Source organism: Streptomyces griseofuscus, from assembly GCF_014673495.1.
Taxonomy (GTDB): domain Bacteria; phylum Actinomycetota; class Actinomycetes; order Streptomycetales; family Streptomycetaceae; genus Streptomyces; species Streptomyces murinus.
Window position 1 is genome coordinate 8545072 of record NZ_CP051006.1, and the last position, 112543, is coordinate 8657614.

Genomic DNA, 112543 nt, shown 5'->3' on the forward strand with positions numbered 1-112543 from the left:
TCATGGAGATGCGCCTCGGTGACGTGGTCTACGGCATGCAGAGTTCCTACGCCGAGACCTTCGCCAGGCTGTCTCCCGGCGCGTTCCTGACCACCATCGGTCTGCACCGCCGGTGGCACGGCAGCGGTATCGCGACCTACGACATGCTCGGCGGTAGCGGGCCGCTCAAGGACGCCCTGGCCTCGCGCGCGATCCCGCGTGTCGACGTGGCCTGGCCGGTATGCGCGGCGACCAGGGACCTGCTCGGGGAGCGAGTCAGGTTCGACCGACACAGGACAGCCGCGTCCGAGCGCGGACGGGGTGCGCGCCATGTCGCCGCGACCTACGGCAGCTGAGAGGCGGAGGTCTTTCCGGATGAACCATCCCCCTGTGCAGGGTTCCTACGGTCCACTGGCCTGGGTCTCCGATGCGATGCACGGCATGTACCCGGACCGCGAGGGCCACCTGAGACGGCTCGGGATGCGGTCGGCGGACGACGAGATCAGCACAGAGCTGCCCGTGGTCGGTCTCCTGGGAGCAGCCGACTGGCGCGCCGCGACCTGTGTGCTGGCCTCGCCGTGCATCGACCACTCGTCCGGGCGGATATCCGGGCTCACCGCCTCCGTCGCGGGAGATCTCCTGATCGGGCTCCGGGTGGCGGAGGCGCTCGGACTGCCGATGGTCGGTTTCCTCGGAAGCGGCGAGGAAACGCACCTGGTGCCCAGCGGCGAGGAGCGGTGTGCGGACTGGCAACGGGTCGCCGAGTACGTCGCCGGCCTCGGGACCCGTTGGGCACGGGGCCGCGTCGACGCGACGTTCGTACGCACCGGTGAGCCGGTCGCATGGGCCACCATCAAGGCACAGACCGCGGCGGACCACGACCGCGTTCCCCAGGCAGGCCTCGACGGCCTGCACCGCCTCGTCGACGACAACCCTTATCCGCGGGGGACCCGTTTCACCTACCTCTACGACTACTACCGGTCAAACATCTCGCACTACCGCCGGCCCGTCATCGAGGCGTTGGCGGGCGTCGACACCACACATGTGCTGGTGGTCGAGAACGTGCAGCAGATCAAGTGCGTTGCCTGGGCCCGGGCCCTCAACGACGCCGACGGCATCCGCACCAGCCACCTGGTGACCTGCCCGGCACCGGATGCCACCAACAGCGTCCGGGTGAGCCGGGCCGAGCCCCGGCACCGCATCATGCTCGCGGACGTCCTTTCCGGGCGGCAGCCCGGCAGTGCGCCCTACTGGGCGTTCCTGTCGGCCCTGCGTGACCGCTTCGACGCGCATGGCTGACCTCGGCGCCGCGGCATGGGAGGATCAGCTGGCCCAGTGCTACCCCGGCCCGGTGTACGTGTACGACCTGGATCGGGTGACGGCCGCCGTGGAAGACCTGCGAGCGACGCTTCCGGCACCGAGCCTCCTCTACTACTCCCTCAAGGCCAACCCGCACGACGACGTCGTACGGGCACTGCGGATCGCCGGCTGCCGAGCGGAGATCAGCTCGGTGGGAGAGCTGGCCTGCGCGCTCGGTGCCGGGTTCCGCGGCGCCGAAATCCTGTACACAGGGCCCGGAAAGACGGACGGCGAGATCGCGCACGCCCTGCGGCACGGGGTCCTCGACTTCTCCGTGGAATCGGCGCACGAACTGCGGCGGCTCGACCGGATCGCGGCCGTCGACGACCGCTGGCCGCGTGTACTGCTGCGCGTGAACGGGGCGCGTGCGGCCCCGGCCGGCGGCCTGCACATGACCGGTACACCCTCGCAGTTCGGAATCGACCTGGAACTCCTCGGCCCGGCGCTCGCGGCGGCCGCGCGGTGTCCGCGGATCGACCTCGCCGGCCTCCACCTGTTCTCGATGACCAACGCCGTCGACGAACCGAGCCTGATCCAGGAACTCCGTCGCAGTATCGCCACTGCCGCGGAGGTATGCGACCAGTACGGGTTTGCACCGCGGATGCTGGACCTCGGCGGCGGCTTCGCCGCTCCCTACACGCAGTCCGGTCGACGGCCCGGCTACCCCGGGCTGGCACAGGTGCTCCGGCAGGACCTGGACCTGCTGTTCCCGGAGTGGCGCACGGGAGCCCCCGTGATCGCCTTCGAGTCGGGCAGACATCTCGTCGCCGACTGCGGCACGCTGATCTGCACCGTCACCGAGGTGAAGAACAGCAAGGGAAAGCAGTTCGTGGTGCTCGACGCGGGGGTCAACGCGCTCGGCGGACTCTCCGGGACGGGGAGGTTGCTTCCCCTGTCCGTGGAGCCCGTCGATATCCCGCGGGCGGCCGACGCCTCCGACGCAGCCCAGGTCTCCGGCCCGGCCGTGACGTCAGCACGTATCGTCGGGCCGCTGTGCACTCCGGCCGACCTGCTCGGCCGGGAGGTGCCGGTACCGCGACTGCGGCCAGGCGACCGGATCGCAATCCCGAACGTCGGCGCCTACGGCCTGACCACCGGCCTGCTCGGCTTCCTCAGCAGGCCCGCCCCGACCGAGCTGGTGGTACGCGGCGGGAGCGTCGTCTCCGCGTCCCGCCTGGAACTGAAACGTGTGCCTGTCGAAAGGGAGTGGGAAGACGATGCCATGGGATGACCGATTCGAGGCACTGCTGCGCGCTGCGCTGCCCTATCTCTCTCCCGACGAGCCGCTGTCGCCCGATGCCGAGCTCATCGACCTCGGTATCGACTCCATGGCCGCGGTCGAGCTGCTGAGCACGTTGGAACAGGCGTATGACGTGCGCTTCCCCGACGACAGCCTCCACCGCGAGACCTTCCGCACCGCCGCCGCCCTGTGGTCGGTCCTGAGCCGACAGCTCTCCCGGGAGCCGACGCTGTGACCGTCGAGGCACGGCAGGGGCCGACCCTGCGCCATGTCGTCGACGTGCTGGACCACGCGGCAGCCGCCCACGGGGGTGAGCTGGCCGTGACCGATGACGAGGGTGACTGGAGCTACGCCGAACTCGCTGAGCACAGCTGTGAGTTCGCGCAGTGGCTGCGCCGCCGGGGCGTGTCCGCCGGGGACCGTGTGGTGGTGTGCGCCACCGCGAGCCGTGAGTTCGTCGCCATCCTCTACGGCTGTCTGCGGGCGGGGGCGGTCTTCGTGCCGCTCGGCCCCGCGACAACGGCGTACCAACTGGGCCAGGTCGTCGCGGACGCCCGACCCCGCCTTGTCATCACCGACCGGATCGACGAGACAGCGGACACGGCGTGCAGCCTGCAAGAGGTCTGGGCGGAGGTAGGGCGACCGGGCGGCCCGATGACGCACCCGCGCGCCGAAGTCGCCCCGGCGCAAACCGCGTTGCTTATCTACACCTCCGGCAGCACCGCCGCACCCAAAGCGGTCGTCTCTCCACACGGGAGGGTCCTGTGGGCGACCCGCGCCGTCGCGGCGCGGCTGCGTTACCGGACGGACGACATCGTCCTCTGCCGCCTGCCCCTCTCCTTCGACTACGGCCTCTACCAGGTCTTCCTGTGCGCCCTGGCCGGTGCCCATCTGGTGCTGCTCTCCCGGAAGGCGGACCTGCGGCTGGCCGCCGTCGCGCGAGAACGCGGCGCCACCGTCGTGCCGTTGGTGCCCTCACTCGCGACCATGCTCCTGCACAGCGCCCGGCGCGACCCCGGACCGAGCCGGATCCGCCTCTTCACCAACACCGGTGAAGATCTCCCCCAGGCGGTGCGTGCCCAATTGCGCGAGCACTTTCCCCGCGCGGGCATCCAGTTGATGTACGGAACCACGGAGTGCAAGCGGATCTCCGTACTGGAGGTCGACGGCGACCTGCGCAGGCCCGGTTCGGTAGGCCGCGCGCTCGACGGCACACGCATCCGCATCCTGACGGCGGACGGTCTTCCCGCCGCACCCGGCGAGGCGGGCGAGATCGTGGTCAGCGGACCGCACGTGATGGCCGGGTACTGGCGGGCGCCCGAGCTGACCGCCGCGCGCTTCCGGACCGATCCGCACACCGGCGAGGTGCGGCTGCACACCGGGGACTTCGGGCATCTCGACGGCGACGGCTACCTCTACTTCCACGGTCGTGGCGACGACATGTTCAAGCGCCGCGGTGTGCGCACCAGCGCCGCCGAGATCGAGTCCGCCGCCCGGGACATACCGGGGGTGGACCATGCCGTGCTGCTGCCCCCCACCGACCGCCGGGACATGGTGCTCTGCGTGGTCACGACGCTCACGCCGACCGAGGTGCTGCGTCACCTCGGCACGCTGCTGGATCCGGCGCGCGTGCCCGATCGGTGCCGGGTCTTCGACCGGTTTCCGCTCAGCTCCAACGGGAAGACCGACCGGGCCCGGCTGTCCCGGCAGGAGGCCGGTTGAGGCCCGCGCGCCGGCCCTCATCCAGGGTTGGCTGGATGCGGGGCCCTCGGCGGTTCAACGGCTTGGACCGCTCAAGCCCCTCCGGGATCGGCGTCGCGTTGTGACGCGGGGGCGGAAGCCCTTCGTGCAGATGTACAGCGGCCGGCCGGGAGCACAGCATCCCCCGTACCATGACCGCGTGACTGCCCGCCGCACACTTGGCGCCGGCCCTCAGGCCCCGCGCAGCATCCGCGCCGTCCGGACCGACCTGCTTGACGACCTCCCCGGAGTCCGTCTGCCCGACGTGGAGGAACTGCGCACCCGTGGCGTGCTCGGCGCCCAGCGGGCGGCGCCTCCGGCCCCCCGGCGGACCCTCGGCGCCGGCGCGCGTGCCGACGAGGCTCCCGGCCTCGCCGACTGACGCTGGAGTCACTTGCCGGTGCCGGTGTGGTAGCCGATGGGGTCGACGTAGACGTCGGGGGCGTTGCCGGTGGTGGCGGGGACGGTGATGTTCAGGCCGTCGAGGTTCATGACGTCGAAGACGGTTTCGTTGGGCGGGGTGACGGCGAGTTTGGTGTAGGTCTTGCCGGAGCCGCTGGTGTCGGGGATGTAGTGGAGGAGGAAGCGGGTCTCCTCGCCGGGGGCGATGGTCACGGTGGGCGCGGTGGTGTCGGTGCGGGCCGCGTCGGGGCCCTTGTCGCCCAGGCCGTCGGCACCGAGGAGCTGGACGCCGGGGAAGCCGTGCATGCTGCAGGTGGCGGAGCCGGTGTTCTTCAGGTTGACCACGATCTCGTTCTCGACTCCCGCGGACGCGGCGCTGAAGCCGAGGTGGTCGGTCTTGCACATGGCGCCCGACGCGGTCCCGGTCCGGGCGGCGGCCTTTTTCCCTGTGCTGCCGCTGGTGCCGGTGTCGTTCCCGCCGCTCGTGCTGCCGCTGGTCGAGGTTCCCGTGCTGCCGCTGGTGTCGCTGGAGGAAGCGCCGGTGGTGCCCTGGCCGCCTGCGGAGTTGCTCGCGGAAGCCGGCGTGCTGCTCTGCGCGGCCGTGCTCGAACCGCCGCTGCCACCGCACGCGGTCAACGAGAGGCCTGCCGCGGCGACGATCACGGCGAGGGCGGAGATTTTCTTGACACGCATGTGCACTCCTGCGAAGTGGTCTTGTCCGGTCCGCTCGAACTGGCGAGCCGCTGTCGTTCGTTGTTGGGGATGTGCGCTTCCGGACGGGCCGTTGCGGTGAGGGTTGAATCAAGGTGCCGCTGTGACAGGCGAGTTGATGTTCCGTGACATTTCCTTGTGCGAAACGGGGCGAACCCGGTGATCCGGCGTTGCAGGCGGCTACGCCGCCGACCAGCAGGCGCCGGGCTTCGTCCCGTCCGATGGGACGGCCTCGCATGTCGGCGAGAACGCGGGCGCCGTGATGCGGGCGAGGCGGCGGTGGTGCATGAGCCGGCTGAAGGTGCGCTCGATGGTCCACCGCCGCGGGATGACCACGAGGCTGGTAGGCAACGCGCGGTTCGAGTCCACGGACTGAAGCTCCATCGCGGTCGGGTCACCGCTGGGTGGGGCGGCGATCGGCCTGTTCAGCCCGGTCGTCACCGTGATCGCCGACGCGTTCAGCTGCCTCCTGTCCGGCTGTGCCGGAGCGTGTCCGGTTGTCCCCGCCGATGTCTGTTCATGCCCGAATGTCACCCGAATCTGTTTACTTTCCCGCGCTGCACGCCTAACCTCCTCGGTAAACGACAGATTCGGGCATCGGCCGGAGGGAGACGGACATGTACGCAGCGGAGCGACAGCAGGAGATCCTCCGGCTCGCCCGTGACGGCGGCCGGGTGGACGTCGTGTCGCTCGCCGAGGAGCTCCAGGTGACGGCGGAGACGATCCGCCGCGACCTCAAGGCCCTCGACCGGGCCGGACTGCTGCGCCGGGTGCACGGCGGTGCCATCCCGGCCGGCCGCCTCGACTTCGAACCGGACCTCATCGAACGCGAGTCCACGGCGGCCGACGAGAAGGACCGCATCGCCAAGGCGGCCCTGGCCGAACTGCCCGTCGAGGGCTCCGTGATCCTCGACGCCGGCACCACTGTGGCCCGCCTGGCCGCCGCGCTCCCGCTGGACAGCGAGCTGACCGTCGTCACCCACTCCCTGCCCATCGCCGCCCGCCTCGCCGACCACCCCGGCCTCCAGCTCCACCTGGTCGGCGGCCGCGTACGGCACCGTACCCGGGCCGCCGTGGACGCCTGGGCGCTGCGCGCGTACGGCGAGATCCGCGCCGACGTGTTGTTCGTCGCCGCCAACGGCTTCTCCACCGCGCACGGACTGACCACCCCCGACCTCGCCGAGGCCGCCGTGAAGCGGGCCGCCGTCGCCGCCGCCCGCCGGGTGGTGCTGCTCGCCGACTCCGACAAGCACGGCCAGGAGCACTTCGCCCGCTTCGGCGACCTGGAGGACGTGGACCTGCTGATCACCGACAGCGCCCTGAGCTCAGAGGACGCCGCCGCCATCGAGCGCGCCGGCACGGAGGTGGTCCGCGCATGATCGTCACCGTCACCCCCAACCCGTCCCTGGACCGCACCTACGAGGTCCCTTCCCTCGACCGCGGCGAGGTCGTCCGCGCCACTGGCGAACGCATGGACCCCGGTGGCAAGGGTGTCAACGTCTCGCGCGCCGTGGCCGCCGCCGGCCGCCGCACCGTCGCCGTACTGCCCCTGGGCGGCGCGCCGGGCGCCCTCGTCGCCGAACTCCTCGCCGCGCAGGGGATCGAGGTCGCCCCGGTCCAGGTCGCCGGGACCACCCGTTCCAACATCGCCCTCGCCGAGGCGGACGGTGTCCTGACGAAGATCAACGCGCCCGGCCCGGAACTCGGCCCGGAGGAGAGGGAACTGCTCCTGCGGACCGTACGGCGCCAGGCGCACGGCGCCGACTGGATCGCCTGCTGCGGCAGCCTCCCGCGCGGCCTCGCCCCCTCCTGGTACGCCGACCTCGTCGCCCGGGCGCACGCCGCCGGGGTGCGCATCGCGCTGGACACCTCCGGGCCCGCCCTCCTGGCGGCACTGCGCGAGGGCCCGGACGTGGTCAAGCCCAATGCCGAGGAACTCGCCGAGGCCGTCGGGCGCCCCCTGGCGACGGTGGGCGACGCGCTGAAGGCGGCCGAGGATCTGCGCTCGCTCGGCGCGGGCGCGGTGCTGGCGAGCCTCGGCGCCGACGGGCAACTCCTCGTGACCGGCGCGAGCGCCTGGTACGGCGGCGCGCCGGTGGCCGCCGTCCGCAGCAACGTCGGCGCGGGCGATGCCTCGCTGGCCGGTTTCCTCATCGCGGGCGGCGCGGGCCCCGAGGCCCTGGCCTCGGCCGTCGCGCACGGCGCGGCCGCCGTCCAGCTGCCCGGCAGCGTGATGCCCACCCCGGCCGACCTGTCCCCGGCGGCGGTCACGGTGACGGCCGACGTCCCCCTCGACCGCCCCCTGACGGACCCTGCGCCATGACCCGCCCCACGGCCCCCGCCGCTCTCCGGGGAACCCAGCGCCGAATCCGGACCCGGAGCCCGACCGTGGGCTCTCCGCCCGCGGCCCACACGGCCGGTACGGCCTCCGCCGCGCCCCGCGGTACCCGTGCCGGGGTCCCGGCCCCAGCCCCCGCCGCCCCCCACGGCATCCCCGTCCCCACCCCCGCCCCGGCTTCCCCCGCCGCTCGGGCGACACGCGTGCGAAGGAGCCCGCGATGAGCGAGATGATCACCGCGGACCTGGTCGACCTCGACCTGTCCGCCGAAACCAAGGAAGCGGCGGCGCGCGCCCTCGCCGAGCGGATGGCGGCCCTGGGCCGGGTGACCGACCTGGCGGGCTTCCTCGCCGACGTGGCCACCCGCGAGGCGCAGATGCCGACCGGCCTGGACGGCGGCATCGGCATCCCGCACTGCCGCAGCGCCCACGTCACCGAGCCGACGCTCGCCTTCGGACGCAGCGCCGCCGGGATCGACTTCGGCGCCGCGGACGGCCCCGCCGACCTGGTCTTCCTGATCGCCGCACCGACGGGCGCGGACGACGCTCACCTGACGATCCTGTCCGCCCTGGCCCGCCAGCTGATGAACGCCGAGTTCACGGCCGCGCTGCGCTCGGCCGCCGACACGGCGACGGCGGCGGCGCTGATCCGGGGGGACGTGACTCCGCAGCAGGCCGCCGCGGCGCAGGCGGAGGCGGCCCCGCCCTCGGGTGAGGCGGCCTCGGGCTCCGCGCAGACCTCCCCGGCCGACGACGAGGCACCGGCGGAGGCGGGCGCGCCGGACGCGGCCCCCACCCCCTCGGAAGCACCCGCCCCGAAGGACACAACGGGCCCCGCCACCGCCGGTCCCACCCCCGAGCACCCCTTCAGGATCGTCGCCGTCACCTCCTGTCCCACCGGCATCGCGCACACGTACATGGCCGCCGAGTCGCTGGAGAACGCCGGCCGGGAGGCGGGCGTCGAACTCGTCGTCGAGACCCAGGGCTCGGCCGGCTTCACCCGCCTCGCCCCGGCGCTGATCGCCGCGGCGGACGGCGTGATCCTCGCCCACGACGTCCCCGTACGGGACAAGGACCGCTTCGCCGGGAAACCGACCGTGGACGTCGGCGTGAAGGCCGGCATCAACCGCCCCGGCGAACTGATTGCCGAGATCCGGCAGAAGGCCGCCCGGGGTGAGACGACCGCCCCGGCCGCCCCCGGCACCCCCGTCGAACGCACCGGTGAACCCGGCGAGGGCTACGGCACCAAGCTGCGCAAGTGGCTCATGTCGGGCGTCAGTTACATGGTCCCGTTCGTCGCGGCCGGCGGTCTGCTGATCGCGATCGGCTTCGCGCTCGGCGGCTACAAGGTCAACAAGGCCCCCTCGGTCATGGACCACTTCGTCTGGACCCAGACCGACAGCTGGGCCGCGCTGATGTTCCAGATCGGCGGGGTGGCCTTCGCCTTCCTCGTCCCGGTCCTGGCCGGCTACATCGCCTACGGCATCGCCGACCGCCCCGGCCTGGTCCCCGGCTTCGTCGGCGGTTCGATCGCGCTGACCATCAACGCCGGCTTCCTCGGTGGCCTGGCAGCCGGACTGATCTCCGGCGCCGTGGTGACGGCGATCCAGCGGGTGCGGATACCGCAGGCGCTGCGCGGCATCATGCCGGTGGTGGTGATCCCGCTGATCTCCTCGGCCGTCGTCGGGTTCCTGATGTTCGTCGTCATCGGCAAGCCCATCGCCACCGCGCAGAAGGGCATGACGGACTGGCTGTCCGGGCTCAGCGGCGCCAACGCCGTGCTGCTCGGCGCGCTGCTCGGCCTGATGATGTGCTTCGACCTCGGCGGCCCGGTCAACAAGGTCGCCTACACCTTCGCCACCGCCGGGATCGCGGTCTCCGACCCGAGCGACTCGGCGATGAAGATCATGGCCGCGGTGATGGCGGCGGGCATGGTGCCCCCGCTGGCCATGGCCCTGGCCACCACTGTGCGCGGCCGGCTCTTCACCGAGACCGAGCGGGAGAACGGCAAGGCCGCCTGGGTCCTGGGCGCCTCGTTCATCTCCGAGGGCGCGATCCCGTTCGCCGCGGCCGATCCGCTGCGGGTCATCCCGTCGGCGATGGCGGGCGGCGCGCTCACCGGAGCCCTGTCGATGGCCTTCGGCGCCACCCTGCGCGCCCCGCACGGCGGCGTCTTCGTGGTCCCGCTGATCGGCAACCCGTTCCTCTACCTGATCGCCGTCGCGGCAGGCGTGTGCGCCTCGACGGCCCTGGTGGTCGCCCTCAAGACCCTGCGCGGCTCCGCCCCGGGCGCCCCGGGCGGCAAGCGGGAGAAGGACGAGCACGGGCAGGCGGCGCGGGCTGGGTCGGCCGACCGCGAACAGCCGGTGGCCGCCTGACGGCCCCGACGCGGCCCTGCCGCTTTGGGGTGTTGCGAACAGTTCACGCCACTTCGAGATACGTCATGGTCCGGGGCCGATGCCCCGGACCGTGGTGTTCAACCGAGGCGCCGGAGGCGGCGCGCGTCGCGGCGGGACTGGGCGGACTTCTGGGACCGCTGCGGCGTGCCCTCCTGCGCGCCACCCGCAACGCCGAGGGGCTGCCCGACCTGCCGGAGGCGCAGCTCGAACTCCTGCGGGTCCTGTCCTCCTCGCCCGAGGGCCTCAGCCCCGGCGCTGCGGCCACACGCGTGCGGGTGGCACCGTCCACCGTGAGCAACCTGGTCCGGGCGATGTCCGCCGCACGGCTGGTGGAACGGGTCCGGCCCGAGCACGACCAACGGACGGTGGTGCTCAACGCGTCGAAGGAAGCCCTGAACCTGCTGGAGCCGGTCCAGAGCCGGTAGCGCCCCCCCGGTCGGCGTCGGACAGCTCCTCCACGAGGCGGGTGAGGGCCGTGGTGCCCGCCCGGTCGTAGGGCTGGTCACCGCACCGGAGAGCGGCGAAAGCGCCCCGTCGGACTCGGCCAGTCCATGATCGGACCGCGCCGCCCCGTCGAGTCCAACCCTGGACGGGTGTGGAAGGCGTTGTGGCAAGAGGACCCGGCTCGGCATACGGCCGGCTGCGTGTCTGGCAGTCGGTACTGGCGCAGCGCGGCTGGTGTGGGCCGCCGCAGCGCGGTAGGTGTCGCCGCCCCGGCCACCCGGCGGCGGCGCGACTCCAGCAGCGACCGCTCGTGATGCGTCGCGTGATCAGCCGGACAGCACACCTAGGGCGTGCTCCCCGGAGCCGCCGCGCCCAGCGCGTTCAGGATCAGTTCCAGCGCCGTCTCGAACGAACTGCCCGCCATCAGGCGCAACTCCGTGCGTGCCGCGGCCAGGTGCGGGTGGCCTGTGCCGGCCAGTTCGGCGTAGGCGCCGGTCCAGGCACGGTCGTCGGCCTCGCGGCGCTCCGGCGGGAGCGCCAGGTGGGCAGCGTCGAGGGCCGCGTGGCCGAGCACGGTGTCCACGAACGCCGAGTAGTGGCGCACAGCGTCGGCGTCGCCGAACCCGGCCCGGCGCAGCAGCCCGATCCCCGCGTCCACGGCCCTGATCTCGTGGGGCCGCCGTGTCACCCGGTACGCGGCGAGCGCGGCCACCCGCGGCTGCTTCCGGTAGCCGCGGTGGATCCGCAGGGCCATCTCGCGCAGCGCGTCCTGCCACGGCATACGGTCTGGCTCGAACCCGGCCATCGCCTCGCCGATGATCCGGTCGGCGACGGCCAGCAACAGATCGTCGGTGTCGTGGAAGTACCGGTACAGCGCGCTCGGATCGCAGCCCAGCGCGGCGCCGAGCCGCCGCACGCTCAGCGCGTCCGGGCCGTGCTGCCCGACGAGCCGCAGCGCGCAGTCGACGATCACGTCCTCGGACAGCAGCACCCCCGACTTGGTCGGTCTGCGCCGTCGCCGCTCCGCTGGAATCCGCCCATCCGTCACCGTACGCGCCCCTTCCCACGGCTCTCAGCCGTTCCGTGACCGTCTTATGTCAACACCATTGACGCAATGTTGACAAGGTCGGTTTGATCGCAGCCTCCTCCCACACCTCCCGTTCTCCGGTTTCAGGAGTGTCCATGAGAAGTGAACCCCCCGGCCTGCGGCGTTCCCTGGGTGTCGTCGACGGCATCGCCATCGCGGCCTCCAGTACGGCCGCCACCACGAGCATCGGCATCGGGATGGGCTCGCTCGCCGCGACCGTGGGCCCTCAGGCGCCGGCGATCCTGCTGGTGGCGTTCCTCCCGATCCTCGGCATCGCGACGGCGTACGCCCGGCTCAACCGGCACGAGCGGAACATGGGCAGCGGCTACGTCTGGGTCGGTCGCTCGCTCGGCCCCTGGCTCGGCTTCCTCACCGGCTGGGTCACGCTGGTCGGCACCCTGATCTTCATGGCGTACACGAGCGCGGTGACCGGCTCGGTGTTCCTCCAGTTCGCGAACAAGGCCCAGCTGCACGCGATCGGCGGCTTGCGCCTGGACCCGAACTCGACGGCGCTGTCCACCCTGGTCGGCCTGGTGGTGCTGGCGGCCGTCACGGTCACCGCCGTCACCGGGGTGCGCAAGGCGACTCGGCTCCAGGCGTGGCTGCTGGTCTTCGAGTACACAGTGCTGCTCGGCTTCTGCGGCTGGGCGATGGCCACCGGCGCGCACGGTTTCTCCTGGTCGTGGCTGAACCCGTTCGCCGTGCACGACGCCACCGGCTTCGCCCAGGGCCTGGTCCTCGCGGTGTTCTTCTTCTGGGGCTGGGACGCGGCGTTCAGCGTCACCGAGGAGACCCACGACGTGGGGGACGCGGGCCGCGGCGGATTCATCGCGCTGTTCACGATGCTGGCGCTTTTCCTGTTCGGGTCCGTGGCCTTCCAGCGTGAGATGTCGCTGCCCGAGCTCCTGGAGCAGGGGCCGCAGGCACTCACCTACCTCGGCGCGAAGCTGGCGGACGAGCCGTGGGCGAGCCTGCCGCTGCTGGCACTGCTGTTCTCGGCCGTGGCGTCGCTGCAGTCCAGCGTGATCCCGACGGCGCGCGGGCTGCTGGCGATGGGCCGGGACCGCACCATGGGCCAGGTGTGGACGCGGGTCAGCCCGCGCTACGGCTCCCCGGCGGTCGGCACCGTCCTCGTCACGTCGATCGCTGCGGCCATGGCGCTGCTGGCGCTCGCCATCCCCAAGCTGAACGAGATGATCCTCGCGGCCGTGGACTCGATCGGTCTCGTGGTCGCCCTGTACTACGGCCTGACCGCGCTGGCCGGCGCGGTGCGCTTCCGAGGCTTGCTGCGCACGGCGCCCCGCGAGGCGCTGCGCGCGGTCGTCGTGCCCGGCCTGAGCGGGCTCGCGCTGCTGGGCATCGGCTGCTACCTCGGACGAGACTACGCGACCATGAGCGACCACTTCCAACTCAGCCCGGACAACGGTTGGTTCATGCTGTCGGTGCCCACCGCGATCCTGCTGTCGGGGCTCGTCATGGCGGCCGTCGCCAAGTACCGCCGCCGCTCGCCGTACTTCGTCAGCGGATGCAAAACCGACGCCGGCACCGACACCGTCCCGCTGGCCGCGACCGACGCTCGCGGACCCGTGTAGCACCCGTAGAAGCCGCCAGCACCCCGTAACATCCTTATCGAATTCAGGAGTTGTCCTCATGTCCGACGCCACTACCGCTGACCTGGTCTTCACCGGCGGTCCGGTCCACACCGGTTCACCGGCCCGGTCCCGGGCGACCACCGTTGCCGTGCGCGGCGAGCGGATCGTCGCCGTCGGGCACGACGAGGTGCGCGAGCTGATCGGCCCGCGTACCGAGGTCGTGGACCTGGCCGGCCGGCTGCTGGTGCCGGGCTTCCAGGACGCGCACGCGCACCCCGTCGGCGGCGGCCTGGAGATGGGTCAGTGCGACCTGAGCGGGGCGGCGACCCGGGCCGAGTACCGGGAGCGGATCACCGCGTACGCCCGGACACACGCCGACGCCGAGTGGATCACCGGTGGCGGCTGGGCGATGGAGGCGTTCCCCGGCGGCCTGCCGACGGCGGCCGAACTGGACGACCTCGTGTCCGACCGTCCGGTCTATCTGGTCAACCGCGACCACCACGGCGCCTGGGTCAACTCCCGCGCCCTGGAGCGGGCGGGACTCGACGCCCGTACCCCCGACCCGTCCGACGGGCGAGTCGAGCGGCATCCGGACGGCACGCCGACGGGCATGCTCCAGGAGGGAGCCGCCAACCTGGTGGGCCGTCTGGTCCCCCAGGTCAGCCGCGAGGAACGGGTGGCCGGGCTGCTGCGTGCCCAGCGACTGCTGCACTCGCTCGGCATCACCGCCTGGCAGGACGCCTTGCTCGGCGAACACGCCAACCTCACCGATCCCACTGACGCCTATCTGGCCTGCGCCGAGGACGGCTCCCTCACCGCGCGGGTCGTCGGCGCGCTGTGGTGGGACCGGGCGCGCGGCACCGAGCAGATCGAGGAGTTGCTGGCCCGGCGCGCGGCGGGCACCAGGGGGCGGCTCCGCTCGACCACCGTCAAGATCATGCAGGACGGGGTCGCCGAGAACGGCACGGCGGCGCTGCTCAGCCCGTACCTGGACGGCTGCGGGTGCGCGTCCGACAACAGCGGGATCAGCTTCGTGCCACCGGAGGACCTGAAGACGTACGTCACCGAGCTCGACAGCCACGGTTTCCAGGTGCACTTCCACGCGCTTGGCGACCGCGCGGTGCGGGAGGCGCTGGACGCGGTGGAGGCGGCCCGGCGGGCCAACGGCCGTACGGACACCCGGCCGCACCTGGCCCACCTGCAAGTGGTGCACCCGGACGACATCGGCCGGTTCCGTGAGCTGGGCGCGACGGCCAACCTCCAGCCGCTGTGGGCGGCGCACGAGCCGCAGATGGACGAGCTGACCATCCCGTTCCTGGGCGCTGAGCGGGCCTCGTGGCAGTACCCGTTCGGGGCGCTCCTGCGGTCAGGGGCGACGCTCGCAGCGGGCAGCGACTGGCCGGTGAGCAGCCCCGATCCACTCCAGGGCATCCACGTGGCGGTGAACCGGGTGGCGCCGGAAGCGCCCGCGGGGACGCCGGTCTTCCTGCCCGGCGAGCGCATCGGACTGCACGACGCGCTGAGCGCGTACACGGCCGGCAGCGCCTACGTGAACCACCTCGACCATGAGACGGGTACGGTCGCCGAGGGGTTCCTGGCGGATCTGGTGGTACTTGACCGTGATCCGTTCGCCGGGCCGCCCGAGGAGATCGGTGCCACGCGCGTGGAGCAGACCTTCGTGGGCGGCCGCCGGGTGTTCGGCTGAGTCGGGCATCGGCGGCGCGACGGAAGCCGCGGTTCCCGCTGCCGGGTCCGGGGGTGTCGCGGGTGCGGGCGGCGATCCGGTAGCGGTTGTGGTAGGAGTGCCTGTGCGTGTCTTGCCGCGGGCCCGGCAGTGGTCGTAGAAGGTGTGGGAGACGGGGTCGTGCAGGGTGGCGAGGGGGACTGCTGCACGAACAGGTGACACCTTGATGAACCTGCCGGGGCAGGACGGCGAGGGAGGTCGCCGTTGATGGGGATCTTTGAAAACGGCCAGATACGCTCGTCGCGCCAAACGGTTCGCTGCTCATCGAAGTGGGGAGTTTCAGCGAATGCCGGGCGCGTTGTCGGCCGGGGCCGGGCCGCTCGCGGAGTGCGCGGGACGAGCCCCCGGCAGGACGCCATGTGCCGTGCCGTGTCGTGAGCACTCTTCCAGAGCACGGGTGGGGCTTCAGAACGGGCGATCGCCCGTGCCCAGAACAACGAGTTCGGTGCTGCCCAGCACCTCCGCGAGCGCCTGCGGCGCGCCGCGCATGTGGACGTAGTCCCACTGCGCGCGGCGGATCACCTGCTCCGGGTGACTGAGCGCGCTCAGCACATCCCAGTGCAGGGCCTGGGCCCAGACGTACCCGGGCTCGCCGTCGACGTCCATGTCCTCCGCGTCGATCGGGGTGTCCGCCAGCGCGCAGGCCAAGCGGTGGCTGTTCACGGGCCCGGTGGCGAAGTCCAGGAACGCAGTGGGATCCGCGCCCACGGGTGCCCGGTTGCCGCTCGCATCGTCCCGGTCCGGCCGGGAGTCGTATCGGTGCGCGCGAACCCCGTCCCGCCAGACCTCCAATTTCAGTCGGTCACCGTCATACTGAAAGGCCGCCAGCACCGGGACGCTCAACTTGGTGCTGATCGGCCCAGCGAGCGTGAAGACATCGTTCTCGCCGACGAACCGGTCCGGATGGGCAAGGCAGAAACTCGGCCCGGCGGAGGTCGCGTAGCCGGCTGCACAGACCTCGTGCAGGACTGGGGCCGCCCGTTCGAGCGGCACAGGGATCAAGATCGTGCCGTACGTTGTCACGGCCTCACCTCCTAGACGCGGTGAACCTATGTGGCGGTTACGCTGCGCGGCAAACGAAATGCACGGCTCCCGGTGATCATGAGGTGTGGAGTCCCCGATCACCACGCCCGCTGACCTGCCTGGCGCAGGTGCCCGATCCACGGCGGCACCGGGGCCGACGCCACCCACTCGCCTTCGTCCCGTCCCTGGCAGCGTGCGCGGTCCTGGCCGGAGCGAAGTCCTTGGCCGCGATCGCGGAGTGGGCCCCTGACGCCCCGCCGCACGTCCTGGCCGGCTCGGAGGCCTATGCAGGGAGCCGGACCGCGGCCCCGTCGCCCCGGCCGAGGCCACCGTGCGTCGTGTCCTCCAGCGCATCGACGGCGACGCGCTGGATACGGCCGTCGGAAGTTGGCTCGCCGGGCGCGAACGCGCCGCCGGCCAGGCGGAGAACAGCAGCGACCGGCCCCTGCCCTCCCTTACCGTGGACGGCAGAATCGTGCGCGGTGCCCGCCGCACCGACGGCACCCAGGTCCACCTGCTCGCCGCGGTGACGGGGACCGGCCTGGTCACCGCCCAGCGGGAGGCGGACGACAGGACACGTGCCACCGCGTACGGCCGCGACGAGATCCGCCGGATCACGGCCGTCACCGTCACCGGGATCGCCATCGGCAAGGCCACCTGGAACGCGTCTACGGGGTGACCGACCTGGTGCAATGGCATCCGCTGGACTCCGCCAACACACCCACGACGCCAACCGTCCGCTCAACGCGGCCCTGCCCTGGGCGCGCGTCGATGGCGAGGGTGGTCGCGGACCAGAAGCCCTCCTGTTTGAACGCCTCGAACACGTCCTTGAGGCCCATGGCCTCGTTGACGGACTCCAGAACGCTCTTCTGGACGTCCTCGACCTTTCTCAGAATTTCGTCTTCCCTTGGCCTCGGATATATGAGCCTCCGGTCGCTGGGCGAGGGTTGACGTCGGCGATGTGCGGTGATAGGGAAAGGGGCCTGCTGGTCAGGCGGGAGGGGGAGGGGTATGCCTGGCTTCTTGTTGAGTCTAGGAATCGTGCTCGCGCTGTTCGGATTATTTGCCCTGCTGGCCCAGTCGGGAAATTACGTGACATATCGCCTCATGCGTGATCTGAAGAATCACGGCGCTGAGGGGGCGGCGGTCTTTCTCCGCGAGGAGTACGCGAGCGGGCCCAACAACCGGATGTATTTCGCCGTGCACCTCGAGGAGGGTGCGTCGCAGAGGGAATTCCATGAGTACATGCCGGAGGCGCCCGGCCCCGTCGGCACGGTCGTGCCGGTCGTCCACGACACCAGAAATCCGAAGCGTGCCCGGACGGGGCTCCGCAAGGACATGGACTTCGACAAGGAGCGACCGGTCGTCCTGCTGGTCGGAGGCGCGGGCGTGGTGCTGCTCATGGTGGGGCTGCTGCTATGCGTGCTCGCCGTCGCGATATGAGTGGCGCGAATGGTGTGGTGGACCCTTTGGATTGACCAGCTTCGCGGAAATCCGCGTCTGCGGATTCTGGAGCGTTCCCGTGTCGAGGCGAGGCGAGGCGGTGGGACGGGATCGGGGAAACCGGGCAGCGCGGGAGCGGACCGACCGGACTGCCGACGGCCACGTCGATCAGCACGCCGTCCGGGGCGGGGATGTACGACTCGTACGGCCGGGGACAGCCCGCCACACGCCGCCCAGCCGGTTCACGGCCTGGTTCGAGAGGGTTCTCGCCGTCGACGGGTCTCTCTTCGCTGGGGCCACGTGGGACCGGCCGTTGGCCCTCCCTCTCGACCCACGGCGTGAGGGCTGCGAGTCCGTGCTGGAACGCCTGCTGCGCCTTGCTCAGCTTTGCCGAGCGCTTGGCCTTCGGGCCGGAGACGGGACCTCAACGGGCTTCAGGCCCGGCTTTGACAGCCGCTCCTGCTGTTCGTTCGACAGCTGCGCCCAGGTGGCTTCGTCGGCCCCGCCAGTGCAGCAACGAGCACGCAAAGGAATCCGGTCCGCTGTGAGGGCATCAGGTGATCAACGCTCGGAATCAACTTTGACGTACGTCGTCAGGCTTGAGTCTCAACTCCCGTAATTACTGACCTTCAATGCGTGGTGTCGGCGGGGTTGCACGGCCAGCCCGGCCAGCCGGACACCTCCTGCGCAGGCCCGGCTCCAGAGGGCACTCAGTGGCAAACGGCGTGCAGCAACTACGTTGCCTGCCTGCGTCGATCGACACTCAACGTTGAGCCCCGTGGTTCGAACGGGACGGCCCGGCAGCCGGCCCGGAAGCGTTGTGCGTGCCCGTGTGAAATGCGCCCGATCGGCGTGTCCCGAAGATCGAATTTCCCCACTCTGCAATATTCGTCAAGGAATTGAGATGAGGGCACCAGTCGAAGGAGAAGCCGTGGTACGGGTCGGGTTGTTGGTGCGGGTGCAGGCGAAACCGGGCAAGGAATCAGAAGTGGCGCAGTTTCTGACGGCCGCCCAGGCGATTGTCGACCAGGAGCCCGACACCCGTGCCTGGTTCGCCGTTCAGTTCGACGCGTCCACGTTCGGCATCTTCGACGTGTTCCCCGACGACGCGGGTCGGCAAGCGCACCTGGCCGGGGGAGTGGGCACGGCGCTCGGGCAGCGGGCAGCGGAGCTGTTCACCGTGTCGCCCGCGATCGAGACCGTCGACGTACTCGCCTCGAAGCTCCCGACATGATCCCGGACCGATCGGTAGGGCATCCTCAGGACTGAATGGTGCCGGTGTGACGGACACGCGCGAGTGGCTCTGACCAGCAGCCGCCGGACGACTCGCCGGGGGCCATGATCCCACCCGGCAAGCCCCAGCCACCGGTATCGGTCCTGGCCGGAAGCGCTCGGTGTGACGGTGGCTTGAGGACCCGGCCGGCGCTGTGCAGGGTGTGGGAGGCCGGCCGGGCCGAGCGGAACCAGCCGTGTCAGGGCAGGCGGTAGTCCTCGTTCAGGGCTGCGCCTGCCTCTGGGTGCGTCTGGTCGTACCCGCGGGCGTCGCACTGGAGCCCGCCCACGATGCAGTGGTCGACCAGGGCCTTGAGCGTGGCATCGTCCCACCCGTTGAAGAAGTCGTAGTGGAAGGAGAAGCCGCGGCCACTGGCCAGGCGCACCTGGGACATGTCGCCGTTCACCGGAAACGCCATCTTGAACTCGATCATCGGCACCGCCACCGGATGGTCGGCGGGACAGACGTTGTCGTTAGTGCCCGGCTTGACCACCGGATAGGCCATGTGGCTGTGGTGGTCCGGTGTGTCGAGGTACTTGCCGTCCCAGCAACTGGGCGCCTGGAAGCGGATGTTGAGCTGTACGGAGGCATCTGTCGGGCAGCTGGCGGGGAAGTCGACGTTGAAGTAGCTGTCGCCGCACTCCCAGCCCTCCACGAAGCCGGGGTGGTGGCGGAACTGGTCGCTGCTCTGCATGGGGTCGCCCACGACGAACCGCAGCCCCTTGGGGAAGGGGCGGACGCTCGTGTAGTCGGTGACGCCGGCCTTGTAGTAGATCGTCTGCGGACCGACCGGAAGGATCTTCTGCTCGCCGTTGAACAGCGAGGGCATCCAGTACGCCGAGGCGTCACCGGGCGCCTTGCAGGTTGTGGCGCCGCCGTCGAGGGAAGCCGTGGTGCTGTAGGCGTTGGTCGAGGTGTTGCCCATGAACGTGTGGTCGTGGGACTTGCCGGGCTGACCGGGGAAGACGATCGGGTCGTCCGGAGCGGTGTGCGTGACCGAGCAGTTGGCCTGGAACTCGTGGAAGTAGCGGTGTGGCGGGTCGGCTGAGGACGGCGTGACGCCGGTGACCTGTGGCACGGCCGGTATGTAGCCGTCGCCGTCCGGGTCGTCGGCGGATGCCTGGGTGGACACGGCCATCGTGTGTCCCGGGTGGACGGCGCTCGCTGCGGCCGGTGCGCTGCCGGTGGTGTCGGTAGCAGCGGAGGCGATGGTGCCGACACCGAGCACGCCGGCCAGGAGGGCGGTGCCGAGGAGGAGTGCGGGGAGCCTTTTCGGACTCGATCTCATGGGGTCTCCTGCCCGTGGGGGAAGAGGGCCCGCGCACGTGTCTGTGACGCGGGTGGTGCGGTGGTGGCGGTGCCCTCCGCGGGTTCCTTCCTCGTGAGTTTCTCCGCTTGCCCTGTGCATGGGCGCTGTTTCGGGCTCCGCCATCGTCGTGTGGGGCACAGCGGTCAGCTGTAGACCCCCAGCTCGTGGAGCGAGTAGCCCCAACTGGTGCCGCGTGCGGTCAGTTGCAGACGCACGTACCGCGCGGTGGCCGACACGTCGATGAGGTCCACGTCGCCGTCGCCTGCGGTCGTGGAGTACACCGAGCGCCAGGTGCTGCCGTCGTCCGAGACCTGCACCTCGTAGGACTTGGCGTAGGCGGGGTCCCAGACGAGCTGGAGCTTGTGCAGGGCCTTCGGCGCGCCGAGGTCCACCTGGAACCACTGCGGGTCGCTCCAGTCGCTGGCCCAGCGGGTGTCGGTGTTGCCGTCGACGGCCAACTGCGGGGTGCAGGGGCAGTCGCCGTAGGACTGCTGGGAGGAGGAGGCGGTCGCGGGCCGGTTCAGCGCGACGTTGGTCCCGCTCACCTGCGGGGCGACGACCTTGACGGACTTCGTCTCGATGCCGGCGTTGCCATGCCCGTCCTCCGCCTGGAGATAGACCTTCCACACGCCGAGCTTCTGCGGTGCGGTGACGACGAAGGTGCCGTTGCCCGTCGAGCGCCACTGCGCCTCGACGAGCCGCTTGTCGCCGTTGGCGTAGTTGCCGCTGAGGAACACCTTGTATGTGATCGGGTCGCCGTCGGGATCGCGGACGTCGGCGTGCACGGTGAACTCGCCGCCGGCCGGCGCGGAGGAGGCGAGGTCGGCGGTCATGTTGCTGATGACCGGGGGTGTGTTGTCACCTGCTGTCGAGCCCGTGTACGCCTTCTTGACCGCGTAGTACGACAGTCGTTTCAAGCCGTCGGGCACGAGGTTGAACCACACCCCGCCGAAGTCGTGTTCGGTGCCGTAGTGAAAGAGAGTGGCGCCCAGGGCCACGCCCTGGTGGCCGGTCACACAGTTCCACGCCTTGGTGTACGCGTCCGCCTTCTGGATGTCGGTCGGCTCGTCGGGAATACCGTTGACGTCGTCGGGCACCTCCCACTCGCCGGCCGGACCGGTCTCGGTGATGATGTACGGCTTGGTGTAGCCGCCGTCGAGCCAGTCCTGGCGGACCTTGCACACGTTGCTGTACGAGTTCACCGCGTACAGGTCGAGGTCGGGGGCGTTGCGCTTGTAGTACGGCCACGCACCGGTCCAGGCGTCGGTCGAGGTGACCGGGTGGTCGGGATCGATGCTGTGGATCTTCTTGGCGACATCGTTGACGAAGCTGGTGTAGGCGTTGCGCTCCGCTTCCAACTGGCTGCCGCTGTAGCAGTTCTGCAAACCGAGCACCGACTCGTTGCCCACGTTCCACATCAGCGTCGCCGGATGGCTCTTGTAGGCGTCCACCCACTGGGCGAACTCGGTGAGCATGGCGTTCTTGTACGTGGTGTCGGTGACGTAGTCGACACAGCCGCCGGCTCCCGGCCCGCCGCCCGGCTGGAGCCAGAATCCGTTGATCACGCGGATGCCGTTGGCCGCCGCGGCGTCCAGCAGAGTCTTGCTGGAACCGTCGGTGCCCCAGGTGCGGATCGTGTTGGCGCCCATGGCCTTGACATCCGGCAGGTAGGTGGGCGCGTCGGACGCGGCCGGGCCCCAGGTGACCCCCTTGACCGTGTACGGCTGGCCGCCCACGGTCAGGCGCCAGTTGCCCTGGGTTCCCTCGACTTTGACGGCGCCGGAGGCGGGTGGCGGCGTGGTGTCGGCCGGGGAACCGTAGACCTGGAACTCCCACAGCGAGTACCCGTACCCGCTGGAACGGGCTAGCCCCTGCATCCGGACATAGCGGCCGGTGCCGGACACCGTGAGGTCATCGGTGCCGCCGTCGCCGCCGGTCACCGTCTTCAGGACGTGCCAGTCGATGCCGTTGTCGGACGCCTGGATCTCGTAGTCCTTGCCGTAGGCCGTCTCCCATGTCAGCACGACACGACTGAGAACGGACTCCTGGCCCAGGTCGACCTGGAGCCACTGCTGGTCGTTCCACTGACTGGCCCACCGGGTGCCCGTCAGGTCGCCGTCCACCGCGGCGGCGGCCGAGTAGCCCTCCCCTTCCTGGGAGGAGGCGGTGGCCGTCTTGCCCTGGGACAGCAGGGTGTCGGCCGCGTGTGCGCTCGGTGCGAACGCGGCGGTGATCAACGATGCAAGGAGGGCACCGACGGCGAGGACAGATGCAGCGGCCCGATGCGCGGCAGGGACGGTCGTGGAGGGCGGTCTGGACACGGGTGTGCTCCTGACAGTCGGTTCGATGGGGGTGTGGCCCCACCGGCCGGAGCGCTGGGCAGGCTCGGACCGGTCGGGGAGGGAGTCGTCACCGGGGCCGCGCGCGGAAGCGGTATGGTCGCCGGCGCGGGGTCAGGGGTGGGGGACAGGCCTAGCGGCTACGGTGCTGCTGTCGGCTCGTTGACGGCCGGTGTCGTTGACGAGCTCGCGCGCTGCTGTCGTAGGCGGCGAGCAGTCGCCGTGCGTCGCGCGCGGTTCACGCTGTCCGTGCGGGCGGAGCCCGGGGAGGTTCAGCGCCGCGGCGCTGCTGGAATCGCTCGTCGTGGAGTGGGCGTGTTCCGGTCCGGGGCGTTGGCCGATGGTGCGATGCGACCGGCGTCGGCGGCCGGGTGGACCTCCGCCTTGCTCATGAAGTTCGGGGTGTCGGTCGGAGCACCGTACGGGCAACGAGGCACTGCCGCGGGGTGGTTGCGCTTCGGACATACCAGTCGGGGACACGAAGTCGTCTCCTTCGCATGGATGTTGCCGACAGGCGACGCTGGAGAGCGCTTTCCTTTCCCGCACCATGCCCGTCCTGCATGTCCCGGTCAAGCAGTCCGACCCACTTTTCTTTGGCCTTTATTTAAGACCTCAAGGTGCTGTTGCACCCGGGCGGCGAGTCGCAGGACCGTACCGTTGGCACGCCGCCAGACACGCCCACCTCGGCGCCCCGGTCCGCGCGACGCGGTGTGCCGGTGCCCGGCCCGGGAACCGCCTGGTCACCCGCGATCACCCGCCCCGGCTGCTGGGACTGATGGATGCCCCGGCCGAGCGGCGCCTGACGATGAGCGAAACCGCGTGGTGGCGCCGCTACGGGCCGGCCTGGGCAGCGGCCCGCCACGACATCCTTCCGAAGTCCAGCCCCGCGGAACGCGAGCACGCGGAGCGGGTCAACCAACCGACGCCCTGCTGGATCTGGTTGAGGAACCCTGGGAGCAGCTGTGACCGCCCTCGCCCGCAGTGTCGCGCTTCCCGGCGACGAGGTCTTCGTCCTCCATGACCGGCCCCTGCGGGACGGCGTCGCCGTGGGGGAGACCTCGCAGTTCGGCGATGACGTCTGGCGGCTGCAGCCAGCGATCCACAAGAGCAGCGGCCGCAACCTGATCCTGAACTTCAACCGCTTCCCGGTCCGGTCCCGGCCGGTCGCCAAGCAACTGGCTTACGCCATGCTGTCCGGGCCCCTCCCGCAAGGAGATAAGCACTGCAAGGTCGAGGGGGTACGGTGCGCGTCCACCGAACTCCGCCGCTTCCTGACCTGGCTGGACAGCCAGGCCGAGCCCCGATGCCAGAGGCTGGCCACTCTGACCGGTGCCGACCTTCTCGCCTACCAGCGGCACCTTGTCGGGCCGTTCCCCAATGCGGCGACACAGCGCGAAACCTGCCGGGCGAAAGTCCGGTTGTTCTGGCGCTGGCGGCACAACCTCAGTGACTGGCTGCCCTTCTGCCCCATTCACATCAACGGGTGGGGCGGACCCGACGCTGGCGCACAAAGGCGGGGCGAGAACCGCACCAGCCGGATTCCCGAACAGGTTCTCGGACCGCTGCTCGTCCGGGCGCTACGGTTCATCGACCTCTTCCGCCCCGACATCATCGCCGCCGACCAGCAGTGGAGGAAGACCCGGTTCATCGGGGTCTACCAGCGGCTTCCGGTCCGGAAATTCCACAGGTCCACCGGCACCGTGCACCAGGCGATCTCCGATCATCTGGAAAGGTACGTCACCAGCGGCCGACCGCTGCCGGGCTGGCGGGGAGTCCCTAACCGCAAAGTCCTCTCCGCGGTTCGCTCGACGGCCGGCCCTGGACCGGCGACATCGTCACGCACCCCGAGCAGCCCAACAGCCTCACCAGCACCCCGGAGACCGCATGACCCGCCGCGTCGACTCCCCCTCCGAATCCCGAGTCCTGGGCGGCACTGGAAGAAGTTCGGCATGAGCAACGCGACCTTCCGCCGCCACTTCCCCGACATCGCACAGGAGATCGCCGCCCTGCGGTCAGCACGGCCGACGCCAGGAGCCCCAAGCGAACCGACCCGCTACCACAGACTCGTCGCCCGGAACGCCAAACTCAAGCGTCGCAACCGCGAGTTCACCGAGACCCTCACGCTCGCCGCCTGCCACATCCAGCGCGTCACCCTGGAGAACCGGAAGCTGAGAGGAGAACTGAAAGCCGCCACGGGCGTCGCTCGCCTGGCTTCTGTCCCCGGCCTCGGACATCAGTACAGCCGTTGACGTTGAGATTGATCAACGTCTGATCGGGCTGGGCACGGCGCCCGGGGTGTCCAGGGTAAAACCCCCAATGTGGTTGCCTTAACGACCACTTATGGAAGTGCAGCGCGGTCCGGGCCGCCGGTACTTCAGCGGGCGTCGGGCGGCCAGTGCTGTCAAGGCGGCCAGGAGCGTCAGGCACAGCCAGGCGAAGGTGTCGCCGATGCGGTCGTAGAGCGTGGTGGTGCCGTGCGTCGGGATGTAGGCGACCATGGTCTGGCGGCCGCCGGAGGTGAAGTAGTCCGCCGTGGCGAGGACGTGGCCCTGGTTGTCGTAGGCGGCGGAGACGCCCTCCGCGTCCTGGCGGACCAGGGCGTAGCCGGACTCGACGGCGCGCAGAGCCGCCTTGGCGGTGTGCGGGGCGCCGAACTCGCGCCAGTCGTGGGAGGGGACGAGCATGATGTCGGCGCGGACCCGCATCATGGCGGGGAAGTCCGCGTCGTAGCAGATGACGTTCGCCAGCCGGCCGTATGGGGTCTTCACGACGGGGACGCGGCCGTCGCCCGGAGTGTACTTCTCGGAGCCCGGGATGGGGTGGGCCTTCTGGTAGGTCCACAGCACCTTGCCGTGCGGGTCGATGAGGATCGCCTCGTTGCGGCCGTACGCGGGTGCGGTGGCGGTGTGGACGCGGACGCCGATCTCCAGGTAGACGCCCGAGCGGCGGGCCTCGGCCTGCGCGGCGGCCACGGTGGCGGCCTCGTGCGACTCCTGGGTGCGGACGGCCTCCTCGGGCCAGACGACGATCTTCGCCCCGGCGGCTGCCTCGCGCCGAGTGGCGGTCAGCAGGTCGTCCTCGACGGCCGTCATCGCGGGCTGTACCTGTGCGGCGGGGGCGGTGGCGACGCCGGCCGAGGTGTCGGCGTACCGGCTCAGTACCGTCTTGAGGTGCCGCGTCACGGCCGGGGTGGGGCTCACACCCGCGATGCGTACGGTCAGACTCGTCGGCGGGGTGAGCGCGAGCCGGGCGCCGCCGACGGCGAGGACGACGGCCGGCAGGAGGACTGCGTACAGCAGGCCCGCGCGCCACGAAGGGTGTTCCCGGCGTTCCCAGATTCCGTTGACGGCGGCGGCGACGTAACCGATCAGGAACCCGATCCCCCACGGGCCTGTCACCGAGACGAGTTGGAGCAGGGGCAGGTCGCCGTGCTGGGTGACGGCGAGGGAGCCGTAGGCCGTGCCGAACGGGGAGACTACGGTGATCAGGTACTCGGTGGCCGCCACGCCGGCGGGGAAGGCCAGGGTGGCGAGCGCGGGGCGCAGGCGGCCCGCCAGGAGCCGGTCGGCCAGGTACGGCAGCGTCTGCAGGGCGGCGAGCGCGGTGGCGCCCGCGACGACCACGGAGTTGAAGCCGATCTTCGACTCCTGTACCCAGAAGACGGCCGCGGCGGCATGCGCCGCCCAGAGCCACAGCGGTCCTGACCAGGCGCGGCCAAGTCGTGCGAACCGCAGCAGGAGCACGGGGTAGAGCCAGGCCGCCGCCGCGATGTCCCACCGGCCGCCCACCGCGAACAGCATCGTCCCCGCGCCGAGGGCCAGCAGGCCGTACTGCCGTATCAGGTGATTCTTCAGTATCGGGTGATTCTTCACAGGGGACGACGCTAGGGAGAGGGGGTGTCGTCGCGCCTCGGCCGGTGTGGCGAACTCCGGTCGCGGGCGCGGAACTTTCGTTGCCCGACCGGAGGATGATCCGCCGCGCTCCCGGGTCGTCTAGCCTGACCGACCAAGATGGTCACTGACTTGAAGGCCGCGCCACGAGCCGCGCGGCGCTGGATCGCCTGCCGCCCGCGGTTGGCGGACGCCGCGCTCGGCGGTGGGCTGACGTTGTTCGACGTGGCCACCGTGGTACACCGCGCCCCGGAACCCGCTGCCTGGGGCGTGGCCTTGTGGGGGGCGCAGACCGTGCCCCTGCTGTGGCGGCGGACGCACCCGTGCCTCGCGCTGGCGGCGATGACCGTCCTGTACGCGGCCTTCCAGGCGACCTCCCCGATCGCCGGGAAGGTGCCGGGGCCGTTCCTGCTCATGCTCGGCGTGTACGCCCTGGCCGGACACGTCCGTGCCCGCGTGAGCCTGCCGGGGACGGTGCTGTGCCTCGTCTCGGCGCTCACCGCCGACGCGCTCACCGGGCACTGGCGGCAGCCGCCGAGCCTCGGTTCGCTGGAGCCGGTCAGCGCCACGACGTTCGTCTTCTTCCTCGGTCTGGCCTGGGCGTCGGGGTACGGCAGACGCAGGATCGGGGCCGACGCCGACCGGCTGCGCGATCTCAACCGGCGGCTGGCCGCCGAGCAGGAGCGCAACGCCCGCCAGGCGGTGGTCGCCGAACGCGCCCGTATCGCCCGTGACCTGCACGACGTGGTGGCCCACCATGTGAGCGCCATCGCCTTGCAGGCGCGGGCCGCCGAGGACGTCCTGGCCACCGGGCCGCTCCCCGACACGACGGTGGTGGAGAGCGTCGGACTCATCGCGCGGAGCGCCGACACCGCGCTCGTCGAGATGCGGCGACTGCTCGGGCTGCTGTCCTTCCGTGACCAGCGGCTCGCCCCCGAACCGTCCCTCGACCACCTCGGCCCGCTCCTGGACACGGCCACCGCGGCGGGCTGCCGTGTGACGAGCAGGGTGACGCCGGGGGCGCAGAGCGCGCCGTCCCCGGGGATGCGGGTTTCGGCCTACCGGATCGTCCAGGAGGCGCTGACGAACGTCGTCAAACACGCCGGTCCCGTGGGCGTAAGCGTCACCGTGCGCGGCGACGCCTCGCGGCTCACTGTCGAGGTGGTGAACGGTCCGGCCGCCCCGGACCACCAGCCCGTCCCCGGCAGCGGGCGCGGGCTGATGGGCATGCGTGAACGCGTGGCGGCGTTCGACGGCGAGCTGACGGCCGGGGTGTGCGAGGGCGGCGGCTGGCGGCTGTACGCCGTTCTGCGGGGGCGGGCGCCGCGAGCCGTAGAGGTGGGCGTATGACGGTACGGGTGCTCGTGGCCGACGACCAGGAGATGGTACGGACCGCGCTGCGGCTGGTCATCGACCGCCGCGAGGGGCTGATGGTCGTCGGCGAGGCGGGCGACGGGGAGCAGGCGGTCGCCAGGGCGGCGGAACTGCGGCCCGATGTCGTGCTGATGGACATCCGCATGCCCGGCACGACCGGTGTCGAGGCCACCCGGCGCATCACCGGCTGCTGGCCCGGGCCCGGACCGGCGCCGCGGGTCCTGGTCCTCACCACGTTCGACCTGGACGAGTACGTGCACGCCGCGCTGCGGGCGGGTGCCGCCGGGTTCCTGCTGAAGAACAGCTCGCCCGACCGGCTGGCCGAGGCCGTACGCGCGGTCGCGGCCGGGGAGGCCGTGCTCGCGCCGGACATCACCCGCCGCCTGATCGACACCGTCACCGCCCTGCCCGCCGGACTGCTGCCCGGGCCTGCCCCGGCAGCCCGGCCGGACCGGACCGAGCTGTCGCGCCTGCTGACCGCCCGCGAACTGGAGGTCCTGGTACTGGTCGGGCGCGGCCTGTCCAACGCACGGATCGCCGCCGCCCTGGGCCTGAGCGAGGCCACCGTGAAGAGCCGCCTCAACCGCATCCTCACCCGCCTCGGCCTGGAGAACCGGGTGCAGGCGGCACTACTCGTCCACGGGGACGGTCAGGCTCCGCTCGTGGGCCGGGACGGTGAGTGATCAATCTGTGTGGACCAGCCGTCTCTCCGGCTCGATGTAGTTGCTCAGGAACCGGTCAACGGTCAACGGGACGTCGACGGCAAGGAGCGGCCGATGTGGCGCATCCGTGGTGGGTTCCCGACGGCCGTCACGGCGATCAGCCGCACCCGCCGCTGCTGTGCTCGTCCGGCTTCCACATGTACGACGGCGAGCTCCCCATAGTGGCCACCGGCATGAAGCAACCGACGATGTAGCGCAGGGCGTCGACGATCTCGCGTCGTGAGTGCGCCTCCGGGCCGCCGCTCGGGGTCCGGCAGGCCGGCACCGGCGGCAGCGGCTCGATGAACGCCCATTCGAGCCCGCCACCCCACACCAGAAAGGCGCGCCACCAAGGCGCGTGGAGCACTTGAAAGCTCTCCGCAAAGCCCTCTGGCATACCGCTGAGACTCCACTTCCTGGAGGGCCCGATGCGCACCAGGCCGTCCAGCGAAGCGTGAGAACGAGATCATCAGAGGTTCAAGGACAGGTTCTCAGCCAGATGGTCACCCGCCAGCCCCTGGAAGGTGGCGTCCAGCGGGGCCAGGAGGCGGCTCGGCTCGGCCGCCCGCGCGCGCCCAACGCCGCGCACCGGCACCTACGCGCGGGGCCCGTGCCAGTCCAGGCACAGGACGGTCGCGTCGTCCTTCACGTGACCATTGCACGCTTCGGTGACCGCGTTGACGAGGGCGCGCACGATCTCGCGGGGGTGCTCGGTGGCGGTGTCACGGAGGAGGGCGGCCAGGTCAACGGTCGCCGCCTGACGTTCTTGCACGCCGTCGGTGTAGAGCAGGAGACGGTCGCCCGGGCGCAGGTCGAGGTTCTGTACCTGGTAGGTGCCCTGCGCGGGAACGCCGAAGGGGAGGTTCACGGCCAGTTTGATCTCGTCGACGGTGCCGTCGCGCAGCCTGAGTGGCCAGGGATGGCCGGCATTGACGAGTTGGGCGCTGGAGCCGTCCAGTGCGACGCGCAGTAGCTGACCGGTGGCGAAGGTGTGGTGGCCGTGGTCGAGGAGGGCCTGGTGGGTCTGGCGGGCCTGTTCGGCGAGGTCGGTGCCGGCGCGGCGGGCGCCGCGGGAGGCGTTGACCACCAGGGTGGCCATGAGGGAGGCGTCGACGTCATGGCCCATGGCGTCGGTGATGGACAGATGCAGGGTGTCCTCGTCGAGGCTGTAGTCGTAGGTGTCACCGGCGATGTCGGACGCCGGGACCAGGGCGCCGGCGAGGGTGAACTCGGCGGCCTCGCACGAGGGAGCTGACGGCAGGAGCTGGCGCTGGATCTCCGCGGCCAGGGTGACCGAGGCGGTGCGGTTGCCCCAGTGGTAGAGGTCGGTGAAGCGGCGGTCGGTGACGATGACGTACGCCAGCGCGTGCGCAGCCTCTTCCACCTGCTCCAGTACGTCCTCGGTGACGTGGGTGAGGTAGAGCTCCAGCACCCCGATGGCGTCGCCGCGGTTGGTGACCGGGGCGAGTACCCGTTGCCCCCGCCCGTTCTCCGGTGCCACCACCGGTCTCTGGGTGCGCAGGACCTCGTCGTAGGCGCTGGCGGCCAGGGAAACCTGGTCGGCACCGCGTTCCTGTGATGTCGCCTTCTCCTCGTGGACCCGCAGCAGGCGTCGGCCCACGACGTCGAGGAACAGGAACGATACATAGCGTGCCCCGAACCGTTCGCGCAGATTGTGCGCTACGACATCGAGGGAGCGCACCGGCGCGGCCTTCTCCGCCGCGGCCAGTACCTCGGCCAGTCCGATCCGATCACGCTCCACGACAGCCTCCTTAAGTTACGGACTCTCTTCCCCCTGCCGCCTCAGGCATCACAGTGGCAACAGCCACCACGCCACGGCTTGTGCGGGCGCGTCTCAAGTGACGGAGGATTCGACATAATTGGCGGTCCGCCACCCGGCCGTCAGTGCGTCCGGTCCGGGTCTGGGGTGCACGCTCCGCTGGTCGACGCGATCGGTGAGGGACTGCGCGCCACCTGGATCTGGCGGCCCACCATCGACGGACTCGCTCTGACCCGCACCCCAGTGGACGCCGTGACCGAGGGCGCCGCCGCAGGCATCCCACTGCTGGCCCAACACTGCGTCGACGAGTGCGGGCTCTACCAGCTGATGGTGCCCGATGCAGCGTTACAGGCCGACCGAGTCCTGGCTAACTACTTCGGCCAGGATGGCTGCGACGAACTCCTCGGCGTCTTCACCGGCAACCAGCCGGACGCCGTACAGGCGCGCGTCGAGATCATGAGCGCTGAACGGTACATCATCCCGACCGTACGCCTCGCTGATGGGCAAAGCGCTCACGCCAAGGTCTGGCGCTCGCGCTTCGACGGACCGCTCACCGGGCTGCCCGACGCGATCGTCCCCGACGGCTTGCTGCTGGCCGTCCACAGCACTGACGCCCACGGAGTCTTCCAAGGCGGCCCGGACGCGGTCGGCCAGATGCACGCCGCCTGGGGCGCCTTCGTCACCACCGGCAACCCGAATGCGGCCGGCCTGCCCGAATGGCCGCGGTACACCACGGCCGATCGCGCCACGATGATCTTCGACAACGATGGGGCCCACCTCGAGCACGACCCGCAATCCAAGCTGCGCGAGGCCTGGGAAGACCGGAACTGGGAGCCGGGGACCTGGTGGGAATTCGCCGGAGGCATCCAGTAGGCGCACGGTGCGTCCGACGGGAGACCGGCAGCCGAACTTTCTGCCGTTGACTCCGAAGAGCTGGGCGAGCAGGTCTCGGGTGCCGAGTTTGCGCAGGTAGAGCACGGCCAGGGCCCTGTCGGCGGGCTTGCTGCGTCCGAGCTACCCCCCGCGGGCGCGGGGACGACTGGAGCGGGGTGCCGTTCTTGATTGACACCCGTGCCGAGTCAGGTGTTGGTCTCCGGCTGCACGGTGTTAGTTGTCGGCATTGCCCTCGAGCACGGCTGGTCGTCGTCGACGGCCCAGAGCGCGCGGGGAGGAAGTACAGGGCGACCATCCCGGTGTAGATGAACGCGCCCCAGCCCACGATCAGCACGAAGACGTTCGCGTCGCCGCGCGCGGAGCTGTATGCGACGCCCTGCCCGGTGGTGAACAGTTATGGGAACCAGGCGGAGCGGAGGAAGCCCGGGTCGGCGCAGCGGCCTCTGCCCCGGCGCCATGCCATCAGCGGGACCGAGGCGAAGCCGACACTGGCCAGGCAGTACATGAAGGCGAAGAAAAGTCGTTGGCGATGAACTGGTGGCCGTTGGTGATCCCGAGGTAGGCGACCCCGGGCAGGAAGAGTGCGGCCGGCACCCCGTAGCCCAGCACCTCGCCGCGGTCTCGGACCTTCGCCAGGTTCTCCCCCTGCTCTGTCGACATCGTCGTGGGCACCGTATCGGCCGCGCCCAGCGGGATCCGCCGATCAGCAGCAGCGGCCGGGCGGCAAGCTGTCGATGCTCACCGAGCTCCCGGCCCAGTACGGCGTCGGCTATCAGACCGTGCGAAGCGCCATCTCGCTTCTGCAGTAAGAGGGTCTGGTCGTCGAGCCGGGCGAACAGCACGTTGCGCAGCATGATCTCCAGGTGCCTGAGCGGTTCGAAGAAGGCCGCGGCGAGATCGCGGTTCCACCGGTACAGCGCGAGCGTCGCCGGCGCAGGCGGTCAGGTAGGGGTTCAGATACTGCTCGGCCGCTGAGTGGTCGCGGGTGGGCACCAGGGTGCCGTCGACGCTGAGCACATTGAGCCTTTTCCAACTTCAAGTTGAGCTGGCCAGATGGAGAGTGAGGACGGCCTGGACGAGTCTCGTGATTCGGGTCGTCGAGCAGCGGAGCTTGCGTAGGAGTCGCCAGGACTTGAGGGTGGCGATGGCTTGCTCGACCAGTGCTCGGACGTTCGCGTGGGACCGGTTGACGGCTTGATGACCGGCAGAGAGGCTGTCCCATCGGCCGCGGTGGGGAAGACGGACGGTGCCGCCTGCGCCCTGCTGTCCCTTGTCCGCCCAGCAGCTGACGTCCGCCCGGGCGAGCGCGTCGATGACGCCGTGTTCACGGGTATGCCGTCATCGACGCGGCCCGTACGGTTTCGGCGAGCGGGGGAGCGAGGGCGGCCCACGAGCTCGACTGCCTCGGCGATGTACCGGTAGGCGGTGGTGGTGCCGCTCCCGAAACCGGCTGCGAGCTGGGCATAGAGCTGGCCGTTGCGGAGGTGGGCGAGGGCCAGGAGGGCCTGTCGGCCTGCGTTCAAGCGCCGCCATCGGGTGCCGAGAGTACGACGACGCTCCCTCAGGCGGCCGGCGAGGAAGCGGAGGGCAGAGCTGGACACGTTGACGCCGGACGGGTACACAAACATGCGAAGCCTCTGGTGGAGACGGTCCTCTTGGTCGAAAACCCATTTACCAGGGGTTTCACCTGTCTGTCACGTCAACTGTCCGACCTGCGCAGCAGGTTGGGGAGAGACCAACTGCCCAGCCGCTCGCTGGCGGCACAGGGTCCTTCGAAGCCGCTTTCCCACCGGGCCCGTCCCGGGGACGACGAACACGCGGCCGCCTGCGGCTACCGCACGCCTCTTGCGGGCGCCGCCCCGTATTCTCGTTGGACCCTGGCACACGATCACGGGAGCAGGCAGCTCCGGTCCGGTCCTGGGAACGGAGTGGACTGCAGGCGCTGCATCCACAGGGAGCTCAGGTACTGGCCGTTCTTCACGGCGTATTCGTTGAAGGTTCCGATTTCGGCGAAGCCGAACTTGCGGTGCAGGGCCACCGACACGTCGTTCGGCAGGGCGATGCCGGCGAGGGCGACATGCACCGGTTCGTCGGCCAGAAGGCCGAAGAGCGCACGGTAGAGGGCGGTTCCCAGCCCCTGTCCTCTGCTGTCCTCACCGAGTCCGATGCTCACCTCGACCGTTTCCCGGAAAGCGTCCTGATCGCGGTAGCACTGGCTGCAGGCATAACCGAGCACCTGGTTGCCGCGCCGGGCGACGAGCATCCGGTACGGACCCGTCTCCGCGAACTGAGCGAACCAGTCCCGCCGCTCCTCCATGCGATGCGGTCTGGTGGCGAACCGGGCGTGCGAGGTCGCGGCCGTGTGATTCTGGATGGCGACGATCCCGGGCAGATCATCCGTAATCGCAGGGACGAGTTCAACAGCGGTCTCGTAAATCTCGTGCAAGAGAGGCTCCTCACCTCACGGGGGACGTCATACCGGCACGCTACGGGCGCCGTCGGCCACACAGAACCCCGTGATCCGAGAGGGCTGGCCATAGGCTGCACCTATGGCCCTGGAACTCGCGGACCTGCGCGTCTTCGTCACCGCCGCATCCGTCGGCTCGCTGTCTGCCGCAGCACGTGAGCTGCGCGTTGCGCAACCGTCCGTCAGCGAGCGGCTGCGCCGACTGGAACGGCTCGTCGGTCAGCCACTGCTCGAACGCTCCAGCCGAGGAGTGTCACTGACGCCCGCAGGGGAACGGCTGCTGCCCCACGCGGAGCGGTGTCTGGATCTGGCGGCGAGGGCCCTGGACATTGCACGGGAGGACGACACTCAGGGCACCCTGCACGTGACCACCCACGCCAGCTACGCACCGCTGGCCGTCCCCTTCGTCATCGGTGCCCTGCAGCCGCTCAGATACGCCGTCGTGGTCGACGACCAGCACAGTCAGGACGCACTCCAGCGGGTGGCCGCGGGCGCGACCGACATCGCCATCACCCTGCCGATGCCGCACGCTCCCGAGGTACGGCTGCGCACGTTCCGCAGCGAGCCGGTCATCGCGGTCTGTCACCCGGACCATCCGCTCACGGCGCGCCCCTGCGACACTGCAAGGCTGAGCGGCCACCCCCTCGCCGTGAACCTCTGGGGCAGCGGTGCGCAGCTCTTTCACGAACTGCTCCTGGACGCCCCCACCCGCGCGCATCAGCTCTACCGCATCAGTTCCGCCGAGACGGCAGCCGATCTCGCGCGCTCCGGGCAGGCCGTCGCAGTCCTCACCCGCGCTACCGTCGAACGCGACCTCGCCGCCCGCACCCTGGTCGAACTCGACGTGAGCGACATGCCCGAATGGCACGTCCACCTCATGGCAGCCCACCACCGCGAACGCGCTGCCGAGCCCGCCATCGCTGCAGTGATCAACGCCCTGGGCCACCTCAAGTCCTGACCCACCGCACCCACGGACACCACCACGCAGAAAACGCCCCGTCCCCACGCGTCACCAGCCTCGTCCAAGCCGTCCTCACTGTGCACCTGACCAGTTCTGACTGAAGTTGGAAAAGGCTCAGTGGGTGTGCGTACGCGGCATCACGTTCATGGCCGGGGTCTGATGCACGGGAACGGATCACAGCAATACGTCCAACCGGCGGGAGTTTTCCCGCCTCCCCCCGGGTGGGGCCGGGCACGGGAAGGACAGCACCGGGACGCCGGCGACTTCCGTCCCGGCTCCCTCGCCGGGCCGACGGCAGGGGCGGCGCGGCGGGCCCGGCCGACGCGCAACCGGACCGGCCGCGCCCCGGTCCCCGGCCGTGCCGTGGTCGGGGGAGCGTGGGGCGTGGTCGGCCTCATGGCCTGAGGCCCGTTATCGCCCCGACCGCGACCGTCCGGACCGGTCCGGACGGTCGCGCGAGTTCGACCGGCCCTCGGGGCGGGCAGCGCGTGGCGCATGTACAGCGCCGCTGCGGCGCTCCCTTCCGGCCCCTGCGAAGCCCCGGGGTCGGAAGGGAGCGAGCTACGCGATGTCGAGGAAGAACTTCTCGTCGCCGCCGTCGTTGGCGTTGTACTGGCAGTTCACCGTTCCGCCGGGGCCGGTGGCGGTGGTGACCCCGCTACCGGTCACCATGCGCAGAAAGATGTTCGTGAAGGTCGCCGACTCGAAGGAGAACGAACCGTCGGTCTGGGCGCGCGCACGGAACTTCTCGTAGGGACCGATGAAGGACTGGCAGTTGACGGTACCCCCGCCGCTGATGTCGGTGGGGACCCCGGTCCCATCCATGCGCAGGAACAAGCTGGGGAAGGCCACCGACTCGAACGCGTACGAGCCGTCGGACTGCGGCCGGACCTTGAACGTCGTCCAGGCGCCGGTGCCGTACTGACAGTTCACCTTGCCGCCGCCGGGGTCGCTGGGGGCAGTCACGCCAGTTCCGTCCATACGCAGGTACACGTTCGGGTAGTGCGCCGACTGGATCGTGATCGGAGTGTCCCCGAGTTTCGCGAGGTCGGCTTCCGATAAAGCCGTGCTGGCCGTTCCTTCCGTCTGGAGATGTCCCGGGCAAAGGAGATGGGCACCGTCGCCGCGGCGCCTTTCGCAGCGACGGTGCGATGAGGTGATGGCGGAGCTCCAGGGAGGTGCCCGTGCAGCGACTCCCGCGTCGCGTCAGGGATCCCAGGGGTTCTTGGGTCTCTGGCCCCCAGGGAGGGGCGGAATCCCAGCGGGCCCGGCCGCTGTAGACCTCGTCGAGGGTTCACTGATCACCCTCGCGCCACATGACCGGGCCCGGCATGCCGTGACAGCACACGACCGCGATCTGCCGCGCTGCCCGGGTATACCGCACCGGACCAACAACTCCTGCCCGGCCTCGCGAGAGGACGGTGCTGTCAGTGCCCGTTGATAACGTGCTTCGTCCAGTCGCGGAGCTCATGAAGGGACGGAGTATGTGCGGAATATGACGTGTCATCAGGTCGGCGAGCAGAGGTTGGCCCAGGCGCTCGACGACATCGACGGGCGCGCCTACAAGCGGTGGCACTCGCTGCGGTACGGCAGCATCTCGCCGGCCCTGATACGGGCGATGGCGGACGAGCTTCTCGACCATGTCGCCGCGCGAACGGTGACGGAGCCGGGGCTCGACGCCGCGGCCGGCACGGTCGCCGTCACCGCCGCGGAATGTGCGCACGGAGTGCTGAGCATCATGTGCTTCCCGGACGGGGACCAGGAGATCCGGCTCCCCCTCGTCGGGGAGCGGATCAGCACGGACCCGGACGACGACGAGTTCGGGGACGGGCCCATCACCTTCCGGGACGTCGTCCAGGAGTCGCCCACCGCGCGGACCTGGCTCGACATGTTCGAGATGTGTGTCGTCAGCGGGCATGGGTGGGACTGGGAGCGGGTCACCGGGCTCCTGCTGCGCGGCGACTACGCGCCCGCCATCCGTGACGGCGTGCCCTGCAACCGGTACACCTCCGTCTCCGACCCCGCCGACCTCGCCGCCATGGACGCCCTTTGCCTCTATCTCACCGAGGCGGCCGGGCATCTGCCCCGCGACTGGCCGATGGTTCCGCTGCGCAAGCCGGACGCCGGGGAGCGCGCGGAGGCCGCCCGGCGGCTCGACGAGATCGGCGACGCACTGAGCGCGGACCAGCGGCTGCTCCGCGTACTCCTCGACGACAACCAGCACGCCTTCGAGGACGCCCTCGTCGCCCGGCTGGTCGCATATCGGGAGAGCGTCGACGCCGAGGCCGGTGATCCCGCGCCCCGGTCTATCCTCCCCCTCGGCTCCCTCACCCTGGCCTGCCTTGCCGTCCAGGTCCATGGGTGGGAACTCGGTGTCCGGTCCGGGTATCTGCCATACGGTCTACTGGGATCGCCGGCCGCGCCGCGCCGGGCGGCGGAGGGGAACCGCAACAACGTGGGCTACCGGGCCGCCAAGTAGGCCACCCGGGGCGCGGAAGTGGGCCTGGCCCAACATCCAGGACGCCGTCGTGGAGACGGACTCGTCCCCACCGAGGCAGCGCGTACGTCTGTGCGATAGCCAAGGCCGGAAGACCACCTTGGCCCACGTCGGCGACGCCATCTGCCCCACGGCCTGCGACGTGGGTCGACGTCGCCACCGTCAGGCCGGAAAGGCAATCGAAAGACGTTCCGTTTGTCGGTGTGGGGCTGCTGTCCAAAGACGCAAGATCGCAAGGGGGCACATGACCATCACCCACGCTGGACGGTCCGGCCTCCGGGCACCCGCCGGGTCCCGACGGGCTCACCGACAGGCAGCGGGTCATCGTCGACTGCATCGCCCGTTCCGTCGCTGACCGCGGGTACCCGCCCTCGATGCGCGAGATCGGTCGAGCCGTCGGCCTGACGAGCCCCGCATCGCCCAGGCGATGGACCTCATCTCCTTCGACCTCCGCGACCTGGCCCTCTCCCGCTCCCGCCGCCTCGGCCTCGCCGCCGCCCGCTCCTACCGCGACGAGTACGGTCACCTCGCCGCCCGCGCCTGGCTCGCCGGACAACGCCATCTCGCCGCCAAGAACGAACTCGACACCGCACGCGCGGACGCCCTCGCCGCCCTCGTCCCCGACTGACGCCTCCCGCATGGCACGGACTGGCACCGCAAACACCACCTGCTGCGCGCTCACCTCGCCACCGCCGCCGACCCTGCTGCCCTCACCCGCGGCACCCGACTCGGCGGCGTGAAGTCCGGCTCCTGACTGCACCGCCGGCTCACCACCTGGCAGGCCCTCACCGATGGCCGGCAGCAGCTGATGACCGCTTTCGGTCTCACCCCCTCTCGCGCGTCATGCCGCCTCACCGTCCTCCTCGTGGCAGGCTGCGTGATCACGCTGCTCGGACTGGCCCTGAGCGTCGCCGCCATCGGCGCCGAGGCCCCGTACGCCGTCCTGCTGCCCTGCGTGGTTTTCGCAGGCCTCGGCATCGGTCTCGTGTTCACCCCCCTCTTCGCCTGCGCGACCGCCGGCGTCATCCCCCAGCACGCCGGCGCGGCGGCAGGCGCCGTCATCGCGGCCCAGAACATCGGCGTGGGCATCGGCACCGCGGTGTACAGCGGCCTCAACGGGCCTCCTTGGTGGGCAGTTCTCTGCCTTTTCCTCCTCGCAGGCCTGACGGCAGGCTGGACAAAGAGGACCGGTACGTCCGATTCCCTTGTACCGTCTGGAGGTTGGCTCGCACCGTCACGGCCTTCCGGGTGCTGCTCCGTGACACTGGTCCGGTGATCAGGAGGCCACCGTCAGCACGATCTTGCCTTGGATGTGTCCCTGCGCAGCTCGCGTGTGCGCGCGTTCCGCCTCGGACAGCGGGTAGGTGCTGTCCACCCCGGTCCGCAGCCTGCCCTCGTCGAACAGGCGCCCGATCTCGGCGAGCTGGGGGCCGTTGGAACGCACCTGGATGTTCGAGACGTCGATCCCCAGACGCGCCGTCTCTTCTGGGGCGAACTGTGCGAAGAACACCGGAAGCATGGTGCCGCCGCGCTTGAGCACGGTCAGGAAGCGGGAGCTGGCAGGGCCGCCGACGGTGTCGACCACCAGGTCGACGCCGCTGACCACGTCCTCGGCCCGCGTCGTGGTGTAGTCGATGAACTCATCGGCGCCGAGCTCGCGCAGGAACTGCTCGTGCCGGCCCGAGGCCACCGCGATGACGTGTGCCTGCTTCCATTTCGCCAGTTGCACCGCGAAGTGGCCCACTCCACCGGCGGCCCCGTTGACCAGCACGGTCATCCCCGGCTTGATCGGCACCGGCTGGTGCACCCGGCCGGTGAAGGGAGACGGCAGGTCGTGGCCGAGATCAATCAGGTACTGCCACGCAGTCAGCACGGCCATCGGCGCCCCGGCCGCCTGCACGTGGTCGATACCGGCCGGCTTGCGCGCCAGGTCAGAAGCCGGCGCGGCCACGTACTGGGCGTACGCCCGGCCGCCGAATCCGGGGAACCGCAGCATGCCGAAGACCTCGTCACCGACGGCGAACCCCGGTACGTCCGGAGCGACCGCCTCAACCACGCCCGACATGTCCGACCCAGGGACAAGGGGGAACTCCAGTGCCGGCCTCATCTCGGCAGGCATGACCTTCATCCCCTCACGCAGGTACCAGTCCGGCGGGTTGATACCCGCCGCGTGCACCCGGACGAGCACTTCGCCCGGCCCGATCTCGGGAACCGACACCTCGTCGTACCGCAGAACCTCCGGGCCGCCCGCTTTGTGGATCTGGATCGCCTTCATCGCGCCTGCCGCTCTCTCGTGGAAACGTTGCTCGTTCAGTCAAGGCCCAGGACGCCACGCCCGTCCAAGACCGGTTCGGCAACCGGATCATTCCGAAACGGCATGACGCGTATCCTGGACGGGTGAACGACCTCGGACAGGATCTGGAACTGCGGCTCGTGCGCTACTTCACCGTGGTGGCGGCGCACCAGCACTTCGGCCGGGCCGCCGCCGACCTGCACGTGGCCCAGTCGGCGCTGAGCCGTCAGATCCAACGGCTCGAGAAATATCTCGGCACACGGCTGCTGGACCGCACCCCTCAGGGCGCCCGGCTCACTGCGGCCGGCCAGACGTTCCTCCCTCGGGCCGAAGCCCTGCTGCGGGCCGCCCGCCAGGCCGAGCTGGCCGTACGTGCACAAGCCCAGAGCGATCGAATCGCCATCGGCTACGTCGAAGACCTGGTGATCACTTCTGCCGTGCGGGAACTGCGCCGTCGTTACCCCGATGCCGAGATCACCACCCGGCATCTGAGCTGCCGCGACGTCGGGGCGCTGTCCGACAAGCGCGTCGACGCCCTGATCGCGCGGGCCCCGCTGCCGCTCGCCGACGACGACGTGACCACCACCGTCCTGTACGAGGAGCCCCGGGTGCTCGTGGTCCCGCGCGGCCATCCCCTGGCCGACCGCGCGTCGGTGACCGCGGAGGAACTGGCCGGCGAAGAGGCGATGCCGTGCGCGTTCGAGACCGCGGACTGGACTTCCTACCGGGTCCTTGGGGGTGACGTGCCAACGGTCGAGAGCTACGAGGACAAGCTCGAACTCGTCGCGAGCGGCAGGGCGATCGCTGTGCTACCGGTCGGCGATCGGCGTAGCTCGCTGCGTCCCGACCTCCTCACCGTCCCGGTCGAGGGCGCGCCCCCCAGCCGAGTTGTCATGGTCAGCCGCAAGGGGGACCCGAACCCGATGATCAGGAATATCCGCCTGGCTGCCAAGGCCGTGCTGACCGCCCCGGCATCCTGAGCAGGACCGGGTCGGGCGCATCGCCAGGCGGAGATGTTCGATCGATGAGACTCCGGCTCCGCCCTTGAGATCGCGGACGCAGGCGGGGACGTTCTCGGTGCGGTGGTCGACCGGCGCCACTCCCTGTGCGCGCAGGGCGGCGTGGTGGCGTGCGGACGCGGTGCCGATCACCTCGCGCCGGCGACTTGGGCGAGCTGGACCAGGACCGAGCCGGCCCCTCCGTTTGCGCGTGCGCCAGGACCGTCCGCCCGGCACGGACGCGGGACTTGCGGTGCAGCATCTGCCAGGCCGTGATGGCGTCGATCACCACGGTCTCCGCCTCCGCCGCACCGACCCCGTCAACCAGGCCGGCGGCGTCGACGAGCACCGCAGAGCACACTGTCCACGAGCCCAAGCCCCGCCACTCCCTCCTCACCCACAGCCACGCCGCTCCTATCGACGCCGGACGGGCGAGCCTCCTCACCTGCACAGCACCCGAGGAGAAGCCCGGACAAGCGCTGACAGGAGCTCGTGGTCCGGGCGCTCGGATGGCCGTCGAGCCCTTCACGGTTTCCTGGCGGGCGGCGACGCGTGGGCGATTTCCACCTCGGCGGACTTGAGGCCGACCGCTGTCAGGCACTGACGGGCGCAGGAACTCCTGCGGGTGAGCCACGAGGCGCCACCGGCTCGTTGCCTGGAGTCGGGCTCGTTTGGGACGCGGGATGGCGCTGGGTCTTCAGGCGGCTGTGGATCTCCTACCAGTAGTGGCGTCGGCCGCCGACGGCGTGGCCGATGGAGCCGAGGATGAACAGGATGAGTCCGATGGCGAGCAAGATGATGCCGATCGTCCAGAGGATGCCGATGTGCAGGACGAATCCGACGATGAGCAGGATGACGCCGAGTGCGATCATGGCGCTCTTCTTTCTCTCCGGCCCGCGTGCCGGCCGCTGACGACAGGTGCGGGCGTGCGGCCGTCGCTGGGCTGTGTCCCGGTCACGGTTTCGGCGGGCGGGTTTTCAGGTGGAGAGCAGGCGGTTGAAGAACGAGCGGTAGTGGCGCAGGGCGGTGCGCAGGGCTTCGGTGTCGGCCTGTCCGCCGTGGCTCCACTGTTCTTCGAGGGTCCTCTTGTGCTCGTCGAATGTCGTGGCGAGCGTCTGCATGACGTTGGCGACCAGGCTGTCCGCGGCCTGGACTGCTTCCCGCGGGTCGTCGACGAAGGCGTTCTGGATCTTTTCCCAGCGTTCGCGCAGGCCCTCCTGGTCCTGGTCCGTCAGCAACTGCGGCGTCGCGTCCGCATCGTGGCTCGGGGCTCCCGCCGCCTCGTTTGCCGCAGTGGTGGGCGTGCTGTGGGTGGCGGTGTCGTCCGTCGCGTCCGCGACTTCGCCGCCCTCGCCAGGGTAGACCGGGGCGTTCGGTTCCGCGTCGGTCTCATGGGGCTTGGCGAGGTCCTCCGTGGACAGGCCGGTGGCGGGCGAGCGGGGTACGTCGTCGCGTTGCATGTCTCCTCCGTGTCGGTGTCGCGGCGGTTCAGGCCGGAGCGTGGCGGCTCTGGCCATCGTCGGAGAGAAGGTCGTCGAACAGTGCCCGGTAGTGCACCATGGCGCTGCGCAGCTGCTCCGTGGTGGCCTTGTGGCTGACGCTGAGCGCGTCGATCTCGTGGGCGCTGCGGTAGTGGTCAAGGGTGCGGCTGTGCTCCACGGAGAGATCCTTCAGCTGCTGGTCGTAGCTGTCGGTGGGGTAGCCGCGGTCGTGCATCAATGAGGTCACCAGCCGGTCAGCGTCATGTACGGCGTCTTGCGGCCGGTCCACGAACTCGTGCTGTACGTTGTCCCAGTCCCGGCTGTAGCGGTCGCGCAAGCGGTCGGGCAGGGGCTTGATGTCGAGCTTGTCGTGTCGCTTCTCGCGTGCGCTGAGCTCACGCTCGGCGGCGAGCCGGCTGTCGGCGTCTTGGACGGTGCGTTCGTACTCCGGGCCGTAGCGCTTTTGCAGGGACCGATGCCGTGTGAAGAGTGCGAAACCCGCGGCGAGCAAGAGGACCACAACCGCGACGGGAATGACGATCGCCAGAAGCGTGCCGGTGGACATCGCACCCACCTCCTACTGAATGTTCTATATCCCCATATTCCCATTTTGTACGAGTCAATCCCATGGGGAAGACCGGTTCTTGCCCGAGCGTGCGGGTCTCCGTCGACGCGGGAACCGGCTCGTGGCAGTGGCGGCCTCGCGGCCCCCGCATCCGGCACCACGGATGCGGGGGCAAAACGGTCGTGGCCGACCCGGACCCCGACGATGGCACCGCTACTCGTGGGGTGTCCGCAATTCGTGACGTAGACGAGGCGCCCCGGGCCCGGGCACGGACAGGGTGGGGCGGCTGGGGGGGAAGGAGACAGGGCCCCAGGTGAAGAGGATGCGAGCGCGTGCAGAAGACCAGGTATTGCGGCCGGTGGGTCCGGTGACGTCCCCACCTGCCACATACCCAGTAACCCGGTGTTGAGTAGACGCCGAGGCCGGAGCCTTGCGCTGGAGGAGTCGCACAGGACCCTGCCCTTTCAGCGAAGGAGAGAGCCGGTTCTGTCGGGCAGTCGACGTGCCACCAGCAGGATCGAGGACGCCGCACCCGTCTTCCTGGGAGTGTTAGTCGCAGAGGGCTTGGTGGAGGGTTTCGCGGCAGTCGATGACGGCGTCGACGCCGACGATGCGCAGGGTGCGCATCACGGCGTCGCCAACAGCGGCCAGGCGCAGCCAGCCGCCAGCCTCGCCGAGGGTGCGGTGGGCGGTGATGAAGATGTTGATGCCGCTGGAGTCCATGAACGTGACCTGGGCCAGGTCGACGATGATTCGGGGCTCGGGCCCGCCGGAAGCGTCCAGAGCCGCGCGGAGTGCGTCGCCGGTGTGGTGGTCGATCTCTCCTGCCAGGGACACCACGCGGATGCCGTCGGTCAAGGTGTGGACGACCGTCAGTTGTCCGACCTGTGCAGCGTGTTCGGGTCCTGTCATCTCGTCTTGCTCAGCCATGCCGGTGATCCTGGCATATGCCACGCCCCGGCCGCAGCGGTGCCCTGCGTGGTGCAGATGACACGAGCGAGTGGCGGAGTCACAGCACTTGTCAGGCGTGATCCGCAGATGCGGGCCCGCCGTGCATTGTGGACGGGGAGTTGAGGACGGCCGTGAGGAAGGCAGACACGGCGGGGGCCGATCCTACGGGGCCGGACGGCCAGGCCATACAGACGACTGTGGCTCTGGACGGGGACGGCGCCGGTATCGCCCGGGCACGGCACATGGCCGCGGACTTGTCAGCGAGCCTGGAGCAGGCCCAGTGGACCGTGCACGCGCTGCGCGAGGACTCCCTTCCGCTGCTCGAGAGTTTGACCGCCATGATCGAGTCGTCCGGCCACCGAGAGGTGCTCGCCGTCACCGGGACCGTCCGGGAGCTGTCGGCACAGGTCACCGAGAACTTGCTGCGCATCGCGCAGGAGGCGCTGACCAACGCGGCCCGGCACGCTCCTGGGGCCGAGCTCGCGGTGGAGCCGGCGTTCGACGCCACCTCGACCAGGTTTGCCATCCGCAAGGGGCCTGCGACCGGTGAGGCGGCCGCAGGGGTCGGCAGCGGTATGGGACTGATAGGAATGCGCGAACGCGTCGTCCTGCTGGGTGGCGCCCTCACCGCGGGTCCGCTCACCGAGGGACCGGACCGAGCCGGCTGGCAGGTGGAGGCAGTGATCCGAGGATGACGGCGAACGGATCGGCCCAGGAGCCGCGGAACCCGCAGGATCCGCTGACCGAGCGCCCGTTGAAGGTGATCGTCGCCGACGACCAGGCCACCGTCCGAGAGCCCTTGGCCGCCGTGCTCGGCATGACCGAGGACATCGACATCGTGGCCGCCGCCGCGGACGGTACCGAGGTGCTGGCCACGGTGGCCGCCACACCGGTCGACGTCGTCCTGATGGACCTGCGCATGCCGGTGATGGACGGTACCGAGGCCACCCGCCGGCTGAGCGAGGAGTACCCGGGAACGGCCGTGGTCGTGCTGACCACCTTCGCCGACGACGACTCGATCCTGGCCGCCCTGAGCGCCGGCGCCCGTGGCTATCTGACGAAGAACGCGAGGCGGCAGGACATCGTCCGCGCGATCCGGGCCGCCGCCGCGGGACAGTCCGTACTCGATTACGAGGTGCAAAACCGCCTCCTGGCCACCGTCCGCACGCGTCCGTCGGCCGACGCACAACCGCTTCCCCGCGACCTCACCCGCCGCGAACGCGAGGTGCTCACCCTTATCGGCCAGGGCCTGCCCAACCGGGCCATCGCCGAGAAACTCTTCATCAGCGAGGCCACGGTCACGACCCACATCAACAACCTGTTCGCCAAGGCGGGCATCCAGGACCGGGCCGACGCCGTCCGCCGCGCCATCGCGGCCGGTCTGGCGTGACCCTGGCCCCGGTCGGGCGGTCAGGCCGTCCCGTCAATCAGCGCCGAGCATCGTCTACGGGAGCTGACGGGCTGTGGTGCTCTGGGCGCGGTTCTGGCTGACGGTCCGGCCGCCGGGCCTTGGCGGCGCCGATTCGGGCGGTGCCGGGCACGCGGTGACTTTGAGTGCTCCGCCCCCGTGAGCACTACCAGAGTCGACATGGTGACGATAAAAATCGACACCGTGTAGACGCTCTGATGAACAAGCGGTCTGGCTCCTCGCGTGACCTCGCTGGAGGAGCAGTGCAAAAGCAGAACTGGCTCGTCACCGGCGTCAGCACGGGCCTCGGACGTGCCTTCGCCGAGGCCGCTCTGGCCGCAGGTCATACCGTCGTCGGCACCGTCCGCTCCGAGGAGGACCTGCGGGCCTTCGAAGAACTCAGGCCCGGTATCGCTCAGGGTCGCCTGCTGGACGTGACGGACGATGACGCCGTCCCCGGTGCTGTCGCGGAGGTGGAGCAGACGCGATCACGATCTGGTCCTTTTGAGACGTTCCGTGACGAGCTCCGGCCGCCAGACCTGTCGACGCCGATGATTCCCGGCCTGTGCGGAAGTCTGTCCTTCAGTCTTCTGGAAGGCGGACCTTGTGACGACCCTGCACGACTTGCTCGGAGCCCATGTCGGTGCCGGTACGCTGCCGGGAGCGGTTGGCCTCGTTGCCCGGGGTGACCAGGTCGAGGTGGCGGCCGTCGGCGCACAGGACGTCGGCGACGGCGCCCCGATGGCGAGGGACTCCATCTTCCGGGTCGCCTCGATCACCAAGTCCGTCACCGCCGCCGCACTGCTGACCCTCGTGGAAGAGGGCACGATCGCACTCGACGACCCGATCGGGACGTGGCTGCCGGAGCTGGGGAAGCCGATGGTCGTACGCACGCCGGCGAGCCTGGTGGACGACGTGGTGCCGGCCGACCGGCCCATCACCGTATTCGACGTGCTGGCCTCCCAGGCCGGGTACGGAATTCCCCTCCGACTTCACACTGCCGGCGGTGCAGGAGTTGTTCACGGTGCAGAAGGACGGTCGGATGCCGAGCAACTTCCCGCCGGCCGACGAGTGGATGGCGGCGCTCGGCCGCATCCCGCTGCTGTACCAGCCGGGCGCCGCCTGGCTGTACGACACCTGCTCCGTCCTGCAGGGCGTGCTGATTTCGCGGGTCACCGGACAGCCGCTGCCGCAGTTCCTGACGGAGCGGACCTTCGGGCCGCTGGGCATGGTGGACACCGGCTTCGAGGTGCCGGCCGCCAAGCGGGATCGGTTCACCAGCTTCTACAGGCCAGGCGACGACGGCAGCCTGGAGCTCGCCGACGGCCCGGACGGTGAATGGAGTAGGCCGCCCGCGCTACCGCTCGGCAATGGCGGGCTGGCCTCGACCGCCGACGACTGGCTGGCCTTCTGCCGGATGCTGCTGGCCGGCGGGGTGGCGGCCGATGGCCGCCGGGTGCTGTCGGCCGACTCCGTACGCATGATGATCACCGACCACACGAATCCGGCGCAGCGCGACACCGGCCGACTGTTCCTGGAGGGCCAGGGCCAGGGCTGGGGCTTCGGCGGCTCGGTTGACATCGACCGGACCAACCCGTGGAATGTGCCCGGCCGTTACGGCTGGGTCGGCGGCACGGGCACAGCGGCGCACGTCATCCCGGCCGCGGGTGTGGTCACCATCCTGCTGACTCAGGTAGCAGCGACGGGTCCCGTGCCGGCAGCCGTGATCAGGGACTTCTGGCGGTACGCGGCGGACGCCTGACACACGCATCCCAAGCCCGTCACCTCACGGTGGCCCAGCTGACTGGGTGGGCAAATCGGACCACGACGCATGACTGTTCAAGCCCGCAAAGCGATCTTGCCGAGGCGTCCCGGTCGAGCGTGACTGCTGTGACGATCTGATCGTTCGGCGGGGGTGACGCTCGTTCGTGGATCGTGGACGATGGCTTGTGGGTGCTGATCGAACCGCTGCTGCCGTCCTGGCCGAGGCGGCCCAGGGCCGAGGCCAGTGGGTGATCGACTCTTTCCACAGGGCCTCCTCTACGTCCTGCACCAGGACGTCGCCTGGCAACTCGCGGACGGGACTGACACAGGAGGCCGGAAAATGAGCAGCTGTCAGGCTACGGTTCCAATTCCAGGCAGAGCCCTACTTGGTGACCGCCGGCCCGGCCCTGGAAAGGCGTCAGTACGCTGCTTCCATCAGTGGTGACCGGTACGCCGGTGGTGGACAGGGCGGCATATGCCTGGGCAAGCTGCTATGCCTTGACGACACACTGCTCAGTGTGGCCGACGACTCAAGAGAGGACGGCAATGTGGGTTGCGACGGCATACATGGAGAACCCGGCAGTGAAGGGGGTAGTGATCGTTACTCTGCTGCTCGCACTCTTGACCATATTTGGCATTGCGCTGGTAGGCCCGAAGACCACCCCTGAAGAGGCCCGACGCAGAAAGGCACTGGAGGAGAGATGGGAGGCCGAGGCCAGGCAGGAGGAAGAGGAGCGCAAAGCCAGGGCAGAGCGGGAGGAAGAGGAGCGGGAGGCCATGGCCAGGCGAGCTGAAGCCAGGGCCGCGCAAGAGGAAGCCGCGCTCAAGCAAGCGATGGCCAGTGCCAAGCAGGAGCAAGAGCGACAAAGGGAGCGCCGCCGCGAAGAACGGCGGAAAACGGACGAGTTGTGGGCTAATCCAAGACTACGAGAAGAGATCCGGGAACAATACCTGAGGTGGCTCCTCGGCGGCGGCGGGTCAGCTCCCATGCGGTTCCGTGGGGCGAAGCTCCCGCGGGCAGCCATGAATCGGGTCCACACCTGGGCAGTACACGAGGGCTACGCTGTCGACGACGGACGACGCCGACGGCTCACCGACCGCGGGAAGCGCATCTTCGAAGAGTACGGGGGAGACAGGAAACGCATGAGCGACGCAGAGAAGAAGCGCCATCAGCCAAGTATCAAGATCGACGCGCGTGGCGCCGGCACTGTAGCCCACACGATCAACGGGGGCGTCCGAAATACCACCGTCAACAACGCGGCACCGGGCGCGCAGGCCTCCGGGGAAGTGGATCTGGCAGCTGCGCTGGAGTTGATTGCACAGTTACGCCGGGCGCTTTCCGGTGCTCACGACCTCCCGCAGTGGACTCGGGAACGTGCCGCGGCTGAACTCGGCGTGGTAGACGCTGAACTGCGAGCGCCGGATGAACAGCGAGAACCAGAACGTATCCGGTCAGCTCTGGAGAAACTTCGTACTACATTTGTCGGCGTGGACGGACTCGTTCAGGTGGTGAACCAGCTCTGGGGCCACGTCCATGTGTGGTTCTCCTTCTGAGGACGGTCAGCCTCGATCTTTCATGACGGTCCGTCGGGTTACCTGGCGGGCCGTTGCGGTCGTCCCGGCGGGTCACGGGCAGGGCCATTGCCCGGCTGCCGCGTCGGGTTCCACGGCTCCGGAGTGAATGGGATCGTAGGGGTAGGGCGTTCTTGCTGGTCAGCCGGGGTTGGGTAGGGCGGTGAGGCTTCCCAGGGCCTCCGTGATCACGTCGGTGAAGGGCCAGTGTTTCGCTAGACGGAGGATGCGGCGACGGCCGGTGGTGACGAGCTCAGCGGTGGCGGAGAACAACCGCAGGCGGAGCCCCGTCGGGGCTCCCAGAGCTGGGCGGTGCCAGCAAGGGTGCGAGCATCGGCATCCAGGCCAGCAGGTCGAGCGTGATCTGGACGATCTCCAGCCAGACCTGGTTCTGCGCTGCGTCGTGCAGAGGCAGAGTGGTAAGGCCGGTGGCTCGCGCGGCGCGGATGCGGTCCTCGGCTCTGGTCCGCTGGCGGGGCCGCAGCTCCAGTGCGGCGATCGGGGTGTGCTGGGTGTTGGTGGCGAAGCAGGTCAGGCGCATCACTTCGGCATCGGTGAAGTGTGGGCGTCCCTTGCGGACGATCATCCGTATGCCGGCGGCCAGCTCTTGAGACAGTCGCCCTCGATTTCGGCGCCCCAGGTGCTGTCGCGGGTCTCGCCGTCCGGTCAGACCGCCGGCGTCCACGCGCCGGCCGGGACCTTCAGGCCGGCGGCGTGCATAGGATCGGTGATGGCCATGCCGACCGAGTACGACAGCCACTGTCCGCGCTTGGCGAGCCAGGCCACGAACTCGTGGGTGCCGCCGCCGGAATCGCAGCGATGAGTGTGCGCCGGCCGTGTCGATGGCGTTTGGGCAGCTGAGCGATTGCGAGCCGGGCGGCTTCAATGTGGTCGGCGGCGTTGTTGGAGCCTGCCCGCGTGGCCTGGTTGCAGCAGGTCCACGACCGGCTCGCCGGACCCTCCGCGGCCGTGGTCGACGAACCCCATCAGCGGGTGGTGGCCGAACGTCTTCTTCCAGGTTGCGGCGGAGTCCTGCTTCTCGGAGTGCGCCAGGAGGAGCACGCCGTCAAGGCCCCCGGTCACCCGCCCGCCGGCGTCCGGTGCCGCTTCACCGGCCAACTGCCAGATAGGTTCGCGTACTTCGACGCGGGCGGCGCGGATCGCAGCCAGGGCACGCTTGTCGTTGGCCGTCCGCTGCGAGGGTGCCGATGAGCCGGGAGACGGTCGGGCCGGAGGCCACCGGCCCGAACAGGGCCGGCTCGGCCCGCAGGTGGCCACATCGGCCAGGCAGTCCCCGCCCAAGGCAACGGCGAGGGCCACATCCAGCAGGATCTTGCCCGGATCACGCACTGCCCGGGCCTTCCGCCACGGTGCCGGCGCCGACCGGCGATCCGCTCCCGGCGCGGACCGCGCCGCAGGAAACCAGGTCGGCTCCGGGCGGACAAGGCATACCACGCTGCCGCTCATCTGGCCTGGCTGCGGGAGCGAGGCATTGTTCCGCGCATCGCCCGGCCCGGCATCGAGTCCGGTGAACGCCTCGGCCGCCACCGCTGGAAGTTTGAGAGGTCGATCGCCTGGCCGCCCTGACCTGCTACAAGAAGCTCGCGAAACCCGCCGCGTGAGACAACCTCTGAGACTCGTTCGTCCGTCAGCAGCTCTCGGTCGACATCCGGGCAGCACGCGCATACGGAAAAGCGTCGCTGCCTACCCAACCGGTGTCACTCACAGCCACGCGATCACGGAAATTGAGCCAGAGCCCAAACTCATGAGCAAAGCCAGCTGGACGTGTTCGGGAGTACGGATGCTGCGTGTGCGCCGGGCCAGAGCGATCCACGGGAAGGCAAGCGGGCTGTCCTGCTGGCCCCCGGAGCCTGCGAGGCGCGGACGCGGACCAACGCGAGCGGCTGGAACGGTTGGTGGGCCGGCTCGACCTGACGAGTGTGACGCGGCACAGGTCCGGAACATCTTGCAGGCCTCGGGAGCCCGTGAGGAGACGGAAAGAATGATCGCCCTTCCAGGGCGACCCAGTACAGCTTCGGATGGCACAGGCAGCGACAAACACACAAGCTCTATGGTCGCCGGTGTACGGCGGTGCGTTGGACAGCGCCTGAGTAGGAAGACGAAACATGAGCCATGAGATCCTTCAGCGTGCAAGCAAATGCGAGCAGCGGTTCAACAAGCGCTTCGAGGAGTACTTCGATGCAGTAAGCGCATCCCTCGATGCACCGTCGTTCAGCCGGTTCGCCCCGGAGTGCCTGGAGTTGCTGAGGGAGCTGTCCCTGCGGGGCGGGAAGAGGATGCGGGTCGTTGTGCTGCACGAGGCGGCACGCCTGGTGACGGGCGAGCCCCTCGAGGCACTGGACGCCGCGGCCCTGAGCATCGAGCTGCTCCAGACCCACGGCCTGGTGCATGACGACCTCATCGACGACAGCCGCACCCGCCGCGGCGGCCTGTCCACCTACTACGCCTATCGCGAGCGGTTTCCCAGCCGCCCGCAGACCGCGCTCGGCCTGACCGTGCTCGCAGGCGATCTCGCTCTCGCCCTGTCGCTACAGGCGCTGCTAGAGGCGAAGGCACCGGCCGCGGTGCGTCAGGCCATGGTCGAGGTACAGACCCGGACGGCGGCCGACACGTTCGTGGGCCAGATCATCGACGTGGAGCGCGACTTCACCGATGCAGCCGACACCGAAATGCTGCACTGCGTGGCCGACTACAAGTCAGCCCGATACTCGATCCTCGCACCCCTGCAGCTGGGCCTCCTGGCCGCGGGCGAGCATCCGGCGCACGCGGAGAAAGAACTGCGCGAGTACGCGCGGCTGGTCGGGATCAGCGGACAGATGCGCGACGACTACCTGGACCTGTTCGGAGACGCGGCCGTCATGGGAAAGCCATGCGGCACCGATCTGCGTGACGGCAAGCACAGCTATACCGTCCGTGCCCTGCTGGCGGTTGTCGACGACGATGAGCGTCGCGTGGTACAGGCCGCGCTCGGCGACCCGTCCTGCACACTGGAAACCATTGCCGCTGTCCGGGAGATCGGGGAGCGCCGCGGTGTGCCGGACAGCATGCGGGCGGACATGCGCCGCTATGCGCGGCAGGCCTCCGCAGTGGCCGCCGGCTGGCGTCCGCGGTGGCGGGAGGAAGCGGTCACCTCTTTCGAGCTGCTGCCGCTGTGGAGCGTTGAACGCACCATGTGATCACTGCACGCAGGGCAGGTGTGGCGGTGTGCTCTGAGCGGGCGTGATGCCAGAGGTCGATGACAGTCCGGGGCGGCCCCGCGGCGATCGCCGCGGGAGCCGTTCGCATAGCCACGGGTCGTTTGTCGCGGAGCCAGACGGCATCGGCGGGAGCGTGTGGGCGGGCCGGGCGATCACGGTGGGGGAGGGGGCCGGCAACGGAGTCAGCGTGATCTGAGGTTAGATCGCGCTCCGGGCTCACGGAGGGCCGGTTCCGCGGTCCGGGCGAGGAGAAAGGCACCTGTCGGCCGAAGTGGCCGTACTACCAGACGGGTTGACGGCCGTCGGCCTACGATCGCGTCATGACGATCGCCCGGCAAGCCCCCGCCAGGCTGCGGTCCTTGTCGCTGGAGAGCACCGGCCGCTGCCAACTCTCCTGCCCGTCGCTGTGCTACACCGGCTCGGGGCCGACGCGGGGCCACGGCGTCATGAGTGACGACGACTGGTTGCGCACCATCGACCAGGCCGTCGCCCTCGGCGCCGAGGAGGTCCAGCTGATCGGCGGCGAGCCGACGCTCCACCCGGCCTTCACCCCGATCGCCCAGCACGCACTGGACGCGGGCCTGCGGGTCCGGGTCTACAGCCATGCTGCCCGCGCTGGTCGTGAAGCTGTACCAGCATGCCTCGCGCACTGGCCCCCGAGGGGATCGATGCCGCCCTGGACTTCATCGGCGGCGACGCCCTGGAAGTCTTTCTGACCCTGCTCGACCGCCCGGAACGGCTGGCCTCCATCGTCGAAGCCGACGCCGCCGTCCGAGGCGGCCACTACGTCTGGGTCCGTCCTGACAGCGCGCCTCTGACCGAACTGGGCCGCCTGGTCGACGAAGGCCGACTGACGGTCCCCATCGCCAAGACGCTGCCGAAGCCTGGAGGCTCAGCCGCGAGGCCGCACTCGAGGGAAGCTGGTCCTCACCGTAGACCAGGGTCCGTCTTCGGACTGACCTTGCCCAGAGCGGGGAACCCCGCGAGCGCGATCGCCGCCTCATAGGAAGCGGCGGTCTCCTCGCATCTCGTCATGGTGCTGCGCAAGCCCTTGAGCCGACTGAGACAGCGCTCGCCCGTGTCGCGCCGAGGGCAGGCCTGCCGGTCGAGCCTTGTGGTCCAACGCCCCAACTGGCACGACCACCCCCGCCCGCATCGGGAGGGCTCACAAAACGCGACCGCGCAGTCGGTGCCCGCTCGGCAGCGTCGCCCGGTGTCAGGCGGGACTGAGGAGGATACGTGCGGTGACGCGCTTGCCGACCGTCTCGCGCAGCACGGTGAGATGGGCTACGGCCTTGACGACCTCCAGGCCGTGGCGGCCCACCCGTTCAGGGTCCGCATCGCTCGCCGTGGGCAGGACCGGGTCGCTGTCCCAGACTTCCACCTCGAGTGCGTCGCCGGCCACGCGCAGGCGCAGCTGGATGGGCCCCGGGGCGTACTTGCAGGCGTTCGTGACCAGCTCACTGACGACCAGTTCAGCCAGGCTCACGACGCGGCCCGGCACCCTCGACGGGTGCCTGCCTTCGGTCCGGGTGAGGAAGGCGGCGGTCCGGTGCCGTGCTTCGGCGATGCACGACCCGGCACCGGACAAGGCAAATGACGCCTCGTCGTCCGGTCCGTCGCAACGATCGCCCCTCGTATCATTGATCCGCCCAGCCATCTCGGCCCCGTCCCTCCGCACGCCACTCCCCGGCCGGGTACCACGCCCGCCGTGCGTACACGTGTGACAGGGCCATCCGGTTGCATAACCAGTATTATGCCCGCCCGCCCTGGTTCTCGCCGAGGAAGCACGGGCTTGAACCACCGGGATGAGCTGATGAGGAGAGCGTGGACGACAACCACGAGGCATCAGCGGGGAATCACCTGTTGATCACGCTGAGCGAGACCGAGGGCATCACCGTGGTGACCGTCCACGGCGAGGTCGACCGCGACAGCGCCCCCCAGCTGCTTCAGGCCCTGACCACCAGGGACGCTTCCGCACGCCGCACAGTCCTCAACCTAAGCGGCATCACCTTCATGGACTCCAGCGGTGTCAACGTCCTCATCATCGCCCACCGTGCGGCGCACAGCGCCGGCGGCTGGCTTCGACTCGCTTCCCCCGGTCCCTCCCTCTCGCGGCTCATCCAACTCGTCGGCCTCGACGAGGTCATCGCCTGCCACCCCACCATCCACAGCGCCCTGCGGTCTTGAGCGGTCAGCCCCTGACTGACGTGCGACGCATTTACGATGCTGCGAGAGGTTTCCCGGCGGCACACCAGCAGTCAAGCGTTCGGGTCGGCGAAGCGGTGTGATCATCGCCTGGGTTGCGACTCGTGTCTCGCAGCAGCGCCTCCCGTGCGGCTTGTGTGGGGGCTGCGCTGGTAATCGGCGTGCCGCCTGTGCAACGCTCCAGGAGCCACCGCCTTGGCCTGGTGGGAGGTCCCGCCCCGATTGGAAAGCGGTACCAAGGGTGAGCAGCGTGAGGAGCGAGGCATGGTGGGACCGCGGAGGACACAGATGGGGGAAGCACAGTCTGTGACAGTGCCCTCCGCTCACCTCATACCGGTGCTGGAGGCCATCGGGGCGGCGGCCTATGTCGTGGACGAGCAGGGCCGTATCATCGCCGCCAACCGTCGTGCCGAAGGCGTGCTGGGCCGTTCTGCGGACGAGCTTGTGGGGCGTGACGCTCACGATCTGCTGCACCGCGGGCCGCAGGGCCAGCAGCTGGCCCCCTCTCAGTGCGGCATGCGGCAGGTGTCCCACGCCGCAAGCCCGGCCGGGGGCGGCCGCGAGCACTTCGAAAAGGCCGACGGCTCTCTGCTGCCCGTCTTCTGGACGATCGCGCCGTACGACATCAGCGCTGGGCGCGCCGGCACACTCGTCATCTTCCACACCTCCGGACAGGCCTCTGGCCCCGGAGCAGGGCCGGAGCAGGCCGCCGGAACGCTGACCGCCTTCGAGCGACTCGCCCTGCTGGCGGAGACCACTACTCAGCTGACGTCCACATTCGACACCGAGGAGGCGCTGCGCCGGCTGGTCAGTCTGGTCCTGCCGCGCCTGGCGGACTGGGCTGTCATCGACTTGATCACCGAACGCGACGAGGTGTGGCGTGCGGCCGTGGTTCAAGCTGACGGCGATGCCCTGGTCCACCACGACGGTCTTGAAGGGCCGATGCCGCCAATCCCTGAGGAATCCCCGATGCCGCTGTCCCAGGCCTTGCGGGGCGTCGCTTCCGCTCTGGCCGGCCCCGACACCTATCAGGGCTCCCCGGACTCCGGGATCACAGCAGAGCAGCACCGCCTGTTCGAAACCACCGGCATCCACTCCGCGGCCATCGCACCGCTGCGCAGCACGCGCGACGTGCTGGGAGCCCTCACGCTGGGCCGTGCCAGCCAGCCCGGCGCCTTCACCGGTGCCGACCTGGCCCTGCTGGACGACATCGCGCGCCGCGCCGGCCTGGCCCTGGACAACGCCCGTCTCTACCAGCGCCAGCGCAAGGTCGCCGAGACCATGCAGAATCACCTGCTGCCGCAGATGCCGAGTGTGCCGGGCCTGCAGATGACCGTCCGCTACCTGCCCGCCCCCGACGCCTCACAGGTCGGCGGCGACTGGTACGACGCCTTCACCCTGCCCGACGGCGCCACCGCCCTCGCTGTAGGAGACGTCGTCGGCCACGACCTGGAAGCCGCCGCCGGCATGGCCCAGCTGCGCAACATGCTCCGCGCCTACGCCTGGTCCCAGGAGGAGCCCCCCAGCCGGATCGTCGAACGCCTCGACGATGCCATCATGCCCATCACCGACGTCACCATGGCCACCCTCGTCCTCGCCCGGGTGACCCAGAACAGTGACGGCCACTGGGAGCTGTCCTGGACCAATGCCGGTCACCCCCCGCCCCTACTCATCACTCACGACGGCCTGGCCCACTACCTCACCGACGGCCACGGCCTCCTGCTCGGCACCGGGATCCGCAGGCCCCGCCCCGACGCCACCGTCCGCCTTCCCCCGGGCTGCACCCTCGTGCTGTACACCGACGGCCTTGTCGAAAAGCCCGGTCACACCCTCGACGAGGGCCTGAACCGCCTGCGCCAGCACGCCGCCGCCCTCGCCCACCGCCCTCTGCCGTCCTTCACCGACCAGCTCCTGCACCGTGTCCAACCACCGGGCCTGGACGACGTCGCCCTCCTCGCCCTCCGCACACCCGCCCAAGAACGGGGTCATCACCGCCGTCCTACGCCCATCTGAGTCGTCCCGGACCGATCGCCAGGAGGCCCGATCGGGCCGAGGGCGGTGGTTTCTGGTTCTCCCGTTTCTCTTGCCGCCCGACGGGCGTTCTTCCTCGGTGACGTGTGCGGCAAAGGCCCCGAGGCGGCGACCGTCACCGCCCTGGCCCGCCACACCCTGCGCGCCACGGCCCAGAACGACCGCCTGGACTGGAAAACGGGAGCGTCCGGCCCCGGCATGCACGCCGGGAGCATCGCACCGCAGGCGTGCCCCCCCGCATGCGGCTCGCATGACGGAACGCACCACATACTCAAGGGCCACCGACAGGCGACTGCTATCTCGGCGGTGAGACCCAGGAGCCTCCGTCCGATCGCGTCGCGGCCTATGTCACCGCGCTTCTCAGGGTGCACTCGGCTCCGTCATGTCCGCCGCTCACCAGTCGAATTATGTCGCGTACAGGCGCGGGCGCACAGTGTCGATTTTTATCGTTACTGCGTTGATTGAGGTGAGGCTCACAGGATGGAGTGAGTCCCCAAGGTCAAGCACGTGCCACGCATCGCCCGGATCGGCGCCGTCGAGTCGGCACTCAGGCCGTCAGCCGGGTTTGGACGGATAGGGTCCGATCCTCCGCACGGGAGGTGACGCGAAGTGACTCTTTGGAGTGACGAAGACCTGAGTGCGAGGTCGTAGTGTCGGACGGATGAGAATGAGGGACGGCAGGTGGCCCGGGTGGGGTGCCGATGCCGGGCTGGTCGTACTGACGTTTGTGCCGGCGCTGCTGTCGCAGCCGTACGTGGACACCTCCGGGCCGGCCTGGGTATCGCTCATGGCGTACGAGGCGGTGGGCGTGTTGGTTGTGCTGCTGCGGCGGCGGCTGCCGGCCACCGCCTTCGTCGTGGGTTTCGGGGCTCTTCTGGCGGCGCTGGTGGGGAGTGCGGGCGAGGGGGCCAAGCTGTCGCCGCTGGTCTTCCTGCCGCCGGCGGTGCTGCTCTACAACCTGGGCCACCACAGCGTGAGCTGGCGGCGGACCGTGTCGGCGGTCCTCGGCGTCAGCATGCTGAGCGTGGCCGGTCTGTGGCTGAACCGGATGACGACCGACTCCGGCGACTTCCAGGGCGGCCTGGACGTCCTCGCCGCGCTGGCCCCGATGCCGCTGGCCTGGGTGATGGGGTTCGCCGCGCGCACCCGGCAGGAACTGCTGGCCGCGGCCGAGCGGCGGGCAGTCGACGCGCGCCGGGCACAGGCCCTGGAGGCGGCACAGGCCACGCAACGCGAGCGGACAAGGATTGCGGGTGAGATGCACGACGTGGTCGCGCACTCGCTGACCCTGCTCGTCGTGCATGCGGAGACGCTGCGGGCCCGCGGCGGCGAGTTGCCCGACTGGGCCCGTGCCCAGGTCGACGGCCTTGCGGCGGCGGGCCGCCAGAGCAGCGGCGAGCTCCGTGACTTGCTGCGGATGCTCCGCGACCCCGCGGACGCCGTCCCGCTCCAGCCCGTGCCGGACCTCGGTGAGCTGGACGCGTTGCTGGACAGCCACCGTGCCGCGGGCGGAACGGCCGAGCTGACGACGGACGTCGCGCCGCACTCCGTGCCGAGGCCGGTCCAGCTGGCGGTATACCGCGTGGTGCAGGAGGCACTGGTCAACGCTCGCCGGCACGCGCCCGGAGCGCCCGTCCAGGTGACCGTCCGCGGAAAACATGGCGGAGAGCTGCGGTGTGAGATCGTGAACGGCCGCGGCGTGCGGCAGGCCGCGGCCGGCGCGGGCATCGGGCTCGGCCTGGTCAGCATGGAGGAGCGGGTGGGCGCGCTGGACGGCGAACTCACCGCGGGCCCCACCGGTGACGGCGGCTTCCGTGTTGCGGCGACGATGCCGTGGGAGCGTGCGGATGCCTGAGCAGATCAGCGTGCTCGTCGTGGACGACGAGCCGGTCATCCGCAGCGGGCTGAGCGTGATCCTGGACAGCCAGGCGGACATCACCGTGGCGGGCACCGCGAACGACGGTGAGGAAGCCGTCGAGGCGTGTGCGCGATTGCGGCCGGACGTGCTGGTGATGGATATCCGGATGCCGCGCCGCGACGGCCTGTGGGCGCTGGGCGAGCTGGGCCGCCGGGGCCTGCTCGGGCCGGGGCGCAGCCGGGCGCTCATGCTGACCACGTTCGACCTGGACGCCTACGTCGACGATGCGCTGATGGCCGGGGCCTCCGGCTTCCTGCTGAAGAACAGTTCGTACGAAGAGCTGGCTGCGGCCGTGCGTGCCGCGGCGGCGGGGCACAGTGCGCTGAGCCCCGCGGTGACCCAGCGGATCATCCAGGGCCATCTCAATGGGCGGCGCCAGCCCAGAGACCATGACCTGGCCCGGCTGAGGGACCTCACCCAGCGGGAGGTCGACGTGCTGCGTCTGGTCCGGGACGGGCTGAGCAACGCCGAGATCGCCGACCGGCTCGTGGTGAGCCTGCACACGGTCAAGACGCACGTCAGCCGCGTGCTCACGAAAACCGGCTGCCAGAGTCGGGCACAGGCGGCGGTGCTGGCCAGGAACACCCTTTCCTGACCCGTCCTCGGTCGGAGGGCGGGCCGGCGGGGCGCCGTGCCCCGCGGGGTCACTCCTTGGAGTGACCCCGCGCCGGGGGGAAGCCCACTATCGAGCGATGTACCAGCGGCGCGCCACTGACTGAATGGATGGTGTGCGCGGGACCCGCCGAACGGCCGCTCATCAGGCGATCTTCGGTCCCTCGACGCACGCAGCACATCGTCACGCGCCGAAGGGAACTGCCATGTCCGCACCCACACTGTCCCGCCGCCACCGAATCCGCTGCGGAGCGCTGACCATCGCCTTGACGACCTGTCTGGGTGCGGCGCTCGCGAACTGCTCGGACGAGGCCAAACCGGCGGCCGGCCAAAGCACGGCGAGCCCGGCGGCCGGCGCGCGGCTGGCCCGCGTCGCGCAGCAGGCGGCAGACACCGGCTCCCTGGGCGTCATCGTCCGGGTCGACTCCGGCGACGGGAAGCCCGTCGAGATCGCCAAGCAAGCCGCCTGGACCAAGGACGACCACAGCCTCGCCGCCGGCGACCAGTTCCGAGTCGGGTCCAACACCAAGACGCTCACCGCGACCCTCGTCCTGCAACAGGTCGCCCAGAAGAGGATCGGCCTCGACGACACGGTCGAGAAGTGGCTGCCCGGCCTGGTCAAGGGCGGTGAGCACATCACCATACGGATGCTGCTCAACCACACCAGCGGCCTGGGAGATTTCCTGCTGACGCCCCAGTTCCTGCCCTCGCTCACCGGTCAGGAGCAGCGCACGTGGAGGCCGGAGGAACTTCTGGCCAGCACTCCCGAGCAGGACCCGCCGACCGAACCGGGCGAGAAATACTCTTACAGCAACGCCAACTACGAGGCTCTCGGGCTGATTTTGGAGAAGGCCACCGGAAGCAGCCTGGCAGAGCTGATCGAGCAGAAGATCACCAAGCCGCTCGGCATGAAGGACTCGTTCCTGGCCACGGACGCGGCCTGGCCCGCCGGGAAACGCCACGCGACCGGCTACGAGCCGGACGCCAAGCGCCTGAAGGCCCTCCTCTCCGGGACCGTGGACCTGCCCGAGGGCGTCGGATTCGCCGGCCCCGAACGCCCCGGAGACAACATCGACACCGCCGCCATCGACCCGAGCTGGTCGTGGGCGGCAGGCGGTATGGTCTCCACCGCGCAGGACTGGCAGCGCTTCCTCACCGCGCTCATGTCCGGCCGGTTGCTGCCCGAGGCCCAGATGAAGCAGATGCGCACCACCGTGGACGCCCCCGAGGAGGGCGGAGGTTACGGTCTGGGTCTGATGAAGGTGGACACGCCCTGCGGCACGGTCTGGGGTCACACCGGCGGCCTGCCCGGCTACTCCAGTGAGATGTACACCGACGCCACCGGCACCCGTAGTGTCGCGGTCTTCACCATCACGAACTTCGGCATCAAGGAGAAGAAGGCCGCCACCGCGAACAAGGCCCTCGTAGACGCCGCGACCTGCCAAATGCTCGGCAAGCCCCAGCCCTCGGCCAGCCCGACCGGTTGACGGCTGCGGACATGAGCCGCCTTCGCCTTTGCCGACCGCCTCGCTGCCAACCTGTACATGACGGCTGCCTTCACGTGCGTTCTGCACGAGAGGCCGGACGACCCGCATGCCGCGCCGCCTCCTGAGGCATCGCCACCCAAAGACCGGCACTGGCGGAACAGGGGGGTTCGTTCACGTCGAGCGGATCCTGGTGGAGGAAGCCGCCAAGGGCTCTGAGCCGGACGCCCTCACTCGGCGGCCACCGTCGCCTGCCACGCGCCCGGGCGCATACCTGTCGTCTTGCGGAAGACCATCGAGAGGCTGGATGTGTCGGGGAAACCGAGTACGTCGGCGCAGCGGGCGGCGGTGAGGCGGTCGTGTGCGAGGAGCCGTTTGGCCTCCAGGACGATCCGTTCGACGATGTACGCCTTCGCGGTGCGGCCGGTGGCCTGCTGTGCCGCTCGTGAGAGGGTGCGGGGCGCGTATCCCAGCGCACGGGCGTAGTAGCCGGCCTCGTGATGCTGCCGGAAGTGCGCTTCGACGCTGGAGCGGAACAACCGGAACGCCTGAGGGTGAGCCGTGCTTCGGCGTGCGGCGGGTGCAGCCGGGTGATGAGCGCGGAGAGCAGGATTTCGGGCAGCTCTGTCCGGGAGTCACTGGGCGGGGCGGATGCTTCGAGGAGGAGATGGCTGCGCGCCGCGTCGACGAAGGGCCAGTCGGCGTCGGGGATGCTCCAGTGCGCGGCCGGGTCAGGGGAGGCGGCCAGTTCTCGGGTCGCGTGGGTGACCGGCGCTGTCGGCACGAACAACACGAGATGCCCTGCCACATCGGCGATTTCATCCCACCGGTGCACCGCGCCGGGCGGAATCCACACCGCGGACCGGTCTTCGAGCGGGTGGCGTGGAAATCGACGGCGACCGGGCCGGGCCCGGCGTCGATGACGGCAAGGACATGGAAGTCGGCGCGCTGCGTGCCGCCGTCGTTCAGCTCGCGAAGGCGGCCGAACGTCATCGTCTCGACCGAGGCGGCGGGGCGTCCCGCGGGCTGGCAGGTCCGCGCCCATTGCCCGGCGGGGGGTGCCCGGAACGGGCGACCAGGAGCTCGCCGACCTCATTCGGCCGGACCCGATTCCCGCACAGGCGTGCGTTCTGGCGGTCGCGTCGTGCCCCGAAGTGACGGATGTCCTCATCGCCGCCTTCAGCGCGCGCCGCCCGACATGAAGCGCGCCGGCCGCACCTCGTGCGACGAGTACCGCTTCGCCTCCTCCCACGAGGGCGACACTCATCTCCCCGCCAAGCAGCGGGAGATCACCTGGGTCGACGTCAGCGAGAACAAGTCCCAGGGCGGACGCATCACCGCCTGGCGCGGCAAGACGCACTTCATGGCAGGCGATCCCTTCTACGTGATCGCCTGACCGCGCTTGGAGTCACCGCCTGACGAGGTGCCCCGCCCCCGAAGTACCCGGGAGCGGGGCACTCTCGCTCCGGTGGAAGAACAGCGCGATCTGCTGGAGCACGCGGTGGTTGTCCAGCTTGTCGGTCCTCGGGAGGATGTCGCGCAGATCCTGCGGGTCACGGGGTCGGCGTGGGTCGGGGCGCCGTGTGGCAGAGGCCGTCGAGGAGCAGGTCGAGGAGGCGGCCGGCGCGTTCGCGGTGGCCGGGAGCGCTGGTCACCAGCGCGAGGCCGGAAAGGCTGAAGCCGACGTCGAGGGGGTCGATGTCGGAGCGCAGGAGGCCGGCATCGGCACCCGCGTGCAGCAGGGTACTGATGGCGGTGCCGAGCCTGTCGAGGGTCTCTGCGAAGGGGTCGGCACCGGTGGCGACCGCGGCCCGCAGGGCGTCCGCCATGCCGTGCTTGGCGGCCAGGTAGTCGATGAACCTGTCCATCCACAGCCGTAGCGCCCGGTCCGGCGGGTGGCCGGCCAGCAGGTCGGCGGCGCTGTCGCAGACCCGGGCCAGCTCGTTGCGGTAGGCCGCCTCGACCAGTGCCTCACGAGTCGGGAAGTGGCGGTAGAGCGTGGCCGAGCCGACGCCCGCCGCCTTGGCGATCGTGTCGATCGCGACGTCCGCGCCCTTCTCGGAGAAGGAGCGGACTGCTGCTTCGAGGATGCGCTCCCGGTTGCGCCGGGCATCGGCGCGCAGCACGTTCGGCTGGGCGGTCACGTGTGCTCCCTTCGTTCGGGACCAGTCTAACTGGACAACCGGGGAGTTCCCCGCTTACCGTTCGAGGTGAACCGGGGAACTCCCCGGTTACGGGCGCGGCCCGTCACGCTCCCCAGCTGAGGAAGACCCGTATGACCTCCCCGAAGACCGTCCTGATTACCGGCACATCCTCCGGTATCGGCCTGGCCGCCGCCGTCGGCGCGGCCCGGGCCGGCTGGACGACCATCGCGACCATGCGCGACACCAGGAAGGCCGACGCCCTGCGCAAGGCCGCTGCCGAGGCGGACGTGGCCGACCGCATCCAGGTCAAGCGCCTGGACGTGACCGACCCGGAGAGCATCGCCGCCTGCCTGCACGAGGTCGTGGCCGAGTACGGCGGTCTGGACGCTCTGATCAACAACGCCGGAGCCGCCCAGGTCGGCACCATCGAACAGAGCAGCCTGGACCCCGCGCGGAGAACAGGCGCGCCGTCACGGCGCCGGTGCCGGAGCTGGCGCCGGCGATGACGATCAGGGGCTTGGCCATGGGGGAGTCCTTCCGGAAAGACATGTCGGATCCGTACTCCTGAAGAGCACCGCTCTGGCCCCCGCCGGTGCCGGTACGGGGGCCCGGGGCCCGCCGGGGCCTTACAGGCCCCCCTCCGCAGTTGCCCGGAGCTCCGCATGCCGTCCTAGCCCGGGGAAACGAGTACATCAGCGGAGCGCGGAACCAATTTGGAGCCGCGCGACCTCCTTCGCTCCCGCCGGGCGCGGATCCGACCCGACGAGGCCGGGCTGCCCGCGCATGACGGCCGGCGCCGGGTACCAGGACTGCTGAACCCCTCCACCGCCGTGCTCCACCGTGGCCCGAGACCTGAGGCCCGCCCCGCCGAGCGCCTTCCACCTGTTCGACTCGGCCAGACCCAGACCCAGACCCAGACCCAGACCGCGGCCCGCACCGACCCCGCGGGTACGTCCCGGACTGCTGCGTGTCCTGGACCCCACCGCCCACGGCATCCTCGCCGCCTGGGAGGCGGCCGCCCGCAGCACCACGGCCGCTCTGAGTCTCTACGCCGGCCGCCACCCGTACGATGCGCGCCTGGCCGAACTGATCGGCGAACTGTGCGTGCGGGACGAGGGCTTCCGCCAGTGGTGGGCCGACCGCGATGTACTCGAACACACCCACGGCACCAAGCTCTACCGCCACTTGCTCGTCGGCGAGCTCACCTTCGAATACGAGACCCTCACCGTCCCCGACGACGCCGGCCAAGCCCTCTGTCTCTACACCGCACAACCCGACAGCCCCTCCGATCACGCCCTGTGCCTCCTCGCCGGGGGGTCGGCCCCCGCTCACCCGGCCGAGGACCGCGCATGTTCGTCCAGCCCGCCCAGCCCCTGAACCGCCCTCCCCGCGCCCGGTCCCGAAGGGGCACACCCTGGCCGCACCCCCGACGGCGACTGCCGTGAAGGCCGTATGAGCAGCCCCTGCCGGGGTACGCGTGGTGCATCGTCCGTTGACCTGAGGAGATGTCAAATGTCTGCGTCGCTGGTGGAAACTGTTGATCTCCAGGCTCCTGTTTCCGTCGCCTGGGCGCTGTGGAGCGATGTGACCCGGTGGCCGAAGTTCCTGAGTCATGTGGCCAGGGTGGACAAGCTGGACGGGCAGCGCTTCGCATGGAAGCTGGAACTGCCCGGAGCTGACAAGGCATTCGTCGCGGAGCTCACCGAGGTGATCCCCGAAGACCGCATCGCCTGGCGCACCGTCGAAGGTGTCGATCACGCCGGAGTGGTCACCTTCCACCGCCTGAGCGACACGACGAGTCGTGTCACCCTGCAGATCGAGTACGACCCGAAGGGATTCGTCGAGCATCTCGGCGCCCTGACCAATCTCGATTCGACGCTCGCCAACTACGATCTCGGCGAATTCCAGAAGCTTGCTGAGGCAACCGCCTCCTCCTGACCCAGCCGGGCGCGTCCGGCCGCCGCACGAACGGGACATCACCGACGCGGCGGCCGGAGGCTCGAACGCAGCCGTGCGGACGGCCTCGTACCGACATCCCGGCCCGCCGCGCACACCACGACTGCCCCGTGGAGACACATCTCCAGACCGGCAGGGGTAGGGCCAACGCATGAGGGCCGTGCCCACCCCGATCGGCCACCACACACGCCACCCCCGGTCGGATTATCCCGGCTTGGGGTGCCACGACGGTGAAGGGGCGGGACGCTGCTCAGTGCCTCGTTTCGTATCTCGTCAGGACCACGCCGTCGGGGAAGGCCCGCGTCTCCACCAGGTTCAGGTTCACCCAGCTGTCCAGCGCGGTGAAGAACGGCGTGCCGGCGCCCACCAGCACCGGATGGACGGCGATCACGTATTCGTCGATCAGCCCGGCGCGCATGGCCGCCCCTGCGAGGGTTGCGCCGCCGATGTTCATCGGGCCGCCGTCCTCGGCCTTGAGCCGGATGATCTCGGCGATCGCGTCGCCGGTGACCAGGCGGGTGTTCCAGTCGGCCTTCTTGATCGTCGAGGAGAACACCACCTTCGGAGTGTCCCGCCAGTTGCGGGCGAACTCGATCTCGGCAGGAGTGGCGTTGGGGTCCTGGTCGCCGGTCGGCCAGTAGGAGCTCATCGCTTCCCAAAGCTTGCGCCCGTACAGGGACAGGCCACTCGCCTGTTCGTGGTCGAGCCACCACTGGAAGAGCTCGTGGCTCGGCGGTCCGCTCCAGCCGATGTCGTCGTCGGCCGCGGCGATGTAGCCGTCCAGCGTCAGGTTCATGCCGTAGACCAGTTTCCGCACGGCCCAGCCTCCCGTCTCGTGGGTGTCCGGCGTACAGACCAGAGTGAGTCGGGAAACTCATCGATGCGCGATCCGGGCTCGCCGACAGTCTTCGTGCCCGGGACCCAGCGTGGTGCACTCGACCGCCACGGGCAGGCGTCCGATCTCGACCTTGTCCTCGCGAAGAGTTGCCATGGATGTGTGAAACTGCCGGGCACGTCCAGGGCCTTGGCGTTCGACGCGGAATCCCGGCGCCCTGAACGTAGTCCCCCGACGCATCCGCCGCACGGCACGGAGCGGCGCTGGAGCGCGCCGAAGCTGGGCGCGGCCACCGGCGTCGGCCCTGCTGGACGCTGCCGACCGGCTCGCTGAACGCGCCACCACCGAGTCCTGGACACATCAGGAGTCTGGCCGCCTGCCTGCAGCGCGAGGTCGCCGCCCGAGAGGCGCATGGCGGAGAGGGTCGCATCCGCGTGGCCCGTTTCCCCGCCCGCAAGACCTTGGAGGAGTTCGACTTCGCTCACCTGCGCGGGCTGAAACGGGAGGCGGTGGCCCATTTGAGCACCCTGGATTTCATCACCGGCAAGGAGAACGTGGTCTTCCTCGGCCCGCCCGGCACCGGCAAGACACACCTGGCCATCGCCCTGGGGATCTCCGCCTGCCAGGCCGGACACCGCGTCGCGTTCGCCACCGCCTGCCAGTGGGTCGACCGTCTCGTCCATCACGCCGATGTGCTCTCCTTGAAGGGAGACTCCTACCGACTCAAAGACCGCGACATCGGCCGGCACACCAAGCGCGGCAACCGGATAAAACAACTACTCACACGGGGTCAAAACTCACCGACCCCAAGGGGGTCCAGGTTCAGAGACCGCCGACAGGGAAGTACGGGTAGGCCGCTGCCTTGCCGCTCGCCGCGTCCCAGCCGACCAGATCTACCGCTTCTCACACAGCCCCTCGGTCGCGCGGGCAGGCGGAGCGAGTGCTGGAGGCAGAGGCGCGGTGATGGAGAGGCCGGGCACAGCGCCAGGATTTTCTCGCAGACGGCCTCTGACTCTTGCCGTCCGGCCTGTGGCCCGGTGCAGATGCTCCAGCACGGTTACGTGGTTGTTCAGCCGGTCCCGGTGGCGTCATCCCGGCCACTCCGGCATGCCGTGCGTGAGCCACCAGAGATCACGTAAACCGCGAGAAGTAGCAGTAGTGAGTAAAAGGCCACGCAGGCAAGGATCGCCATCACTGCGCCCAGGCCAACTCGTTCCTCCTCGCATTCCCTGGTGCGGAAGCGGATGGAACGCTTGTGCACTGCACTGCTGCGCTTGCCGGTCAGGCGATGCCAGCCTCGCATAACGCCATGGTCCGCCACGTTGGTGGGAGATGCATCGTGCGGAGGGGGCTGCGTCAGCCCGAGTGTCTGCGGACGGTGGGCGTGAGTTCCCGTGCGGCCAGGGCCCTCAACATCGCGTTGCGACCGCGGTCCGGTACCGTCCACAGCGTCTGACCCCGTACCTCCCATAGTTCCAGCAGGGCGTTGGCCGCGAGAAAGCCGGTGGTGGCTGCTCGTTCCATGAGTGCGACGGGCAGGTCGGTGCGGACCAGGTCGCCGGCCATGACCAGCCGCGGGTGCGCAGTGCGGACGGTGGGTCGGTCGCGGTAGCCGCCCACCGGGAAGAGGGGACAGTCCGCATTCCATTCGTGGCGGGCGTCCAGGACCGTGGCTGTGCTGGTCTCCGGATACACCTGGTGGAGTTGGCCGAGCAGGCGCTTGTGTTCGACCTCCCGGACGGCTCCAGGTGGCATGGCGTAGGCGTGCAGTTCGACGACAGAACCCCCGGTGCGCGCTCTCCAGCGGGCCGCCTCGTCCTCATAGCGTTCCAGCACGCTGATGTTGTCGAGGGTGCCGAAGCCACTGGTACCGAGGAAGCCGGGCCGATCGGGTGCGACCGGGCGGTCCAACCACAGGCGGCTGACCAGGAACGGCGGAGCGGTGCGCAGCCGCCCGATCCGCTCCCGCCAGGGCGCGTCGCCCAGCTGCCCGCAGTTCTCGACCAGCGAGCGCAGCCCCGCGCTGTCCAGAGCGAGGACGACGCCGTCGTAGGGGCGCTCCTCCCGTTCGGAAGCCACAACGAAACCGCCGTCCGGGGTGGGCGCGATGTGCTCGACGGCCACGCCGAGGTGCACCTCCGTGCGGTGACGGGTGAGGTAGCCGGCGAGCGGATCCCACAAGGCGGCCGCGAAAGGGGCGCTGGGTACGTCGAAGAGCAGCCCTTCGGCGGAGCCAAGGAAGTAGATGTGGAACATCAATGCCATCTCGGCCGCGGACAAGTGCCGCGGGTCGGCGAAGAAGCTGCGGGAGAACACTTCGAAGGCCAGGTGCCGGGCGCTGTCGGGGAAACACACGGCGTCCAGGAAGTCGTGCGCGCTGATGCCGTCCAGTCGGTCGTACACCTGCGGCACCCGCACGTCGAGCAGCGGGAGGGCCGCCAGAGGGTTCATGGCACGCAGGTCGGCGAGCCGGAAGGAGGAGCTGAGTGCGACGAAGCCGAGCGCGCTGAGCGGCGGGGTACGCGGGACGTACCGGAAACTGTCGTGCAGGCCGTCGGCGTGGAGCAGCGGGTAGTCGGGGAGACCGGTGAGCCGCTGAAGGCCGGGGTCGGTGCGGCGCAGGAGTCCGCGCAGGTTGTAGTACTGGCGGAAGAAGGCGTGGAAGCCGCGGCTCATGGTGACCGTGGTGCCGTCGCGCAGTTCGCTCGGCCATCCGCCGACTCGGCCGCCAAGGTACGGCCGCTTCTCGTACAGGGTGACGGACACGCCGCGCTCGGCGAGCACGGTGGCGGCGGCCAGGCCGGCGATGCCGGCGCCGACCACCGCCACCGATGGTGGGGTGCCCTGCACCCGGGGGGTTCCGGACGGGGCGGGCAGCACGAGTGCCCGCCGGTCGCGCCCCCGGCGCGCGGCGCCCTGTCGCGGCGACCTCATGCGTTTCGCCCGTGGTCGTGCGCTCGGCAGGCGAGGAAGGTGTGAGTGATGCCCGTCTGCCAGCCTGGCAGAGGCAGGGAGCGGACCTTGTCGAAGCCGGCCGCGTCGAGCCGCCGCGCGAAACAGGAAGCGGTGTCGAAATCCAGCACGCTGCGCCACAGGTGCCGGTACAGCGGGCCGTCCCCCAGCAGGGTCGCGACAGGCTGTACGAGACCTCTGCATACCAGCGTCCACACCGCGCGGTCGGTGTGGCGTCCGCTCAGGGTGTACTCGTGCACGGCGAGACGGCCGCCCGGCCGCAGCAGCTCGCGCACGGTGGCGAGGACAGCGTCGGGATCGGTGACGTTGCGGAAGAGGTAGGCGGCGAGCACCGCGTCGAAGGGGCCACGCACCCCCGCTTGGTGCAGCTGCTCGGCGGGGGAGTGGACGAAGGTCACCCCGTCCGCCCACGGCTTGGCCGCGGCTCGCTGGAGCATGCCGGCCGAGGCGTCCGCGGCTGTGATGCGGGCGGCGGGCAGGACGGAGCGCAACGCGGCGGTGGAGGCGCCGGTGCCGCAGCCGAGGTCGAGCAGGCGTAGTCCTTGGCCGGGTACGGGCAGGCCGAGTCGGCGCACCGAGCGGCGCAGGTGGGCGTGGTAACCGGGGTTGGCGGCCACAAGCGTGTCGTACGTGCGGGAGGCGTGATCGAAAGCGGCGGCGAGGTGGTCGTCGCGCAGCTGCGTCATGGGGTCTCCGTCGGGGGGAGGTGCGGGGCGGATGCGTCCGGCGCGGGCAGCGGCGCAGTTGCGGGAGGCGCCAGCGGGCGTGAGGGCGTGGCCAGGTAGGAGGGGCGGCGGGGAAGACCGCGCAGCTCCAGGGCGGAGCGCAACATTGGCCGGACCGGCGTATGCAGGCCGATCGACACGTCCTCGTGCAGACGGGTGTCTCCGTCGAGGAAGCGCAGCAGCCGTTCCATCGGCACGTGGGTGAACAGGCGGCTGAACAGTTCCGGGCCGTTGGCCCGGCCGCTCTCCAAGGCGCGCAACAGGACGGCGTCCATGGCACGCGCGCGCATCCGGTGGGCGGGGGGCGGCACCGGGCGGCGTCCGCGACGCAGGGCGTCGGCGATGGCTCTGGTCTGGCGCTGAAGTCCGGCAAAGGTGTAGCCGGTAGCGGGGCGGGTCGCTCCGCCGGCGGCACCGATGCGGAAGACGGAGGCTCCGGTCTGCCGGGGGAAGAGCCCGTCGGTCATCGGGATGAGGCCGGTCTCAGTGGCCAGCACTTGCCGTTCGCCGAGCCGCAGCACCTCGTCGGCGTAATGCCGTACGGCTGCCTCGTGACGCTCCGGAGCGAGGGCAACAGGGGAGAACTCGGTGTACTCCACGAGCGCCTCACACGGTCCGGTCGGCAGTACGTAGCCGAAGGACAGGCCGTGGGCGGGCTGAGGGGTGCGGAAGTCCATCAGCTCCACGACGGCGGGGTCGAAAACCGGGCGGGCGGTGCGCACGAACCAGCCGTGGAAGCACTGAAGCATGGTCGTTCGGGCGGCGGGAAGCTCGCCGAGGGGGCGGGAGTCGAACACCCAGCGGGCGCTGAGCACCCGCGCCCGGCCGCGGGAGTCTCTGAGATGGACGTGGGCGCCGCCGGGCACGTCCTCCACCGCTTCGACGACCGCTTCCAGGCGCCGCACGTTGGAGGTGCGGGCCAGGTTCCTGGCGACCAGGCGTTCGAAGTCGTCGGAGCGGATCATGCGGTACTGCAGCGGGGTGATGTCTCCCTCGATAGGGGCGCCGGTGCGCGGGCGAACCCTGAGCCGCTGCCACTCGTCCCGTACCGCTGCGTCGAACCGTCCAGGACCTGCCGTCCAGTAACACCAGGTCCTCGGTGGTGGCCGCAGCGGGCCGGGCGGCGCGTCCAGAAGGACCGCGGAGGGTGTGCGTAGGCCGGCAACGCTCCCGGCGAGCCGGTGGGCCAGCGACAGCCCCGAAGCGCCCGCACCCACGATCGCCACGTCCGTATCCGGCACTGCGTCTGCCTCCGATCCGATCCAACACGTACGCGGCCGCCGGCGGAGGGGCCTACGGCGTGGACTCCGAGCCGGGGGCGCCGTTGCCTGCTTCCAGACGCTCTTGCCTGATATACCGCAGTTTGTACCCCTACGGATGCAAACGCATCCCTGGCGGCGAGCAACCGAGCGCCCCAGGCGGCACGGTGGAGGAGCGGCCGCCCTCGGTCCCGGTCACGTGGGGCGATGGCACATCTGTCCGCACGGCCCGAGCCGGAACAGACGGGTGACGGGAACGACGGAATCGGACAAGACGGAGGAACCGGGATGCGTCTCACCTACGCGAAGGACCGCTCTGCGACGGGGCCGCCGCCGGTCGCGACGGCGCCCGTGGCGTCACTTCCGCCCAGGCCGACGGGCGGTGACTGGGACGAAGACGACATGACCGAGGCGTGGCGGGCGGGGCCATTGCCCGGCGACCCTGCCGGAGTCCGGGCGGTCGACTCGGACGTGCCCGGCGCTGTCGGCCGGGTGCTCGACCATGCGCTGGCAGAGCGCCTGCGTCGCGCCCGACTGGCGGACCCCCGGTTCGCCGAAGAACTGGCCGAACCGGTGACGCGCTTCACCCTGGAGGGCGGCAAGCGCACGCGCGCCCAACTGGTGTGGTGGACCTTCCGGGCCTGCGCGGGCCGCGACCCGATGCCCGCGGGAGCAGCCCTGCGCATCGGAGCCGCTCTGGAACTGCTCCAGACCTGCGCGCTGATCCAGGACGACGTGATGGACCGGGCGGCGCTGCGCCGCGGGCGGCCCACACTGCACACGGATCTGTCCGGCAGGTTTGCCGGCCGGCGAGGGCACGAGCGTGCCGCGTGGTTCGGGCAGTCGGCGGCGATCCTCGCGGGTGACCTGGCACTGGCATGGGCCGACGATCTAGTGGCGGAAACCCCGCTGCCACCATGGCCAGGGACAGTGGTACGGCGACTATGGGGCGACCTGCGCACGGAGATGGTCGCAGGCCAGTATCTGGACGTTCAGGGCCAGATGAAGGCGGCGCGGTCCCTGCCTGGCGCGCTGCGCACCGCCCACCTCAAGAGCGCTTTGTACTCCGTAGAGCGGCCGCTCGCCCTGGGGGCGACCGTGGCGGGCGCGGACGATGCGACGCTTCGCCTGCTGTGTGACGCCGGACGCTGTGTCGGCATGGCGTTCCAGCTGCGCGACGACCTCGACGACGTCTTCGGCGACCCGCAGGAGACCGGCAAGATGTGCGGCGGCGACATCCGGGAGGACAAGCACACCTACCTGGCCGCGGTCGCCCGCGCACGCGCCGAGGGCGCCGGCGACGCCGCCGCGCTGGCCGTGCTCGATCGGTGGCTCGGTGACGCGGCCCTCACCGAGCACGCTCTGGACGAGGTGCGCGCCGTGCTGGTCGCCACGGGTGCACGCGCCACCGTGCAGGCCAGGCTCGACCGACTCGCCGCGCAGGGCCTGCGGCACTTCGAGGACGCCGTGCTCGACGCCCAGGCCGCAGCACCGCTGCGCCGTCTGCTGCTCGCCACGGCCGGGGCGCAGCCGGGCACGGATGCCGCCGTACCTCTGCGGCCCGGGGACAGCGAGTACAAAACTCCTGCCTGCGACGGCGCGGGGGACAACCAGTGACCCGCACCCTGCCCGGCCCCACCGATCACGTGGTAGTCGTCGGCGCCGGCCTCGCCGGGCTGTCGGCAGCGCTGCACCTGCTGGGTGCCGGACGCCAGGTCACCGTCGTCGAGCGTGAAAAGCTGCCCGGCGGCCGAGCCGGACGCCTCGACCTCGCCGGATACCGCATCGACACCGGCCCGACCGTACTGACCATGCCCGATCTGGCCGACGAGGCGTTCGCCGCCGTCGGCCAGAATCTGAATGATCGGGTCGAGCTGATCCCCCTGCACCCGGCCTACCGGGCCTGCTTCGCCGACGGCAGCAGCCTTGACGTGCACACCGGCGCGGACGCGATGGCCGCCGAAGTGGAACGGTTCGCCGGGGCCGCCGAGGCAGCGGGCTATCGTCGTCTGCGCGAGTGGCTTCAGCGGCTGTACCGGGTTCAGATGCGCCGGTTCATCGACGCCAACTTCGACTCACCGCTCGGCCTGCTCACCCCCGACCTCGCCCGGCTGGCCGCCCTCGGCGGGTTCGGCCGCCTGGACCCGCAGATCAGCCGTTTCCTGAGGGACGAACGGCTGCGCCGCGTGTTCTCCTTCCAGGCCCTGTACGCGGGTGTGCCCCCGGCGCGGGCGCTGGCCGCCTACGCGGTTATCAGCTACATGGACACCGTCGCGGGCGTGTACTTCCCGCGGGGCGGTATGCACGCCCTTCCTCGTGCGATGGCGGACGCGGCCGCCGCAGCCGGCGCCGAGCTTCAGTTCGGACAACGGGTGACTCATCTGGAGCGCTCGGGCGAGCGGATCACCGCGGTCGTCACCGACAGCGCCCGCATCCCGTGCGACGCGGTCGTCCTCACTCCGGATCTGCCCGTCGCCTACCGCCTGCTCGGGCGGCGTCCGCGCAGACCTCTGCGCCTACGTCACTCCCCCTCCGCAGTCGTGCTGCACGCCGGCACGGACCGGACCTGGCCGCAGCTCGCGCATCACACGATCCTCTTCGGCACGGCGTGGCACTCCACGTTCAACGAACTCACCCGCGCCGGACGACTGATGAGCGACCCCTCGCTGCTCGTCACACGCCCCACCGCCACCGATGCCCGCCTCGCGCCGCCGGGCCACCACCTGCACTACATCCTCGCGCCCTGTCCCAACACCGACATCGGCCCGGACGCGGCTGCCTGGTCCGAGCTAGGCCCGCGCTACCGGGACACGCTGCTGGGCGAGCTGGAGCAGCGCGGGCTGGCCGGCCTGGGAGCCGCCATCGAGCAGGAGTGCCTGGTCACCCCAGCCGACTGGCACGCGCAAGGGCATGCTGCGGGAACCCCGTTCTCGGCCGCTCACACCTTCACGCAGACCGGGCCCTTCCGGGCGCGCAACCTGGTGCGGGGCACCCAGAACGCGATCCTGGCCGGATGCGGCACCACACCCGGCGTCGGCGTGCCGACCGTGCTGCTCTCGGGGAAGCTGGCCGCGGCCCGGATCACGGGCGTACCCAGACGCGGCGGCAGCCGCCGGAGTCACTCCGCAACCGCCACTGTCGCCGACCGGACCGGCGTCCCGGACGCCACGAGCTGCCCTGTCCCGCCCGTGTTCGAAGCCGTCGAGCGTAAGCCGCCGACCGTCCCGCGCGTGTACGAGGCACCTCGCACCTTGGCCGCCACCGTGCAGGAGCCGTCGGTCTCCCGGCCGGATCCCGAGGCTGCCGCCAGGCAGACCGAAGTGCCAGAGAACCCCACGGCCGTCCCGACCGAAGGCAGGGCAGAATGACCGAGCGAGAGCTGGACGCAGCGAAGATCACCGATCCGCAGCTGCGCGCCGCCTACCGGCACTGCCGCGCCCTGAACGCACGACACGGCAGGACCTACTTCCTGGCCACGCGGCTGCTGCCCGTGGAGCGCCGATCCGCCGTGCACGCCCTCTACGGCTTCGCCCGCTGGGCTGACGACATCGTCGACTCTCTCCACTCCGGCGCCGGGGCGGATGCGCGAGCGCGAGCGCTGACCCGGCTCCAGACGGAACTGGAGGAAGGACTGCGACAGGGCAGCAGCCGCGAGCCGGTGGTGCACGCACTCGCCGACACCGCCCGGCGCTACGCCATCGACCCCGCCCACTTCCAAGACTTCATGGCCGCGATGCGCTCCGACCTTGTCGTGACCTCCTACCCCACCTACGCCGACCTGCGCGCCTACATGCACGGGTCGGCCGCAGTGATCGGGCTCGAGATGCTCCCCGTACTGGGCACGGTCGGGCCGTGCAAAGAGGCCGCGCCCTACGCCGCGTCGCTCGGCGTCGCCTTCCAACTCACCAACTTCCTACGCGACGTCGGCGAGGACCTCGACCGCGGGCGCATCTACCTGCCCACCGACCTGCTCGCCGCTCACGGCGTCGACCGGGCGCTTCTCAGATGGAGCCGCGCGACGCGCCGAACGGACCGCCGGATCACCGCCGCGCTCAGAGAGTTCGAGACATTGACCCGCAACGTGTACCGGGCCGCGATGCCCGGTGTCGAACTGCTCGACCCGGTGTCCCGCCCCTGCATCCGCACCGCATCCGTCCTGTACGGCGGCATCCTGGACGCCATTGCCCGCGAGGGCTACACCGTGCTGTACCGGCGCGGGGTAGTACAGCGGCGGCGCAGAGCGGTGGTCGCCGCCGACGGGCTGGTCCGGATGACGGCCGCCCGCTTCCGCGCGCGACCCAGACCCGGACACGGCCCGCACCACCGTGCCCTACCCGCAACCGCGCTCCCGCCGACGGCACCCGATCACCGCGCTGGGGAGGTCGCGTGAACCGCCGCCTACCGCTGTCCCTGCGCCGCCACGCCGTGCCCTGGCAGGATCAGCGGCCCACCTGGCCCGAGGCGCGGCCCGGGCTGATCGCCGGCGCGCTGAAGCGAGCCCAGAGCCGCGCGTCGGGGAACTGGTACGTCGTCGGCGCCTCCAGCACCCTGCGCGGAGACGGCAAGCTGGGGCGGGCCGTGGCGGGGCAGGAGGTCGTGGTGTGGCGAGGGCCTGACGGGCGCCTCGTCGGCGGACCAGGAACCTGCCCGCACATGGGGGCACCGCTGCGCGACAGCCCGGTGCGGTGTGGCGCGCTGGTGTGCCACTGGCACGGGCTCGCCCTGGACGGCCGCTCGCACGCAGGCTGGTCGCCGCTGCCGGTACACGACGACGGAGTGCTCGTCTGGACACGACTGGACGCGGTAGGCGGCGAGGAGCCGCTGGACGCACCGGTCCTACCGCGGCGACCCGATCCCAGGCGTGCAGTGACAGCCGTCCACACCTGCGTGGGTGTCTGTGAGCCCGAGGACATCATGGCCAACCGGCTCGATCCGTGGCACGGGGCATGGTTCCACCCCTACTCTTTCGTCGACCTGACGGTGGTGAACGTACCCGGCTGTTCAGACGACGGCCCGGACGCCCTCACTGTCGACGTGTCCTTCAAGGTGGCGGGCCCGCTGGTCGTGCCGGTACGCGCCGTCTTCACCGCCCCCGAACCCCGCACTGTCGTCATGCACATCACCGAGGGTGAGGGCGCCGGCTCCACCGTGGAGACCCACGCCACACCACTTGGCGCGGACGACACGGGCCGACCTCGGACCGCCGTCATCGAGGCGGTGATCGCAGCCTCGAACCGCCCCGGATTCGGTGTCGCACGTTTGGCCGCACCTCTGTTGCGTCCCCTGGCGCGCGCCGCAGCCAGCCGACTGTGGCGGGACGACCTGGCCTACGCCGAGCGCCGCTGGCAACTACGGTCGACCGGCCGGTTTCCAGGCTGAGCGGCCGCGGCGCAAGCCCCCGGTCAACGAGTACTCCACATCGAGCAGCGGCGCACCGCGATCTGTGAAAGGCGAACCAAATGCGCATTCGACGTACCCTCGCCGCCGTCATCGCCACGGCAGCCCTCGCCGGGGTCGGCCTCGCAGGCGCCGCCACCGCCACAACCGCCACCGTCACCCCCGCCAGCCTCACCCCGGGTGAGTGCGAGCAGGGTGGCGGAACGGTCGATCGGTCGAACTTGTCCGCGGCCAAGCTCCCGACCTGCAAGGGCGGCAAGTTCAACGGGCAGGAAGTCGACTAAACCCCCTAGGCCAGGCCAGCTGAGGCGTGTGGGAGGCCGAGGGAAGTACGCGGTTCACAGGTGCGACCGGCGCGGTCGAGTCGCTCGTGGCGAGATAAGCGCGGGCTGCCTCGAGAGCGTGGGTGATGTCGCGTGTTCCGGTGGACACACAGAGCGTGTATGCGAGGTCGGCCAGGCGCGGGTCGGGAGCGCCGGTTCCAAGGTCCTCTTCCGCGAGGAGGGCCTCGTAGTGCGTGAAGAGTTCGTGCAGTCGGGCGGGCAGGGGCATCAGCATCAGAAAGTCTCCTCAGGCCAGGGAAGGGGCGTCACAGCGCGATGTGGCCGGCGGGCCGCGGTGGCGCCAGTGCCTCGTTGCGGACACGGGCGCAGCTGCGGCTGATCAGCCGGGACACGTGCATCTGGGAGATGCCGAGGCGTTCGGCGATGCGGCTCTGGGTCATGTCCTCGAAGAAGCGCATGTAGAGGATGGCCCGCTCCCGTTCGGGCAGTCGGCGCAGTCCCGCTTTGACGGCCTCTCGATCGATTACGACGTCGTACGAGGCGTCCGTCGCGCCCACGATCTCGGCGAGATTGTGGCCGTCGTCGTCGCCGGTGAGTTCGGCGTCCAGCGAGAGTGTGCTGAAGCTGTCGAGCGCCTCCAGGCCCGCGCGCACGTCGTCCTCGGAGAGCCCGGTGTGCGCGGCGATGTCCGCGCGGGTGGGTTCGGGAGTGCCGGGGACCTGGGTCAGTTCCCTGCGCGTCACCCGGACCCGGTTGCGCAGTTCCTGGACCCGGCGGGGGACGCGCAGAACCCACAAGCGGTCGCGGAAGTGCCGCTTGATCTCCCCGGTGATCGTAGGTACGGCGTAACTCTCGAACGCCCCGCGAGAGGGGTCGAAACGGTCGACCGCCTTCACCAGTCCGAGCGCGGCGACCTGGCGCAGGTCCTCGATGGACTCGCCGCGGTCGCGGAAGCGGGAGGCGATGCGGTGGGCCATGGGCAGCCACAGAGCGACCAGCTCGTCGCGCAGAACGGTGCGCTCCGGGCCGTCCCTCAGCTCCGCCAGCCGGGCGAATTGCTCCGCCGTGGGGGGCGTCGTCGTGGGCGCGTCGGCCGGGCCCGTCGACGGCGGCGTTCGCTGCGGAGGGGGCGGCGGAAGAGGGTGAGTTGTTGGTGAGCACGCGGAATCGCTCCTGAAACGTGTGTCCAGGGCACGACGGGAAGGGGGCGTTCGGTCGTACGGCCTGATCGGGGGAGTCAGGGTCAAACCGCGGGAGCAGACGCGGGCCGTGCCGGAAGGCGGGCCCAGGTGAAGTCTCTGCTCCCACTGGGCGCGCCTCCGGTCCGAAGCACGGATTCCGCTTGCCCCCGGCTCGAACGTGCAAACGTCGCGAGGTACCGATGATCCTGCTGGACGGCGCAGTCCGCACTCCGGGCGGCCCAGCTGATCTCCGCGCGGACGAAGGTCCGGCCCACGTGCAGCTGGCGTGCATCTCGCCGGTCATGGTCGACCGTCGGCTGGGGCAGCGGCGACAGGCTGAGCTGTACGAAGGGCGCCTGTGGTGGCCGCCCGGCGGCGCCGTCAGGGCAGGGGTGTGCCGCCCGTGGCATTGACGATCTCTCCGGTGATGTAGCTGGCCTGGGCAGAGGCGAGGAAGACGTATGCGGGTGCCATCTCGGCCGGCTGGGCGGGTCGGCCGAGCGGTGACTGTGCGCCGAATTCGGAGGTGTCCGGCATCGTCGAGGGGATCAGAGGGGTCCACACCGGGCCAGGGGCGACGGCGTTGACGCGGATGCCGCGCTCGGCGACCATCTGGGCCAGGCCGTGCGTGAAGGAGATGATCGCCGACTTCGTCATCGCGTAGTCCAGAAGGTGCGGACTGGGCTGGAAGCCCTGGACGGACGTGGTGTTGATGACCGACCCGCCGCGCGGCATGTGCGCCAGTGCCCTGCGGGTCAGCCAGAACATCCCGTAGAGGTTGGTCTTCATCACCCGGTCGAACTGCTCGGTGGTGATGGCCTCGATCCCGTCGGGCTGTGACATCTGGTACGCGGCGTTGTTCACGAGGATGTCGACACGCCCCAGCTCACTCACCGCCCGGTCGACGAGAGCGTTGCACTGGTCCTCGTCCCTGATGTCGCAGGCGACGGCCACGGCCTTGCGGCCCGCGTCCCGGATGAGCCGGGCGGTCTCCTCCGCTTCGTCCGCTTCCTCGGGCAGGTGGGTGAAGACGATGTCCGCGCCTTCCCTCGCGAAGGCCAGGCACACGGCCCGTCCGATCCCGGAGTCGCCGCCGGTGACCAGTGCCGCCCGGTCCAGCAGCACGTCATGGCCGCAGTAGGAATCCTCGCCGTGGTCCGGTCGGGGGTCCATCTCCTCGGTCGAGCCCGGGTGATCCTGTTCCTGGTCGGGAAGCGGCGAACGGGGGTGTCGGGTGACCGGGTCCGGCACGTCAGGGCTGACGGAGGCAGGCACGGTGTTCTCCTCTCGGGGTGAGTGGCGCAGAGGGGTCGGACGGGGTCTCAGCTCGCCGGGTATGGCGCGTCCTTGAGCCGGCGGGCGAAGTGGGCCGTGTTCGCCGCGAGCGTTCTGGTGGTGGCGGCGGTCTCTTCGGGGGTCTCTCCAAGTCCTGGTAGTCGCTGCCCTGCATGGCCGCGCCGACCCAGTAGGTGACCGCGTTCGGGGCGAGGGAGAATCCGATGTCGTTCAGCCCTTGGAAGAGATCGGAACTGACCTTGTGCGCGCCGTCCTCGTTACCTACGACGCACACGGCGGCGACCTTGCCGTACGTGAGCATGCGGCCCTCGTCGTCGCTCTCGCCCAGCTCCGCGTCAAGGCGTTCCAGGACACGCTGGGCGATGCTGGAGGGGTGCCCGAGCCAGATCGGAGTGGACAGGACGAGAATGTCGCTGCCCAGGACCTCGGCCCGGATCTGCGGCCACTCGTCACCGTCGCCCATGTCGGTCTTCACACCGGGCTTCACGTCGTGGTCCGCGATCCGGATGGTCCTGCCCGTCACACCGTGTTCCGCGAGAGCGGTCATGGTCTGCTCGGCCAGCAGCTGCGAACTCGACCGCTCCGGAGAGGGAGACAGCGTGCAGACAAGCGCTACGGCGCGCAACGGCGCGTGATCACTAGGACTCATGGTGAGCGGCTACCCGCCCCTGCAGCACCGATAGCGCCCGCAGGCTCGATTCACTCTCCGCAGCTCGGTCCTGGCTCCCTGCGTACGTGGGCTGCCGCGGTGTTTTTGGCCCGGGCGGACGCCTCTCAGCGCTCACTCCGCGGTGCGTCCGGTAGGGCAGTCAAGCAAGGTGATCGCGTTGACGCTTGCGGGTGTGTACACCCTTCAGAACGACACACGCTTGCCTGCTGATTGCCTTCCGTGAAGGGAATCAGCTCACCGAGGCCCGGGTGCTGGACGTCGGGCACTGGCTGCGGCTTGGGCGCCCGGCGGCCCGGAGGGATCTTGAGCTTGTTCCGCTTTGACGGACACCGTTGGTGTGTTGGTCAGGCCGCCAAGGCTGTCTCGTATTCTGCGGGGCTGCGGTAGCCGAGGCTGCTGTGAAGCCGGTGCAAGTTGTACCAGCTCTCGATCCACTCGAATATCGCGGTGTGGGCAGCGGCTCTGGATGGCCAGGGCCGGTTGTCGCCGAGTTCGTTCTTGAGGGTGGAGAAGAACGATTCGGCGAGGGCGTTGTCCCAGCACTGGCCAGTCCGTCCGACCGACAGACGGACGTTGAACTCCGTTGCGAGGGTGGCGAGTTCACGGCTGGTGTATTGGCAGCCCCGGTCGGAGTGGAAGATCACCGGACTGTGCGGGCGGCGGGTGTGGCAAGCAGTCCGCAGGGCGTCGGCGACGAGCTCGGTTCGCAGGTGGTCGGCGGTGGCCCAGCCGACAACGCGTCGGGAGGCGATGTCGATGACGGTCGCCAGGTAGAGCCAGCCCTCCTGGGTGGCGATGTAGGTGATGTCGCCGCACCAGCGGGTGTCGAGGCCTGCCGGGTCGGGCCGGAAGTCGCGAAGGACCAGGTCAGGGCGGGTGACCGCGTGCGGATCGGGGATCGTGGTGCGGTGTCGCTGTCGGCGGTGCCGGCCGGTGAGGCCGGCCTGCCGCATCAGCCGGGCGACGCGGCGGCGTCCGCAGCCGGCGCCTTCACGCTGGAGGGCGGCGTGGATGCGTGGTGCCCCGTAGGTGCCGCGGGACCGCTGGTGGACGGCGGTGATCTGCTCGGTCAGCTCGGCATCCCGCACCGCGCGGGGGGCGGGGGTGCCTGTGCGGCGGGCGTAGTAGGCGGTCCGGGAGACCTTGAGGAGTTCACACGTCCGTTTTACGTTGTGACCTGCAGTTTTCTCCGCCTCGATGAACGGGTCGACGTTCACCGGGTCTCCTTCGCGAAGAAAGCCGTCGCACGCTTGAGGATGTCGACGTCCTCCCGCAGCCGGCGGTTCTCCCGCCGCAGCGCGGCCAGTTCCTCACGCTCGCTGCTGGTCAGCCCATCGCGTTCGCCAGCGTCGATCTCGGCCTGCTTCACCCAGTCGCGGACCGCGGTCTCGGTCAGGTCGAAGTCCTTCGCGACCTGACCGACCGAGCGGTCCCCACGCCGGCACAGCTCGACGATCTCGGCCTTGAACTCCGGCGTGAACGAGCGGCGAGGACGCGGCTTCTTCTTCCCCATACTCTCCATGATGAACATCATCCTTCCGGGGCCGAAACCCCTGATCTCCGATGTCCGTCAAAGCGGATCAAGCCCAGTATGGCAGCACGGACAGGTCCAGGCCGCTGAGGTACGCCCACAGTCGGTCGTCGTCTAGGTAGTCGTGCACCCGCAGGGTCAGGGCCCCCGGTCGGCCAGTTCGCGCAACCGGGCCATGAGGCCCGGGTCGTAGGCGTGCGCGGCCGGGTCGGCCACCTCACGGTGGATGTTTACGGCCAGTTCTGCACCGACCAGTCCTGACACTGTCTCGGCCAGCACGCCTACGACCGGCAAGATCGCCATGTTGGCCCGCAGGCTCTTGGCATGTACCCTACCCGAAAGCCTTTCCGGGCCGGGCGGGGCGGGTGATCAGAGGTGGCTCCACCACGTGGGGATGGGGCAGCGCGGTCGCCCTGCGGTTCCAGCGGCTGGTGATCTCGGCCGCGGCGCCAGGTGTGAGTGTGATCAGTCGGTCAGCCGCCGGCACCAGCACGTCCAACGCGGCGAGATGTGGGTCAGGATCGGCTTGGTGCGGGTTGCGCAGGTCGTGCGCCGTGTACACGAGGGGCTTGCCGTGGCGGCGCAGGGCCGCGATCAGGGCCGTCAGCGCTGCGGGAGACTGAGCGTCGAAGCCGAAGTGCAGGTGACAGACATCGAATTCGGCCTCGTGGGCGTCCACCCAGGCCGGGTCGAGCATGGCCGGCGGCCACCAGCGCTGCGAGGTGCTTGGCGCGCCGTTAGGCCGAGGACCGGGCAGCCGCACTACGGCGTCCCCGTCGATCGGCGCGGCGCAATGCCGTACGTAGATGTGTCCGGCCGGCACGGATGCCACCCGCACCACGGCAAACGATCGGGCAGTTCGCGGAGCCGCTCCGGGGTCGGTGAGTGCCATGGGCGGCGGTGGGTCTTCGCGGTGTCTTCCCGTCACCGTTTAGTCCTCCGGATGTTTTCTCTTCGCGCGCGCCGGAGGTTCAGCTCCTCGTAGCGGGCCAGGACGCCTCGCAGCAACGTGGTGTGTGGTTTCAGCATCGGCGTTCTCCACGGTCGCCCCCCTCCATGTCCGGGAGCGGCCTGGATAGCGGCGACCGCTCAGGGAGCCGTGTGCCCCTCCCAGTGGGTTGAGGGGCACACGGACGCACGCCGCAAGTGGCAGTCGGCGTGAGAGTGAGGCCACCAAGTCCGGTGCCCCTGGGCGTTGGTGGGCGGGCGACGGGCTTTTCGCGCAGGGCATCAGTCAGCGGTTCGGGAAGTGCCCACGCGAAAGCTGCTCCGCGCCACTTGCGGGCGTCCGCGTTGAACGCCGAATGTCATAGGGGACGCCGCGACGGTGTACGTCGCGGCGCCCTCCGGTCACTTCTTGGTGCAGACCTTGTGCGACTTGACCCACACCTTCGTGCCGTTGTGGTTCGCGTAGTGACCCTTCACCTTGTGGCAGTGGTGCGCCGTCACGGCCGAAGCCGGGGCAACTTGCGGCGCTGCGGAGGCGGTTACCACGGCGGCTGCGCCGCTTGCCAGCATGCCTGCAGTGAGACCGGTGGCCAGTATGCGTGCAATGCGACCTCGCATAGCTGCACTCTCCTTGCTGCTTGGCGTCAAGTCCCTCTCCGTACCCATCGTGCCCGCGCGTCTTTGCGTACGCATCTCCGCAGGAGCAGAGACCCGCAGAGCCAGCGGCGTCCTTGTCACCGCTGGGTGGCGGCCGGTCGGCCCGTGGCCGGCCCTACCCCTGCAGGCCCGCCCCCGGGCGTCAGATGTAGGGGGCCAGGCAGTGGCGAACGAAGGATTTGAATGGCGGGCTATGCGGTCGATCCCATGATGACCGCGCGGGACATGAGAGAGAAGAAGGGAAGAAGTACCGCGCCGGTGGCGAAGCTGATCGCGTCGGAGTCGTCCAACAGCTCGAAGCCAGACAGCGGGCCGGCCGACTGTAAGCCCACGAACAAGACGTTCTGGTGCACGTACGCCGAGGATTACACGCACACCAAGTCCATCTGGAAACGGACCACCACCGACAAAGAGAAGTCGGCCCTGTCATCCCTGCTGGACATGTGCACCAACTGAAGCACCGCACGGCATCAGCACGCCGCTCACCGGGTCGCTTCGGTGAGCGGCGTGCTGCGTGGGGCGGAGAGGGCAGGATTCGAACCTGCGTGGACCCCCGAAGGAATCCGACCTTGAGGCGTGCTCGCTGGTCCCCGATCAACCGCTCCGGGCACCTCTCCCTTGTTCCCGGCCCGTGGTGTCCTGGTCCGTTCACGTGAAAGAGAGTGACACGAGCCTCTGACAGGGAGCTGACGTGTCCGCTGCAGCTCGTAAGCCGGTCGCGGCCTGAGCGGGCCGGGCTCGGCCAGAGAGCACTTATGCATGACGAAAGGACGACATCTCCGTCAGGCAGCGCAGCAACACGTGCCTGGTGGAATGGTCCTACGCTGGTTGTAGGTTCTAAGACCGTGTCCTACATGGTCAGTTTGAGGAGTCGCTTGTAGCAGCAGAGGGCGGCGGCGAGTCCGAGGAAGGCCAGGTAGTTGCCTGGCTGACGCTCGTAGCGGTGGTTGAGACGTCGGTAGCCGGTCAGCCAGGACATCGTGCGCTCGATGACCCAGCGGCGGCGGCCCAGCCGCTCGCTGGACTCGATGCCCTTGCGCGCGATGCGGACGCCGATGTGCTTGCCCCATAGCCATCGCCGCAGGTGAGGGACGTCGTAGGCCTTGTCGGCGTGAAGCCGCCCAGGCTTGGAATCGTTCGCATGAGATTCGTGTCCCATGTGGAAATGGGACAGCATCGGCTTCAGGGCGAGGCTGTCGTGGGTGTTGGCCGCGGAGAGTCCGACGCGTAGGGGCAGTCCGTTCGCATCCGACAGGACATGCATCTTGGAACCGGGCTTACCCCGGTCCACGGGGCTCGGACCTGCAAGTTCGCCCCTTTTTTAGCGCGGACATGGGCCGAGTCGAGGACCGCTCGCGATAGATCGATCAGGCCTTGACCGTCCAGGAGTTGGAGCACCTTCTGGTGCAGTCGTCCCCACACACCAGCCCGGGACCAGATGAGAAACCGACGGTGCACGGTCGACTTCGACGCCCCGAAGCACGGCGGCAACGCCCGCCAGGCACAGCCACTGACCAGCACATAGATGATCGCGGCGAACACCGCTTCGTCATCGATGTTCGCGACCCCACCGCCCTGCGGACGCACCTGCGCCGGCGGCAGCAGTGGCCTGGCGATCTCCCATAAGCCATCCGGAACGATCCATCCCCACCGCCCACTCCCCATAACCGAACCAACGACCAACTGGCCATGTAGGACACGGTCTAAGCTTCATTGTCAGGTGACGATGCTGTGACCTGGGGTTCTGCTCTTCGTCCCAGACGGTGTCGCTTGGCTGCTGTCTCAGGCGCGCGTCATTTCCTCAGGCTGAGGCTCGATCAGCGGCGATTGCCGACCTCTCGGAATACCCCCTCTTGTGAGGGGGTTCAGGAGGGGTGCCCCGTGCAGGGGCGCTGGGAGCAGTCAACTGCGTCCCAGGGGGCGAGCGAAGGACAGGTGAGAGATGAAGTCCGTTCTGCGGACAGCTGCCGGTGACCCTGAGGTTCTGCAGCTCGTCGAGCGTCCGGTTCCCGAACCCGGCCCCGGCGAGGTACGAGTCCGGGTGCACGTCTCGGGCCTCAACCCGACCGACTGGCGCAGCCGCAGACGCGCGCTGCCGCCGGGCATGACCGAGCAGGTGCCCCACCAGGACGGTGCCGGGGTGATCGACGCCGTCGGTCCGCAGGTGGATCCGGCGCGGATCGGGCAGCGGGTGTGGATCTGGGAGGCCGCGTGGGAGCGGCCCTGGGGAACGGCACAGCAGTACACGCTCGTCCCCGACCGGCACGCCGTCCAGCTGCCCGACCACGCCCCCTTCGAACTCGGCGCCGCCCTGGGCATCCCAGCCCTGACTGCCCACCGCGCACTGACCGTTCACGACGGTGGACCGGGGCGTATCGCACCCGGCACTCTGCGGGGCGCGACCGTGCTGGTGGCAGGCGGCGCCGGCGCGGTCGGTAACGCCGCCATCCAGCTCGCCCGCTGGGCCGGGGCGCGGGTGGCCACCACGGTCAGCAGCCCCGCCAAGGCCACGCTGGCGCGTGCAGCCGGCGCCCACCGGGTGGTCGACTACCGCACGCAGGACGCGGTCGCGGAGATCCTGGCCTTCGCCCCGGAGGGGGTCGACATCGTCGTGGAGGTCGCACCGGGTGCCAACGCCGCTCTCGACATCGCAGTGGCCGCGCCGGGGGCTGTGGTGGCCTACTACTCGGGCGGCGAGGACGAACAACTGTCCATCCCCGTGCTCTCCTCGCTGCCGGCGAACCTGCGCTGGCAGAGCGTCTTCGTCTACACCGTGCCGCCTGCGGCGAAGCAACAGGCGCTCACCGACGTCGCCGCGGCCGTGGACGCGAGCGCGCTGCGCGTGGGTGAGGAGGCCGGACTGCCGTTGCACCGCTTCGCGTTGAAGCACGCCGCTGACGCCCATACCGCGCTCGAGCAGGGCGTCGTCGGGAAGGTCCTGCTCGACATCCCGTGACCGTCCGCGGCCAACCGCGGACGTCTTCGAAAGTGTCCGCTATGGGGCAGCAGGCGGGAGCGACGCCTCTGCTACGGATTTGCAAGGCCGGTTCGCCCCCGGCGACACACCGCCGGGGGGGGGCATGCCTTCACACAAACGAACGATGGTCGCGACCAGTGGGTCTCATCTCAGTGTCGGATCCGGCTCAGATCCGACATCGTCCGTGAGATTCCGACACGAAATTTGAGACCCTACACTGGTGATGCTCGGGGTGAGAGCGGAGGTCTGCCCATGCCCCGGACGATCTGGAGCGGCGCGATCAGCTTCGGCCTGGTGACGGTGCCGATCCATGTCGTGAGCGCCACCGAGGACCACTCGATCCACTTCCACCAGTACCACCTGGCCGATCAGGGGCGGATCCGCTACCGCAAGGTGTGCGAGCTGGAGGACCGCGAGGTCCCCGAGGACGAGATCGGCAAGGGCTACGAGCTGACCAAGACGCAGGTCATCCCGGTCACTGACGAGGACCTGAGCAGCCTGCCGCTGCCGACCGCGAAGGCGATCGAGATCGACGGTTTCGTGCCGCTGGAGTCCGTCGACCCGCTGAGGATCTCCGACGGCTACTACCTTCAGCCAGCCGGGCAGGTCGCGGCCAAGCCGTACCAGCTCCTGGTCAAAGCGCTCGGCCGCTCGGCCAAGGTGGCGGTCGCGAAGTACGCCTGGAGCGGGAGGGAGAGGTTGGGTCTGCTGCGGGTGAAAGGCGACGTCCTGGTCCTGCACGCGATGCGCTGGCCGGACGAGATCCGCGACCCCGCCGAGCTGCTGCCGCCACCGGTCCGGGTGTCCGACCAAGAGGTCGAGGGCGCGCTCGCCCTGATGGACACCATGACCGTCGACGAGCTGGAAGGCCCCGAGTTCCACGACCGTTACACCGAGGCGGTCGCCGAGATCATCGAGGCCAAGCGCGAGGAGAAGCCCCTGCCAAAGGCGCCCGAGCCGGAGCAGCCGGACCGGGTGCTCGACCTGATGGCCGCCTTGCAGGAGTCGGTGACGAAGGCCAAGGCGGCCCGTGGCGAGGACGCCGGATCCGCCGAGGTGCATGAGCTGCCGGCAGCGAAGAAGAAGACGTCCGCCAAGAAGCAGCCGGCCCGGAAGACCGCGACCAAGGAGAAGACGACCGCGAAGAAGACGTTGGGCCGCCGGCCGCGCAGCGCCTAGGCAGCCCCCGGGGCGGGGAGAGTGTTGCCCGGCCGGCTGGTTGCGCCCCTGAGTCGGCGCAGGCGGCGAAAAAGAATGCGGGCGGCGGGAAGCCGGCGGCGAAGAAAGCGGTGCCGCCGCCGTGCGGTTCGGTGCGGGCCGGGCCGCGTGCCCCGGTGTCTGCCTGGCCTGCCTGCTTCAAGGAGTGCTGTGGTTGTCGGTGAGGGTGCTTCAGGATTCGGGATGCGCCAGGCGGCCGAGAAGGGTTATCGCCTTGTCGAGGGGCACCGGCTGGAAGAACCGGGCGTCGGCGCGCTCGACGGCGGCAATCGCGCGTGGGGCCAGGTCGGCGCCGGTGTCGGTGACGCGCAGTCGTTTGGCGCGGGTGTCGGCCGGGTCGACTTCACGCTCGATGAGTCCTTTGTGTTCCAGGGTGCGTAGTACCTGGGAGGTCATCTTGACGTCGGTGCCGACTTGGCGGGCGAGAGCCAGTTGGTTGGGATGCTCGCCCTGGGTGTTGAGCCACCAGGCGCGGGCGAGCAGCACGAACTGCACGTGGGTGAGATCGAGCGGGGCCAGGGCTGTGGCGATGTCGCGCTGCCACCGCAGGGTGGCGTGCCACAGCAGGAATCCGGGGCTGTTGCTGGGGCTGAGGGGCATCAGCGAAGCGCCAGCTTGACCAGCGTGGCCATCGTGTGGGGCCAGTCGGCGGTGATGCCCGGGCCGATCTGCGGGCCGACCTCGTCGGCGTCGGCGCCGGTGATCTCCATCCGGTACACCACCCGGATCCGGTCTTGGTCGATGCGGTCGATGTGGTGGGTGGTGCGCAGCACCAGGCCGTTGAATCTGGCTTCGTCGACGAACAGTTCGTCTTCGACCGCCTCGGCGATGCGCAGCAGTACCGGGTCGTCCCCGGGCGGCGTCATCGTGATCTGCGTGCCTGCCGCGAACGGGCCATTGATTTCGATCTTCTCGATCTCGGCGTTCCAGGTGCCCCAGTTCTCAACGTCGGCCCAGAGCCGCCAGATCGCCTCAGGGGTGGCGCTGGTCTCGATGCTGTGCTCGTACTCCCACATGAGTGTTCTCCTCGGGCAGATGATCTATCTATGGATTATCTGCGCAAAGAATATCTGTCCAGGGGGTACGCGACCCCGTCACGCGATGCCGCGAGCGCCCCCCGAATCACGGCCCGCGCCGCACCGCCGAGGAGCGGTCCTCGACCACCCATGAGAGCCCCGCCTCACCGCCAGGGGCCTCCTCCTGGTCCTCTAGCGCCTATCGCTGTGGAAATCCCCGAAGGAGGTCGAGAGTCGACCGCTAAGCGGGCAGGGCGGTGCGCGGGCGGCTGGGATCATGTGCCTGGCACGCTGGGGCGTAGAGCGAGGAGAGCGATGTCGTCGGTGCTTCCGGCGCCGAGGCCGAGGATCAGTTCGTCGCAGAAGACATGGAGGGGTGCCTGGGCGAGGGCGGTGGTGTGTCGGCGCAGGCGGTTCAAGGCGTCGCTGAGGGATTCTCCTGGGCGTTCGATCAGGCCGTCGGTGAACATGAGCAGGGTGGACTGGGCCGGTAGTAGGTCGCGGGCGCTGAGCCGGGGAAGAGTGCTGTCCATGCCGATGAGGAGGCCGGAGGCGGAGTCGAGGTAGCGGGTGTCGCCGTTGGGGCGAGTCAGCAGCAGAGGGAGATGTCCGGCGGATGAGTGGTGCACTTCCCATAGGCCGTTGTGTGGGCCCTTGACGACGGCGTAGGCGCAGGTCGCGGTGGAGTGCGGGTAGAGGGTGAGGGTGGCGAGGTCGAGTCGGCGCAGTACCTCCGAGGGCTGGTCCTGGCAGTCGACGGCGATGCCGCGGAGCATGTTGCGCAGTTGGCTCATCGTGACGGCGGCGTTCAGATCATGGCCGGCCACGTCTCCGATGACCAGTGCCGTGTCGCCGTCGGGCAGGGTGAAGGCGTCGAACCAGTCGCCGCCGACCTGGGCGGTGGTGCTGGAGGGCGCGTAGCGGGCGATGATCTCCATGGACGGGATGTGTGGGAGGCGGGGCAGCAGGGAGCGCTGAAGGCGTTCGGCCGTGTTACGGGTGTGCTGGTGCAGGCGGGCGTTGTCGACACTCAGCGAGATACTTTTGACGAGGTCGGCGACGAGGAGCGCGTCCTGTTCGGTGAAAGGGACGTCGTGGCCGGTGCGTACGATGATCAGAGCGCCCAGTACGTCGCGGCGGGCCCGCAGAGGGGCCATGATCGTACTGCCGGCGCCCAACTGTTCGAACAGTTCCAACTGCCGGGCGTCCAGGGCGCTTTCTGCTTGGTCCGGTGACGGGATTTCGTTGATCAGTAGGGGTCCTGCACCGTTCAGCACCCGGGCCAGCGGTCCTCGCGCGTTCTCGGAGACCGGGGGCAGTCTTCCGAGGTCCACCCCAGCACGCAGCGCCTGGGGCTCGCGGTGGACGACGCAGATGCGTTCGGCGTCTCCGTGCTCGTCGAGCAGGTCGACCACGCACCAGACGGCCATCTGCTGAGTGAGGACGTGGCACACTCGGCGCAGTCCCTCGCGCAAGTCGAGTGTGCTCGAGAGCGCAGCGATGGTGTCGGCGAGCAGACTCAACCGCTCCCAGGCCGGTGCCGCCTTCTCACCGCCGGCCCGCGGCTCCGCTGCCGCGCCGGCGTGCAGCCGCAGCGGGGGCCCGGGGTCGGCATGTGTTACCGGCCGGTCCTCTTCGGGAGCCGTCGCTCTCGGCATGAACTGCCCGATACGCACCGTGCGGCCGTCGACCGCCTCCTGGCTCTGGACGTGCAGACGCATAGGGACCAGGCTGCCGTCGCGGTGCAGCGCCGGGAGCGGGATGGAGCGGCCCATGAGACGGGAGCGACCGGTCAGCCGGAGCGCGGTGAACCCGGCTCGATGACGCTCGCGCAAATGTTCGGGAATCAGCACGGTCAACGGTCGGCCGATCAGTTCGTCGGTCTGCCACCCCAGCAGCTCTGCCAGGGCGGCGTTGGCCGCGATGATCCGGCCGTCGTCGTCGGCCGCGGCGGTCGGGACCCTGCTGTCCTCCACGTCGCCGGCGTCCCACGGCCCCAGTTCGACGGAGGTCGCGTCCGGCACGCCGGACAGCAGCGTCCACGCGGTGGGGGGACCCCCGGAGAGCTGCGTGACCAGTTGATCCAGCACCCACTGGTAGTGATTCCGCAGGTGCGGCGGAGCCGGGAGAGTGAGCAGGGACTCCATCTGCGCCGCCGCGTCACCGCGTTCCAGGACGTGCCTCAACGTGTCCACGGCAGGTGCGGCGCCCGGCGGGACGGCGATGTCCAGGGTCACCGTGGCACCGCTGGTGACCGTTTGTTCCAGCGCGGATGTCATGCACGCGCTGATCACATTGGCCACGTCGGTGGCGACGAGCAGCGCGGGACGCGACACTCCGGCGCGTTCCTCGACGTGTGCGGTCAACATCAGTTCGCGCAGCAGCTCGTCGGCGTGCCGCTGAGCGGCGAGGAACACGATGTACGGTACGTCGATCAGTGACACGGTCGCGGACCGCCCGTGCACGGGCGACGTCTCCCACCCGGACGTCGGCGGCGCCGGAGCCTTGGGCCACAGCTCGAACCAGACCGCCTTGCGGCCCTCCCCGGCGTGGGCACCATGACTGGACGCGAGCTCCGCGACGACAGCAAGGCCCCGCCCGGCGCCGGCATACGGGCGAAGCGCCCGCGGTACGAGCGGACGGTCCGGCCGGCCGTCGCCGACTCGCACGCGTACTTGCCCCCCGTACGACCAGACCCGTACCTCTACCTCGGTACACGCATGCAGCACCGCATTGGTCACCAGCTCACTCGTGAGCAGCACGAACCGCCGGGCCAGCGGCACACTGCGCGCCTCGAGAGGAAAACGCCGAAAAAGACCTCCGGATGGACTCGAGCTACCCATAGCACTATCAATCCCTCTGAGGATCGAAAATCTAACTCGCCCGGCGAAGGCCATGCAGGCACACGGCTGCGGGCACCGGCGCGCAGGCGATTCCCCGGAAACGCGAGCCGACCACGCAAGAGGTACCGCCTGGAAGGCGGTGAGCCGAAGCTCGGCTGTTGCCGGCGGGCGGCTGAGCCAGGTGGCGGAGTACCGCATCCGGGTCAAGGCGCGTGACGACAGAACCGCTCACCGGCAAGAGGGCATTCGCGCAGCCCGGAGTGCCGGGGTGGCCGGGCCCCCGGCCCGTACTGGCCGGCCGGTCTGGCGGATGATGTCCGGGAGCGCACAGGGAGGCGGCGGCCGGGACGAAGAACAGCCCGATCATGCATGCCGCCCTCGTCGGCATCGCCCTGCCGAACGACGTGCCGGTGGCCCCGCACCGCAAGTTCGGCTTCGCCGGAATCGGAACCTTCAACGAATACGCCGTGAAGAACGGCCAGTACCTGAGCTCCCTGTGGATGCAGCGCCTGCAGTCCACTCCGTTCCCAGGACCGGACCGGAGCTGCCTGCTCCCGTGATCGTGTGCCAGGGTCCAACGAGAATACGGGGCGGCGCCCGCAAGAGGCGTGCGGTAGCCGCAGGCGGCCGCGTGTTCGTCGTCCCCGGGACGGGCCCGGTGGGAAAGCGGCTTCGAAGGGCCCTGTGCCGCCAGCGAGCGGATGGGCAGGTGGTCTCTCCCCAACCTGCTGCGCAGGTCGGACAGTTGGCGTGACAGACAGGTGAAACCCCTGGTAAGTGCGTTTTCAACCAAGAGGACCGGTCCCTGGCACCGTCGTTGGCCCACTCACGGGTGCCCGCCGATGATCGCCCGTCGCGAGTCCGCCACCGCGAAGGCCCGGTGGCGGACGCCCTTCGCCCGTCCGGCGGCTGCGGCCGGCCACGACGGCGCCGCAGCCCGGTCAGCGCACGGCCGGCACCGGCGCATGCGTAGGCGACTGGACGAAGGGCCGGCGTCCAGGGCGCGACAGGCCTCCGCGTCGGCGACCGCCTTGTGTCATGCAGCCGCGACAACCGGCGGGTTGAGGCGGGCGAAGCCTTCCTGGCGCTGGTAGGGGAAGTGCGGGTAGGGCGCGGTCTTCTCGCTCGCCGCATCGAGTCTCGCCTGCTGGTCGGGTGTGAGCGTCCAGCCGACGGCGCCGAGGTTCTGGCGAAGCTGCTTCTCGTCGCGGGCCCCGATGATGACGGAGGAGACGGTCGGTCGCTGCAGCAGCCAGTTGATGGCGATCTGCGGAAGGCTCTTGCCGGTCTCCTGCGCGATCTCGTCGAGGGCGTCGACCACGCGGTAGAGGTGTTCGTCCTCGACCGGCGGGCCGTAGTCCGCGGTGCTGTGCAGCCGGCTGTTGGCCGGCAGCGGCTGGCCGCGGCGGATCTTGCCGGTGAGCCGTCCCCAGCCGAGCGGGCTCCAGACGAGGGCTCCGAGCCCCTGATCGAGCCCGAGGGGCATCAGCTCCCATTCGTAGTCGCGGCCGAGGAGGGAGTAGTAGACCTGATGTGCGACGTAGCGCGGGTGGCCGTACCTCTCCGCGACCGCGAGGGACTTCATCGCCTGCCAGCCGGAGAAGTTGGAGACGCCGAGGTAGCGGACCTTGCCCGCTCGGACAAGATCGTCGAGCGTGGACAGGACTTCCTCGACCGGCGTGCCGGCGTCGAAGGCGTGCAGCTGGAACAGGTCGATGTAGTCGGTGCCGAGCCGGCGCAGGGCGTCCTCACACGCGGCGATCAGGCGGGAACGGGAGGAGCCCGCGTCGCCGGGGCCGTCGCCCATCGGCAGGCTGGTCTTGGTGGACACGATCACCTGATCCCTGCGGCCTTTGATCGCCTCGCCCAGCACCTCCTCGGAGGCCCCGTTGGAATAGACGTCGGCGGTGTCGAACATCGTGATCCCGGCGTCGAGGCAGATGTCCACCAGACGACGGGCTTCCTGCGCGTCGGTGCTGCCCCAGGCGCCGAACAGCGGCCCTCGGCCGCCGAAGGTGCCGGCGCCGAAGCTCAGTGCGGGGACCTTGAGGCCGGATGCGCCCAGCCGCCTGTACTCCATGACTGTTCCTCTCGCGTTGCCCGATCTGGCTAATGGTCCTGTGGTTCCGTTAGCCTAGGCCTCAACATAACAGGTGCGAGCGATTAATGAAACTGGAGTCCCGTTATGGGGATTGAGGATGCAGGCCCGGGGACCGTCCGCCCCGGTGGGCGTACGGCGCGGGTGCGGGCGTCGGTGCTGCGGGCGGCCGGGGACGCCTTGGCGGAACATGGCTTCGCCCACCTCGACCTCGTCGACGTCGCGCGCCGTGCCGAGGTGGGCAAGACCACCGTGTACCGCCGCTGGGGAACGGTGACCGGCCTCGTGGCCGACTTGCTGCTGGAAATGGCCGAGGAGTCACTGCCGCGCACCGAGACCGGATCGCTGCTCGGTGATCTCAAGGCCAACGCCCGGCTCGTGCAGCGCACTTTGGCCGATCCGCGGCAAGGAGCGCTGTTCAAGGCGGTGCTCGCCGCCGCCACCGGCGAGGAGAAGACGGCCGAGGCCCTGCACCGCTTCTACGACACCCGAGTCAAGGAGTGGGCACCCTGCGTCCAGCAGGCCGTCGACCGGGGCGAAATTCCCCAGGGCACCGATGCCCACGAGGTGATCCGCGCTGTCTCCGCCCCCCTCTACTACCGTCTGCTGACCAGCGGCGACCGCCTCGACGAAGCCGCCGCGGACCGGGCCGCCGAGGCAGCGGTGGCGGCAGCGCGCGCGGGAGCGTACCTGCGGGGCGACGACGGACATGCCTGACCGGATTCGCGTCCGCCGCTGAGCGCGGGTCACCCCGCGTGATCTTCGACGGCATGGCGTCTCCGGGGTCCGCCGCGGCCGGGCGCCCTCCCGCGCCCCGCCCGCCCCCACCACTGCGGCCGCGGCCCGCCGCACTGCGACGGTCGCGGCCTCAGCCGTTGGCGAGCTCCCCTTGCCCCCTACGCCGGCCGCCCGGGCCGGTCGCGGCGACTGACTGCCCGCAGGACGGGGGCCATCGGCGGGGGACGGGCCGGTCGGCGCGGTTCGCCGGCGGACGTCGTGGTCCCGTCCCGCCAGTGGGTCCGGTGGATCCGGCGGTTCCTGCGGCAGCCAGGAGCGTGTCGTCACCCTGGCGGTCTCGCCGCGGACGGGCTCTCAGCCCACCGCCTTCCTGACGAGCGCGCCGATGCGCTCTTCGCCGGCTGAAGTCAGCTCCTTCAGGGCGTAGGAGGCCGGCCACATCGCGCCGTCGTCGAGTGCCGCCCGGTCGCTGAATCCGAGCATGGCGTACCTCGACTTGAACTTCTGCGCGCTCTGGAAGTGGCAGAGGACCTTGCCGTCTCTGGCGTAAGCGGGCATCCCGTACCAGAGCTTGGGCGTGAGGTCCGGCGCGGCGGTCTTGATGATGGCGTGGATCCGCTCGGCGAGGACCCGGTCGGCTTCCGGCATCTCGGCGATCTTCGCGGGGACGTCATGCTCCGCTGCCGCCTCCTTCTCCGCCCGCGAACCGCGCCGCGACGCCGCCTTCTTCTGCTCCTGCGCGAGCTCCTTCATCGCGGCGCGCTCGTCGGCGCTGAAACCGTTGTACTGCTCGGCGGACGTGCCGGAATTGCCGGCGGACGAATTCGTGGTCGGCATGGCGGGTTTCCTCTTGTACGGGAAGGACGCGGGCCGGGGTGGTGCGAGGCCGGGCGTCAGAACGCTGCAGGAGTCACTATGGGGCGGTGACGGGCGTCATGGCGGGCTGCCAGGTGAATCCGTCCGGGTCGGTGAAGGAGCCGGCGATACTGCCGAGGACGACGCGGTGCGATCCGCTGCCCTCGGCGGAAACGCCGAGGTCCTTGGCCAGGCCGCGGCGCTTTTACAGTGCCAGCTTGACGGGGCTGGACTCGTCGGAGGCGAACTCGGCGTACTTGCCGCCGAAGCTCTTGGCCACGGTCAGGCCCCGGCTGACGTAGAACTGCTTGGCGGCCTTCACATCCTCGACGCCGAGCAGCAGGACGATCTCGTCGATCTCTTGGGTGGCCGGTTTGCCGTTCTTCTTCGCCGAGGTCGCGACCTTCCAGATCGTCCCGTCGGGAGCCTGGACGACGCCGCCGTAGCCCCACAGCGATTTCGCGGCGGGCTTCAGCACCGTGGCGCCGGCGTCCACCGCGGCGCCGACGAAGCTGTCGACGGTGGCGGGCCCGGACACCGTGAGCGCCAGGGTGAAGCCGCGGAACCCGAAGGAGGGCGCCTCGGACGTCCGCAGGCGCACGTACGTGTCCACTCCGAACGCGGTGTAGAAGCGGCGGGCGGCCTCGGGGTCGGCCACCTCAAGGGTGACGGATGCGACGGACGTGTGGGATGCGGTGGTTGCCATGGCCATCACGCTAGAGGCTGCTCCGGGGCCGGGGCTTCTCGCTTCCTGACCGACTTCGCCACCCGCTGCACCACCCACGCCCGCGTCCTCTGCACGGCCACCACAACCCGCGCATTGATCCGGGCCGGCGGGCCGTTTCGCCATTCCTCCGCTCCGCGGAAGTCGTGAGGCCGGCCCGTCAACCGGGCGATGGTCTCGGAGATACCCCCTACGATCTCGACCGTGCCCATCGAGCGGAACCAGTCCCGCGACTCGACCGCGTGGTAGAGCCGTAGAGGTCGAGCCGCTCGGTGGCGTCGGCGGGAAGCAGTCCGTCGCCTTCGAGCAGGTCCGGCGCCCTCTATCACTGAGCCAGATCCTGCGGCTCCTCCTCGACAGGACCACCGGTGCGCTCAGGGTTGACGTCCCCTCACCTTCGGCCGCACACACCGCCGGCGGCGAGGGAGACATAGGCGGCGGCAGCCCCCGGCACACCGCTTCCCGCTTGGCGCGGACGTTCACTCCCTCACACCCGGGCAAGGGGCACGCGGATCCCGGGCGAACCCGTAGCGCCCGCGTCCCCCGGCTGGAGCAGCACCTCTGGCCACCGTCCGGGAATGATCGAAGCAAACGATCCCGCGGGGCGGGCGGACGGCTCCGTGCGTCGGACCGTGCGAGGGAGGCGGTGCCCATGCAGACGTTTCTGCCCGATGCCGACTTCCGGCGCTCAGCACAGCTCCTCGACCGCCGACGCCTGGGCAAACAGCGGGTCGAGGCACTTCAGGTGCTGCGCGGCCTGACCGTCCCCGGCTACGGCTGGCGCAGACACCCGGCGGTGCGCATGTGGAGCGGGTACGAGGAGGCGCTGGTCCGCTACGGCTTGGAGGTCTGCCGGGTCTGGCGCGAACTCGGCCACCAGGACAGCTGCGCTGCTTCCCTGGTGGCCGGGTACGGCGCCGCCCACCCGGGCGCTCACGTGCGCGATCAGGCCGCCCTCGCCGCTGCCGGGGAACTGCCGCCCTGGCTGGGCGACCGGGCCTTCCACCGCAGCCACCAGTCCGCACTCGTGCGCAAGGACCGGGACACCTACAGATCCGAGTTCCCCGACGTACCGGACGATCTGCCCTACGTGTGGCCGGCCTCCGACCGCGAGCGCGACGAGGACGACCGGAACCCGCGACACCCGTGAGCCGGGCCAAGTCGACCGCCAGCCGTCGGCAGCCGGCAGTGTCGGTTCGGGCGCTGCGGGGCCGGCGGGGTGCCGTCTGCCGGCTCCGCGGCGGGAAGGGAAGCCCACCTACGCGAGTGGCGGCGGGGACACAAGTGCCGGCCGGAGCTCGAGGCCGGGTACCGGCGCCTGCTGGCGGCCGGGGTGGGCAGCGTCGAGGCGTGCCGCGGCGATCCGGTGGCCGGGGTGGTCCTGACCGCGGCCCGGAGCGCCTCGGGGCCGCGGTCAGGGCCACCCGGTGGCTGCCCTTCTCATGGACTGCTCGTGGAATGCAGCGAACGGTTCGGTCTCGGTGTCGACGAGGGTAGGGGACGCAGCGGGGGAGAGGCCCGGCCGCGGCCAGGCGGCCGGAGTAGCCTGCCGGCCGCTGCAGCCACTCGCGCAGCAGAGCCGTCTCCGTGTCCCGCAGTGGTACCCCGGTGCCCGTAGCCGGGGACCCGGCGGCGAGGACGGATTCCAGTGCGGCGTCGAGGTGAGTGCGCGCGAGGCGAGGTCCGAACCGGATGAGGTGGGCGAGTCGGTGGTGACCGAGGCGAGGACAGTGTCCCGCGGCCGTGCCGAAGTGGTCAGGTCCCGGCCTGAGGGCTCCTCGCCGATCAGCGCCAGCGTGGCACCCGCGGATTCCTCACGGGTGCCGCTCGGCCCGCCGGCCAGTACGAAGCCACCGACATGCGCAACGCCGATCCGCGCTGGCAGCCAGGCAACTTCGAGAAGAACGGCGAGAGGCGGTCGACCGGCTCGCCGAGATCGCGGCGGCCAGCGGCTCCACCGTCTCCCAGCTCGCCCTGGCCTCGATCCTGACCCGGGGCGAGCACATCGTGCCCATCCCGGGCACCCGCAGCCCGCGGCGCATCCAGGAGAACACCGGCGCCGCCGACCTCACCCTCACCGACACCGAGATCGAGGCCATCGACGAGATCCTGCCGCGAGGCTGCTTCGGCGCCCGCTACACCAAGGGACACGTGCCCGTCTGGATCTGAAAGCCACCCTGGAAGACCTGGAACCGCGGCTCCCCACGAAGATCGAGCTCGGCCTCTCGCCTACCCTCGTGAAGCGGCCTCGAGCCACAGAACGGCGGTGCCGGTGCCGAAGACGACAAGATGCACGGTGAGCGTGCGCCACAGGCGGAGCAGCCCCGTCAGTACCGCGCCGACCGCGAGGATGCCGCATGCTGTCCGGGCGACATCCGCGGCGTCCCTGGCCGCTTGGGCGAGTTCGTACTGGTCGGGGACCCCGAAGGACAAGCTGCTCATCATCATGCTGTAGGCGAGCACGACCCACGTCACGACACCGAGAACACCGACGACGATCGCGCATGGCCGGTCTGCCGGCCGAAGGGCTTCGATCTTGGTCATGGTGCTCATGATTCCCGGCGAGTGATCAGCGCACCTGAGCACTCGTACTCATGCGACCAGGCGGTGGGAGCCCAGCCGTCGGGCGCAGACGACCGAGGACGCCTCCGAACCGGCCGGCAGCACGGCGATACGCGCGCCTGCCGTTCCGGTGTTCAGCAGCGGGAGCGCTGGTTCGAAGTGTCACTGGAGCCCCGGCTCGTGCCTACTTCACGCTCACGCGGCGGGGCGCCTCGGTATGTCGGTGGCCCGCCCCCTACACCCACAGCCGCACCTCGATGTGCGGGGACAGTGCGCGGAGGAAGTCGGGGGCGTCGAAGATCTCACCGGCCGAACCGACTCCGGCCGCCCTGGTCCGACCGGTGAGGAGACGGTCGGTCGCTTCCACCGCGAGCGGCGCGGTGACGGCGTAGATGTCCCGGCCCTTCGCGACGGCTCGCCGCTCGCGGCTCCCGGAGCGCACGACGGCGTCGACGAGGAAGGTCTGGGCGGAGCGCCCGTGCTCGTCGGCCGCGGTCGGTGCCGGGGTGTCGGGGGCCGCTATGTCTCGGGCCGCTTCGACGGTCATGTAGGTGCGCACCTCGGGGATGTGCAGGTGGCTGGGGACGGTGACCACGTCAGCCATCGTGAACTCCCCGATGACGGCACGTGGGCCCATCGGGTCGGGGAAGGGCCAGTGCAGGGAGGCCGGTTCGTCCCGGTGGTACTCCAACTGCCCGTTGGTGTAACGGACTCCCCGGCCGCCGCGCCGCTGCCGGGAGACCGCGCCCGCGGCACGCGTCCCGGCGGTGGGGTGCCAGTGGTTCAACCCGTAGGCGACGTGCGCCTCGTCGGCCTTCTCCCAGTCGCCCATCGCGGCCGTGATCAGCAGGTCGCCGAGGCCCCCGTAGAAGGCCATCGCGGGTACGACGGTCGTTCCCACGGCGTGGGCGCGGTCCGCGAAGTGCGCGAACGTGTCGACGTTGGCCTCGATCTCAGCCGCCACGTCCACGTACGGGACCCGGGCGCGCAGTGCCGCCTCGATGACGGGGGCGGCCGTCGCGGCGAAGGGTCCGGCGCAGTTGATCACGGCTGCCGCGCCGGCCAGTGCGCGGTCGAGCGAGGCCGGGTCGGTGACCGACGCCGGACGCACGTCCGGCTCGTTCCCGTATTCCGCCGACAGCTCCTTCAGCTTTCCGGCGTCGCGGCCGGAGAGGACCGGGACGTACCCGCGATCCCGCAACTGCGCCACCACAAAGCGCCCGGTGTGCCCGTACGCGCCGTAGACCGTGACCACAAGCCCCGTTGTCATGAGTGCTTCCTTCGCTCGAATGCGCTCGAATGATCCACTTCGATCCGTCGCAGTCATCCTGACGGGGACCGGCACCCCGCACGAGTGTCCGGAACGACATGCCCCGTACAATTCCGGACGTGAGTACAGTCGCGCTTGCCGTCACCGACGGAATGCTGCACTTCGAGCTGTCCCTGGCGTACGAGATCTTCGGCTCCGCCCCTGACGGCGTCACGGGCCCCTGGTACGACGTGGCCCTGTGCGGGCCGGGCGCCGTGCGGGCCGGCCGGTTCGGGCTGGAGCCCGACCACGGCCTCGACCAACTCCCGTACGCCGACACCGTGATCGTCCCGGGTTGGGCCGACGTCGACGTCGATCCCCCCGCCGAACTGGTCGCCGCGGTACGGGCGGCCCACGAAGCGGGTGCACGCGTGGCCTCCCTGTGCACGGGCGCGTTCGTGCTGGCCGCCGCCGGCCTGCTGGACGGGCTCCGCGCGACGACCCACTGGGCGCACACCGACATCCTGGCCGCCCGCTACCCCCGCGTGACGGTGGACCCGGACGTCCTCTATGTGGACAACGGCCGCGTCCTCACGTCCGCGGGCAAGGCCGCCGCCATGGATCTGTGCCTGCACCTCGTCCGCCTGGACCACGGCTCGTCCGTCGCCAACATCACCGCCCGCCGCATGGTCGTACCGCCGCACCGGCACGGCGGACAGGCCCAGTTCGTCACCACCCCGGTGCCCGCCCCGGCGAACCACCCCCTCGCCGAACTGCTTCCCTGGGTCCTGCAACGCCTCGACCAGCCGCTGACCGTCGAGGACCTGGCACGCCAGGCGCGGATGAGCTCACGCAACCTGGGCCGCCACTTCAGGGCCGCGACCGGCACCACCCCTCTGCAGTGGCTGCTGACGCAACGCATACGCCGCGCACAGGAGTTGCTGGAGATCACCGGCGACAGCGTCGACACCATCGCGGCGGCCACCGGCATGGGCACCGCCACGACGTTGCGCCGGCACTTCAACCGCACGGTCGGCGTGCCTCCGGACGCCTACCGCCGCACGTTCCGCTCGCGGACCGGTCCCAGCCTCGACGACGACGGGCGCCGCCCCTGAACCGCCAGGTGTGTCGGGCCGAGGTGAACTCGGTCCGGTCCGCTCAGGGGTGACCGGGCGCATGGCGAAGCGTCAGCGTCACCCCGGCGGCCTCGCTCCGCCGGCCCCTTCAGGATGCGGTTCTCGAAGTTGGGGCGCGGCTGCGCGGCCACCATCTCGGCCCGCTGCCGCCCGGTGATCTGCGTGAGGTCGAGGCCTGATCCGGCCCTTGTCGTTACTCGGGTGGCGGCGAACCGGGCCCGGTAGCCGGTCGCTGAGACCCCCAGCCGGGCCACGAAGGTGCGGCGCGTCGTCTCCGGGCTCCCGCTCCCCGGGGTCCGCGCCGCCTTCGACGTGACCCCGCCGGCAACACGTCCGGCTGCTCGCCCATACCCACCCCGATGCCCAGTGCACCCGTGCAGGAGCCGCATCGCCTCGGTCAGCCCGGCGGAGGCGGCCCGGTTGACCAGCGCGTCGACGCCCGGTGCGACGATCGTGTCCGCCTCCGCCCCGCCGTGGCTGCCGCCCCGTCGACGGGCAGGCGCAGGCCGACGGAGGTGACGACCTGTACGAGGGCCTGACAGGAGGTCAGACGGGCGGCGCGCCACCGTCCGCCGCGAGGCGCGTGAGCCACTCACGCAGGAGGCGCTGCTCGGCGTCGCTCAGGACATCGGCGTCGTCCGGGAGGGCGGCACGCAGCGCGCGGGCCGCCGCGGCGGGACCGGACTCCGCGGCGGGGACCGCCGGCTCGGCGCGGGTGACCGCCGCGACCATGGACTCGCGCAGGACGGTCAGCAGTTCCGGATCACGGCGGTCCGCAGGGGTGGAGTGCCAGGTGGTGACCGCGCCCAGCCCGGTTGCCCGGATGATCTGGGCGGCCAGTTCCTCGTCGACCCGCAGCCAGCCCCCCGCCGCCAGCCGGCGCACCCGCCCCTGGAGTATCTCCAGGCCCGCGCGGTGTGCCGCGTCCGATCCCCGGCCAGTGGCCCGGTTCATCACCGCGAACAACTCGGGGCGTGAGACCCCGAACTCGACCACCATGTCCCAGCCGCAGCGCAACTCCTGTACCGGATCCAGCGGGGCGGGGTCGAGCTGGGCGCGCTTTCTCTCCAGGAACTGCGCGTAGCCGTGCTCGGCGACGGCCTCGAGGAGCCCCTCCTTGTCGCCGAAGAGGCGGTAGATCGCCGGCGGCTGCATGCCGGCCGCGGCGGCGACCGCGCGGGTGCTCACCGCGTCAGGGCCGCCGTTCTCCAAGAGCGCGACGGCCGCATCGACGATGCGGCGCCGAGGGCTGTCGGGGGACTCACGCGTAGCCATGAATCGATGATACCAAAAATTTGATTCCGCTGGAACTTTCGGTGTTAACGTTTGAATGATTCCATTGGAAACAACGTTGGGAGAACCCCATGATCATCGTGACCGGAGCCACCGGGAAACTCGGCCGCCGCATCGTCGAGCGCCTCGTGCACCGCGTCCCCGCCGACCGCGTCGGGGTCAGCGTCCGCGACCCCCGCAAGGCCCAGGACCTCGCCGACCGCGGCGTCCGCGTCCGGCAGGGCAACTTCGACGACCCCGCCTCGCTCGCGCATTCCTTCGAAGGCGCCGAGCAACTGCTTCTCGTCTCCCTCGACCGCACGGGCCAAGAGTGCGTCAGCGGCCATCGCGCCGCCATCGACGCCGCCGTACAGGTCGGCGTCGATCGCATCCTCTACACCAGCCAGATGGGCGCCGCCCGCGACTCCCGCTTCCAGGCGTGCCGCGACCACGCCCAGACCGAGGACCTGCTGCGCGCCACCGGCCTGCCCTGGACCGCGCTGCGCAACGGCTTCTACGCGTCCAGCGCCCTGCAGTTCCTGGAATCCGCCCGCCACACCGGCGACATCGCCCTCCCCGCCGACGGTCCCGTCGCTTGGACCGGCCATGACGACCTCGCCGAGGCCACCGCGGTGATCCTCGCCGGAGAGGCCCGCTTCGAGGGGCCGACCCCGCCGCTCACCGGCCCGGCGGCGCTCGACTTCGCCACCGTCGCCGAGATCGCGTCCCAGACCACCGGACGGCCCTTCACCCGCACCGTCGTCCCCGACGGCGCCTTCCGTGAGCAGGTCCTGGCGCACGGCACTCCGGGGCCGATCGCCGACCTGATGCTGAGCATCTTCGCCGCAGCGCGCAACGGCGAGTTCACCGCTGTCGACTCGACGCTGGCCGGGCTGATCGGGCGGGAGCCCGCCACCTTCCGCACCCAACTGGAGCGCGCCTGGGCCAACTGACTCCAGCGAGTGCGCGGCCCTGCTCACCGGAAGCCGTGGGCGTACGGCCGGCTCCCTGCGCCCGCCGGTAGTCGGGGAGGGGCGTCGGCGTGGTCGCCGCGACCAAAACGGCGTCCGAGGCCGACGCGGGGAGGATCGCGTGAGACGTGCTCAGGGGCTGCGTCGGTGTGGGGCCGGCGGCAGCGGCCGGACCAGTCAGCCGCCGCCCCGCTGAGGTGCCATGGGCAGGTGGTCATTTCATGGCAGCGCACGGATAGCGAACAATTCGCGTACGAAGCTGCTCTGGACGCGCAGGGCACGCGGTCGGCTGCTTCGTCACCGATCTGTCCGGCCCCCGAAAACTGCAGTTCAAAGCCAGAGTTGGGTTCTCCAGGAGCGGCCGGGCCTACGTTGTGTTGGGTGGTCCCGGCACTGAGAACACCAGGGGGAGCTGCCAGGTCAGGGCGCCGTTCGGGCTAGTGACCCGTTGGACGTCGGTGTCGAAGGGGACCCGGTAGGCAGCCGGTTCGCCGGCCGCCCGCCAGCGGGCGGCGGCGTCCTGGATCTCCGCCCAGATGTCCCGGGGGCCGTAGGTCCCAACGTCCCACTGGCGGGAGCCGACGGCTCGCACGCGTACCCCCGATCCGCACTCGGGCGCGCCGATCGCAAGGTGCTTGGCCCCGAAGTGGCGCACCAGCCCGGGGTACAGGCCGTCGAGGGCCAGCCACATGCCGCGCGCCGTGTCCGCCGGCGGCGCGACTTGGGTTCGCCGTGTTGGCCCCTCGGCAGCGTTGATCGTGTCGCGGAAGGAGGGGGACAGGAACAGCCGGCCGAAGCCGACACCGGCGCGGTGCCCGAACTCGACCGCGCGCAGCTCCGCCTCTGCCGTCCCGTGCTCATCGCGGTACGCGGACTGATCGTGTTCGCCGTCGGAGCGGGTGTCAGAAGGCGAACTCCGCGAACTGGTCGGAGAAGTTCCACGTCTCCAAGGCGTGGACCACCCGCGCGGGCAGCGGTGTCGCCGTCCACATCACCGCCGCTACCGCAGGCGGCACCAAGGCCACGCTTCACTTCCCGCAGGGCCACATCCTCAGCAGCAACACGGCCGACGGCACCGTCGGCTACGCGATCAGCATCGCGCCGAAGAAGATCGACCCCAACGCGAAGGCCACGTACGCCTACACCTTCACCAAGCCCGGCTACAGCCCGGGCAGCGTCACCTACAACTCGGCCGTCTACCGCTGCGACGACTACTACGGCAGCAGCAAGGCCAGCCACGCCGGCTGCGCCGTTCCGGACGTTCTTACCGGCGTGAGCATGGTGGGCCTGGCCCGCATCGACGCGGGCATCCGCAAACTCCGCGCCAACGGCGGCCACTACGGCGACCCCAACGGCGGCAAGCCGCTGCACTGGATGATCAACAAGAAGCGACGAGTATCCCTTCGCCCCTCCCATGAAGGCGTCCCGCCAAGCAGCGCGAGATCACCTGGGTGAAGGTCCAGGAGAACAAGTCCCAGGGTGGACGCATCACCGCCTGGCGCGGCCAGATGCACGTCATGGACGGTGATTCCTTCTACGTGCTCGCCTAATACTCCAGTGTGGTTTCGTGCTCAGGGGAGCCTCGCGACTGGTGAAGTACCGGTGGACCGCGAACGGGGCCATTCCTATGTCTCGGGCGACGGCGCGCAGGGCCAGCCCGTGGGGTGCCGTGTTGTGTGAGGGGCTGGTGCGCGACGGTTCGGACTTCTTACAGGAAGTCATCGCAGGGTGCGCTGGCGAATGTTGTGGGCGCTGGTGATGACGGGTCCTCCAAGTCGGTGAGCCCCGCTCGCAGGGGCGGGCGGGGCTGGGTGCGCATCGTCTGCAGGGAGTGCGCGTGTTCCCCTTCCCGGTCGGGGGTTCCGGGCGGGGGCCTGTGGCGGTTACGCCCGGCTCACGGGCTTGGCTCGGGTCGGCGGTTGCGGGTCAGTCGTGCGGTGAGGGTGCCGGTGAGGTTTTGGGCGGCCAGAAGGGTGAGGGCGAGGTCCGTATCTCGCTTGGCGAGCATGTCGGTGAGGACGCTGGCTACCACTCCGGTGCGGGTGTGGACGGAGGACTTACAGGCGCGGGTGGTGGATCTCGGCCGTGAGTTTGGGGGGGCAGGGCGTCGCTCTTGCTCGTGGCTTTGGCCATGGTGCGCAGGTCGTTGCCGGTCAGGGGTTCGCCGAGGAGGACGAGGACGGTCCATGCGGCGAGTCCGGCGATGATCCAGCCGGTCCAGTGGCCGGCGTCGATGGCGAGCCAGAGTCCGGCGGCCAGGGTGATCAGGCGGGCCCAGGCGCCGAAAAGCGCCGACCGTTCGAGGGTGGTGACGCCTTCAGGGGCGTGGGGAAGCGCGCTGGTCCGTCGGAGCCGTAGGACGCCGATCCAGTCGAGGGAGAGGCTGGCGAGCATTACGAGGGCGGCGACGACGTGGATCGTGAGGAGCGCGCTGTCGAACGACATGGTGGCCCTCTCCGGCAATGGGCGCCTCCGGAGCTGGTGAGGGCTCCGGAGGCTGGGGCAGGGGGGTTACTTGGCGGCCTGGGCCTCGGCCTCATGCTTGAGGTTGTTGACCCAGTTCTGGAGGGAGTTGTCCAGGGCCGCCTGCAGGTAGGCGGTGTTGGCCACGACCGGGGCGCCGGTCCACGACTCCTCGGTGCGCACGAGCACGCCGTCTGCGGTCGGGGTGAACGTCCACACGTGGATGGCGTCGATGCCCTGGGCGGGGCCGCCCCAGGCCAGGCACTTGTCGTGTTCGACCTTCTTGACGGTGGAGGTGATGTCCAGGCCCTCGGTGGCCCAGTGGAACACCGACCCGGACCGCAGAGCGCCAGGGGTGTCCTTCACCAGCGACGTGACATTGGGCTGCCAGGCAGGCCAGTTCTCGACGTCCGTCTGCACCTTCCAGACGGTCTTCAGCGGTGCGTGGATCACGATGCTCTTGCGGGTGATCACGGGTGCGGACTCGTCGGGGTGGACGCCGTCGCAGGTCAGCGACTGGCTGGAGGAGACAGCCGGCTGGTCGTCGCTGAGGGCGTAGGCGGTGCCGGTGGCGAGGAGGAGGGCGCCGGTGGTGGCGGCGAGGAACTTGGTGGCGGTGAGGATGTGCATGGTCAGGTCCTTGTGTGGAGGTGGGTCGGTCGGGGGCTTGCCGGCGGCGGGGTGGGTCCGCCCCGCCGCAGGGGTGGGTCAGTTGTGTGGCGCGCTGTCGGGGATCCAGGAGCCGTGGATGCCGGCGGTGACGCGGCGCGGGAGGTGGACGGTGGCGATCTTGTCGAGGCCGGAGGCGTCCAGGACCAGGAGTTGGGAGGCGTCCTGCTTGAGGTCGGAGACGACGGTGAGCAGGTAGCCGTCGTCTTCGCGGGTGGCTCCGGCGGTGGGGACGAAGACGGCCTCGCTGGGCAGGCGGGCGTCGCCGACCTGATGGATGCGGCGGGCGCCGGTGGTGCGGTCGTACTTGACGACGCCGTAGCCGCCGAAGCCCTGCTGGTCGGGGAAGGAGACGGCGTACTGGTAGCGGTTCTCGGCGCCGAGGAAGTCGTCGTTGAGGGTCGGGAATTCGACGGCGAGGTCGTCGATGATCTGCTCGTCGACGCTGCTCGCTTCGAGGTCGATGGTCCAGCGGCGGGTGTAGGAGCGGGTGTTGGGCTCGGTGCCGCGGCCGGGGGCGCCGACCCACCAGTTCCAGGAGAGCTGGAAGCCTTCCCGGTCGACGGTGGGGCCCTCCAGGACGATCCGGCCCTGGCCGTCCTCGTAGGCGTTGGCGGCGTGGAGCATGTTGCCCGGCTCGATGGAGAACCAGCGGATCTTCCCGGCGCCCTCCTCGCCGCGGGGCATGACGCCGATCCGGGCCGGCTGGTCGTCGTTCCAGCCGTACGGGATGCCGGAGTGCTCGGTGGGGTCGAAGGTGACGGTGCCCTCGACGAAGACCACATAGTGGCGGGTGATCGCGAAGTCGTGCTTGAGGGAGGCGGTCGCTCCGGGGATCTCGGCGCTGTGCGTGATCTGCCCCTTGGTGTCGGCGACGTAGTAGATCAGGTGGGGCGGGAATGGGGAGGAGCCGAAGAAGTGCAGCTCGCCGGTGACCGGGTCCGTCTTCGGGTGCGCGGTCATGGCGCTGCGCAGCTTGCCGTTGAAGTCGAAGGCGCCGACGGCGTCGAGTTCGGGGGTGAGTTCGAAGGGGAAGTTGGCCTCGCAGAGGGCGAGCAGGCGGCCGGCGTGCTCGATGACGTGGGTGCCGGCGGTGCTGGCGGTCAGGTCGGGTCCGTGGTCGGTCATGTAGGGGGCGCCGTCGAGGGCGGGGGTGCGGACCCAGCGGTTGCGGTACCACTCGGCGCGGCCTTCGCGCAGCCGGATGCCGTGGACCATGCCGCTGCCCTTGAACCAGTGGCCGGGGGTGACGCCGGGCTTGGGGTTGTGGCTGTTGCGGATCAGGCGGCCGGTCAGTTCCGGCGGGAGGGTGCCTTCGACGGTCAGGTCGGTGGCGGTGATCTCGTCGACGGCGGGCGTGTAGTGGCCGGTGAGGTAGGGCTTGTCGGCGGTCATGGCAGGAACCTCGCTTCGTGGATGCGGTGTGGGCAGGAGCTGAGGCGGGTGTCAGTCGCTCTGCTCGGCGCGGGCCTTGAGGCTGGCGAGCCAGGTGGTCAGGGACTGCTGCAGGGCCTGGTGGAGCTGGTCGGCGGCGGCGTCGACGGGGGCGCCGCTCCAGGACTCCTCGGTGTGGACGGTGACCTGGCTGCCGGTCTGCTCGAAGGTCCACACGTGGACGCCTTCGATGCCGTTGGCGGGGCCGCCCCAGACCAGGCGCCGTCCGGGGACGATCTCGCGGATGGTGGAGGTGATGTCCAGGCCGTGGGTCTTCCAGCGGAAGGAGTTGCCGGGCAGGAGGGGGCCGTCGAGCTCGGCCTGGTCGACGTCCGCGTTCCACCGGGCCCAGGTGTCGATGTCGGTGTGCAGGGCCCAGATGCGCTCCAGGGGGGCGTCGATGACGGTGGACAGACGGACGATGACGGGAGCGGTCTCATCGATGGTGAACATGGCAGTGGTTTCTTTCGGTTGACGTGGTGTCAGGGGCTGGGGGCGGTGGGTCAGTGATGGGCCGCGGGCTGCGGGACGGGCTGGTCGGGCGCCGGGGCGGCGGGGGTGCGTTGGCGGGACAGCCCGAGTGCGAGGGCGGCGGTGGCGGCCAGGACCGCGGAGCTGATGGCGAAGGCGGTGCGGTAGCCGGCGGTCAGTGCTTCCAGGTGCGGTTGGTGGGTGGCCGCGTGGGTGGTGGCGGTGCCGGCGAGGGTGACCAGGACGGCCAGGCCGATGGCGCCGCCGACCTGGCGGGTGGTGTTGACCAGGCCGCCGGCCAGTCCTGCGTCCTGGGCGGGGATGCCCTCGACGGACAGGGCGGTCAGCTGGACGAAGGCGATGCTCAGGCCGAGGCCGATCAGGATGCTGGGGCCCAGGACGTCGACGGCGTAGCTGCCGTGGGGGTTGAGCCCGGACAGCCATAGCAGTCCGGCTGCCTCGGCCAGCAGTGCGCCGGTGACCGTGGCGGTGGCGCCGATGCGGCGTGAGATCCGTGGTGCGAGGGTGGAACCGAGCATGTTGGCGAAGGCGAGGGGGAGCTGGCCGAGCCCGGTGGTCAGCGGGCTGTCGCCGAGGACCTGCTGCTGGTAGAGCGGCAGGAAGAAGAACAGGGCGATCCACACCGATCCCAGCAGCGCCATCAGCGCGTTGCCGGTGGCGACCCGGCCTGTCTGGAACAGGTGGGGCGGCAGCAGCGGGTGCGGGTGGCGGCGCTCGACCAGGACGAAGGCGGTCAGCAGTGCGGCGGCGACGGCGAAGCTCCCCAGGACGAAGGAATCACCCCAGCCGGTGCGGCGTGCAGTGGTCAGACCCCACACCAGGGCGGTGAGGGCGAGGGTCACGGTGGCGGTGCCGAGGGCGTCGAAGCGTCCGGTCGCCTGGGCGGGCACCTTCGGTACGGTGGCGGAGGCGGCGGCCAAGACCATGGCGGCGCCGATCGCGACCGTGTAGAAGATCCACGGCCAGCCCCATGCCTGGGTGAGCACGCCGCCGAGGAGGACTCCGGCCGCGCCTCCCGCACCGGATACCGCGCCCCACACGCCGAGCGCCTTCCCGCGAGCGGGGCCCGCAGGGAACACTTCCATCACCAGGGCCAGTGCTGCGGGGGCGATCGCCGCCGCCCCCAAGCCCTGCACCGCCCGGGCCGCGATCAGTGCTGCGGACGAGGCGGCGAGCCCCGCGGCCAGCGAGGACGCGGCGAAGACCCCGAGACCCGCCAGCAGGATCCGCCGTCGGCCCAGCAGGTCCGCCGCCCGGCCCCCCGCCAGCAGCAGGGCTCCGAAGGCCAGGCCGTAGGCGTTGACCACCCAGGTGGTCGCCCCGTCCGACAGGCCCACGCCCGACCGGATCTGCGGCAGCGCCACGTTCACGATCGAGGTGGCCAGCATGACGGTGAACTGCGCCCCGGCCAGCGCCGCGAGAGCGGCTCCAGGGCTGCGGGTGGTGCCAGTGGTCTTCACGAAGACACTCCTTGTGTGGTTAACCACTCACATCTGCGGGTCAAAAGGAGGCGGGGCTCTGGGGCCCCGCCGATGGTCCGGTCGCGCCGTCGCGCCCGGCTCAGTAGTGCCTGATGCCGGCCGAAAGCGTCCTGGTCCAGGGGGCGTCCACCTCTTCGGCCCCCATGGAGACGATCAGATGGCACAGCATGCCCAGTGCGAAGAACTCCTGGACCTGCTGCTCGCTGCCGCCCGAGGAGCCGCGCACGTACTCCACCAGCCGGGCGTAGCCCTGCCGCACGGCCTCGCGCACGGCCGGCTCGGACACCGCCGCCGCCTGGGCGTGGAGCTGGATCAGCATCAGGTCGTTGTCGCTGATCAGCCGGGCGTACGCCTCGCCCATGGCCTTGAGGACCACCTCGGAGGAGCTGCCGGTGGCGTCGGCGGCGGCTTGCTCCAGGGCTGCCCTCACCTGCACGAAGCAGTGCTCGACCACCGCCGTGAACAGCAGTTCCTTGCTCGGGAACAGCCGGTAGACGTAGGCCTGCGAGATGCCCGCCGCCTTGGCCACCTCGGTCGTGGTGGTGCCCCAGTAGCCGCGGGCGGCGAAGGCGCCGATGGCGGTGCGCAGCACCGTCTCGCGGCGCTCCTCGGCGGTGGACAACTGGCGGGATCGTTCGCTCTTCATGTGAGTACTCAACCACTCACACTTTGCGGAGTCAACCCGGGCCCTCGGAGTCAGCGGCCGGTGAGGCTCACGGTCGGGCGGTGCCCGCCCTGGGTCGCCGGGGCGGGATCGTCGTGGCTTGCAGCCGGTGGGGTTCATGACTCATAGCCTGGCCCCATCGGCTGTCCACTTCCAAGCCCCGGCGCTGTCCGTCGCTGTCCACGCCTGTCCACTTGGCCAGCACCGGAGGACTCAGTTCGTGCCGTACAGCTCCCTCTCCCACAGCGACGCGCACAGCAGGTCCAGACCCTGCCGCATGTGCCGCCGGAACGTGCCGTAGGGAAGGCCCAGACGCCGCGCCGCGGCTTCCTGCGTCGGCGCACCCGAGAAGAACGCGGTCGCCAGGGCCTCCTTGGCCCGCACACCGCGCGGGTCGCCGGCCAGCGCCTCAACTGCCTCTTGCAGCAGCTCTTTCAGGTCCTGCGCCGGGTTGTCGCAGTCGGCCACCAGGCGGGTGCGCAGCAGGGCGCAGGCGGCGAACGCGCCGGGGTCCCGCCACAGTTGCAGTGCCTCGCGGACGGCCTGGTCGAAGGCCGGGCGCGGTGTTCCGGACGGGCCTGACAGGGGCGGCATCTCGGTGGCGTCGATCAGGTGCCGAATCCACTTCTCCACCGGGATCTTGCGCCAGTCGATGGTGAACAGCCCGTACTCGCGGCCGCCGACATCGCAGCGGACGCCGGAATCGGCCAGGACGCCCTGCAGCCGGTCCGCCCAGGCCGTGTGGTCGTGGTAGACGAGGAAGCCGTGCGCGCGCCCGCGTGCCCGCATAGCTTCCGCCTGAACCCTGGAGTTGCTCAAGTCGATGACTCGGGAAGGAACTTGGTAGCGGTCGGGATATATCGAGAACCGGGTCATGGCGATGTGCTCGCCCGGCCTCACCGGCGCGGTCTCCTGGCTGTACCGCCACGCCGCAGCCACGACCGGATCGGTGTCGGTGTCGGTGAAGTCCGGCGGGGCCGGCAGAACCAGGCGCGTGGTGAACGCGACGATGCGCCCGCTGGAGATCAGCCGGAAAACGCTGAAGCCCTGCGGTTGCCGCGTCAGCCAGTAACGCACCAGCTCGGCCGATTGTGGCCCCTCAGCCTGCTCGGCCATGGACAGCACCAGGCCGTGGCCTCGATTTCAAGCACATCCTCGTACAGGTCTTCCTCGGCGCTGACCCACACCCTCGTCCGCTGCAACTTCTGGACGTCCCGGAACAGGTAGAACAGATCGCCGGTGACCGCCCGCACCCGCTCCGGCCGTGCCTCGCGCAACAGACCCAAGTACTCCTCCGCCAGACGCTGCCGCATCGCCTGGAACGTGGTGGGCGCCCGCCATCGCAGGTCGGCCATCAACGTCTCCCGCGCAGCGTCGTGCGGATACAGCCCCAAGGGCGTCGATTCGACGAACGGCAGCTCACGCAACCACTGGAACAACCCCGACGCGTCCTGCTCGGCGAGCACTGCCGCGAGCAATTCCTCGGTCGTCGAGTGAGCCTGCGCTGCCACCTCAAGGGCTCGCCGATGAGCCGCTGAGGGGACCTCTCCGACCAGTCCGGCCACCAACGTGCGGAGCACCTCGGCAGATGGGGTCCACTCACTGCCCACCCGCCCAGCGGAGTCGGCTGCGGCCGCCAGGGTCAACGCCAGGGGATTGCCCCCAGCAAAACGCAGCACAGCGTCCCGCCGCTCCGGCCGCACCGATGCCGCCTCCAGCAACGCCCCGGCCTCGCCACCGCTGAGCGGCCGCAGCTCCCGGACCTGCAGCAGGCCTGCCCACGCCGGATCGGCTGTCCACTGCGGCAGCGGAGCGAGGCGCCCGGCCAACACCACCAGTGCCCCTGGAGCGGCCCGCGGCAGGAAACGCTGCCACAGACGGCTCTCCAGCCACTGGCATTGCTCGAACGAGTCGATGAACAGCACCGTTCCCGGGACGCTCACGAACGCGTCCGCCGCATCCTCAAAGTCCGCCGGGTCTCGTCCCAGGAACCGGCCGTCCAACTCGACCAGCACCCGCCCCTCGGCCCGCGCCTGATCCCCAAGACGCCGCAGCAAAGCCGACTTCCCGATCCCGCCCGGCCCGAACAGCCAGAACACGAACGGCGCATCGACGTCCCCACGCAGGGCTTTGCCGAAGCAGTCCAGTTCGATCTCACGCCCCACGAAAGCACGTGCCCGGGCAGTGCTGAGCCTGGCACCCAGCGAGTGCATCCGGCCTCCTCTGTCTTCGAAGAATCCGCGACGGACCCACTGACGTCAGTAACCGCCCGCCCCATCATCGCCGCAGGCCAGAGGGCAGATTATCCCCCGCGACTCCGGCGACCGGGTTGGGGCGCCGGCCCTCATGTTTCGGGCACTCGACACATAGCCCAAGCGGCATCCTCAAGAACCCCCGATGACGTACAGCGGCGGACGATCATGGAACCATGCCGATCCCGACCTGGTGATGGTCATTCCTGACGGTGGCTGGCCCGGAGAGCGGCGATGGATCGCCGAGCTGGTGGTGAGCCCGGAGGAGACGGAGCCCGGAGGGGCTCTGTACTGGCGGGATGGGCGGATCGCGGCCAAGCATCCGAGCGACGTGCGGCTCGCCAAGATGTGCCAGATGGCGAGGGTGCTGGACACCCGGGTCCAGGGCGACGACGGCGAGGATTACGACGCCTGACGGGTGCGCCACCGCGAGATGATCAAGGGTTGTGTGGACTCTTGAAGATCGTGCGGTGGCCGCGGGCCATGGCGAAGGCCCTGTCCGCTGGCGGGAGTTGTTCGACCAGGCCATGGCCCGCATCGTCGGCCTGTTCGGCCGGGTGGAACCGCGTGCGGCTGCCCGCGCCTACCTGCTTGGACTGCTGTCCGGCACCGAGCGAAAGAACTGCTGGCGGCTGGCCGAGCACGCCGGGGACGCCCGGCCCGGAGCGATGCAGCGACTGCTCCGCACTGCCCGCTGGGACGCGCGGACGCGCTGCGCGACCAGGTCCGCCGCTGCGTCGTCGACCACCTCGGCGCCGACGACGGCATCCTGGTCGTGGACGAGACGGGCTTCTTGGAGAAGGGCCGCGCCTCCGCGGGCGTCCAGCGGCAGTACACCGGCACCGCCGACCGGATCGAGAACAGCCGAGTCGGGGTCTTCCTCGCCTACGCCTCCAGCAGGGGACGGGCGTTGATGGGCCGTCAGCTCTACCTACCTGAGCAGACCTGGTGCCAGGATCCCGAGCGGCGCCGCCTGGCCGGTGTTCCGGCAGAGGTCGTGTTCGTGACCAAGCCCCGCCTGGCTCTCCAGATGATCGCGGCGGCCCTCGACGCCGGAGCGGCCGCGTCGTGGGTGACCGGAGACGAGGCCTACGGGCAAGACCCCAGCCTGCGAGCCGGCCTGGAGGCCCGCAGGGTCGGCTACGTGCTGGCGGTCTCCTGCGCGACCAGGGTCCGGATCAGCTCCGGCCGCACCGCGATCCGCGCGGACGAAGCCGCGCGCCGGCTGCCCGCCGCTGCCTGGCACCGGCACAGCGCCGGCTCCGGTGCCAAGGGCCCGCGCTACTACGACTGGGCCTGGGTGCACACCGGAACCGACGAACATCGTCACCTGCTCGTCCGCCGCAACCCCACCACTGGTGAGCTCGCCTTCTACGTCTGCTGGTCACCAAGGAACGTGCCGCTTCCGGAGCTGGTGCGGGTCGCCGGGGCCCGCTGGAGCATCGAGGAGTGCTTCCAGGCGGCCAAGGGCCAGGTCGGCCTGGACCACTACCAAGTCCGTAACTGGACCGCCTGGCACCGGCACATCACCTTGGCCATGCTCGCCCTCGCGTTCCTCGCCGTCGCAGTGGACGACGCGAGGCCGAGCAGACCAGCGGACCCGAACCGCGCCGCCCGCAGCGGGGAACCGTTCGACCTGACCGTCCCGGAGATCCGCCGCCTGGTCGACGCTCTGCTGAGCCCACCCCCCAGCTCCCTCAGCAGGCTCCTGCAGTGGTCGCACCGGCGCAGAAGCCACCAGGCCTCAGCGCGCCGCAGCCACTACCGACGGCGACTCTCCGCGCCCTCATCCACCTAGATCGCGAAACCGCACTGGAGTACTAACCGCGCCTAAACTCACGCCGGCCCAGGTGCCCCACTCCCGACCTCTCCGGGAGCGGGGCACTCTCTCCGTGGAAGGAGGATCCCCATGCTGATCCGCGAAGTGAGCTTCACCGTCGACCTCGGCGAACACGGCTACCTCATCGGCTTCGACGACGACTACGACTTCCCCTCCGAGATGCCGTTCGGATGGCGCTGTGGCCCGGCCACACCGGCCACCGCTGTCGTCCTGCCCACCACCGACACCGGCCCCCTGCAGATGAC

The 112543-nt window shown here is 70.1% G+C and carries 101 protein-coding genes and 17 pseudogenes (2 of these 118 running past the window's edge); 63 read left to right on the forward strand and 55 right to left on the reverse strand.

The features are described from left to right. From HEP81_RS38325 to HEP81_RS38350, 6 genes are all read left to right on the forward strand, one after another. Positions 1-335: the 3' portion of a GNAT family N-acetyltransferase gene (locus tag HEP81_RS38325; RefSeq protein WP_037662932.1), read on the forward strand. It extends 712 nt beyond the left edge of the window; only the last 335 of its 1047 coding nucleotides appear in the window; the start codon falls outside the window, past its left edge; the stop codon is at positions 333-335. Between the two features lie 19 nt (positions 336-354). Next, a complete protein-coding gene (locus HEP81_RS38330; RefSeq protein WP_157854648.1) occupies positions 355-1278 on the forward strand; it encodes a hypothetical protein in 924 nt (307 codons plus the stop codon). Further along, the gene (locus HEP81_RS38335; RefSeq protein WP_051850637.1) at positions 1271-2569 is read left to right on the forward strand and encodes a type III PLP-dependent enzyme domain-containing protein; all 1299 of its coding nucleotides are present in this window, start codon (positions 1271-1273) and stop codon (positions 2567-2569) included. Before HEP81_RS38330 ends, HEP81_RS38335 begins: the two co-directional genes overlap by 8 nt. Further along, complete coding sequence (locus HEP81_RS38340; RefSeq protein WP_037662929.1) at positions 2556-2813, forward strand: acyl carrier protein; 258 nt, start codon at positions 2556-2558, stop codon at positions 2811-2813. The genes HEP81_RS38335 and HEP81_RS38340 overlap by 14 nt, the downstream gene beginning before the upstream one ends. Further along, a complete protein-coding gene (locus HEP81_RS38345; protein ID WP_243279743.1) occupies positions 2810-4300 on the forward strand; it encodes a class I adenylate-forming enzyme family protein in 1491 nt (496 codons plus the stop codon). The genes HEP81_RS38340 and HEP81_RS38345 overlap by 4 nt, the downstream gene beginning before the upstream one ends. A gap of 178 nt (positions 4301-4478) precedes the next feature. Then, positions 4479-4700, forward strand: a complete 222-nt coding sequence (locus tag HEP81_RS38350) for a hypothetical protein (RefSeq protein ID WP_157854646.1) — start codon at positions 4479-4481, stop codon at positions 4698-4700. Between the two features lie 8 nt (positions 4701-4708). On the opposite strand, the gene HEP81_RS38355 is transcribed toward HEP81_RS38350, so the two are convergent. Both HEP81_RS38355 and HEP81_RS38360 read right to left on the reverse strand, forming a co-directional pair. Then, on the reverse strand, positions 4709-5413 hold the full coding sequence (locus tag HEP81_RS38355; RefSeq protein WP_190276077.1) for a DUF4232 domain-containing protein: 705 nt from the start codon (positions 5411-5413) through the stop codon (positions 4709-4711). Between the two features lie 198 nt (positions 5414-5611). Then, positions 5612-5800 (reverse strand): hypothetical protein, encoded by a 189-nt coding sequence (locus HEP81_RS38360; RefSeq protein ID WP_157854679.1) that lies wholly within the window; start codon positions 5798-5800, stop codon positions 5612-5614. Between HEP81_RS38360 and HEP81_RS41935 the strand changes: the two are divergent. The 5 genes and pseudogenes from HEP81_RS41935 to HEP81_RS38380 all read left to right on the forward strand — a co-directional run. Beyond that, positions 5772-5906 (forward strand): annotated as a pseudogene (locus HEP81_RS41935) (MFS transporter); the annotation flags it as partial. The gene HEP81_RS38360 and the pseudogene HEP81_RS41935 sit on opposite strands and share 29 nt — an antisense overlap. A gap of 142 nt (positions 5907-6048) precedes the next feature. After that, positions 6049-6810 (forward strand): DeoR/GlpR family DNA-binding transcription regulator, encoded by a 762-nt coding sequence (locus HEP81_RS38365; protein ID WP_037663937.1) that lies wholly within the window; start codon positions 6049-6051, stop codon positions 6808-6810. Continuing rightward, positions 6807-7754 carry a 1-phosphofructokinase gene (gene pfkB, locus HEP81_RS38370; protein ID WP_037663935.1) on the forward strand — a complete coding sequence of 316 codons (948 nt, stop codon included), beginning with the start codon at positions 6807-6809 and terminating at the stop codon, positions 7752-7754. The genes HEP81_RS38365 and pfkB overlap by 4 nt, the downstream gene beginning before the upstream one ends. A 235-nt stretch (positions 7755-7989) precedes the next feature. Further along, positions 7990-10146: a PTS fructose transporter subunit IIABC gene (locus HEP81_RS38375; protein ID WP_037663934.1), complete on the forward strand. Its 2157-nt coding sequence runs from the start codon at positions 7990-7992 to the stop codon at positions 10144-10146. 65 nt (positions 10147-10211) lie between these two features. Next, positions 10212-10592, forward strand: a complete 381-nt coding sequence (locus HEP81_RS38380; RefSeq protein WP_154824058.1) for a MarR family transcriptional regulator — start codon at positions 10212-10214, stop codon at positions 10590-10592. A gap of 362 nt (positions 10593-10954) precedes the next feature. Here HEP81_RS38380 and HEP81_RS38385 read toward each other — a convergent pair whose 3' ends face one another. Next, positions 10955-11659: a TetR/AcrR family transcriptional regulator gene (locus HEP81_RS38385; RefSeq protein ID WP_037663931.1), complete on the reverse strand. Its 705-nt coding sequence runs from the start codon at positions 11657-11659 to the stop codon at positions 10955-10957. 134 nt (positions 11660-11793) lie between these two features. Between HEP81_RS38385 and HEP81_RS38390 the strand changes: the two genes are divergently transcribed. Beyond that, positions 11794-13290: an APC family permease gene (locus HEP81_RS38390; protein WP_037663929.1), complete on the forward strand. Its 1497-nt coding sequence runs from the start codon at positions 11794-11796 to the stop codon at positions 13288-13290. Between the two features lie 58 nt (positions 13291-13348). After that, positions 13349-14995: an amidohydrolase gene (locus HEP81_RS38395; protein ID WP_037663928.1), complete on the forward strand. Its 1647-nt coding sequence runs from the start codon at positions 13349-13351 to the stop codon at positions 14993-14995. 444 nt (positions 14996-15439) lie between these two features. On the opposite strand, the gene HEP81_RS38400 is transcribed toward HEP81_RS38395, so the two are convergent. Continuing rightward, positions 15440-16057: a hotdog family protein gene (locus HEP81_RS38400; RefSeq protein WP_037663926.1), complete on the reverse strand. Its 618-nt coding sequence runs from the start codon at positions 16055-16057 to the stop codon at positions 15440-15442. 128 nt (positions 16058-16185) lie between these two features. On the opposite strand from HEP81_RS38400, the pseudogene HEP81_RS42820 reads away from it, so the two are divergent. From HEP81_RS42820 to HEP81_RS38420, 4 genes and pseudogenes are all read left to right on the forward strand, one after another. Then, positions 16186-16269: pseudogene (locus HEP81_RS42820) on the forward strand (hypothetical protein); the annotation flags it as partial. Between the two features lie 119 nt (positions 16270-16388). Next, a complete protein-coding gene (locus tag HEP81_RS41940) occupies positions 16389-16736 on the forward strand; it encodes a hypothetical protein (protein WP_051850732.1) in 348 nt (115 codons plus the stop codon). Between the two features lie 362 nt (positions 16737-17098). Further along, positions 17099-17500 carry a hypothetical protein gene (locus HEP81_RS38415; protein WP_157854676.1) on the forward strand — a complete coding sequence of 134 codons (402 nt, stop codon included), beginning with the start codon at positions 17099-17101 and terminating at the stop codon, positions 17498-17500. A gap of 931 nt (positions 17501-18431) precedes the next feature. Further along, positions 18432-18734, forward strand: a complete 303-nt coding sequence (locus tag HEP81_RS38420) for a putative quinol monooxygenase (protein ID WP_037663920.1) — start codon at positions 18432-18434, stop codon at positions 18732-18734. 238 nt (positions 18735-18972) lie between these two features. Here HEP81_RS38420 and HEP81_RS38425 read toward each other — a convergent pair whose 3' ends face one another. Together HEP81_RS38425 and HEP81_RS38430 are read right to left on the reverse strand one after the other, a co-directional pair. Next, complete coding sequence (locus HEP81_RS38425; RefSeq protein WP_037663918.1) at positions 18973-20061, reverse strand: DUF1996 domain-containing protein; 1089 nt, start codon at positions 20059-20061, stop codon at positions 18973-18975. Positions 20062-20225: 164 nt separating this feature from the next. After that, positions 20226-22403 (reverse strand): discoidin domain-containing protein, encoded by a 2178-nt coding sequence (locus tag HEP81_RS38430; RefSeq protein WP_037663916.1) that lies wholly within the window; start codon positions 22401-22403, stop codon positions 20226-20228. A gap of 980 nt (positions 22404-23383) precedes the next feature. Here HEP81_RS38430 and HEP81_RS38435 point away from each other — a divergent pair. Continuing rightward, on the forward strand, positions 23384-24670 hold the full coding sequence (locus HEP81_RS38435) for a hypothetical protein (RefSeq protein WP_037663914.1): 1287 nt from the start codon (positions 23384-23386) through the stop codon (positions 24668-24670). A gap of 78 nt (positions 24671-24748) precedes the next feature. On the opposite strand, the gene HEP81_RS38440 is transcribed toward HEP81_RS38435, so the two are convergent. Then, entirely contained in the window at positions 24749-26293 is a 1545-nt protein-coding gene (locus HEP81_RS38440; protein ID WP_243279745.1) for a nitrilase-related carbon-nitrogen hydrolase, read from the reverse strand. 138 nt (positions 26294-26431) lie between these two features. On the opposite strand from HEP81_RS38440, the gene HEP81_RS38445 reads away from it, so the two are divergent. Continuing rightward, the gene (locus HEP81_RS38445; RefSeq protein ID WP_037663913.1) at positions 26432-27661 is read left to right on the forward strand and encodes a sensor histidine kinase; all 1230 of its coding nucleotides are present in this window, start codon (positions 26432-26434) and stop codon (positions 27659-27661) included. Beyond that, a complete protein-coding gene (locus HEP81_RS38450; RefSeq protein WP_037663911.1) occupies positions 27658-28368 on the forward strand; it encodes a response regulator transcription factor in 711 nt (236 codons plus the stop codon). The genes HEP81_RS38445 and HEP81_RS38450 overlap by 4 nt, the downstream gene beginning before the upstream one ends. A gap of 136 nt (positions 28369-28504) precedes the next feature. On the opposite strand, the gene HEP81_RS42250 is transcribed toward HEP81_RS38450, so the two are convergent. Both HEP81_RS42250 and HEP81_RS38460 read right to left on the reverse strand, forming a co-directional pair. After that, positions 28505-28753, reverse strand: coding sequence for a hypothetical protein (locus tag HEP81_RS42250; protein WP_157854675.1), 249 nt, complete (start codon positions 28751-28753; stop codon positions 28505-28507). Between the two features lie 228 nt (positions 28754-28981). Beyond that, positions 28982-30148 (reverse strand): PP2C family protein-serine/threonine phosphatase, encoded by a 1167-nt coding sequence (locus tag HEP81_RS38460; RefSeq protein ID WP_037663905.1) that lies wholly within the window; start codon positions 30146-30148, stop codon positions 28982-28984. Positions 30149-30313: 165 nt separating this feature from the next. Here HEP81_RS38460 and HEP81_RS38465 point away from each other — a divergent pair, with 165 nt between their 5' ends. Continuing rightward, positions 30314-31039 (forward strand): carboxylesterase family protein, encoded by a 726-nt coding sequence (locus HEP81_RS38465; protein WP_037663904.1) that lies wholly within the window; start codon positions 30314-30316, stop codon positions 31037-31039. 1056 nt (positions 31040-32095) lie between these two features. Here HEP81_RS38465 and HEP81_RS38475 read toward each other — a convergent pair. After that, positions 32096-32688, reverse strand: a pseudogene (locus HEP81_RS38475) (transposase family protein). A gap of 260 nt (positions 32689-32948) precedes the next feature. Then, a complete protein-coding gene (locus HEP81_RS38480; protein WP_190276079.1) occupies positions 32949-33506 on the reverse strand; it encodes a GNAT family N-acetyltransferase in 558 nt (185 codons plus the stop codon). Positions 33507-33609: 103 nt separating this feature from the next. Between HEP81_RS38480 and HEP81_RS38485 the strand changes: the two genes are divergently transcribed. Then, positions 33610-34485: a LysR family transcriptional regulator gene (locus HEP81_RS38485; RefSeq protein WP_037662079.1), complete on the forward strand. Its 876-nt coding sequence runs from the start codon at positions 33610-33612 to the stop codon at positions 34483-34485. 564 nt (positions 34486-35049) lie between these two features. Here HEP81_RS38485 and HEP81_RS38490 read toward each other — a convergent pair. Then, positions 35050-35454, reverse strand: a complete 405-nt coding sequence (locus HEP81_RS38490) for a fascin domain-containing protein (RefSeq protein WP_243279747.1) — start codon at positions 35452-35454, stop codon at positions 35050-35052. A gap of 520 nt (positions 35455-35974) precedes the next feature. On the opposite strand from HEP81_RS38490, the gene HEP81_RS38495 reads away from it, so the two are divergent. From HEP81_RS38495 to HEP81_RS38510, 3 genes are all read left to right on the forward strand, one after another. After that, entirely contained in the window at positions 35975-36967 is a 993-nt protein-coding gene (locus tag HEP81_RS38495; protein ID WP_037662082.1) for an immunity 49 family protein, read from the forward strand. A 445-nt stretch (positions 36968-37412) separates the two neighbouring features. Then, on the forward strand, positions 37413-37613 hold the full coding sequence (locus HEP81_RS38505; protein WP_037662084.1) for a helicase associated domain-containing protein: 201 nt from the start codon (positions 37413-37415) through the stop codon (positions 37611-37613). 249 nt (positions 37614-37862) lie between these two features. Next, a complete protein-coding gene (locus HEP81_RS38510) occupies positions 37863-38261 on the forward strand; it encodes a hypothetical protein (protein ID WP_167739879.1) in 399 nt (132 codons plus the stop codon). Here the strand turns inward: HEP81_RS38510 and HEP81_RS38515 are convergent, their stop codons facing one another. Beyond that, positions 38262-39260, reverse strand: coding sequence for an NADP-dependent oxidoreductase (locus HEP81_RS38515; protein ID WP_037662088.1), 999 nt, complete (start codon positions 39258-39260; stop codon positions 38262-38264). 122 nt (positions 39261-39382) lie between these two features. On the opposite strand from HEP81_RS38515, the gene HEP81_RS38520 reads away from it, so the two are divergent. Then, on the forward strand, positions 39383-40258 hold the full coding sequence (locus HEP81_RS38520; RefSeq protein WP_037662090.1) for a LysR family transcriptional regulator: 876 nt from the start codon (positions 39383-39385) through the stop codon (positions 40256-40258). A 30-nt stretch (positions 40259-40288) separates the two neighbouring features. On the opposite strand, the pseudogene HEP81_RS41955 reads toward HEP81_RS38520, so the two are convergent. From HEP81_RS41955 to HEP81_RS38540, 5 genes and pseudogenes are all read right to left on the reverse strand, one after another. Further along, a pseudogene (locus HEP81_RS41955) lies at positions 40289-40652 on the reverse strand (NADPH:quinone reductase); the annotation flags it as partial. A 340-nt stretch (positions 40653-40992) separates the two neighbouring features. Then, positions 40993-41148: a DUF6131 family protein gene (locus tag HEP81_RS38525; RefSeq protein WP_167739880.1), complete on the reverse strand. Its 156-nt coding sequence runs from the start codon at positions 41146-41148 to the stop codon at positions 40993-40995. Positions 41149-41253: 105 nt separating this feature from the next. After that, complete coding sequence (locus HEP81_RS38530; RefSeq protein WP_037662092.1) at positions 41254-41736, reverse strand: hypothetical protein; 483 nt, start codon at positions 41734-41736, stop codon at positions 41254-41256. Positions 41737-41764: 28 nt separating this feature from the next. Beyond that, positions 41765-42322, reverse strand: coding sequence for a hypothetical protein (locus HEP81_RS38535; RefSeq protein WP_037662093.1), 558 nt, complete (start codon positions 42320-42322; stop codon positions 41765-41767). Positions 42323-42871: 549 nt separating this feature from the next. Continuing rightward, positions 42872-43252: an STAS domain-containing protein gene (locus tag HEP81_RS38540; RefSeq protein ID WP_243279748.1), complete on the reverse strand. Its 381-nt coding sequence runs from the start codon at positions 43250-43252 to the stop codon at positions 42872-42874. Positions 43253-43515: 263 nt separating this feature from the next. On the opposite strand from HEP81_RS38540, the pseudogene HEP81_RS38545 reads away from it, so the two are divergent. The 5 genes and pseudogenes from HEP81_RS38545 to HEP81_RS38565 form a co-directional block, all read left to right on the forward strand. After that, positions 43516-43968 (forward strand): annotated as a pseudogene (locus HEP81_RS38545) (sensor histidine kinase); the annotation flags it as partial. Further along, complete coding sequence (locus tag HEP81_RS38550) at positions 43965-44663, forward strand: response regulator transcription factor (protein ID WP_051850572.1); 699 nt, start codon at positions 43965-43967, stop codon at positions 44661-44663. The pseudogene HEP81_RS38545 and the gene HEP81_RS38550, both read left to right, overlap by 4 nt. 281 nt (positions 44664-44944) lie before the next feature. Continuing rightward, positions 44945-45166, forward strand: a pseudogene (locus HEP81_RS38555) (SDR family NAD(P)-dependent oxidoreductase); the annotation flags it as partial. 121 nt (positions 45167-45287) lie between these two features. After that, positions 45288-46443 (forward strand): annotated as a pseudogene (locus HEP81_RS38560) (serine hydrolase domain-containing protein). A 440-nt stretch (positions 46444-46883) separates the two neighbouring features. Next, positions 46884-47999: a hypothetical protein gene (locus HEP81_RS38565; protein ID WP_157854586.1), complete on the forward strand. Its 1116-nt coding sequence runs from the start codon at positions 46884-46886 to the stop codon at positions 47997-47999. A gap of 159 nt (positions 48000-48158) precedes the next feature. Here the strand turns inward: HEP81_RS38565 and HEP81_RS38570 are convergent. Then, positions 48159-49484, reverse strand: a pseudogene (locus HEP81_RS38570) (IS1380 family transposase). On the opposite strand from HEP81_RS38570, the pseudogene HEP81_RS41960 reads away from it, so the two are divergent. From HEP81_RS41960 to HEP81_RS38585, 3 genes and pseudogenes are all read left to right on the forward strand, one after another. Then, positions 49401-49595 (forward strand): annotated as a pseudogene (locus HEP81_RS41960) (IS5/IS1182 family transposase); the annotation flags it as partial. The pseudogenes HEP81_RS38570 and HEP81_RS41960 overlap by 84 nt on opposite strands. Before the next feature lie 548 nt (positions 49596-50143). Further along, positions 50144-51214 carry a polyprenyl synthetase family protein gene (locus HEP81_RS38580; protein ID WP_037662097.1) on the forward strand — a complete coding sequence of 357 codons (1071 nt, stop codon included), beginning with the start codon at positions 50144-50146 and terminating at the stop codon, positions 51212-51214. A 341-nt stretch (positions 51215-51555) separates the two neighbouring features. Next, the gene (locus HEP81_RS38585) at positions 51556-51951 is read left to right on the forward strand and encodes a radical SAM protein (protein WP_051850573.1); all 396 of its coding nucleotides are present in this window, start codon (positions 51556-51558) and stop codon (positions 51949-51951) included. Positions 51952-52451: 500 nt separating this feature from the next. On the opposite strand, the gene HEP81_RS38590 is transcribed toward HEP81_RS38585, so the two are convergent. Beyond that, positions 52452-52895, reverse strand: coding sequence for an ATP-binding protein (locus tag HEP81_RS38590; RefSeq protein ID WP_051850578.1), 444 nt, complete (start codon positions 52893-52895; stop codon positions 52452-52454). Between the two features lie 167 nt (positions 52896-53062). Here HEP81_RS38590 and HEP81_RS38595 point away from each other — a divergent pair, with 167 nt between their 5' ends. The 6 genes and pseudogenes from HEP81_RS38595 to HEP81_RS38620 all read left to right on the forward strand — a co-directional run bounded on the left by HEP81_RS38595 (position 53063) and on the right by HEP81_RS38620 (position 59491). Beyond that, positions 53063-53425 (forward strand): STAS domain-containing protein, encoded by a 363-nt coding sequence (locus HEP81_RS38595; RefSeq protein WP_037662100.1) that lies wholly within the window; start codon positions 53063-53065, stop codon positions 53423-53425. A 282-nt stretch (positions 53426-53707) separates the two neighbouring features. Further along, positions 53708-55456, forward strand: coding sequence for a SpoIIE family protein phosphatase (locus tag HEP81_RS38600; protein WP_078967672.1), 1749 nt, complete (start codon positions 53708-53710; stop codon positions 55454-55456). 78 nt (positions 55457-55534) lie between these two features. After that, a pseudogene (locus tag HEP81_RS41965) lies at positions 55535-55636 on the forward strand (SpoIIE family protein phosphatase); the annotation flags it as partial. 505 nt (positions 55637-56141) lie between these two features. Next, on the forward strand, positions 56142-57329 hold the full coding sequence (locus HEP81_RS38610; protein WP_037662102.1) for a sensor histidine kinase: 1188 nt from the start codon (positions 56142-56144) through the stop codon (positions 57327-57329). Then, the gene (locus HEP81_RS38615) at positions 57322-57987 is read left to right on the forward strand and encodes a response regulator (protein ID WP_037662141.1); all 666 of its coding nucleotides are present in this window, start codon (positions 57322-57324) and stop codon (positions 57985-57987) included. Before HEP81_RS38610 ends, HEP81_RS38615 begins: the two co-directional genes overlap by 8 nt. 223 nt (positions 57988-58210) lie before the next feature. After that, entirely contained in the window at positions 58211-59491 is a 1281-nt protein-coding gene (locus HEP81_RS38620; protein ID WP_190276080.1) for a serine hydrolase domain-containing protein, read from the forward strand. A 227-nt stretch (positions 59492-59718) separates the two neighbouring features. Here the strand turns inward: HEP81_RS38620 and HEP81_RS38625 are convergent. After that, positions 59719-60481, reverse strand: a pseudogene (locus HEP81_RS38625) (helix-turn-helix domain-containing protein). A gap of 205 nt (positions 60482-60686) precedes the next feature. Between HEP81_RS38625 and HEP81_RS38630 the strand changes: the two are divergent. Further along, positions 60687-60884 carry a NucA/NucB deoxyribonuclease domain-containing protein gene (locus tag HEP81_RS38630; RefSeq protein ID WP_037662103.1) on the forward strand — a complete coding sequence of 66 codons (198 nt, stop codon included), beginning with the start codon at positions 60687-60689 and terminating at the stop codon, positions 60882-60884. 157 nt (positions 60885-61041) lie between these two features. Here HEP81_RS38630 and HEP81_RS38635 read toward each other — a convergent pair whose 3' ends face one another. Further along, complete coding sequence (locus tag HEP81_RS38635; RefSeq protein ID WP_037662104.1) at positions 61042-61632, reverse strand: TetR/AcrR family transcriptional regulator; 591 nt, start codon at positions 61630-61632, stop codon at positions 61042-61044. Between the two features lie 131 nt (positions 61633-61763). On the opposite strand from HEP81_RS38635, the pseudogene HEP81_RS38640 reads away from it, so the two are divergent. The 3 genes and pseudogenes from HEP81_RS38640 to HEP81_RS38650 form a co-directional block, all read left to right on the forward strand. Then, positions 61764-62090, forward strand: a pseudogene (locus HEP81_RS38640) (SDR family NAD(P)-dependent oxidoreductase); the annotation flags it as partial. Positions 62091-62472: 382 nt separating this feature from the next. Next, positions 62473-63009, forward strand: a complete 537-nt coding sequence (locus HEP81_RS38645) for an MmyB family transcriptional regulator (protein WP_051850575.1) — start codon at positions 62473-62475, stop codon at positions 63007-63009. Between the two features lie 135 nt (positions 63010-63144). Further along, complete coding sequence (locus tag HEP81_RS38650; RefSeq protein ID WP_037662106.1) at positions 63145-63570, forward strand: SRPBCC family protein; 426 nt, start codon at positions 63145-63147, stop codon at positions 63568-63570. A 268-nt stretch (positions 63571-63838) separates the two neighbouring features. Here HEP81_RS38650 and HEP81_RS38655 read toward each other — a convergent pair whose 3' ends face one another. Further along, positions 63839-64405: a dihydrofolate reductase family protein gene (locus tag HEP81_RS38655; RefSeq protein WP_037662109.1), complete on the reverse strand. Its 567-nt coding sequence runs from the start codon at positions 64403-64405 to the stop codon at positions 63839-63841. A gap of 398 nt (positions 64406-64803) precedes the next feature. On the opposite strand from HEP81_RS38655, the gene HEP81_RS42255 reads away from it, so the two are divergent. Then, on the forward strand, positions 64804-65562 hold the full coding sequence (locus tag HEP81_RS42255) for an ATP-binding protein (RefSeq protein ID WP_274599516.1): 759 nt from the start codon (positions 64804-64806) through the stop codon (positions 65560-65562). Between the two features lie 217 nt (positions 65563-65779). On the opposite strand, the gene HEP81_RS38665 is transcribed toward HEP81_RS42255, so the two are convergent. From HEP81_RS38665 to HEP81_RS38675, 3 genes are read right to left on the reverse strand one after another with little or no spacing between them, the layout of a single operon-like run. Beyond that, positions 65780-67357 carry an FAD-dependent oxidoreductase gene (locus HEP81_RS38665; protein ID WP_172637062.1) on the reverse strand — a complete coding sequence of 526 codons (1578 nt, stop codon included), beginning with the start codon at positions 67355-67357 and terminating at the stop codon, positions 65780-65782. Continuing rightward, positions 67354-68082, reverse strand: a complete 729-nt coding sequence (locus HEP81_RS38670) for a class I SAM-dependent methyltransferase (protein ID WP_037662110.1) — start codon at positions 68080-68082, stop codon at positions 67354-67356. Before HEP81_RS38670 ends, HEP81_RS38665 begins: the two co-directional genes overlap by 4 nt. Further along, positions 68079-69362, reverse strand: a complete 1284-nt coding sequence (locus HEP81_RS38675; protein ID WP_078967673.1) for a lycopene cyclase family protein — start codon at positions 69360-69362, stop codon at positions 68079-68081. The genes HEP81_RS38670 and HEP81_RS38675 overlap by 4 nt, the downstream gene beginning before the upstream one ends. Before the next feature lie 306 nt (positions 69363-69668). Between HEP81_RS38675 and HEP81_RS38680 the strand changes: the two genes are divergently transcribed. The 5 genes from HEP81_RS38680 to HEP81_RS38700 all read left to right on the forward strand — a co-directional run bounded on the left by HEP81_RS38680 (position 69669) and on the right by HEP81_RS38700 (position 75061). Next, on the forward strand, positions 69669-70997 hold the full coding sequence (locus HEP81_RS38680; RefSeq protein ID WP_051850577.1) for a polyprenyl synthetase family protein: 1329 nt from the start codon (positions 69669-69671) through the stop codon (positions 70995-70997). Next, positions 70994-72748, forward strand: a complete 1755-nt coding sequence (gene crtI / locus HEP81_RS38685; protein ID WP_037662112.1) for a phytoene desaturase family protein — start codon at positions 70994-70996, stop codon at positions 72746-72748. Before HEP81_RS38680 ends, crtI begins: the two co-directional genes overlap by 4 nt. Further along, positions 72745-73770: a phytoene/squalene synthase family protein gene (locus tag HEP81_RS38690; RefSeq protein ID WP_037662114.1), complete on the forward strand. Its 1026-nt coding sequence runs from the start codon at positions 72745-72747 to the stop codon at positions 73768-73770. Before crtI ends, HEP81_RS38690 begins: the two co-directional genes overlap by 4 nt. Then, a complete protein-coding gene (locus tag HEP81_RS38695) occupies positions 73767-74759 on the forward strand; it encodes a Rieske (2Fe-2S) protein (RefSeq protein WP_037662116.1) in 993 nt (330 codons plus the stop codon). Before HEP81_RS38690 ends, HEP81_RS38695 begins: the two co-directional genes overlap by 4 nt. Positions 74760-74839: 80 nt before the next feature. Continuing rightward, positions 74840-75061, forward strand: coding sequence for a hypothetical protein (locus HEP81_RS38700; RefSeq protein WP_037662118.1), 222 nt, complete (start codon positions 74840-74842; stop codon positions 75059-75061). On the opposite strand, the gene HEP81_RS38705 is transcribed toward HEP81_RS38700, so the two are convergent. From HEP81_RS38705 to HEP81_RS38745, 9 genes and pseudogenes are all read right to left on the reverse strand, one after another. Next, positions 75039-75335, reverse strand: a complete 297-nt coding sequence (locus HEP81_RS38705; protein ID WP_078967674.1) for a DUF5133 domain-containing protein — start codon at positions 75333-75335, stop codon at positions 75039-75041. The genes HEP81_RS38700 and HEP81_RS38705 overlap by 23 nt on opposite strands. Positions 75336-75366: 31 nt before the next feature. Further along, positions 75367-76222: pseudogene (locus HEP81_RS38710) on the reverse strand (SigB/SigF/SigG family RNA polymerase sigma factor). Positions 76223-76623: 401 nt separating this feature from the next. After that, entirely contained in the window at positions 76624-77517 is an 894-nt protein-coding gene (locus tag HEP81_RS38715; protein ID WP_037662120.1) for a glucose 1-dehydrogenase, read from the reverse strand. A 47-nt stretch (positions 77518-77564) separates the two neighbouring features. Next, positions 77565-78187 (reverse strand): annotated as a pseudogene (locus HEP81_RS38720) (flavodoxin family protein). A 365-nt stretch (positions 78188-78552) separates the two neighbouring features. After that, a complete protein-coding gene (locus HEP81_RS38725; RefSeq protein WP_190275929.1) occupies positions 78553-79425 on the reverse strand; it encodes an IS3 family transposase in 873 nt (290 codons plus the stop codon). Beyond that, positions 79422-79730, reverse strand: a complete 309-nt coding sequence (locus HEP81_RS38730) for an IS3 family transposase (RefSeq protein WP_037664786.1) — start codon at positions 79728-79730, stop codon at positions 79422-79424. The genes HEP81_RS38725 and HEP81_RS38730 overlap by 4 nt, the downstream gene beginning before the upstream one ends. 147 nt (positions 79731-79877) lie before the next feature. Next, on the reverse strand, positions 79878-80042 hold the full coding sequence (locus tag HEP81_RS38735; RefSeq protein WP_157854718.1) for a hypothetical protein: 165 nt from the start codon (positions 80040-80042) through the stop codon (positions 79878-79880). Between the two features lie 28 nt (positions 80043-80070). Next, entirely contained in the window at positions 80071-80631 is a 561-nt protein-coding gene (locus tag HEP81_RS38740; RefSeq protein WP_078967845.1) for a glycosyltransferase, read from the reverse strand. A 458-nt stretch (positions 80632-81089) separates the two neighbouring features. Beyond that, a complete protein-coding gene (locus tag HEP81_RS38745; RefSeq protein ID WP_157854719.1) occupies positions 81090-81305 on the reverse strand; it encodes a hypothetical protein in 216 nt (71 codons plus the stop codon). Between the two features lie 222 nt (positions 81306-81527). Here HEP81_RS38745 and HEP81_RS38750 point away from each other — a divergent pair, with 222 nt between their 5' ends. Beyond that, positions 81528-81800, forward strand: coding sequence for a hypothetical protein (locus HEP81_RS38750; RefSeq protein WP_243279754.1), 273 nt, complete (start codon positions 81528-81530; stop codon positions 81798-81800). A gap of 64 nt (positions 81801-81864) precedes the next feature. Here the strand turns inward: HEP81_RS38750 and HEP81_RS38755 are convergent. Both HEP81_RS38755 and HEP81_RS38760 read right to left on the reverse strand, forming a co-directional pair. Beyond that, a pseudogene (locus HEP81_RS38755) lies at positions 81865-81961 on the reverse strand. A gap of 233 nt (positions 81962-82194) precedes the next feature. Then, positions 82195-83009 (reverse strand): IS5 family transposase gene (locus tag HEP81_RS38760; protein WP_243279756.1). Its coding sequence is split into 2 segments (ribosomal slippage): positions 82195-82661 and positions 82661-83009, totalling 816 coding nucleotides; the frame shifts between segments, so codons are not numbered across the junction. A 277-nt stretch (positions 83010-83286) separates the two neighbouring features. Here HEP81_RS38760 and HEP81_RS38765 point away from each other — a divergent pair. Next, entirely contained in the window at positions 83287-84300 is a 1014-nt protein-coding gene (locus tag HEP81_RS38765; protein ID WP_037664631.1) for an NADPH:quinone reductase, read from the forward strand. A 273-nt stretch (positions 84301-84573) separates the two neighbouring features. Next, positions 84574-85500 carry a non-homologous end joining protein Ku gene (ku, locus tag HEP81_RS38770; protein ID WP_037664628.1) on the forward strand — a complete coding sequence of 309 codons (927 nt, stop codon included), beginning with the start codon at positions 84574-84576 and terminating at the stop codon, positions 85498-85500. A 210-nt stretch (positions 85501-85710) separates the two neighbouring features. On the opposite strand, the gene HEP81_RS38775 is transcribed toward ku, so the two are convergent. The 3 genes from HEP81_RS38775 to HEP81_RS38785 all read right to left on the reverse strand — a co-directional run bounded on the left by HEP81_RS38775 (position 85711) and on the right by HEP81_RS38785 (position 89020). After that, a complete protein-coding gene (locus HEP81_RS38775; RefSeq protein ID WP_190276081.1) occupies positions 85711-86139 on the reverse strand; it encodes a MarR family winged helix-turn-helix transcriptional regulator in 429 nt (142 codons plus the stop codon). Then, entirely contained in the window at positions 86139-86555 is a 417-nt protein-coding gene (locus HEP81_RS38780) for an SRPBCC family protein (RefSeq protein ID WP_037664626.1), read from the reverse strand. The genes HEP81_RS38775 and HEP81_RS38780 overlap by 1 nt, the downstream gene beginning before the upstream one ends. 275 nt (positions 86556-86830) lie before the next feature. Next, positions 86831-89020 carry a SpoIIE family protein phosphatase gene (locus tag HEP81_RS38785; protein ID WP_338058766.1) on the reverse strand — a complete coding sequence of 730 codons (2190 nt, stop codon included), beginning with the start codon at positions 89018-89020 and terminating at the stop codon, positions 86831-86833. A gap of 743 nt (positions 89021-89763) precedes the next feature. Here HEP81_RS38785 and HEP81_RS38790 point away from each other — a divergent pair. Beyond that, positions 89764-89958, forward strand: coding sequence for a GNAT family N-acetyltransferase (locus HEP81_RS38790; RefSeq protein ID WP_190276082.1), 195 nt, complete (start codon positions 89764-89766; stop codon positions 89956-89958). 476 nt (positions 89959-90434) lie between these two features. Here the strand turns inward: HEP81_RS38790 and HEP81_RS38795 are convergent, their stop codons facing one another. Next, complete coding sequence (locus HEP81_RS38795) at positions 90435-91478, reverse strand: aldo/keto reductase (RefSeq protein ID WP_037663658.1); 1044 nt, start codon at positions 91476-91478, stop codon at positions 90435-90437. A 105-nt stretch (positions 91479-91583) separates the two neighbouring features. Here HEP81_RS38795 and HEP81_RS38800 point away from each other — a divergent pair, with 105 nt between their 5' ends. Continuing rightward, entirely contained in the window at positions 91584-92213 is a 630-nt protein-coding gene (locus tag HEP81_RS38800) for a TetR/AcrR family transcriptional regulator (protein WP_037663656.1), read from the forward strand. Positions 92214-92588: 375 nt separating this feature from the next. Here HEP81_RS38800 and HEP81_RS38805 read toward each other — a convergent pair whose 3' ends face one another. Further along, positions 92589-93071, reverse strand: a complete 483-nt coding sequence (locus HEP81_RS38805) for an iron chaperone (RefSeq protein ID WP_037663655.1) — start codon at positions 93069-93071, stop codon at positions 92589-92591. Between the two features lie 76 nt (positions 93072-93147). Next, a pseudogene (locus HEP81_RS38810) lies at positions 93148-93801 on the reverse strand (glyoxalase). 664 nt (positions 93802-94465) lie between these two features. On the opposite strand from HEP81_RS38810, the gene HEP81_RS38815 reads away from it, so the two are divergent. Together HEP81_RS38815 and HEP81_RS38820 are read left to right on the forward strand one after the other, a co-directional pair. Further along, complete coding sequence (locus HEP81_RS38815) at positions 94466-94963, forward strand: MSMEG_6728 family protein (protein ID WP_037663651.1); 498 nt, start codon at positions 94466-94468, stop codon at positions 94961-94963. A gap of 593 nt (positions 94964-95556) precedes the next feature. Then, on the forward strand, positions 95557-95982 hold the full coding sequence (locus tag HEP81_RS38820) for an aldo/keto reductase (protein ID WP_243279758.1): 426 nt from the start codon (positions 95557-95559) through the stop codon (positions 95980-95982). Positions 95983-96042: 60 nt separating this feature from the next. On the opposite strand, the gene HEP81_RS38825 is transcribed toward HEP81_RS38820, so the two are convergent. After that, a complete protein-coding gene (locus HEP81_RS38825) occupies positions 96043-96357 on the reverse strand; it encodes a hypothetical protein (RefSeq protein ID WP_157854668.1) in 315 nt (104 codons plus the stop codon). Between the two features lie 253 nt (positions 96358-96610). Continuing rightward, the gene (locus tag HEP81_RS38830; protein WP_037663649.1) at positions 96611-97645 is read right to left on the reverse strand and encodes a saccharopine dehydrogenase family protein; all 1035 of its coding nucleotides are present in this window, start codon (positions 97643-97645) and stop codon (positions 96611-96613) included. Between the two features lie 119 nt (positions 97646-97764). Between HEP81_RS38830 and HEP81_RS38835 the strand changes: the two genes are divergently transcribed. Further along, the gene (locus tag HEP81_RS38835) at positions 97765-98739 is read left to right on the forward strand and encodes a helix-turn-helix domain-containing protein (protein ID WP_037663646.1); all 975 of its coding nucleotides are present in this window, start codon (positions 97765-97767) and stop codon (positions 98737-98739) included. Positions 98740-99306: 567 nt separating this feature from the next. Here HEP81_RS38835 and HEP81_RS38840 read toward each other — a convergent pair. After that, entirely contained in the window at positions 99307-100035 is a 729-nt protein-coding gene (locus tag HEP81_RS38840) for a TetR/AcrR family transcriptional regulator (RefSeq protein ID WP_037663644.1), read from the reverse strand. A gap of 89 nt (positions 100036-100124) precedes the next feature. On the opposite strand from HEP81_RS38840, the gene HEP81_RS38845 reads away from it, so the two are divergent. Continuing rightward, positions 100125-100985 carry an SDR family oxidoreductase gene (locus HEP81_RS38845; RefSeq protein WP_037663641.1) on the forward strand — a complete coding sequence of 287 codons (861 nt, stop codon included), beginning with the start codon at positions 100125-100127 and terminating at the stop codon, positions 100983-100985. Positions 100986-101370: 385 nt separating this feature from the next. Here the strand turns inward: HEP81_RS38845 and HEP81_RS38850 are convergent, their stop codons facing one another. Further along, a complete protein-coding gene (locus tag HEP81_RS38850) occupies positions 101371-101694 on the reverse strand; it encodes a hypothetical protein (protein ID WP_051850705.1) in 324 nt (107 codons plus the stop codon). 581 nt (positions 101695-102275) lie between these two features. Between HEP81_RS38850 and HEP81_RS38855 the strand changes: the two genes are divergently transcribed. Then, on the forward strand, positions 102276-102458 hold the full coding sequence (locus tag HEP81_RS38855; protein ID WP_157854667.1) for a hypothetical protein: 183 nt from the start codon (positions 102276-102278) through the stop codon (positions 102456-102458). A gap of 570 nt (positions 102459-103028) precedes the next feature. On the opposite strand, the gene HEP81_RS38860 is transcribed toward HEP81_RS38855, so the two are convergent. The 8 genes from HEP81_RS38860 to HEP81_RS40965 form a co-directional block, all read right to left on the reverse strand. After that, entirely contained in the window at positions 103029-103448 is a 420-nt protein-coding gene (locus HEP81_RS38860; protein WP_037663640.1) for a hypothetical protein, read from the reverse strand. Positions 103449-103514: 66 nt separating this feature from the next. Next, a complete protein-coding gene (locus HEP81_RS38865) occupies positions 103515-104096 on the reverse strand; it encodes an SRPBCC family protein (protein ID WP_051850704.1) in 582 nt (193 codons plus the stop codon). A 78-nt stretch (positions 104097-104174) separates the two neighbouring features. Next, positions 104175-105530, reverse strand: a complete 1356-nt coding sequence (locus HEP81_RS38870) for a carotenoid oxygenase family protein (RefSeq protein WP_037663639.1) — start codon at positions 105528-105530, stop codon at positions 104175-104177. 51 nt (positions 105531-105581) lie between these two features. Next, a complete protein-coding gene (locus HEP81_RS38875; RefSeq protein ID WP_037663637.1) occupies positions 105582-106022 on the reverse strand; it encodes an SRPBCC family protein in 441 nt (146 codons plus the stop codon). Between the two features lie 50 nt (positions 106023-106072). Beyond that, positions 106073-107521, reverse strand: coding sequence for an MFS transporter (locus tag HEP81_RS38880; RefSeq protein ID WP_037663635.1), 1449 nt, complete (start codon positions 107519-107521; stop codon positions 106073-106075). A gap of 100 nt (positions 107522-107621) precedes the next feature. Further along, a complete protein-coding gene (locus HEP81_RS38885) occupies positions 107622-108188 on the reverse strand; it encodes a TetR/AcrR family transcriptional regulator (RefSeq protein ID WP_037663633.1) in 567 nt (188 codons plus the stop codon). Positions 108189-108419: 231 nt separating this feature from the next. Beyond that, on the reverse strand, positions 108420-109322 hold the full coding sequence (locus HEP81_RS40960; protein ID WP_207748339.1) for a hypothetical protein: 903 nt from the start codon (positions 109320-109322) through the stop codon (positions 108420-108422). Then, positions 109268-110419 (reverse strand): P-loop NTPase family protein, encoded by a 1152-nt coding sequence (locus tag HEP81_RS40965; RefSeq protein ID WP_051850703.1) that lies wholly within the window; start codon positions 110417-110419, stop codon positions 109268-109270. Before HEP81_RS40965 ends, HEP81_RS40960 begins: the two co-directional genes overlap by 55 nt. Before the next feature lie 184 nt (positions 110420-110603). Here HEP81_RS40965 and HEP81_RS38895 point away from each other — a divergent pair, with 184 nt between their 5' ends. The 3 genes and pseudogenes from HEP81_RS38895 to HEP81_RS38905 all read left to right on the forward strand — a co-directional run. Beyond that, positions 110604-110873, forward strand: coding sequence for a hypothetical protein (locus tag HEP81_RS38895; RefSeq protein ID WP_157854666.1), 270 nt, complete (start codon positions 110604-110606; stop codon positions 110871-110873). Positions 110874-110985: 112 nt separating this feature from the next. After that, positions 110986-112256: pseudogene (locus HEP81_RS38900) on the forward strand (IS701 family transposase). Positions 112257-112367: 111 nt separating this feature from the next. After that, positions 112368-112543, forward strand: partial view of a hypothetical protein gene (locus HEP81_RS38905; protein ID WP_051850702.1) — the 5' end (the start) only. It continues 418 nt past the right edge of the window; 176 of the gene's 594 nt are visible here — the first part of the coding sequence; it begins with the start codon at positions 112368-112370; its stop codon lies off the right edge, out of view.

Excerpts from the sequence above, each read along its gene's own strand:
- HEP81_RS38730 (WP_037664786.1), bottom strand. The coding sequence starts at position 79,730 with ATGGAGAGTATGGGGAAGAAGAAGCCGCGTCCTCGCCGCTCGTTCACG.
- HEP81_RS38525 (WP_167739880.1), bottom strand. The coding sequence starts at position 41,148 with ATGATCGCACTCGGCGTCATCCTGCTCATCGTCGGATTCGTCCTGCAC.
- HEP81_RS38365 (WP_037663937.1), top strand. The coding sequence starts at position 6,049 with ATGTACGCAGCGGAGCGACAGCAGGAGATCCTCCGGCTCGCCCGTGAC.
- HEP81_RS38830 (WP_037663649.1), bottom strand. The coding sequence starts at position 97,645 with ATGACAACGGGGCTTGTGGTCACGGTCTACGGCGCGTACGGGCACACC.
- HEP81_RS38700 (WP_037662118.1), top strand. The coding sequence starts at position 74,840 with ATGCGCATTCGACGTACCCTCGCCGCCGTCATCGCCACGGCAGCCCTC.
- HEP81_RS38740 (WP_078967845.1), bottom strand. The coding sequence starts at position 80,631 with ATGGCACTCACCGACCCCGGAGCGGCTCCGCGAACTGCCCGATCGTTT.
- HEP81_RS38505 (WP_037662084.1), top strand. The coding sequence starts at position 37,413 with ATGGACCTCATCTCCTTCGACCTCCGCGACCTGGCCCTCTCCCGCTCC.
- HEP81_RS38340 (WP_037662929.1), top strand. The coding sequence starts at position 2,556 with ATGCCATGGGATGACCGATTCGAGGCACTGCTGCGCGCTGCGCTGCCC.
- HEP81_RS38425 (WP_037663918.1), bottom strand. The coding sequence starts at position 20,061 with ATGAGATCGAGTCCGAAAAGGCTCCCCGCACTCCTCCTCGGCACCGCC.
- HEP81_RS38795 (WP_037663658.1), bottom strand. The coding sequence starts at position 91,478 with ATGGAGTACAGGCGGCTGGGCGCATCCGGCCTCAAGGTCCCCGCACTG.
- HEP81_RS40965 (WP_051850703.1), bottom strand. The coding sequence starts at position 110,419 with ATGCACTCGCTGGGTGCCAGGCTCAGCACTGCCCGGGCACGTGCTTTC.
- HEP81_RS38815 (WP_037663651.1), top strand. The coding sequence starts at position 94,466 with ATGCAGACGTTTCTGCCCGATGCCGACTTCCGGCGCTCAGCACAGCTC.
- HEP81_RS38875 (WP_037663637.1), bottom strand. The coding sequence starts at position 106,022 with ATGTTCACCATCGATGAGACCGCTCCCGTCATCGTCCGTCTGTCCACC.
- HEP81_RS38650 (WP_037662106.1), top strand. The coding sequence starts at position 63,145 with ATGTCTGCGTCGCTGGTGGAAACTGTTGATCTCCAGGCTCCTGTTTCC.
- HEP81_RS38670 (WP_037662110.1), bottom strand. The coding sequence starts at position 68,082 with ATGACGCAGCTGCGCGACGACCACCTCGCCGCCGCTTTCGATCACGCC.
- HEP81_RS38540 (WP_243279748.1), bottom strand. The coding sequence starts at position 43,252 with ATGGCTGAGCAAGACGAGATGACAGGACCCGAACACGCTGCACAGGTC.
- HEP81_RS38620 (WP_190276080.1), top strand. The coding sequence starts at position 58,211 with ATGTCCGCACCCACACTGTCCCGCCGCCACCGAATCCGCTGCGGAGCG.
- HEP81_RS38895 (WP_157854666.1), top strand. The coding sequence starts at position 110,604 with ATGACGTACAGCGGCGGACGATCATGGAACCATGCCGATCCCGACCTG.
- HEP81_RS38850 (WP_051850705.1), bottom strand. The coding sequence starts at position 101,694 with ATGTGGCTGGCCCTCGACGGCCTGTACCCCGGGCTGGTGCGCCACTTC.
- HEP81_RS38530 (WP_037662092.1), bottom strand. The coding sequence starts at position 41,736 with ATGCAACGCGACGACGTACCCCGCTCGCCCGCCACCGGCCTGTCCACG.
- HEP81_RS38515 (WP_037662088.1), bottom strand. The coding sequence starts at position 39,260 with ATGAAGGCGATCCAGATCCACAAAGCGGGCGGCCCGGAGGTTCTGCGG.
- HEP81_RS38355 (WP_190276077.1), bottom strand. The coding sequence starts at position 5,413 with ATGCGTGTCAAGAAAATCTCCGCCCTCGCCGTGATCGTCGCCGCGGCA.
- HEP81_RS38585 (WP_051850573.1), top strand. The coding sequence starts at position 51,556 with ATGACGATCGCCCGGCAAGCCCCCGCCAGGCTGCGGTCCTTGTCGCTG.
- HEP81_RS38870 (WP_037663639.1), bottom strand. The coding sequence starts at position 105,530 with ATGACCGCCGACAAGCCCTACCTCACCGGCCACTACACGCCCGCCGTC.
- HEP81_RS38860 (WP_037663640.1), bottom strand. The coding sequence starts at position 103,448 with ATGTCGTTCGACAGCGCGCTCCTCACGATCCACGTCGTCGCCGCCCTC.
- HEP81_RS38865 (WP_051850704.1), bottom strand. The coding sequence starts at position 104,096 with ATGCACATCCTCACCGCCACCAAGTTCCTCGCCGCCACCACCGGCGCC.
- HEP81_RS38630 (WP_037662103.1), top strand. The coding sequence starts at position 60,687 with ATGAAGCGCGCCGGCCGCACCTCGTGCGACGAGTACCGCTTCGCCTCC.
- HEP81_RS38825 (WP_157854668.1), bottom strand. The coding sequence starts at position 96,357 with ATGACCAAGATCGAAGCCCTTCGGCCGGCAGACCGGCCATGCGCGATC.
- HEP81_RS38745 (WP_157854719.1), bottom strand. The coding sequence starts at position 81,305 with ATGCGAGGTCGCATTGCACGCATACTGGCCACCGGTCTCACTGCAGGC.
- HEP81_RS38750 (WP_243279754.1), top strand. The coding sequence starts at position 81,528 with ATGGCGGGCTATGCGGTCGATCCCATGATGACCGCGCGGGACATGAGA.
- HEP81_RS38790 (WP_190276082.1), top strand. The coding sequence starts at position 89,764 with ATGCATGCCGCCCTCGTCGGCATCGCCCTGCCGAACGACGTGCCGGTG.
- HEP81_RS38550 (WP_051850572.1), top strand. The coding sequence starts at position 43,965 with ATGACGGCGAACGGATCGGCCCAGGAGCCGCGGAACCCGCAGGATCCG.
- HEP81_RS38395 (WP_037663928.1), top strand. The coding sequence starts at position 13,349 with ATGTCCGACGCCACTACCGCTGACCTGGTCTTCACCGGCGGTCCGGTC.
- HEP81_RS40960 (WP_207748339.1), bottom strand. The coding sequence starts at position 109,322 with ATGGCCGAGCAGGCTGAGGGGCCACAATCGGCCGAGCTGGTGCGTTAC.
- HEP81_RS38705 (WP_078967674.1), bottom strand. The coding sequence starts at position 75,335 with ATGCTGATGCCCCTGCCCGCCCGACTGCACGAACTCTTCACGCACTAC.
- HEP81_RS38445 (WP_037663913.1), top strand. The coding sequence starts at position 26,432 with ATGGTCACTGACTTGAAGGCCGCGCCACGAGCCGCGCGGCGCTGGATC.
- HEP81_RS38610 (WP_037662102.1), top strand. The coding sequence starts at position 56,142 with ATGAGGGACGGCAGGTGGCCCGGGTGGGGTGCCGATGCCGGGCTGGTC.
- HEP81_RS38680 (WP_051850577.1), top strand. The coding sequence starts at position 69,669 with ATGCGTCTCACCTACGCGAAGGACCGCTCTGCGACGGGGCCGCCGCCG.
- HEP81_RS38335 (WP_051850637.1), top strand. The coding sequence starts at position 1,271 with ATGGCTGACCTCGGCGCCGCGGCATGGGAGGATCAGCTGGCCCAGTGC.
- HEP81_RS38600 (WP_078967672.1), top strand. The coding sequence starts at position 53,708 with ATGGTGGGACCGCGGAGGACACAGATGGGGGAAGCACAGTCTGTGACA.
- HEP81_RS38665 (WP_172637062.1), bottom strand. The coding sequence starts at position 67,357 with ATGAGGTCGCCGCGACAGGGCGCCGCGCGCCGGGGGCGCGACCGGCGG.
- HEP81_RS38450 (WP_037663911.1), top strand. The coding sequence starts at position 27,658 with ATGACGGTACGGGTGCTCGTGGCCGACGACCAGGAGATGGTACGGACC.
- HEP81_RS38485 (WP_037662079.1), top strand. The coding sequence starts at position 33,610 with ATGGCCCTGGAACTCGCGGACCTGCGCGTCTTCGTCACCGCCGCATCC.
- HEP81_RS38885 (WP_037663633.1), bottom strand. The coding sequence starts at position 108,188 with ATGAAGAGCGAACGATCCCGCCAGTTGTCCACCGCCGAGGAGCGCCGC.
- HEP81_RS38380 (WP_154824058.1), top strand. The coding sequence starts at position 10,212 with ATGGTCCGGGGCCGATGCCCCGGACCGTGGTGTTCAACCGAGGCGCCG.
- HEP81_RS38845 (WP_037663641.1), top strand. The coding sequence starts at position 100,125 with ATGATCATCGTGACCGGAGCCACCGGGAAACTCGGCCGCCGCATCGTC.
- HEP81_RS38375 (WP_037663934.1), top strand. The coding sequence starts at position 7,990 with ATGAGCGAGATGATCACCGCGGACCTGGTCGACCTCGACCTGTCCGCC.
- HEP81_RS38735 (WP_157854718.1), bottom strand. The coding sequence starts at position 80,042 with ATGGCGATCTTGCCGGTCGTAGGCGTGCTGGCCGAGACAGTGTCAGGA.
- HEP81_RS38580 (WP_037662097.1), top strand. The coding sequence starts at position 50,144 with ATGAGCCATGAGATCCTTCAGCGTGCAAGCAAATGCGAGCAGCGGTTC.
- HEP81_RS38615 (WP_037662141.1), top strand. The coding sequence starts at position 57,322 with ATGCCTGAGCAGATCAGCGTGCTCGTCGTGGACGACGAGCCGGTCATC.
- HEP81_RS38590 (WP_051850578.1), bottom strand. The coding sequence starts at position 52,895 with ATGGCTGGGCGGATCAATGATACGAGGGGCGATCGTTGCGACGGACCG.
- HEP81_RS38800 (WP_037663656.1), top strand. The coding sequence starts at position 91,584 with ATGGGGATTGAGGATGCAGGCCCGGGGACCGTCCGCCCCGGTGGGCGT.
- pfkB (WP_037663935.1), top strand. The coding sequence starts at position 6,807 with ATGATCGTCACCGTCACCCCCAACCCGTCCCTGGACCGCACCTACGAG.
- HEP81_RS38780 (WP_037664626.1), bottom strand. The coding sequence starts at position 86,555 with ATGTGGGAGTACGAGCACAGCATCGAGACCAGCGCCACCCCTGAGGCG.
- HEP81_RS38390 (WP_037663929.1), top strand. The coding sequence starts at position 11,794 with ATGAGAAGTGAACCCCCCGGCCTGCGGCGTTCCCTGGGTGTCGTCGAC.
- HEP81_RS38840 (WP_037663644.1), bottom strand. The coding sequence starts at position 100,035 with ATGGCTACGCGTGAGTCCCCCGACAGCCCTCGGCGCCGCATCGTCGAT.
- HEP81_RS38775 (WP_190276081.1), bottom strand. The coding sequence starts at position 86,139 with ATGCCCCTCAGCCCCAGCAACAGCCCCGGATTCCTGCTGTGGCACGCC.
- HEP81_RS38765 (WP_037664631.1), top strand. The coding sequence starts at position 83,287 with ATGAAGTCCGTTCTGCGGACAGCTGCCGGTGACCCTGAGGTTCTGCAG.
- HEP81_RS38330 (WP_157854648.1), top strand. The coding sequence starts at position 355 with ATGAACCATCCCCCTGTGCAGGGTTCCTACGGTCCACTGGCCTGGGTC.
- HEP81_RS38535 (WP_037662093.1), bottom strand. The coding sequence starts at position 42,322 with ATGTCCACCGGCACGCTTCTGGCGATCGTCATTCCCGTCGCGGTTGTG.
- HEP81_RS38805 (WP_037663655.1), bottom strand. The coding sequence starts at position 93,071 with ATGCCGACCACGAATTCGTCCGCCGGCAATTCCGGCACGTCCGCCGAG.
- HEP81_RS38690 (WP_037662114.1), top strand. The coding sequence starts at position 72,745 with ATGACCGAGCGAGAGCTGGACGCAGCGAAGATCACCGATCCGCAGCTG.
- ku (WP_037664628.1), top strand. The coding sequence starts at position 84,574 with ATGCCCCGGACGATCTGGAGCGGCGCGATCAGCTTCGGCCTGGTGACG.